Raw genomic sequence first — 92666 nt, 5'->3', positions numbered from 1 at the left:
TATCGCGATCGTCAATCATCGTCGTTTGAGATTGAATCGCCTTATCGCGATCATCAATCATTGCTTCGGCTGATAAAAGCTGCTTTTTTAAAAGCTTACTTTCCGCTTGGTAGCGATAAATATTTAACCACCCACTATGATTTCCATTGTTAATTTCATGATGCCATAAATCCCCCTTTGGAAACAAAACACCTAGCCCCCAACTATGATGTAAAAACTCATAATGGGGAAATTTATGTTTAATTTCAGACCAGTATTTTGCACTACCATAACCTGTATCAGGAGCTATATCATGGAAAAGCACTACACCATCTTTTGCAAGTTTTGGTAGCCAAGTTTCAAAATCGTGCTTCACAGCGTCATAGGTGTGCAGTCCATCAATATGAAGTAGATTAATACAACCGTCTTGAATATCACTGAGCGCTTCATCGAAACGTTTACGCAACATGACAGCATTTTGAGACTTGAAATGTTGAAATACTATTGTTTTTACAAGATCGAAAACATCATCCCCGTAGAACCCTGCATGCTCATCTCCAACCCAACTATCAATCGCATAAATAGAGACATCAAGGTCGAAATCTTTTGCGGCCTGAAGAAAGGCAAAAAAAGAACAGCCATAATGCGTACCAAGTTCCACAACAACTTGTGGCTGCATAAATACCATGAGATCAAAAGCAAATTGACGGTGTCCCGACCACGGCGATGTCGCTAAATTTGGATTTAGAAGATCAGATTCAAATTGAGAATCTAAACATAACCATTTATTGCACGCACTTTTCTGCTTCATTGGCTCGATTCTTTTACGGTGAGTTGTGAAATTTCAACATTGAATAAACCGTGGACATCAACATCCGATGAGGAATCCAAAATGATTACATTATGTGCCCAACATTCAATACTATGAGATAGGGCATCATAACCAGAGCCGATCCCTAAGGTGACAGCATATTTTCCGGGCGCAACGATCGGCCAATCGAACATCAAACTAAATCTCCACGTCCCGGCGTCTAAATTTGGCAACGAAAAATCAGAACTCATACTATTTTCACCAAAAATCACACTACCGAACCTATCTTGCACCTGATAACCAACAATCACCTGATCTAAATGTCCTTCTATTGACGCTTCAAAATCAATCACTAACTGTTGCCCGCTACCTATCGCCCCCACCCCCGAAACACCATCAACTTCATAGGCACATTTGCGAATTCTAGCGCGTAAACTGCCACTGAGAGTATGTTCATTTATAGTGATCCAGTCGCGTTCTGCATACGCTTTTAAAATATCCTCATTAGACTTCTCGCTGTTATCCGCATGTTTATCTGACGCAATATGTGTTACATGCTTCCCGCCCCGCGCAACGATTTGATATTCGCGAATAGCACTTTGCGGATCCCCATCGTAAATTAGCTTACCTTGATGAAGCACTATTGCGCGGTCAGCCATATTCGCAACAGCAGCCATGTCATGGGTAACCAATAATTTAGTAACATCCGAGAACTGTTCCTTCATAAAGCGGCTGCACTTTTGCTGAAACAAAAAATCCCCGACAGCCAGCGCCTCATCTATTATCAAAACTTCAGGCTGACAATGAATAGCAACAGCAAAGGCAAGGCGCACATACATGCCACTTGAATAAGTTTTAACGGGCTGATTTAGAAAATCTCCGATATCTGCAAAATCAATAATCGACTGAAAGCGAGCATCCATTTCAGACTTTTCCATACCAAGAATGGCACCGTTTAAATAAATGTTCTCTCTTCCAGTGAACTCAGCATTAAAGCCCGCGCCCAACTCAAGAAGGGCAGCAATTTTGCCTCCCACTTGAACATTACCGCGCGTCGGCTCCAAGGTATTACATATTAACTGCAATAGCGTAGACTTACCTGAACCATTTCGACCGATAACGGCCACCGTTTCTCCCTTGCGAACATCAAAAGTAATATCCCGCAGCGCCCAAAAGTCCCTAGACCAAGCCTTTCTGGTGCGCCATAACATTTGCCAAAGCCGATACTCTGGCTTGTCGTACATCATGTAGCATTTACTTAATTCATTTACACTGATCATTGTTTCAGAGGACATCGGCAAATCCTTTCCGTGTCTTTTGAAACCAGTAGAAACCTAACCATGCCACAATTATAGAGACTAAAGTGAACAAGCCAAAGGCTATAGGATCAGGAAGGCGGCCAAAAAACAACACATCGCGCGCCATTTCAACCGCAGTGGTGACTGGATTAAGCATATACAACAGCCTAAATCTCTCCGGCACAACTGAGACTGGATAAAAAATAGGTGACATAAAGAGTAAAACGGTCACTACGATTGCAATCACCTGCGATACATCTCTGAGAAAGACTCCTAACGACGCTAAAAACCAGCTTAACCCAAGAACCACAAGCAAATATGGGAGCAGCACAATCGGTAACATAATACCGCTTATAGGGGGCATACCAAAGATAATAAAGTGAGCAACTAGCCAAACTAGCAGGCTAATTGCTGCCTGAAAGAGAGCCACAATCAAAATCGTCAGAGGCAAGACCTCAAGAGGAAAAACAATTTTCTTGACATAGTTTACATTGCCAGTGATCAAAACTGGTGCACGACTAATACATTCAGCAAATATATTGAATACAATAAGCCCAGCAAAAAGAATAAGAGAGTATTGATTGCCATCCCCTCCATCAATTCCCCATCGAGCTTTAAAGATTACTCCAAATACAAATGAATAGACCAACAACATCAATATTGGCATCACGACAAGCCAAAATAAGCCTAAAACGGAGCCGCGAAACCGTGCTTCTAATTCACGTTTAGCGAGAGAGTAAATTAGGTTTCTGTGTTTATAGAGATAATTCATATATTTTACTATTTCTTTCGAAATGATATGGTTGAGCTTGTTTCTGTTATAAGGGAAAAAATAGGAATTCTACTAAAAACCGAATACGCCCTACGTTTTGACCACAAGCGACAGGTATTCGCGTCTATAGTCATCCACGACGCCAATACACGGAACCGCCAGGCGTCTGCGAATGCATCTGACACGAAACCCAAGCTCCAGACTAGGGACTCACAGCAGCTTCCAACCTAAAACTGTGGACACCAAAATTTGAAAATCTAAAGTGAGCGTGCGAATTTTAATATACTTTTCATCTTCTTTGGCAAGATGTTCTACACTAGACATATCAATATTTTTTACTTGCGAATACCCTGTAATTCCAGGCAAAACTTCATATACGCCGCACTTCGAGCGCACTTCAACAAGTTCATATTGTGACAACAAGCATGGCCTTGGACCAATCAAACTCATATTCCCTTGTAAAATATTGAAAACTTGGGGAAGCTCATCAATCTTTGTCTTACGTAAAAACCTTCCAATTTTTGTTACTGAATTGCTTTTAATCTCGTGCGAACCGACTTGCTCTGTACCGTCTAACATGGTGCGAAATTTGTAAAGAAAGAAGGGTTTACAATGAAGTCCAACTCGTTGCTGTACAAAAATACCTGGACCTTTAGATGTCATCTTGACTGCAAACCATACTAATAACAATAGCCACCAAAAAACGACGATAATAGAGAGTGCGAAGCTTATATCTAAAGCGCGGCGCACTATTGCATAAACCAAATTATTTTCTTGTTTGTCGGATAACATAACTTCGTCAGATGAAACCAGCTTTAAATTAGTATCGATACAATCGACCAATGCACTAATATGGAGTGTGACTTTAAAAGCAGCCAGAAGTTTGAAAAAATAACGAGCAAGCCGGTGTGGCATACCATTCAGGAAGCTTAACTTTCCTGAAAATTTTTCGCCATAAACAAATGGCAAACGCAAAATTGTAATGTTCATTGTTTCTAGTTTTTTTAATATATGCTCAGCTTCCTTTTTCGAACTAGTATAATGAGATGCCCCCACGTTTTGGTGTATAGTCGCCGTATAAATGAGCTTCTCTACTTTTGCTTTTTTTGCTTTCAAAACAACCGATTTAAGCAGTCAATATTGGCAGACTCAAATTCTTTTGAAGTCGCTACGGCATTATTATTTAGCACTGCAAGGTGTAAAATTGCATCGACTTGGGTCAATGCAATATCTAATTCGCTATAATCAAAGGCAGGGCGGCCAGGAAATAAAGCAGTGAGCTTGTATTTATCACGACCGATCAAGGTCAGTTCATATCCTTTATCTTCTAATAAAGGCACGATTTGACTACCAATAAAACCACTAGCACCTGGAACAGCAACTCTTCTGGTCATGGAATATTTCTAACCTTCCGACTATAGGTTTCGTAATTGATCCGCTGATAAAATTAATAATGAAAGTTATTGTCCAACGAAACAAAAAGTTCATGATTAAACTTCTTGAAAGTTCCACTTTTTCGTTAATTTTAGTCAGGGCCTTCGGCTCTTATTGACTTGCATGCAGCCGAATTGCTGTGCCGCCCAAATTCCAATACTTTCTGCTTACCTGTATCAAGTAAGAGGTCTCTCAACATAGCATTCAATAATTTCCCTGATTGAATAGCTATTTCTTTCTTGCAAGGCTTTTTTCAGCCGATCTATCATATCCCCCGCTTCAGCTTCAGTTATCTTTCTTTCATTTGCTAGAAATATTTTTTCGTGGGGAGACGTATTTTTTGACACATTGTCGATTAGCAGTTCTTCATATAGTTTTTCTCCAGGGCGCAATCCAATGATCCTTATTTCGATTTCTCCGTACGGGTCATCTTCATCACGCACTGAGCGGCCAGCAAGTTCTATCATTTTTCGCGCTAATTCTATTATTTTGACCGGCTTACCCATATCCAAGACAAATAGATCATCGCCCTTCGAATAGGCACCAGCCATAAGCACCAACCTTGCAGCCTCAGGAATTGTCATAAAATAGCGTGTTACGTCGGCATGAGTGACGGTTACCGGTCCGCCCTTAGCAATTTGCTTATTGAATAGCGGAACGACAGACCCAGATGAACCTAGCACGTTACCAAACCGCACCGTAGAAAACTTAGTGATCTTAGATTTACTTTGAATACTACGTATCAACAGCTCAGCTAAACGCTTCGTTGCTCCCATTACGTTTGTAGGGCGCACAGCCTTATCAGACGAGATCAAAATGAAACGTTCTATTTTGGCTTTACAAGCCGCGTCCGCAACTTCAAATGTTCCCAAGATATTGTTTCGTGCGCCCTCGAGCTCGTTCTCTTCAATTAACGGAACATGTTTATAAGCAGCCGCATGTATTATAACGTCCACGCTTTCGTTTTTTATAACAGCATCCACTGCGGGCCTGTCGGTGACTGAACCCAAGCAGCGAACTAGCTCTACTTTTGCTAAATTAGCTAGCTCCCGTATTTCTAAATCTATTTCATATAATGCACGCTCACTACGCTCAAACATTACTATTTTTTTTGGTTTACATGAGAGCAGCTGCTTACAGAGTTCAGACCCAATCGAGCCCCCCGCACCCGTCACCATAACAGAACGATCGACGTAGGTTTGCCGACTCTGTGGACTATCTAAATCCACCATATCGCGACTAAGAATTTCTTCAGGCGTGACTGTCCGCAAATCGCTGACTTTGCTTCGCCCGGAAATCAAGTCAACATATGAAGGCACAACCTGAATCTCCGAACCTAAATCAGAAAGCTTTTTAACTAGTCTAATACGATCCCTTCCAGATAATGACGGAATTGCAATCAATATGCGCTGAACCGAACCATTTTTTACGAGTTTTTCCAAGCTATCAGGCTTGCGGACTTTTAAGCCACCAATAATAAGCCCAGTCAATGCTGGATTGTCATCGATGAAACATAGAGGTTTGACTTCTCGTGATTGCTTCAATGCTGTAGCTAATTGAATACCCGCAGCCCCCGCACCATAAATTGCAACTGAATCTACAGATGAATATTGACCGAAAAAGCTATTGATAAATCGAATCGCGCAAATGCGCGAAACGATAGCAAACATAAAGAAAACTGCACCGTACAAAATTGGCACTGATCGTGGTAGTCCAGTATATGTGAAAAAATCGACTAGCCCTGCGATCGCGACCAATGAAAAAGAATACTGGGCAAGTTTGCTTATTGCGGTAATATCAAATGCATTCAATTTTAATCTATAGAGACGAAAAAATACTAATGTACAAAAGGAGATGACTAAAATAGCGATCAAGTCACCGGAATTCACATAGGTCGTTGGGTCGATAATTCCTAGCCGAAAGCCGAATGATGCCCACAAGCTAAAAGGAAGCAAAAGACCATCCAGAACAATAGTCATAGCGCCCTTAGTGCGTCTGGATAACTTCGCTGGGTCAGACGCCAGAAATCGTTGCCAAAAATTCTTCATGAATCTCAATCAAAAGTACCTGCATTACACCGTCTCAGGAGCACTACATCCTTAAAGCAGCAATTTCTACTACAAATAGCTCCACTAAACCGGCGCTCTAAAATATTATCCAAGCTAGGATGGATCCGTCTGATTTCCAAATGGCGTAGACTTGTAATTTTTGAGTTAGCAATATTTACGGGCACTCACAGATACTAACGCAACCGTCATTTCAAACAAAAAATCAGCCGTGTTTTCTTTTAATTGAGGAAGAACAGAGCGAACACCGGTCACCTGTTGGCAGACCCACTCAAACTACTGAGTATATTCTCAGGTGTCGCAGGTGTTTTAAGATCAAAGTTTCTATCTTTATTTGATCCAATAGCATCTTTTAAAGCCAAGTAAACGGAAATTGCCAGCATCAGCGGCGGCTCACCAACAGCTTTTGAGCGGAAAATAGTTTCCTCGATATTGGAAGCATTGTTGAGCAAGGACACGTTGAACTCAGGCGGCACATCGCGTGAGCCCGGAATTTTATAGGTAGATGGCCCTATTGTGCGTAGCCTGCCCGCTTTGTCCCACCAGAGCTCTTCACAAGTCAGCCAACCCATACCCTGTACAAAAGCACCTTCAATTTGACCCAGATCGATTGCCGGATTGAGGGATTCACCGCAATCCTGCAAAATGTCTGCCCGCAAACAGCGGCTTTCACCTGTCATTGTATCAATCGCCACTTCTGCAACAGCAGCGCCATAGGTGAAATAAAAGAAAGGTCTGCCCTTCAGAGTTTTTGCGTCCCAATGAATTTTCGGTGTCGCATAGTAACCCGCTTCAGAAAGCGAAACGCGATGCGCCCAGCTTAATTTTGCAAGCTCGGAAAATGGTATCGACTGCCCCTTCGCATGGACCTGATTATCTTTAAAAGTGACATCCGTTTCATCTGTTTGAAAATGTTTCGCTGCAACACCCAACATGCGCGATTTAATGGCGGATGCGGCATTAAATGCGGCCATGCCGTTCAGATCAGATCCTGTCGAGGCAGCTGTTGCGCTCGTATTGGGTACTTTACCTGTCTGCGTTTCTGTAATTTTTACACGGTCAACATCAATCTGGAATACTTCCGCCACCACTTGGGCAACCTTCATGAAAAGGCCTTGCCCCATTTCGGTTCCGCCGTGGTTCAGATGCACAGAGCCATCCTGATAAACATGTACCAAAGCCCCCGCCTGATTAAGCGATGGCAGGTTAAAAGAGATACCGAACTTAACCGGCATCATCGCCAAACCTTTGCGAATGACAGGGTTGGTGGCATTGTGACGGTCGATTTCAGTGCGGCGGCGATCCCAGTCAGCAGATGCCAGCAGCGCTTCGGTAACTGGCACAAGCTGGTTCTGTTCTACCTGTTGGCCGTAAGGCGTTACCTCTCCGTTATCGGGTGCATAATAGTTGATGGCCCGCACATCATTCGGGGCAAGATTTAATTCACGTGCGATCTGGTCGATAATCGCCTCTGAGGTGATAACACCTTGCGGACCGCCAAAACCGCGAAACGCTGTATTTGAAACCGTATTTGTCTTGCACGCATGACCGACAATGCGTGCATTCGGCACAAAATAAGCATTATCTGTATGCGTGATAGCGCGGGTAATCACAGGGCCTGTCAGATCGGCGGAATAACCGGCGCGCGCCAGATATTCCACGTACATGCCAAGAATTTTGCCGTTAGCATCGACACCGACACGCCATTTGGAAACCATGTCATGGCGCTTGCCTGTGGCTGTCATGTCGAGCGCACGTTTCAGGCGTAGTTTCACCGGCTTTCGCGTTTTATGGGAAACCAGCGCAGCGGCAGAAGCAATAATCGTTGCCTGACTTTCCTTGCCGCCAAAGCCTCCGCCCATACGGCGCACTTTTACATCGACCGAATTGGCCAGATTACCCAATACATGAGCAACATGGTGCTGCACTTCGGTCGGATGCTGTGTTGAAGAATAGACCAGCATGTCGTCATCTTCGCCGGGAACCGTGTACGCTATTTGTGTTTCCAGATAGAAATGATCCTGCCCGCCGATTTCCAATCGCCCTTCAAACACATGGGCCGCGTCTTTTAATGCTGCATCGACATCGCCTTGAATGAGTTCTTGCGGCGGCAGCACATATTCTTTGCGCTCATGTGCCGTTTCCACGTCCAGAACAGGCTCAAGCACCTCATACTCGACTTTCACCGCATGTGCGGCTTTTACCGCCAACTCGATATTATCGGCGGCAATAACGCCAATGGGTTGGCCAAGATGCTCAATTTTTTTATCGGCAAAAAGCGGCTCTCCCGACATGATCGGTGCAATATCATTGTGACCGGGAATGTCTTTTGCGGTCAGAAACAAATGCACGCCCTGCATCGCGAGAGCGTCTGCCGCATCGATAGATTTGATTATGCCATGGGCAATTGTGGATACAACCAAAGCAGCATGAAGTGTGCCCGGCAGTTCTGCCATATCATCGATATAAATTGCTTGCCCTGCGACATGCTTTTTCGCACTATCATGGGCAATACCTTTACCGACCGTCGAACGTTCAATTGATGACGTTTGCATGTGTTTATTCATAATGCCATCACCTCCACTGTTTCGCCGTTCAGATCATGCATGAAACGCTTTATGAGGGCCGTCGCAACTTGCTCGCGGTAAGTTGCACTGCCACGCCAGTCAGTAAGAGGCGTTAAATCTTCACCCAATAGCTGGCCTGCGGCAAAAATGTTTTCTGCGGTCAAAGGTTTGCCCTTCAAAGCTGTTTCTGCCTGGCGCGCACGTTTGGGTATCGCCGCCATGCCGCCAAATGCCAAGCGTACATCTTCAATATTATCACCGGACATCTTAATCCAAAACGCGCCGCAAACCGTTGAAATATCCTGATCATACCGTTTGGAGACTTTATAGACGCGAAAATGCTCATCCGCCTTCGGTTTAGGAATATGAACACTCACGATGACACCGTTTTGCGGTAATTCAGTTTTCCGGTAATCCAGAAAGAAATCTTCAAGCGGCATCGTCTTTTGCGCGCCATCCACTGAGGCAAATGTAATTTTTGCACCAAGCGCGATTAATGCCGGCGGGCCGTCGCCGATCGGGCTGGCAGTGCCAATATTTCCGCCGATTGTACCCATCGAGCGAATTTGAGTAGAGCCAAACCGGCGGATCAATGTGCCGAAACTCGGCAAGGCTTCACCCACATGGTTCAAAACTTCCTGCCACGTAACCGCCGCACCAAATGTCCAGCCTGTTGCGTCTTCCTGTGTCTGGCGCAGTTCTTTAACATTGTTGGTGACGATAATAGACGACCAATCCTTCTCGTAGGCAGCGCGTGCGACACCAAGGTCTGTTCCGCCTGCTAACAGCGTTGCATTGGGCAATTCACGGCGCGCTTGAAGCAATTCGGCAAGAGAGGTCGGACATCTTGCAACCGCACCATCGAAACTGATTTCTTCGCTGGAGGCTGAATGCGATGTCTCGGCCGAAGCCGCGAGTTGAATTTTGCCTGCCGCTTTTTTCGCAGCTTCCACAATCGGGCGATAGCCTGTGCAGCGGCATAAATTTCCTGCCAATGCATCATGTATCTGCTCTTCGTTCGGTGCGGAATTATTTGCAAGCAATCCTGTGAGTGCGACGGCAATGCCCGGCGTGCAAAAACCACATTGTGAGGAACCGTTCTCTGCCATCGCTTCCTGTAGCAGGTTCAAGACACCTTCATGTGCCAGACCTTCAACTGTTGTGATTTCAGCGCCATCAATTTGTGCGGCAGTCATAATACAGGCATTGGCCGCATTGGCGACGCCGCCATTGATACCTTCGCGCTTGAGCAAAACAGTACAAGCACCGCAATCGCCTTCCGCGCACCCTTCCTTGGTGCCCGTTGCACCCAATGGCCCACGAATAAGATCGAGCACAGTTGTATCCGGGCGAACAGAAACCCGCACCGGTTTACCATTCATCGTAAATGATATTGCTTGCGCCATTGGCACTCCTTGTTGTCCCTTGCATCGGAACATATTTATTATTTTTGAAGCCGTAGCAGACTATATTATGCCCACCATGCTACCAGTGAGCAAATTATTCAACGGTAAGATGTTGCTAATCAATAGGCTACGCAACACTTCAATAAAAAACCGCGCCCCAAAAGGACGCGGTTCTAAAGTGGATGTAGTGGTCGTTATTTGCGGCGGAAAAGCGCGGCAACCGCAGGAATAAGCGCAGATGAAAGCGCCGCTTTTGTAAGCTCGCCCAAGGCAAATGGCGCAACGCCATAGATCCATGCTTTTTCTGCACCAATCAAACCTGCAAGCCAAAGGTAGCCAATGCCCATCAACAGAACAGCGCCTAAAAGTGTTGCGCCAAACAATTTAAATGCGTTTGCGCCCCAGCCGCGATCCACAGCAGAACCGATAACAGCAGCAGCAACAAGGAAACCGGCAAGAAATCCGCCTGTTGGGCCAGCCATGTAGGCGAGCCCTGCACCACCTGTAAATACAGGCAAGCCAACAGCGCCTTGCGCCAAGTAAAGTGCAACAGTCGCAACAGTAAGATTACGGCCGTAAACTGCGGCGATCATAAATACAGCCAATGTCTGAAGCGTTGCTGGAACCGGATAAAACGGCACTTTAATCTGTCCGGAAATTGTCAGTAAAAGCGATCCCACGATTGCCAACACGACCAAACCTGCAATACGCGTTGCACTTGCATCGGGCAACGCACGGTAAATCAGCGCCTGTGCAGAAGTTGAAGTTGCCATTATAATAATCCTGTTTACGTGAATCTATTTATAGCCATTGCGCGCATCTTCACACGTCAATAAGCAAAGATATAACTTCCATTGTGATTTACGGCAAGCAGAACGAGTAAACGTCCCAAAATGTCTACAAAAGATATGTTCAGCACGAAATTCGACCCGCAGCACGGCAATGCTGTTTCAGTCGCTCCCGGCGTCATGCGGGTCACATGCGGCAATACCGGACCTTTTACCTTTCAGGGAACCAATTCTTACATTTTAGGCGAGGATGTGCTTGCTGTTATCGACCCCGGCCCGGAAGACGAAGCCCATCTAGAAACCTTGCTGCAAGCAATTGGCGGGCGGAATGTCAGCCATATTGTTATCACCCATACACATATTGACCATTCGCCGCTGGCCGCAAATCTAAAAGGCCGTACAGGGGCAAAAATTGTCGGTGCCGCGCCGCATTTTGCTGCAAGAGAACTGCATTTGGGTGAAATCAATGCCCTCGATGCCTCAGCGGACCGAAACTACAAACCTGACGATATTTTAAATGATGGCCAGCGCGTGCACGGTATCGGCTGGACCCTAGAGGCCATCGCGACACCTGGCCATACGGCCAATCATCTGTCTTTTGCCCTAACTGATACCGGCATTGTTTTTACCGGTGATCACATCATGGCGTGGGCAACATCCATCGTCGCGCCGCCCGATGGTTCAATGAGCCAGTATATGGCTTCGCTCGATAAAATGCTTGCGCGCGATGACCGCATTTATTTTCCCGGGCATGGCGGCCCCGTCAACAATCCGAAACAGTTCGTGCGGGGATTAAAGACCCACCGGAAAATGCGCGAGCGCGCGATTTTGGAACGCTTATCAAAGGGCGATGAAACCATTCCTGAAATGGTGAGGCAAATCTATCGTAATACCGATCCAAGACTGCACGGTGCGGCGGGACTGTCCGTTTTTGCCCAGTTAGAAGCGTTGGTTGATAAAGGACTGGTTTCCTGTGACGGAGATCCGTCATTGGAAAAACGTTTCAAGCTTATTGAAAGCATAGATTGATGCGCCAACCGGAAGCCTAGCCGCCCACCTGACCAACCAGCGTCAGATCAATTTCGCGCAAAAACTCAGTGATAATGCGCGCATTAGTGCCAAGATCATGAATAAGATCAGGCATGTTAGACCTTATATCGAGATAGCTTGTATCGCCCTCATCCGTGATGCGGACAACTGTCTCGATTGGAAAAGCCAATAGTGTTGTATGATGCATAAACTCCACCAGCAATTCGTCATCCGCGCCGATACGTCCCGAACGGTCGACAACACGCCACCCGAACAGCTCTCCTTGCGTTAAAACCGCATCAAGCACAATTTCCAACGGTGCCTCGTATTGACGTCCTGTAATAGCCGGATAACCGTCGCGCAGTTCACCGGCAACAATACTTGCGGCACTGTCACCATATTCAGCGAGTTCCGAACGAAAAACCGGCGGGTCGATTAAATCTGTCGACAGATCGGCCTGCAATGGCGCTGTGAACCATAATGTCGCTGCGTACACAAAAGGTGCCAATACAATAGCCGTCAGTATCAGCGCCCAAGTGGCACGGCGGCCGCCACGTTTTCCATACGTCCAAAGGCTGTGAAAAGCCACAATGACAAGAACAAGCGTTATAAGGCCCAGTAATGCAATGACGGCCAAAAGGACAAGAAAACCGAACGTGTCCACACTCGACCCACGGTGTGCAAGAACGGATAATATGGCTAAAACAGGTGTGAAAAGCGCAACACGCATCGCCCATTTTGCCGATCTTGAAGGCAGTCGTCTCGGCAATGGTCGCATACTTTAATTCCAACTACCCGATTTGGCCGCCGATGCGGCAGTGTGCTGCACTGGATTTACCAATCAATCTGCAAAGGCGCAATCACGATCCTATTCAGGCTCTGAAAGCTGAAACTAACCCGCCTTTTTGGAGATTGCGGCCTGTGCGGCGGCAAGACGTGCAATTGGCACGCGATATGGCGAACAGGAAACATAGTCGAGCCCGAGCTTCTCACAAAAGGTGATAGATGTAGGGTCGCCGCCATGTTCGCCGGTAATTCCCAAGAGTAGTTCAGGTTCTGTTTTGCGGCCACGTTCAGTCGCGATACGCATCAATTCGCCAACGCCCTCGACATCGAGATTGATAAACGGATCAAGCTGGATAACGCCTTTACGCAGGTAAGTTGACAGAAAAGTCGACGCATCATCACGCGAAATGCCAAGTGTTGTCTGCGTCAGATCGTTTGTGCCGAACGATAAAAAGTCCGCACTTTGCGCGATCAGTTCAGCCCGAATGGCTGCACGGGGCAATTCAATGATGCAGCCCACCAGATATTCAATCTTCTGATCATGGCTCGCCATCACTTCATCAGCAATCTTATCGATGCGCGTGCGGATATATTCAAGCTCGGCATTATAAGCGACAAGCGGAACAACGATTTCAGGCACAACCAGTTCGCCTGACTTTTTACCGGCTAGAATTGCAGCTTCAAAAATGGCACGGGTTTGCATTTCAGCAATTTCCGGAAAACAAATCGCAAGCCGGACACCACGGTTACCAAGCATGGGATTGATTTCGCGCAGTTCTTCCACGCGCCGCATCATTTTTGAGCTGTCTATACCCAAAGTTTTTGCAGATTCTCTGATTGCCTCTTCTTCTTTGGGTAAAAAATCATGCAAAGGGGGATCAAAAAGCCGAATGGCAATCGGGTGCCCCTGCATAATTTCAAACAGCTCGATAAAATCGCTGCGCTGCATAGGCATCAACCGATCCAACACCGCACGGCGCTCCTCTTCGGTTTCGGCGACAATCATTTCGCGCATAATGTTGGAGCGTTCACCTTCGGCAAACATGTGCTCCGTGCGGCAAAGACCGATACCGTCAGCCTGAAAATTACGGGCAACACGCGCTTCGGTTGGTGTGTCGGCATTGGTGCGGACTTTTAGCCGGCGCTCGGCATCACTCCACTCCATCAGCGTTGCAAAATCGCCCGACAACTCGCTATCAACCATTGGCAGTTTGCCTTCAAGCACCTGCCCCTGGTTACCATCCAAAGTCAGATAATCACCGCTACGCAGCATAACGCCGCCTGTCACAAGCGCTTTATTGTGCTTGTCGATACGCATTCCTCCGGCACCGGTGATGCACGGCTTGCCCATTCCGCGCGCGACTACGGCTGCATGGCTGGTCATGCCGCCGCGCGATGTCAAAATACCGACAGCCGCCTCCATGCCTTGAATATCGTCAGGGCTTGTCTCCGGCCGCACCAGAATAACATCGCGCCCTTCCGCCTTTGCAGCCACAGCATCCGCAGACGAAAAAACAATCTCGCCGCACGCTGCACCGGGTGATGCTGGCAGACCGGATGCGATAATTTTGCGCTTCGCATCAGGGTCAATTGACGGGTGCAGCAATTGATCAAGCGAGGACGCATCAACGCGCATTAATGCGGTTTGCCGCGATATCACATCGCTATTGGCCATTTCAATGGCGATACGAATTGCAGCTTTGGCCGTTCTCTTGCCCGCTCTGGTCTGTAAGAGCCACAGTTTTCCCGCTTCAACGGTAAACTCGATGTCCTGCATATCACCAAAATGCTGCTCAAGATCATTGGCCAGACTTGTCAGAGCTTTATAGGGCTCCGGCAGCCGTTCCTGCATCGAAGCGCCGGGCTTGTCATCAACGATGCTGAGCGGATCAGGCGTTCTGAAACCGGCAACAACATCCTCACCTTGAGCATCAACGAGAAACTCTCCAAAAAGAACATTTTCGCCGGTGGAAGGGTTTCGCGTGAAAGCAACACCTGTCGCAGAATTACGGCCTGAATTTCCAAATACCATGGCCTGCACAGTCACTGCTGTGCCCCATTCTACCGGAATGTTGTGCAAAGCTCGATATGTGGCTGCGCGCGGATTGTTCCAGCTTTTAAATACGGCCTCAACTGTGCGCCACAATTGTTCTTTCGGGTCCTGCGGAAAGGTCTCGTCTAGATCATCCTGAATGGCGTTTTTGTAGGATTTCACAATGCCGCGCAATTCTTCGGCGCCAAGTTCATTGTCTCTCGAAGCGCCGGCATTTTCGCGTGCAGCATCCAGTATGTCTTCAAACAATGCGTGATCACACCCCATGACCACCGTTGCGTACATTTGAATAAAACGCCGGTAAGTATCGTAAGCAAAACGCTCATCGCCGCTTTGCTCGCTTAAGGCTTCAACGGTTTCATCGTTAAGGCCCAAGTTCAACACCGTGTCCATCATGCCCGGCATGGACACACGGGCACCGGAGCGCACCGATACAACCAACGGATTTGTGATTGCGCCAAACTTCTTGCCGCTCATGATTTCGCAATGACGGAGCGCCGCATCAACCTGTTCGCGCACGCGCTGCGGAATTTCGCCATCCTGCAATGCGCGGTTACAAGCATCAGTGGTGATTGTAAATCCGGGAGGAACCGGCAGTCCGATGCGGCTCATCTCGGCGAGGTTTGCGCCTTTACTGCCCAGCAGCGCTACATCAGCAGCTGAACCTTCGGCCATACCGTCGGCAAATGTGTAAACCCATTTTCTCATTCAGTGCAATTCTTTGTCCGGGTTACAGCTTCAACGACTTCCAAATACGGCACTATAAGCCTCAATACTTCAAATGATAGAGCTAGCTTGCCTCACGAAGCTCTTCAGCCTCTTGAAGGTCAACGGATACCAATTGAGATACACCTTGCTCTTTCATTGTAACGCCAAACAGGCGATCCATTCGGGCCATTGTGATCGGGTTGTGCGTGATAATCACAAAACGCGTGTCAGTTTCCGCACTCATTTTGTCCATCAGGTCGCAGAAGCGCTCCACATTGTGATCGTCAAGCGGCGCATCAACCTCATCAAGAACGCAGATTGGCGCGGGGTTAGTCAGGAACACGGCAAAGATCAACGCCATGGCTGTCAAAGCCTGCTCACCACCTGAAAGAAGCGTCATCGTTTGCGGTTTTTTGCCCGGCGGGCGTGCAATAATTTCCAGTCCGGCTTCCAGCGGATCGTCGCTCTCGATAAGCTGCAATTCTGCTGTGCCACCGTTAAACAAATGCGTAAACAGACGTTTGAAATGGTCCTGCACCGCTTCGAATGCGACAAGAAGGCGTTCACGCCCTTCCTTGTTCAGCGATGAAATAGCCGAACGCAGCTCTGCAATAGCCTGAACAACGTCTTCGCGTTCGGAAGTGATCAAGCCGAAACGCTCGGACAGTTCGTTTTGCTCTTCTTCCGCGCGCAGGTTCACTGCGCCCAAACGCTCACGTTCAATTTTCAGGCGCTCAAGGCGTTTTTCAGTTGGGTCCATCTCGGGCATCGCATCGTCAACCGCCAAGCCGGTCTGTTCGAATGCTTTATGCGGCTCGCAATTGAGCGCTTCATGAATTCTGGCTTCAATGTCCGAACGACGCTCAGATGCGGCGGCAGCGCGCTCTTCCGCACGTGCGCGGCCTTCGCGGGTTGTTGACAGATCCTGAATAGTCGCCGTTGCCGCGCGGTCTGCCTCACCGGCAGATGTTTCCGCCTTTGCAAGCCTGTCGGCTGCTTCATTGCGCTTTGCTTCAGCAGCTTCAATCTGGCGTATCAGCTCACGCTGGCGGGCTTCAAATTCGCCCGGACTATCAGCCAATTCTTCCAGAAGCTTTTGGGTTTCTGTTTCCCGCGCACGCAGAGTTGCAATCTGGCTATCTGCATTGGCGCGCCGTTCTGCCCAGCTTTTGGTTTCGCGTTCAATCGCGTTTAACCTGTTGCGTCTTGCCTCCACTTCACGGGCCAAGCCCTGGTGCTCTGCACGCAGTTCAGCCAGAACGGCACGGTCTTTTGCAACGCCTGCCTGCAGGCTCTGAAGACGCGCATCAAAAGATGTCACCTCCGGCTCAGCGGCCAAAGCGGCTTCCGCCTCGGCCAACACGCCGACAGCTTCGTTTAAATCAGTTCGGATACGCCCGAAGGACTCATCCAAAACAGCGCGGCGACGCGACAATTCACCTGACGAACGTTCGGCAGCAGCCAGTTCATCGCGGGCCTTGCGGGCGTCATTCTGACGTTCTTTCAATGTTTGACGGGCAGCATTTTCAGCTTGTACAGCGTTACGCGTTGCCGTCTCGGCGGTCTGCATAGATGTTTCTATCGTCGTTTTTGCTTTGGTGGCTTCGACGATTTCTAAATCAAGCTCGCTTAAACGGTTTTTCTGCGCCAGACGCTGCGCTGCCATTGTGGGTGCATCGGTTGCCGCACGATATCCGTCCCATCGCCAAAGCGCGCCTTGCTTGGTGACAAGGCGCTGACCTGCTTTAAGTGCGGGCGCAAGAGAGTTGCCGGCGGCTTCATCGGCAACAACACCAATTTGCTTCAAACGACGTTCAATGGCTTCGCCGCCACGAACATGGTTTGCCAGCGCTATTGCACCGTCAGGCAATTGCGGATCATCAGCAGCAGCGTTCGCACCGGCGAAATAGACAGCAGCACTTGAATCTGTCGGCACATCCAGATCATCGCCGAGCGCCGCTCCCAATGCAGTTTCAAAGCCCTTATCAACCTTCAGACTTTCGATAATCGCCGGAAACAGATCATTGCCGCCGGCATTTAACAGCTTTGCAATCGTACGGGCTTCAGCCTCAAGCGTGTTGAGCGCCTCACGCGCCTCTGCAAGATCAGGGCGCAATGCGGTTTCAGCAGCACGTGCTTTGACCACATCATCTTCTGTTTTTGTGACAGCCTGTTCCGCCTCAACTATCGCTGCTTCAGCCTTCTCAACAAGTGCCTGCTTTTCAGCAGGATCATCCAGCTTGCTGATTTTCTCGTTGAGCGCCGTTAGTTCAGCATCGACATTGCGTTCCTGTGTTTCAAGCCGTGAACGGCGATCACTCAGTTCGCTGATGCGGCGTTGTAATTGTGTACGCAGTGCCTGGGCTTCGGCGCGTTCAGCGGTAATTTTAGAAAGTTCCGCTTCTGAGGCTTCCAGCTCTGTTTTGGCAGTCTCTACCTTTGCAGCTAGTTCGGCCTCGCGCTCGTCAGTGCCTTCATCCTGTGCCCGTAGCGTTTTTTCTTCTTCACTTAATTGGGCCAGAATATCAGCATTTTCGACAAGCATACGTTCTTCACGCTCAATGTCCGTCGCTAATTGCGCAATACGCTGCTCATATTCGCGCTTTCTTGCCCGCAGACGCTCTGCTTCTGTATCGAGTTGATCACGCGCGATTGTCAGTCGCTGCAATGCGGCGGCGGCCTCGGCTTCGGCCTCACGTAAAGGCGGCAAAGCTTTTTGTGCGATACCTTGCAGGCGTGCCGCTTCCATCTGCAATTGCGCACGTTCGGCAACTTCGTTAGTTGCCTTGGAAAGAATGGACTGGCTCTCTGCCTCGGCGGCCTTTGCCTGCACCCATTTCAAATGGAAGAGCGTGGCCTCTGCCTGACGAATATCCCTTGATAATGTACGGAAGCGATTGGCCTGACGCGCCTGACGCTTCAGACTTTCGATCTGGCTTTCCAGTTCGGATGTCACATCATCCAACCGTTCCAGATTGCTTTCAGCGCCGCGCAAGCGCAATTCGGCTTCATGACGGCGCGAATGCAGGCCGGAAATACCCGCAGCCTCTTCTAGCAGTGCGCGTCGTGCCTGCGGTTTCGCCTGAATAAGCTCGCCAATGCGGCCCTGCCCGACCATTGAAGGCGAACGGGCGCCGGTAGACTGGTCGGCAAACAGCAATTGCACATCTTTCGCGCGTGCATCCTTGCCGTTGATCCGGTAAGCCGATCCGTTTTCGCGCTCGATCCGGCGCGTTACCTGCAATAACTCGCTGTCATTGAACGCGGCGGGCGCTGTGCGATCATCATTATCGAGGAAAAGGGCTACTTCGGCAGTGTTGCGTGACGGGCGTGTGCCCGAACCGGAGAAAATAACATCGTCCATGCCCGAAGCGCGCATGTTTTTGTAAGAGCTTTCGCCCATTACCCATCGCAGCGCTTCAACCAGATTGGACTTGCCGCACCCGTTCGGGCCGACAACACCTGTCAGGCCACGCTCAATCGCAAATTCTGTTGGTTCAACAAATGACTTGAAGCCAAGAAGGCGCAGTTTGTTAAATTTCATGCGCCGCTGCCCCCGCGCAAAGTCAAGCCGCCTTGCGCGATGATTTTCTGCTTAGAGCAGAGGGTCAATAATGGCAGACAGTTGATCAATTGTCAGCGCTCCGGCGTATTTTTCGCCATTGATGAAAAATGTCGGTGTCGCGTTCACACCAAACTCGGTCTGACCACGTTCCCGCACCTTATTCACATCATTCAAAAGCTGCTGGTCGGTCAAGCATTTCTCGAACGACTCCTGTGTAAAACCGGCCAATTTGGCAATGTTTTCCAATGGAGCGCGTGCATTTTCCGCCCGGGCCCATGTCGACTGCTGTTTGAAAAGCACATCAACCATTGCGAAATAAGCATCATTTGGTGCGCAGCGGGCCAACATAAATGCCGCTGCCGCGCGCGGATCAAACGGAAATTCACGTATGATCAGGCGTGCCTTACCAGTGTCGAGATACTTTTCTTTCAACTCAGGATACGTATTGTTATGGAAGTTCGCACAGTGGCCACACGTCATTGATGCATATTCAACGATTGTGACCGGCGCATCTTCTTCGCCTTTAAACATCTCCGGCAAAGCATTGTCAGCCAGCAATTTATCCATATCAACGCTGCCTTCAGATGCCGGTGCGCTCTGTGCAAAAGCGGGCAAATTGGTTACGCTCAGCGCGGCAGGTATTGCTGCCATGGACAGAAGGGCATTACGGCGGGAAATCAGCATTGACTGAGACATTAACAGCTCCAAGATTACTTTGTTTTGTGATCTTATAGCTGGTCAAATCAGGCAGGACCAAGGCAAAATATTGCTTCATCTACAGCCTACTCTTCACGAAAACGTTATGTGAGCGAGCTTATATTTTAGTTTGGGCAGAAATACTCGCCGCTTGCACCGCGCAAAGCCGGTGAATAGGAACCGTCCGGATTTAAGCAGCTCGGCGTATTATCGTCATAATCCTGATAGCTTTCCCCTGAATAGGCATAATCGTTGTTCGAAGTATAGCCACCGCCGCCTGTTACCGTTCTTCCAACGGCTTTACCACCGCGGTAAACCAGTTTTCCTGCACCTACCGTACCTTTGACTGCGACTTTCGTAACCTTCACCGTTGATCCTACAACCGTACCGGCCACGGAAGCAGCCGCACAACTTTGAACCAAAACAAGTAATGCCATTGCTGCGATTCTGGCGTGGTGTCTGTGCAGTTTTTTCATGACGATAAAATGCACTTGAAACAATTAAAGTTTTATTAGGTATTGCCGGTCAAATGCAGCACGATTTGCCGCGCATGGGGCCTGTCGCGATGCTCGAACAGATAGATCCCTTGCCATGTTCCCAGCATCATCTCTGCGTCAATCACCGGAATTCCAATCGAAGTCTGTGTCAAAGCGGCTTTGATATGCGCGGGCATATCGTCCGGTCCTTCATAAGTATGTTTGAGATATGACATTGAGGGGTCGCTGGTTGGAGGCACCAGACGCGCAAAAAATGCTCTCATATCGGATTGCACTTCGCTATCCGCATTCTCCTGCACAAGAAGCGAGCACGATGTGTGCCGAACAAAGAGTGTTAGCAAAGCATCGGCGGGCGCATACGTTTTTACAAAACGTTGCACATCTGACGTAAATTCATACAGCCCTTGCCCGTTTGTGTTCAGCTTTACGATTTGATGTGGCATATTTTCGCTTTCAGTAACGGTTAGAACGAAGCTAACCGAGCTTAAACAAAATAGGCAATTGAGTGAACATGGTCCATTTACATGAAAGCTGGCTTAAACATCTAAGCCATGAGTTTGACAGTGATTATATGCAAAAACTCAAAGCTTTTTTGCAATCAGAACGTGATGCCGGAAAGCAAATATACCCACCGGCAAAGTTGTGGTTCAACGCACTGGATACGACGCCGCTTGATCAGGTTAAGGTCGTCATATTGGGGCAAGACCCTTATCATGGTCCAAACCAGGCGCATGGCTTGAGTTTTTCGGTTTCCGAAGACGTTCGCATACCGCCGTCACTGATCAACATCTTCAAAGAATTGCACAATGATCTTGGCATTGAACCCGCCAGTCACGGAAATCTCAATGCGTGGGCAAAGCAAGGCGTTCTCTTGCTCAATTCAGTTTTGACGGTTGAAGCGCATAAAGCAGGCTCCCATCAGAACAAAGGCTGGGAAAGATTTACCGATGCCGTGATTAAACTTGTCAACGAGCAGTCCCGGCCAATCGTTTTCATTTTATGGGGCGCCTATGCACAGCGCAAAGCATCCTTTGTCGATGAAAGCAGGCATCTGGTTATCCGTTCGGTGCACCCGTCACCTTTATCTGTTCACAAGGGCTTTTTTGGCACTAAGCCGTTCTCTAAAGCCAACAGCTTCTTACAAGAAAACGGAATCACGCCGATAGATTGGTGCTTGGACTAATTTTCATCAACCAAAGATAACGGCTCTTTGAACGTCATTGTCCGATATGGGAACGGAATTTCAATTCCAGCATCATCAAGAGCTTTTTTAACAGCCTCAACCACCTCGTCTCGTGAGGTGCGGATATCGACAGGCTTTGAGCCGGGCCACCAAGTAATTTCAAAGTTAATCGAACTGTCTGCGAATTCCTGCGCAAATATCTGTATAGGACGGTTATCTTTGATCACAGTTGAGCATCCCTCAACAGCCTTCTTAATGACTTTGCGACCCTCCGCAACGTCCTCATCATAGGCTATGCCACATATGATTGTCGCGCGGCGTTGGTCCAGATCAGTGCGGATTGTCAGCGGATTTTTAAAAAGTACCGAATTCGGCACAATCACCAATTGACCGTCGGTCTGACGAATATGGGTTTCCCGAATTGCAATATCCTCGACTTTTCCTTCAAGGTCTTCGCATTCAATGTGATCATTAATACGCATTTCCTTGCGCAGTAGGATGATTATGCCAGCTAGAAAATTTTCAAATGTATCCTTGAAAGCAAAACCGATCGCTACGGATCCAAGGCCGAGGCCTGCAAGCATAGAAGCCGGGGTCAGGTTCGGGAATAGGATAATGGCCGCAGACATAAGGCCGAAAATCCAGACAGCCAAACCGCTCAACATAATCACCAGACCACAAAGACTTGGCCGCATCTTCGATTTGTTGAGCGTTTGCTTAACAATAAAACGGACAAATTTTGCTATTAGCCAAGTAAGTAAAATGACAACCAGTGCTACGGCCAATTCTGGCAGCAAAGCAATTGTCGCCTTGATCATGCTGGTGATCTGATTGGTTAAAATTGTCAGCGGATTGATATTTATTTCGTCCAAGTGCCTGCCCCCGGTTACACTAACGTAATGGTATTGGAGACAGATAGTTCCCATGAAACAGAAAAACCCGGCTCAATGGCCGGGCTTTTGTTCTTACTGATCTAGGAATGAGCGCAATTTGCGGCTTCGGCTTGGATGCTTCAGCTTGCGAAGCGCTTTTGCCTCGATCTGGCGAATACGCTCGCGGGTAACCGAGAATTGCTGACCCACTTCTTCGAGCGTGTGGTCAGTGTTCATACCGATACCAAAACGCATACGAAGAACGCGTTCCTCACGCGGTGTCAGTGAAGCCAATACGCGAGTCGTTGTCTCGCGCAGGTTTGCCTGAATAGCCGCATCAATCGGCAAAATTGCCTGCTTGTCTTCGATAAAGTCACCAAGATGTGAATCGTCCTCATCACCAACCGGTGTTTCGAGCGAAATCGGCTCTTTGGCGATTTTTAGAACCTTACGTACCTTTTCAAGCGGCATTGCCAGCTTTTCAGACAGCTCTTCCGGTGTTGGTTCGCGGCCAATTTCATGCAGCATCTGACGTGATGTACGCACGATCTTGTTGATTGTCTCAATCATATGAACCGGAATACGGATAGTACGCGCCTGGTCAGCGATTGAACGGGTAATCGCCTGACGTATCCACCATGTCGCATAGGTCGAGAATTTGTAGCCGCGACGGTATTCAAACTTGTCGACAGCCTTCATCAGGCCGATATTGCCTTCCTGAATGAGATCCAGGAACTGCAAACCGCGGTTGGTGTATTTCTTTGCAATTGAAATCACGAGACGCAGATTGGCCTCGACCATTTCCTTCTTGGCAATACGCGCTTCGCGCTCGCCTTTCTGAACCTGATTTACGATGCGGCGGAATTCCGGAATCGCAATACCGGTTTCTGTCGCAAGTTCCTGAATTTCAGCGCGCAGATTTTCAATTGAGACCGGTTCTTTTTCAGCAAACGCTTTCCATGCCTTGGAATCGATCTGGGAGATTGTCTCAACCCAGTTCGGATCAAGTTCAGAGCCTTGATAATGTTTCAAAAATGCTTCACGGCTAACACCGTAGGTCTCTGCAAGGCGCAGCAAGCGGCCTTCATTTTGCACAAAGCCGCGGTTAATCGAGTAAAGCTGCTCGACAAGAGCATCAATACGCTGGTTATTGAGCGACAATGATTTAACGAGTGTGACCAGATCATCCTGAAGCTGTTTGTAACGGCGCTTCTGACTGGATGAAAGATCGCCCTCATCGGCCAACGCGCTTTCAACCTGCTGGTCCTGAAGTTTACGTAGCTTGCTGTAAACATCGGCAATATTGTCGAAGATTTCCATGACTTGCGGGCGCAACTCGCCCTCCATCGCCGCAAGCGACAAGTTCACTTCGTCTTCTTCATCCTCGTCATCTTCAATCTGGCCTTCACCACCGACATTCGTGATATCGTCATCACGGCGGCGCGGCTGGCGCAGCAAGCGCTCTTTTTCTTCGCGTTCCTTACGCGCCTGATCAATTTCCTCTGGCGTCGGTACTTTCGGCGTCGCCTTGGCTTCAGGGCCAGCATAGGTTGTTTCAAGATCGATAATATCGCGCAGGAGGATGTTTTCCTCCATCAATTCATCACGCCAGATAATAATCGCCTGAAAGGTCAGCGGGCTTTCGCAAAGACCCGCAATCATGGTTTCACGGCCGGCCTCAATGCGCTTGGCAATGGCAATTTCACCTTCCCGTGAAAGAAGTTCCACCTGCCCCATTTCGCGCAAATACATACGAACCGGATCGTCTGTACGATCGGTCGGTTCTTTCTTCTTTACGGTTGTTGCAACAGCGCTGCCGCTGGCCGTTGCCACTTCCTTTGAGCCGGAAGTTTCGCCTGCATCGCCATCACCATCATTGTCGCTGTCTTCATCTTCTTCCACGACATTGATGCCCATCTCTGACAGCGCAGACATTACGTCTTCAATCTTGTCAGGATCAGTCTGGTCGGAAGGTAAAACAGAGTTCAGTTCATCGACAGTAACAAATCCACGCTTTTTAGCAGCGCGTATCATTTTCTTGACGGAATCAGCCGTCAGATCCAGCAATGGTCCATCGGCGCTTTGCACTTCTGGATTAGCCCCAGCTTCAGGATTTTTTTTTGTTTTAGTCGTTGTCGCCATAGACGTTTGTTCTCCGGCGTATTAAGGCTATCAAGCCGTCGCCTTTTTCGCTTTGTTTGTTCGATAAGCACCGAATCAGCCACATGTTGCCGAAAGCTAGCAACCGCACCTTAAGCATTGATTAAGTGTGTTTATCTGAAAGCCATATTTATGTTGCTTCTCTATTGAGGAAATAGTGCTGCCCTCTGCCGATTTCCACCTTCGCGTATAATTATAACCCTGATTCCCGTGATTCGGCTTCACGTCAAGCTTTTGTGACGTTTAATTGACATGATTCTTTTGCCGAGAACGCGATTTATGGCTTAAAAGTTACGGCTTGGACGTCCGGATGAGACACCAAAGCCTTCCACAAGCGCATCAAGCCCTTGTGTGCGGCGGACCTGCAATTGAATATCCTGAAACCGCGCCCAATTTGCTTCCGAGCCATCAAGAGCCAACGCATCTTCCGCCGCCTTTAACTCTCTGTTGAGGCCCCGGGCGCGCTGGTAAAGCTGAACGGCCTGCTCAAATGCAGACAACGCATCTTCAAAAGCGGCTTCTTCAGTAAAAACCCAAAGCCGTGAACGGCTGACGACCCGGTCTACTTGAGCGATAACATCTGTGTAGGCCAGAAGCGCCGGATGGCGCACCAAATCAGCCCGCAACCGTGCAGCTGTTTCGCCATGCGCCTCAATAACAGCGCTGCGAAGGTCATTCAGACTCTTATTATCAAATTCAAACGACATGAACCTGTCAAATGAATCGACGAGAATATCCGGATGGCAGATGATCGCGCTCATTAATGCCGCTTCACGTACCGGCATGTCCGAGACATTCACAACGCCAGTCTTGGTCAAGCGGGAATTTGCAAGCTGTGATGTTACAGCAATACGCCCCTTTAAACCGCCGCCTTTTGCACGGTTGTAACCGCCGCCCCCGTAATTGCTTTTACCGCTGCCGGTCCGGTTATTGCCGGCAGGCGCTGTGCCAAAAAACATCGCCACCCGCTCACGCATGTCTTGCGCGTAATGACGGCGAACGCTTTCATCCGCGATCTGGTTGGTGACCTCACGCATTGTCTGTTCAAGTTTGGCACGGCGCTCAGGCGTATCAAATGTCTGGCCACCGGTTTCGCGAAGCCAAAGCATGTCAGCGGCAGACTTTGCAGCGGCCAAAACATCCTTGAAGGCAGCTGGACCTTCTTTTTTGACAAGGTCATCCGGATCCTGCCCATCAGGAAGCAAAGCAAAGCGGACGGATTTTCCGGGCTTTAATTCACTAAGCGCCATCTCTAGGCCGCGGAATGCAGCCCTTAAGCCCGCCTTGTCACCATCAAAACAAAGAACGGGTTCATCCGTGGCACGCCACAGTTTTGCAAGCTGGTTTTCCGTTAGCGCCGTACCAAGCGGGGCAACCGCATTTTCAAAGCCCGCCTGATCAAGTGCGATCACATCCATATAGCCTTCAACAGCAATCACTGTCCCGCCTTGCTTGGCCTGAACCGAACGCGCGCGCTTGAAGTTAAAAAGAATATCGCCTTTGTGAAACAGTTCTGTTTCCGGCGAGTTTAAATATTTGGCAGGCACGTCAGCGCTCATTGCGCGCCCGCCGAATGCGATAATTCGGCCCTGCTGGTCTTCAATGGGAAACATGATCCGGTCGCGGAAACGATCATAGGATACGGCGATATCCTCGCCATGCACGACCATTCCTGTCGCTTCGATCTGCTCTTTGCTCGCGCCTTTGGATGCAAGAAACTCTTTGACACCGCTGCGATTGTTGGGCGCAAACCCCAAGCGAAACTTGTTAATCGTTGATGCGCTTAAACCACGGTCACGAAGATAAGCGCGCGCAGCAGCACCGCCCTGCATTTGCAACTGCTCTTCGTAATAAGATGCGGCCAGATCCATATATTCATAGAGGGTTTTACGCTTTTCTTCGCGCTTTTCGGCTTCAGGATCAGGCGTCGGCATCGCCACACCGGCCATACCGGCAACGCGCTCCACAGCTTCAGGAAAACTGACGCCTTCCAGTTCCGTCAGAAAACGAAAATGGTCGCCTGATGCACCGCATCCGAAACAATAGTAGCGGCCTTTTTTGTCCTCACAGTGAAAACTCGGCGTGTTTTCGCCATGTATCGGGCAGCAAGCCCAATAATCTCCGCGTTTCGTATTTGTTTTTTTCTTGTCCCACGTCACATAGCGCTGAATGACGTCAGAGATCGGAACGCGATCCCTAATTTCATCCAAAAATGACTGGCCAAAACGCATTTAATTTATCCGCGGGTGTTAAAGAGCACTCTTATAAGACGCAAAATGCATTCAGCGACGCTCATTTTCAATGAACTGCGACGCTAATTTGCAAATTGTGGATAAGTTGAGTGCTCTCGGCGGCGATTTAAATTTTATCGCCTCAGAGAGGCAGTTCAGCCTGCCTGTTAACGCAACATATTTTTCACAATGCCGGATGCTTTTGTAAAATCCATCTGACCTGGATATTTGGTTTTTAGCGCATTCATGCATTTACCCATGTCACGCAGACCTTCAGCACCGGTATCTTCCACGACTTCCGCACAAACTTGCTTAACGCTGTCTTCGCATAATTGCTCAGGCAAAAACTCTGCAATAACAGCGCTTTCGACACGCTCAAGTTCGGCAAGCTCCAAACGGCCGCTTTCTTCATAGGTTTTGGCCGATTCTTTGCGCTGTTTGATCATTTTCGTCAAGATTTCAGAGATCTCGACTTCTGACACAGGGTCTTTTCCCGCGCTTCGCGCAGCGCTATCACGGTCCTTCACAGCTGCCTTGATCAGGCGCAATGTGCAGACTCGTGTTTTATCCTGTGATTTCTCAGCTTCTTTAAGCGCAGTTTGAATTGCTTCGCGCATATTTGAACCCTATTTCGACAGACGGAACATACTGATACCAATCAGCAATGGCAAGCCATAGCTCCGACCTCAACTTATTGAAATAAAACAACAAAAAAATAACTTCAAATCAAAGACTCCAGTTTACCCAAGGAGAACAAAGTTACAATACACATTGTATGCTTTCAAAAATCACTGATTTTTGATTGTTCCTTACCAGTTGCCTTTACACACAATATGGTGTTTGCACTCAATTGCAGCAACCGCACACCCAATATAAAAACGAAGGTCAGTTATGACAAAACTGAATGATACAGGAAACACACCTGCGCCTTGGACTGAGCAAACGCCTACAGCGGTCCTGGTATTGGCCGACGGCACGGTTTTTAAAGGCAAAGGCTTTGGCGCGACCGGCGCTGTTGAAGCCGAGGTTTGCTTCAACACCGCCCTCACCGGCTATCAGGAGATTATGACCGATCCGTCTTATACCGGACAGATTGTGACATTTACCTTTCCTCATATTGGTAATGTAGGAACCAATGTGGAAGATATTGAGGATCTGACACCAGCTAATCGAACCGGTGCAGTTGGCGCGATCTTCAAAGCGCCCATTACTGATCCATCAAACTACCGTAACGCCGAGCACCTTGATTTATGGCTGAAAGCACGCGGTATCATCGGCCTTTCAGGCATCGATACCCGCGCCCTAACTGCATATATACGCAACAATGGCGTTCCAAATGCTGTTATTGCCCATGATGAAAATGGTGTTTTTGACATTCCGGCTCTGAAAAAGCGTGCTGCGGACTGGTCAGGGCTGGTTGATCTTGATCTGGCAAAAGATGTGACGGTCGGCCAGACATCATCATGGACCGAAAAACCATGGGTATGGAATGAAGGGCACAGCGAAAACGCAGACGATGCTATTCACATCGTAGCCATTGATTATGGTGTAAAACGCAACATTCTTCGTCTGATTGCAGCTCTCGGCGCCAAAATCACAATTCTGCCGGCTAAATCCACGGCTGAAGATGTGCTTGCGCACAACCCTGATGGTGTTTTCCTTTCAAATGGCCCGGGCGATCCGGCTGCGACCGGCGAATACGCCGTACCGACGATTAAAAAACTGGTTGAAAGCGGCATTCCGCTTTTCGGTATTTGTCTCGGTCACCAGCTGCTGGCACTGGCCGTCGGCGGGAAAACTATCAAAATGCACCAGGGACACCATGGCGCAAACCATCCGGTCAAAGACCACACCACCAACAAGGTGGAAATTGTGTCGATGAATCACGGTTTTGCTGTTGATTCAAAATCTTTGCCAGACGGCATCAGCGAAACACATGTGTCGTTATTTGATGGCACGAACTGTGGCCTCGCGGTAGACGGAAAGCCTGTTTTTTCCGTTCAGCACCATCCGGAAGCATCGCCCGGTCCACAGGACAGCCATTACCTCTTCCGCCGTTTCTTCAACTTGATCCGCGAGAAACAAAGCAAAGAAAAGCTGGCAGAACGCGCTTAAATGACAGACCGCCTAAGCAGATAATAGGAGATAGGATTGAAAGGCTTCCAATGCGTGGAGTTTCGGTTAATCTGAAATTATGGAACCGAACCTAGACACAATTTGGAACTCTTTCCTCATCTTCTTTTATCAGGCCAAGAATTACCTGACAGAACCTTGGGCCGCCTATCAGCTTGCCATTATTGGCGGCTGTTTTGCGGTTGCATGGCTATTATCATTCAAGATTGAACCTATCGTTGAAAGCCGGGCGCGCAATATCAAAGGCAATCCCGGCCTTCTGCGTATCGTCATTGCGTTTATGAGACGCCTTGAGTGGGTCTTCTTCCTGATACTTGTATATATTGCGCGCGAAATTGTTCTCTTAAATACGTGGCCAAGCCGCACATTCGTGCTCACCGCAGCGCTTGTCTTAGGGTCGGCATGGCTTGCGCTGGCTGTTCTGACAAGAATAATTCAAAACCGGACAATTGCGCGTGTTATTGCCATCGGCGCTTTTGCCTATATTGCACTCGGTGTCTTGGATATACGCGACCCTGTGGCACAAGCGCTTGATGATGCTGCAATCAACTTAGGCGATTTCAAGCTTTCGATACTCTTTGTATTACGCATCATATTTTTAACGTCGCTATTCCTGTGGCTTGCGACCTTGTTTGGCACATTTTTCGATAACCGCATTAATGCCATTTCCGACCTGTCGCCTTCGTTCAAAGTGCTTTCGGGTAAAATTGTCAAAGTCGGCCTTATCGTTATCGCGCTTGTTGTGGCGCTCACCGCTGCCGGCTTAGACCTAACCACCCTGACCATTTTTTCCGGTGCTGTTGGTATCGGTCTTGGTTTCGGTCTGCAAAAGGTTGTTTCGAACTTTATCTCCGGCGTGATCATTCTGGTCGACAAATCAATCAAGCCAGGCGACACAATCGAGCTTGGCGATACATTTGGCTGGATACGTGAATTGCGCGCCCGATTTGTTTCCGTGATCACCCGCGATGGCCGTGAATATCTTATTCCGAATGAGGATTTTATTACCCAGCAGGTCGTAAACTGGTCATTCTCCAATAAGCTCGTGCGCTTGGATGTAGAGTTTGGCGTTTCATACGATAGTGACCCGCACGAGGTGACCAGAATTGCGATCGAGGCTGCCAAAGACCTGCCGCGTGTGCTTAACCACAAAGCGCCTGTATGCTGGATGACCGCGTTTGGCGCATCTTCGCTCGACTTCAAACTGCGTTTCTGGATTGGCGATCCGCAACAGGGTTTAACCAATATCCGTGGTCAGGTATTGCTTGCTCTGTGGGATGCTTTTCAGGAAAACGGCATCGGTATTCCTTACCCGCACCGTGAAGTCATTTTCAAAACGCCGCTGGAAACGAAGCAAGGCAATTAGTGTCTATTTGCTTTGCCTGTTTAGAGTTTAAACATCGTTGTTGAATGTATCGCAGGCTTCTAGCTTGCCGCTTTCAAAGCCGCGCGCGAACCATTCGCGGCGCTGCGCCGATGTACCGTGGTTGAAGCTTTCAGGCACGACATAGCCTTGGGTACGACGCTGAATTGTATCATCGCCGATCTGTGTTGCGGCATTAAGCGCCTCCTCCAGATCACCACGCGACAACAATCCTTTTTGTTCCGTGTAATAGCCCCAGATGCCTGCGAAACAATCGGCCTGAAGTTCCACACGAATTGACATCGCATTGGATTCCGCTTGGCTCATGCGCTGGCGCATCTGGTTAAATCGCGGCAAAACACCGATTACATTTTGAATGTGATGACCAACTTCATGTGCAATCACATAGGCTTGTGCAAAATCGCCGCCTGCATTGAACCTTTGCTCCAGCTCGTCAAAGAAGTTCAGATCGATATATAATTTTTTGTCGCCCGGGCAATAGAACGGCCCTGAGGCCGCGCTGGCAAACCCGCAAGCAGAACGTACCTGACTGGAAAAGAGAACCAAAACCGGCTCAGGATATTGGCGGCCATTGGCCTGAAAAATACCGTTCCAAACGTCTTCGGTTTCGGCAAGTACACGGCTGACAAACTCGGTTTGCGCATCTGTTCTCGGCGTTGCGCGAGGCGTCGGGTTTTGCCTTTGTGACTGCGGAAGCATTTGCTCGAAACCGCTGCCTGCCCCGCCGCCGGCCAAAATTTGCAGCGGATCTATGCCGCAGCTGCGCAGAACGAAAAACAGAATCACAAGCAAGACAATTCCGCCGATGCCGCCGCCGGATGAACGCATTGTTCTTCCTCCGGATGGCAAGCGCACACGCCGTGTCGGTCTTCCAAAGCCACCGCGGTTACGTGAACCGGAACCGCGCATATCCTGTATATTCGTGCTTTTGCGACGTCCACCTAAACGCATGGTCAGCTCCAACTGTCATACTTATGCCTGTTAAAGACTTTGTGCCGCAAAAGGCTGAACTGTTCAACAAAGAAAGCGGGCGCCCATTCGGGCACCCGCAGAAACGTTCGTCATTTATATGCGGTGTTAAGCAGCTTTAATTTCCCGGTCGTGGCGACCTTCTTCAACTTCTTCAACGATTTTAGTGTTAAATGCGTCCAAGTCGCCCGGGTTCCGCGATGTGATAATCGCGTTAGAAACAACGACCTCTTCATCAACCCAATCTGCACCTGCATTAATCAGGTCGGTTTTAATGGAAGGGTATGAGGTTGCCTTGCGATCACGCAGAGCGTCTGCTTCAACCAGCAACCAAGGTGCATGACAAATCGCAGCAAGTGTTTTTCCGCTTTTAGCAAATTCCCGTACGAACGAAACTGCATCATCGTCTACACGCAAAAGATCGGGATTGATCTGACCGCCCGGCAAAACAAGGGCATCATAGTCAGATACGGCGACATCTGATACGAGTTTGTCCACAGCTACGCTGTCGCCCCAGTTTCCATCGTCCCAGCTTTTAATCTCACCGGATTTTATGGATATGATGTGAACTTCTGCACCTGCATTTTTGAGATGATCCAACGGCTTGCGCAGTTCAGATCTCTCATAACCGTCTGTTGCAAGGATTGCAATTTTTGCGTCTGAAATATTAGGCATATTTTTCTCCTTTCGCTGTTAGATGGCAAATGTCCGAGTGCAGCAAATGTTCCGAAGATGATAAAATAGTCGCTAGGCCTTGAATCTATGTTGAAAGCCTAAATTTCCTTGTCTGATGGGGTTACATCGCGTGCGCAGATGAATATAAGACAGCCTTAGCCAGAAAATAATTGCGTTAGCGCCGGTTGTCTTTGCATCCGGCTTTTCGCGTAAGCTAAACGGATGCCCCATGCCAAAGCGTAATGATATTGATACCGTCCTCATCATCGGTGCAGGACCGATTGTGATTGGCCAAGCCTGTGAATTTGATTATTCCGGTACACAGGCCTGTAAGGCGCTGCGCGAAGAAGGTTACCGCGTCGTTCTCGTCAACTCCAATCCGGCAACCATTATGACGGACCCTGAACTGGCGGACGCGACCTATGTAGAGCCAATCACTCCAGAGGTGGTTGAAAAGATCATTATCAAAGAACGCAAAGAAAACCCGAACGACAAAATGGTTGTTCTTCCGACCATGGGCGGGCAGACAGCGCTCAACACAGCCCTTTCTCTCAAGGCAATGGGCGTGCTGGACAAATGGGACGTCGAGATGATCGGCGCCACACCGGAAGCAATCGACAAAGCCGAAGACCGTTCATTGTTCCGCGAGGCGATGGAACGCATCGGTCTTGAATGTCCGCGCTCAATGCTCGTCAACGCAACAGCCATCAAAGACAAAGACCGCACCGAGCACGAAGCCAAAAAGGCAGAGCTGGCAAAGCAGCTTTCTGGCGATGAACTTGATGCCGCGCTAGATAAGCTGGAACTGGAGTGGCGTCACAGCACATCAGAGCGCAAACAACGTTATATGAGCCATGCAATGGCACAGGCGGCAACAGCGCTTGATGAAATCGGCCTGCCGGCTGTCATCCGGCCATCGTTCACACTTGGCGGCACAGGCGGCGGCATTGCCTATAACCGCTCTGAATTCATGGCTTATGTCGAAAGCGGCCTTGATGCCTCGCCGACAACCGAAGTGCTGATTGATGAAAGTGTTCTTGGCTGGAAAGAATATGAGATGGAGGTTGTTCGCGATAAAGCAGACAACTGCATTATCATCTGCTCGATTGAAAACGTCGATCCAATGGGTGTTCACACCGGCGACTCGATTACTGTCGCGCCCGCGCTGACACTTACAGACAAAGAATACCAGATTATGCGTAATGCTTCGATTGCGGTGCTGCGTGAGATCGGTGTTGAAACGGGCGGTTCAAACGTACAATTCGCGGTCAATCCGCAAGACGGGCGTCTGGTCGTTATCGAGATGAACCCGCGCGTATCGCGCTCATCGGCACTGGCGTCGAAAGCGACCGGCTTTCCGATTGCAAAAGTCGCAGCAAAGCTCGCGGTTGGTTACACGCTTGATGAACTTGAGAACGATATCACAGGCGGTGCGACACCTGCCTCGTTCGAACCGTCAATTGATTATGTCGTTACAAAAATTCCGCGCTTTGCCTTTGAAAAATTCCCCGGTGCGGAACCGCATCTGACGACAGCCATGAAATCCGTTGGCGAAGTCATGGCCATCGGCCGTACATTTGCCGAGAGTTTTCAAAAAGCGCTACGCGGCCTTGAAACCGGACTGACCGGATTGGATGATATTGAAATCCCCGGCCTTGGCGAAGGCGACGATAAAAATGCGATCCGTGCCGCTATAGGCGCACCAACCCCTGACCGTCTGCGCATGGTTGCACAGGCTATCCGTTTGGGCTTTAGCCTTGAAGATATTCATGCGGGCTGCAAAATTGATCCTTGGTTTCTGGAACAATTCAAGCAAATCATCGATACAGAGGCGCGTGTAAAAGCCCACGGCCTGCCCTTGGATGCCGGCAATATGCGTATGCTCAAATCAATGGGCTTTTCGGATCAGCGTATGGCCACGCTTATCGGCAAAAATGAAAGCGATGTCGTTGCAGCACGCCGCGCTTTGGATGTGCACCCTGTCTATAAGCGTATTGATACGTGTGCGGCAGAATTTGCTTCACCGACAGCCTATATGTACTCCACTTATGAGCAGCCATTTATCGGCGAACCAGAAAACGAAGCTCAAATTTCCGACCGCGAAAAAGTCGTTATCCTGGGCGGCGGCCCAAACCGCATTGGTCAGGGTATCGAGTTTGACTATTGTTGCTGTCACGCAGCCTTTGCACTTCGTGATGCCGGTTATGAAGCTATCATGATCAACTGTAACCCTGAGACGGTTTCAACCGATTATGATACGTCCGACCGTTTGTATTTCGAGCCTTTGACGAATGAAGATGTGCTTGAAATTCTCGAAATGGAGCAAAAATCCGGTAATCTCAAAGGCGTTATTGTTCAATTTGGCGGCCAAACACCGTTAAAGCTTGCCAATGCGCTTGAGCGTGCCGGCATTCCAATTCTCGGCACATCTCCGGATGCTATTGATCTGGCTGAAGACCGTGACCGTTTCCAAAAACTGCTGATGAAGCTCAACCTCCTGCAGCCTAAAAACGGTATTGCCCATTCGGTCGAGCAGGCAAGGCTCATCGCAACCGGTCTTGGCTTCCCGCTCGTTGTGCGCCCGTCTTACGTTCTGGGCGGCCGCGCGATGCAGATCGTGCGCGATGAAGCATCTTTGTCCACTTATCTGCTGGATACAGTTCCAGAACTTATTCCGGAGGATATCAAGGCCCGTTATCCGAATGATAAAACGGGGCAGATCAATACACTTCTGGGCACGAACCCGCTATTGTTCGACACCTATCTTCAAGGCGCAATTGAAGTTGATGTTGACTGCTTGTGCGATGGCGACGAAGTCTATGTTTCAGGTATTATGGAGCATATTGAAGAGGCCGGTATCCACTCAGGTGACTCGGCCTGCTCCCTGCCCGTAAACACGCTCAGCAATGAAATTGTTGAACAATTACAACTTCAAACGTCGGCCATGGCAAAAGCGCTCAATGTCGGCGGCTTGATGAATGTTCAATATGCGATCAAAGACGGCGAAATCTACGTTCTTGAAGTCAATCCGCGCGCTTCGCGTACGGTTCCGTTCGTTGCCAAAACCATTGGCCTGCCGATTGCAAAAATCGCAGCACGCATCATGGCAGGAGAAACACTTGCAGATGCTGTCGCGCATTATGGCAGCCGCAAAAGCGCTTCGGACATCAAGCATATTGCCGTTAAAGAAGCGGTGTTCCCGTTCTCCAAATTCCCAGGCGTGGACACTTTGCTTGGCCCTGAAATGCGCTCAACGGGTGAAGTTATTGGTCTCGACACTGATTTTGCGATGGCATTTGCAAAAGCGCAGCTTGGTGCCAGTGTGGTTCTTCCAAAAGACGGCAATGTATTCATTTCCGTAAAAGACGAGGACAAAGCCGGCGCACTTGCATCTGCCAAAGTGCTTGCAGATTTGGGCTTCGGTATCATCGCAACCGGCGGCACACAGCGTTATCTGGCTGAAAACGGTGTTGAAGCACGCAAGATAAACAAGGTTTTGGAAGGGCGTCCGCATATTGAGGATGCTATTCGCAACCGCGAAGTACAGCTTGTCATCAATACAACAAGCGGGAAGAAAGCACTTTCCGACTCCAAATCCCTGCGCCGTGCCGCACTTGAGAACAAAGTGCCGTATTACACAACAATGGCAGGCGCCAAGGCGACAACACAGGCGATCGAAGCCTTGTCAAAAGGTGAAATCGAAGTTCGCCCGCTGCAAGCTTATTTCGAGTAATTTGAGTCCAGCCCATAAAAGGGCTGGAAATCAGCAAGAGACATTGCCATATTGATTGAAGCGGTTTCGGAACGCAATTTCCGGAACCGTTTTTATTTATAGATCAGGACCGGTTAAAAACCGGCAGGAAAGGATGGACCATGGTTGATAAGGTCCCAATGACAAGCAAAGGCTTTGATGCGCTGAACGAAGAAATTCGCTGGCGGCAGCAGGAAGAGCGCCCTCGCATTATCGAAGCTATTTCGGAAGCGCGCGCGCATGGCGACCTTTCGGAAAATGCCGAATATCATGCGGCGAAAGAAGCGCAATCACACAATGAGGGCCGTATCTCCGAGTTGGAGGGATTGATTGGCCGTGCTGATGTGATTGATGTTGCGACGATGACTGGTGATACAGTCCGTTTTGGCGCGACAGTCACTTTAACCGATGATGATACGGGCGAAGAAGTCACCTATCAGATCGTTGGTGATCAGGAAGCGAACCCGAAAGAGGGGCGAATTTCAATATCCTCTCCAATTTCGCGCGCATTGATCGGCAAAACTGTCGGCGATTCAATTGAGGTCAAAGCCCCTAAAGGCGACCGCGGATATGAAATCGAAGCGGTGAAGTTCGTCTAATAAAGCGGCCTGATGTTATGGAAACTATTTCCAAATACACCTTCACCCCTGACGATCTGAATATTTCCAAACGGCAAAACGGAATCAGCGCCTTTATGCGGATACGCAATGGCGCTGATTTTCTTGAGCCAACCATACGATCACATATTGATCATTTTGATGAAATAATCGCGGTTTACAATCAGTGCACTGATGCAACGCCGGATATTCTTGGCCGGCTGACGCAGGAGTACGGGACGCGCCTGAGAGTATTTCATTACATAGACCGCGTATTTCCGCCCGGCAGCAAAGACCATGCGTTCACCCCAGCCGATAGCCCCAGCAGCTTGGTGAATTACTCTAATTTTGCGTTAGCTAAAACCCGTTATCGCGTTGTCACTAAGCTTGATGATGATCATTTTGCCCGATCCGAAACATTGGCGAAAGTTGTCAAGAATATTCGCTTAAACGGTATAGCCAGACATAAAATTCTTGGCTTTTCTGGCATCAATCTGAAGCTGAATGTAGATAAGAAACTCTTTGTTCCGCTCGCAGACCCCGTTTCGGGCAGCGGAGACATTGGTTTTTTCAACATTGATAATGAAACAAGGTTCACATTTGACCGGCGCTTCGAAAATGCGCCCGGTAGAAATTTGCACCGCCAGTTTTGCGGCTTTCTTTATTGGCATTTAAAGTATCTGAAAACAGGCGGCGGGTTTGCCAATTATGAATTGGACACAAACCCGAACAGTCGTTTTATGCGCAAACAAAAACGCATGAATGACTATGCAGACGGCGTCGGCGTTTCCGAATTATCAGATATTTTAAGCCCTAAAATTACGGATCAACTCCTGGCTGTGTTTTCATCAAAAAAGCGCTTTATTGCGCAGCGAAATAGAGCCTTGAAACAATTTAAATCTGTGTCCACGAACGCAGAGCTACAAGCCATTATTAATATGCTACCCAACACGTCATGAAGATTCTTCAAATCAATTTATGTCGTGCGGTTGGCGGCTCATCATATCATCATGCAGACCTTGCTTTAGGGTTGAGTGAGGCCGGTCATGAGGTTTGCGTCATAGACCGGTTGGGCGATTTTACGCCGCAAAACACCAGCCGTCACGTACAGCATGTATTAACCCGCCGCGGGGCATTTCATATTGATATTTGGCGGACGCTACGTGAGTTCAAACCGGATATTGTCCATGCACATCAAAGTCTTGCAGCGCGTCTTGCGAACCGGTTAAGCAATTCTGCTCCGGTAATCTCAACAATACATGGTGCCTATAAGGCCCGCTCATACAAATCCTCCGATGGTATTATCCGCGTGGCCGATCATCAAAAAGCAGCCATGCAAAATTATACAGGACCAAGCGTTACTATATGGAACTGGCTTCGCAAGTCACAACAGGAACCGCTTTCAAAACACGATGCGAGGCGCGTTCTGGATATCCCACAAAACGCTTATATATTTGGTTTTGTCGGCCGTATTCTGGAAGCCAAGGGTATTTTTGAGCTGATTGGTGCGTTTCAATCAATTAAGGATACAAATGCCAAACTCGTGATCATTGGCGATGGACCTGACCGCCCCCGAGCAGCAGAAATGGCAAAACACGATCCGCGTATCACATTCACCGGCTTTCGAAGCGATGCCAGTACACTGATGTCGGCATTTGACTGTTTTGTCATGCCATCACATGCGGAGGCCTTTCCCTTGGTGCTCATTGAAGCACTCAATGCCGGTTGCAATATTATTGCTACGGAAACCCTGGGTGCCAAAGAGATGTTGGCTGAGACTTCTGCAATTCTTTTACCGTTGAAAAACAAAGAGAGTCTTGCAAAAGCAATGGTCAAGTCCATGACGTACTGTCATAATGAAGATAACAGATCTCTTTTGAGCGCTTTCGAAAGAGCCGGACAAATTGACCGAACCATCGAATTTTATAGAGCGATAATCAGCAATGACCAAGAATGAAAAAGCTCTACCCATATTGTTAGTAAATCTTGACCGTTCTGAAGACCGCTTGATCAGAATGAAATCTATTTTTGACGAAATGGGTTTGTCATTTTCCAAGGTGCCTGCCGTTGACGGGCGAAATATGAGCGATGTGGAAATCGATAGCTGGCTAGATGCAGACGAAAATTTTTACCGCTTGCGGGCTGGCGAAGTAGGTTGTTTTTTAAGTCATCGCGCCTGTTGGTCCATTGCAGCAGCAAATGAGCAACCATTTACGGTCATTTTTGAGGATGATGTTCACATTGGTGAAGCCGCTGTCGACCTCCTTGGTGACGTTAACTGGATCCCTAAAGATGCAGACATAATCAAATTAGAGACTAATCAAAGAAAGACTTTTATTTCCAAAAACGACCTTAAAGTGCCGGCGGACCGTTCTCTGAACCAACTAACCGGTGAACATACAGGTACTGCCGGATATATTATATCCTCTCGGTGCGCTCAATATTTGTTGGATAACACCGCAAGGTTCAAAGATCCGCTTGATCAATATTTGTTCAATCCGATTTCACCTATATTTGCATCACTCAAAATTTACCAACTTTTTCCGGCCTTATGTGTGCAGGATGAAAATCTGAACAAAGGCGGCTCCTCGGAAAGTCTGAGAAGTACATTACATGAAGAACGACGCCTCAACCGGTTAACTGGCCTCGCAAAACTTAAGCGGGAACTTAGCAGGCCTTTGAAAAAAGCTTTTCTTTGGTTATCAGCACAAAAGAAAGTGTTATTTCATAGCCAAAAATATCAAAGGATACCCTTCAAGTGACCCAAAGTACGCTTCACAAGCGAACAACAAGCCCGAAGGTAATTCGTTACCTGAACTATTTTTATGATGAAATTAGAGGCTACGCTGAACCGCACGGCGTCAAAATCCCCTTTGATCGGCAATTATTGACATACACAATGCGCAAAGTTCTGTCTCGATGGGACTACGAAACAGATGAATTGAATCTCGCATTACCCTACATTTCGTCAGCAAAAAACGTCTTGGATCTCGGCGGAGGTATCGGCTTCATATCCGCGCGCCTTCAACAGATGAATAATGATCTACATGTGACGAGCTTTGAAGCAAATCCGGCAGTTGCCACGCACTATCTAAAGGTTATGGAGACAAACAAGCTCAACCGCTTTGAGCTTATGAAAGGGGTTTTGGGAGATCGCACGAAGTCAAGCTCTGTCAAATTCAATGTGCCGAAAGAGTTTTGGGGCGGTTCGCTGACACGCGAGAGCGACAATCAGAAAACTGTCGATGTTGAGGTTTTTGATCAGTTAAAGTTTCTTGAAGATCACCAGTTTGACCTTCTAATGATGGATATTGAAGGTGGTGAATATGAAGTTGTTGACTTAATGGATAAGGCCTATTTTAAAGCCATCATTGCAGAAATCCATGACGATATACTTGGTGGCGAGAAAACTGAACGCTTGTTGAAAAAGCTGGAAGCTCTTGGATATACATTGCTAAACCCGTCGCCTGAAGGGCTTCATTCGGTTTGCGTATTTGAAAAACGCTAAGATGCACTCAATATAAGCATATAAATTACTGGAAATACCTATGACAAAAACTATTCACTCCAAAATGCTTATCATCGGCTCCGGTCCTGCGGGCTATACCGCTGCGATATACGCTGCGCGAGCGATGCTGAAACCTGTCATGGTTGCCGGCCTTCAACAAGGCGGCCAGTTGATGATCACAACAGAAGTCGAAAACTATCCAGGTTATGCCGAAGCTGTCGAAGGTCCATGGATGATGGAACAGATGCGCCAGCAAGCGGAAAATGTCGGCACACAGATCGAGCAGGACATCATCGTCGAGGTTGATCTTGATAGCCGCCCGTTCAAGGCTATCGGTGATAGCGGCACGATCTATACCGGCGATACTCTGGTGATTTGTACCGGCGCACAGGCAAAATGGCTCGGCCTTGAGAGCGAGCAAACTTATATGGGCTTTGGTGTGTCAGCATGTGCGACATGCGATGGTTTTTTCTATCGCGGCAAAGAAGTTGTCGTTATCGGCGGCGGAAACACAGCCGTCGAAGAAGCCCTTTATCTTTCCAACCTTGCCTCCAAGGTTACTCTTGTTCACCGCCGCGATGAACTGCGATCTGAAAAAATTCTAGCAGACCGTTTGTTCAAAAAGGAAAATGTCGAGATCCTGTGGGATACGGAGCTTGACGAGATTGTGGGTGAAAAAACAAACCCTGCCCTTCCTGCTTCTGTCACCGGTGTTAAGCTGAAAAACAGAATCACAGGCAATGTGACCGAAATGGCGACACATGGTGTGTTTGTTGCAATCGGTCATGCACCTGCGGTATCGCTGTTTGAAGGCAAGCTTAAGCAGAAGTCGAATAACTATCTCTGGACAGCTCCTGACAGCACGGCAACATCGATTGAAGGCGTCTTTGCGGCAGGAGATGTAACAGACGATATATACAGACAAGCTGTAACAGCCGCCGGAATGGGCTGTATGGCTGCTTTGGAGGCCGAAAAATTTGTGGCTGCAATGGAAAGCCAGCTTGAAGCAGCCGAGTAAGATTAGCGGGTAAGATTGGATTGAACCGTGTCGCTAGATTGGGACAAATTACGCGTATTTCACGCTGCGGCACAGGCAGGCTCCTTCACCCATGCCGGTGAAATGCTGCATATCTCCCAATCGGCGGTCAGTCGTCAAATTTCAGCACTAGAGCAGGAAATTGGCGCTGCGCTTTTCAATCGGCACGCCCGCGGCCTGATCCTTACTGAACAGGGCGAGATGCTTTATGCCACCGCGCATGAGGTCTTTCTAAAGCTGGAATCTGTCCGCTCCGAGTTAAAAGAAACAAAAGACAAGCCGTCCGGCATTTTGCGCATTACGACGACCGTCGGCCTTGGAGCCGGCTGGCTTTCTTATCGCATTCAGGAATTTATCGAGCTTTACCCCGACATTAATGTCAAATTGATGCTGTCCAACGAAGAGCTCGATCTCAATATGCGTGAAGCGGACTGTGCCATTCGTCTTCGACAGCCACAGCAGCCCGATCTCATTCAACGCCGTTTGTTTACCGTGCATCTGCATGTCTACGCGTCACCGGAATATATCAACCGTTTTGGCTTGCCTGAAACACTGGCAGACCTCGAAAACCACCGCATCATCAGTTTCGGTGAACCTGCGCCCAATTATTTATCCGATCTCAATGCGCTATTGACGCTTGAGCGCGAAGGCAAGCCACCCTTAAAGCCGACACTGGAAATCAATGCAGTGATGTCGGTCAAGCGGGCCGCGCAGATCGGTGTCGGTGTTGCATTGCTGCCAGATTATGCGGTTGAACGTGATTCCGGCCTCGTACGGGTTTTAGAAGATGTCGCGCTTCCAAGCTTTGACACTTATTTTGCCTATGCAGAGACAATGAGAAATGCAGCAAAGCTTCAAGCTATAAGGGATTTCCTGTTTGCCAAGGCCAGAAGCTGGGAATTCTAGAAGATTAGCCATTTCAACAACTAAGCTATGCATTTTTTGCATGGCAGCATTGCAAATTGCTGCATTGCACAAATTCATTAAAAGGCGCATATCTCTTTTCAACAACAGCACATAATTCCTCCCAGATGGTGTTGTTGGTCAGGGTCAAGCATCCTCCTCCCAGCTTGATCCAAGAATTATGACCGGACTGCATCCTCCTCCCGCAGTCCGGTCTTTTTCATTTTTGGGTCTTGTTTTCTTTCCATCCAATATTTTGACGAATGCTCTAGCTCTGCTTACGGGCGGAAGCGTTGAGCAATTCATACCAATAAAAAACCGCCGGTCTGAATAAACAAACCGGCGGCCTAATTATGATATATATGATGTTAGCGCGTTAGCTTTTTATAGGTAACACGCTTCGGGTTTACGCTTTCAGGTCCGAGACGGCGAATCTTGTCCTTCTCATAATCCTCGAAGTTACCTTCAAACCACTCAACATGGCTATCGCCTTCAAATGCAAGGATATGTGTTGCCAAGCGGTCAAGGAACATCCTGTCGTGGCTGATGACAACGGCGCAGCCAGCGTAGTTTTCCAGCGCCTCTTCAAGCGCTGCCAAAGTTTCGGTGTCCAGATCGTTGGTCGGCTCGTCGAGCAACAACACATTGCCGCCCGCCTTGACCATCTTGGCAAGGTGAACGCGGTTACGCTGACCACCGGATAAAGTGCCAACAGGCTGCTGCTGATCTCCGCCTTTGAAGTTAAACGCGCCGCAATAAGCACGGCTGTTCATTTCATGGTTGCCGAGCTTGATTAGATCATTTCCACCCGAAATCTCTTCCCAGACAGTTTTCTTCGGGTCGAGCGCGTCGCGGCTCTGGTCAACATAAGAAAGATTAACAGTTTCACCGATTGTGATTGTACCGCTATCTGGCTGTTCCTGCCCTGTAATCATGCGGAACAGCGTCGATTTACCTGCACCATTTGGCCCGATCACACCGACAATACCGCCCGGAGGCAATTTGAATGACAGATTATCAATGAGAACACGGTCGCCATAACCTTTGGTAAGCCCTTCGGCCTCGATCACGACATTTCCAAGGCGCTCACCGGCCGGAATGATAATCTGTGCATCACCCGGCTTGCGCTTGTTGGCTGTTTCCACCAGTTCATCATATGCCTTGATACGGGCTTTTGATTTTGCCTGACGTGCTTTTGGTGAGGACGCGATCCATTCCTGCTCACGGGACAGCGCTTTTTGCTTGGCCGCTTCTTCGCGTCCTTCCTGCTGCAAGCGCTTTGCTTTGGCTTGCAAGTAAGCGGTGTAGTTGCCTTCGTATGGAATGCCACGGCCACGGTCCAACTCGAGAATCCAGCCCGTTACGTTATCAAGGAAGTAACGATCGTGGGTAATCATCAGAACAGAGCCCGGATATTCACGCAAATGCTTTTCCAGCCAAGCAATTGTTTCAGCGTCCAAATGGTTGGTCGGTTCGTCAAGCAACAGCATATCAGGCTGGCTCAACAGCAATTGACAAAGGGCGATACGGCGAATTTCACCGCCGGAAAGGTTTTCAACTGACGCATCAGCCGGAGGACATCTTAGCGCGTCCATTGCCTGCTCGACCTGACTTTCCAAATCCCAGAGGTTTTGGCTGTCGATCACATCCTGAAGCTTTGCACCCTCTTCGGCTGTCTCGTCGGAATAGTTCATCATCAACTCGTTATAGCGATCAAGAATAGCTTTCTTGTCCGCCACGCCGAGCATAACATTTTCCATGACGTTTAGATTTGGATCCAATTGCGGTTCTTGCGGCAGATATCCACGGGTCGCACCTTCAGCAAGCCATGCTTCGCCGGTAAATTCATTATCCAAGCCAGCCATAATGCGCATGACTGTGGACTTACCCGCACCATTTGGCCCCAAAATACCGATCTTGGCATCGCCATAAAATTGCAGGTGAATGTTCTCTAGAATTTTCTTTGATCCATAGACCTTATTGAGGCCGGACATATGATAAATGTATTGGCGTGCCATCTTAACTCGGTTCCAAATATTTGAAGTTTTGCCGATCTCTATGGGAAAATCTGCGGCGGGGCAAGGTAAGCATTCAAGCGATACCAGAATGATGTCATGATCCGGCAAAAGCGTTGGCTTCAAAAAGCTTTCTCATCTTTGAAACCATTTTGCGCAGGAAACCGTCATTACTTTACAGAGTAACTTGGGAGAATGAAATGAACATTTTACGCATCGTCCTGAGCGCGAGCATTGCGACATTCACGCTCAATTCAGCCATGGCTGCCGGATCATCAAGCGAACCTGCCGCAAAAGTTGAAAAATGCGCTGATGGCGAAGTTTATGACAAAAAGGCCAAAGAGTGCGTGAAAGAAGAGGAATCATCTCTCAACGATGCTGATCTTCTGGATAATGGCCGCGCCCTCGCCTATGCCGGACGTTTTGAAGAAGCTGTGAAAGTACTCAATAAAATCGAGAACAAGCAAACGGCCGAAGTGCAGAACTATCTTGGCTTTTCCAGCCGTAATGCCGGCAATATCGACAAAGGACTGGCGCATTATCGCACCGCACTTTCAATTAATCCCGATTACACACTGGCGCGATCCTATATGGGCCAGGCATTGCTGAAAAAAGGCGACCGCGCCGGTGCGGTTATCCAGTTGTCAGAAATCAAGGATCGTGTCGGCACTGAAGCCCGAGAATACAAGCTTCTGGCTGCTTCACTGCATGAGCACTATGTAAATGGTAGTATTGTTTACTAACGCTCTATCTTAGACTTGACTGCATAAATAACGACGCGCACCTTATATTTAAGGAGCGCGTCTCAAACATGACCGAATACAAGTTTGACAAGACCAAAAAAATTGCAAGCACCTCAGGTACGGACATAAATTGTTATGTCAAACACGCTGCCAGCAGCGGACATTGCATCGTTCATATTAATCATGGTCTTGCCGAGCATGCTGAACGCTATGCCCGCTTTGCAACCATTTTGAGCGAGTCCGGCTGCCACGTCTATGCGCATGATCACCGTGGCCACGGTCGCACAACAGCCAAAGATGCTCCTCAAGGCGTTTTTTCACTTAACGGAAATGGCGTGGAAAAAGTGCTGCTTGATTGCGCAGCAGTGCAAGAAAACGCCCGCGCGCAACATCCGGACCTTCCGCTTGTGATGTTTGGTCACTCAATGGGCGGTTTGATTACCATGAATTATGCGCTTGCACATGCCGAGCGGCTGGCTGGCGCGGCGGTCTGGAACGCCAATTTTTCCGGTGGAATTGCCGGCCGCCTGGCGCAAGGCATATTGCATTATGAACGCTTCAGGCTTGGTTCTGACATTCCATCGCGTTTATTGCCTAAATTGACTTTCGATAGTTGGGTCCAAAAGATTCCGAACCGGCGCACCGATTTTGACTGGCTTTCCCATATCGACAACGAGGTCGACGCTTATATCGCTGATCCGGACTGCGGTTGGAACGCTTCGGTTTCAATGTGGCAGGATATTTTTGAATTGGTGTTCAAAGGCGGCGATGTACGCGGCGCCAACGGAAAAGCAAAAGCACTGCCTATCCAGCTTCTTGGCGGTGGCCGGGATCCGGCAACAGATAATTCGGCTGCTACCCACCATCAATTCAAGCGGCTTCAAAGCAATGGCTTTACCGCAGTGAAAAAAATTGTTTTCCCCAGCGCCAGACACGAAACTTTAAACGACACAGATCAAAGTGCTGCGACTGAAGCATTTATTGATTTTTTGCACGCGTGTACTGACAAATAGTTTTGACGCTCTATTTTCCACCGCAATCAGACAAAGCTAGGGTGACGACCATATAGCGCTCTGCTAATACTGCATCAAAAGTTTCTTGGAGAAAACGCAATGGAATTGTTCGCCGGTCTATTTACGATAGACAATCTGATTACTTTTCTCATTCTGACAGCACTTGAGACAGTGCTCGGTTTTGACAATTTGCTTTATATCTCATTGGAAGCAAAGAAAGTCGGCGCGCAGCATGAAGCGCGTGTGCGCCGTTTGGGCATTATCCTTGCGATTGTCTTCCGTATCGTTCTTCTTTTTGTTGTTCTCCAACTGATCAAGATTTTCCAAGAACCGTTCTACACATTCAACTGGATAGGTATTGCTGAAGGCGAAGTCAGCGGACACGCCATTATCGTTTTGGCCGGTGGTGTTTTCTTGATGTACACCGCCATCAAAGAAATTACGCATATGCTGGCACTGGACGACATGGACCATGATATGGGTAAGCGTGCCATGACCTCTGTTACCAGAGCGCTGTTCTGGATTGTCGCGATGAACGTTGTATTTTCTTTCGATACCGTTCTTTCGGCTGTTGCCCTGACAGATAATTTCATCGTGATGGTAACCGCCATTATCATATCGGGCGTATTAATGGTCGTCATGGCGGAAACAGTCGCAAACTTCCTGAACCGCAATCGCATGTATGAAGTCGTTGGCCTTTTCGTTCTTCTTCTGGTTGGCATCTTGCTAACGACAGAAGGCGGACACTTGGCGCACCTTAAATTCTTCGGCTACTCGGTCGAAGCGATGAGCAAAACAACATTCTACTTCGTGCTTGTCACAATGGTTCTGGTGGAAATTGTTCAAGGCCGTTACCAGCGCAAACTCATGGCTGAAAAGCAGATGATGCAGCGTAAAACCGGCACGACAAATCTGGATGCCTAAGCCGCTCGAAGGCATACGCGTTGTCGAACTGGCGCGCGTATTGGCCGGCCCGTGGGCAGGGCAACTGCTCGGTGATTTTGGTGCCGATGTCATTAAGATAGAAAATCCCGATGGCGGCGATGAAACCCGCCATTGGGGGCCTCCTTTCATAAAAGGCGCAAATAGCGAGGATTTATCCGCCGCCTATTTCCATTCGACAAACCGCGGCAAACGCTCAGCGGCGCTTGATCTGAAAAATCCTGAACATCTCGCGGCACTTAAAAAGCTGATCAATTCGGCAGATGTTGTGATTGAGAACTACAAAGTCGGCGGCTTGAAAAAGTTCGGCCTCGACTATGAAAGTGTTTCCAAAACCAACCCAAAGCTCGTCTATTGCTCGATAACCGGTTTTGGGCAAAACGGGCCATATGCGCACCGTGCCGGATATGACTTCATCATTCAGGGAATGAGCGGCTTTATGTCGATTACCGGCGAACCGGATGGACAGCCCATGAAAGCCGGCGTTGCCATCACTGATATTCTGACAGGGCTTTATGCGGTTGCTGCAATCAACGCAGCGCTCGTCCAGGCACTCAAACAAAACAAGGGTAGCCACATCGATATTGCATTGATGGAGGTGATGGCCGCGTCTCTCGCCAATCAGAATATGAACTATCTTGCGACCGGTACGGCACCTTCCCGCCTTGGCAATGCACACCCCAATATCGCGCCATACCAAGTCATTCCGGTGCAGGATGGACACATCATATTAGCAGTCGGAAATGATGGCCAGTTTGCCCGGCTATGCGAGATTTTGAAAGTCGGTGAATTGGCACGAAATCCACTGTTCCTGACTAATCAGAGCCGCGTAGAAAACCGCAGCGCTTTGACGGAGCAACTGGCTGCAATAACGTCAAACTGGAAACGCGATACATTGATTGAAGCTTGCGAAAATCATGCCGTTCCTGTCGGTGCCATCAACACGATCGAGGACATGTTCAACGACCCGCATGTCAAAGCGCGCGAACTGCAAATCGCGACATCACTGGGCGTGCCCGGTGTTCGCTCTCCATTTTTCATTAATGGAGGAACAACATCAAACAATGCGACAGCCCCCGCATTAGGCGCGGACACAGAGAGCATTTTGCATGAACTGACGGGCGGATGGCCAGCTAAAAGCTGAAGCAATAAATGAAGATGCTCACAAATTGATTCAACGATAGTCAAGCTTTAGCCAACCGCTAAAGCTTGTTTCTTTTGAATCACTTACGCTGATTGGTTAAGTCAGGCGACCTGACGGGCCAAAGCGCACTGAGACCACAGTTCACTTAGTGAGCTTACCAGATGTGCAATGTCCTCAGGCGAATGAGCCGGTGTCGGCGTAATCCGTAAACGCTCTGTGCCAACAGGCACTGTCGGGTAATTGATCGGCTGAACATATATGCCGTGCTGCTCGAGCAGAATGTCGGAAATCCACTTACATTTTGCAGCATCACCAACCATAACCGGAACGATATGGCTCGGGTTCGGCATATGCGGAATACCGCGTTTATCGAATGCGGCACGCACAGCTGCAACATTACGTTTCTGCGCTTCGCGCTCAATACGGCTTGCTTTCAGATGTTTGATAGAGGCCGTTGCGCCCGCGGCCACTGCCGGTGGCAAAGCCGTGGAAAAGATAAAGCCGGAGGCAAATGAACGGACGAAATCAATAAGGTTTTTAGAACCGGTTATGTAACCGCCCATCACGCCGAAAGCTTTACCGAGTGTGCCCTCGATAACATCCAAACGGTGCATGATGCCTTCGCGCTCTGCAACGCCGCCGCCGCGCGGGCCATACATGCCAACAGCATGAACTTCGTCGATATATTTGAGAGCGCCAAATTTATCAGCAACATCGCAAATTTCTTCAATCGGCGCGATATCGCCGTCCATTGAATAGACGCTTTCAAAGGCTACAAGCTTCGGCGCATTCGGATCATCCTGAGCCATTAGCTCTTCAAGATGAGCAACGTCGTTGTGGCGGAAAATACGTTTTTCGCAGCGCGAATGGCGGATGCCCTCTATCATGGATGCGTGGTTCAGCGCATCTGTATAGCAAATGATATTCGGAATTTTGGTCAGCAAAGTTCCAAGCGCTGCCCAGTTGGACACGTAACCCGACGTGAAAATAAGCGCATCTTCCTTACCGTGAAGATCAGCAAGCTCTTCTTCGAGTTTTACATGGTAATGATTGGTACCGGAAATATTGCGCGTGCCGCCTGCACCTGTGCCGCATTTGTCAATCGCTTCATGCATCGCGGACGTTACAGACGGATGCTGCCCCATTCCAAGATAATCGTTAGAACACCACACGGTTACTTCATGGGTCGTACCGTCTTCACGGTGACGCAGCGCTTTTGGAAATGCGCCGGCCTTGCGCTCGAGGTCAGCAAACACGCGGTAGTTGCCTGCTTCGACCAAGCCTTCAAGTTTCTCGGCAAAAAAGCGATTAAAATCCAAAACTCTAACCCTTCGTCCGCAACACTTAAATACCAGCGCCGCTTTCATTCAATTTTCTAAGGACCCTATAACGGGGTATCACCCAAATTGGAATAGTTCGAAACTGACCGATTGTCGCAACCTGTGAAAAAGAAGCGCACTTGTCAATCAAGCGCATGTGATCGCTTTTAGCGCCTGAAAAAACGAAAATACCCCAGATACATCATAAATTGGAATTCCATTCCTTATACACGTACATCCGAAACCCTATTTTCCGGACTGTTGAAAAGGAAAGCCTATGCGTCATTTTCCAGTCTTTTTAAATGTTGCCGATCGCCGCGTTATTGTGTCCGGTGCAGGTGAATGCGCCATTGCAAAACTGCGTTTGCTGCTGAAAACAGAGGCTAACATCTTTGTTTACGGTACCAACGCGGAAACTCAAGTGCGTGTGTGGTCTGCCGAAGGCAAACTCACGCTTGTTGAGCGCGCGCTTAAAGCAGGTGATGCAGATGAAGCTGCTATGCTCTATGCAGCGAACGAAGATGATGTGGAAGATGCCCGCGTCGCTCAAATCGGCCGTGATGCAGGTGCGCTGACAAATATCGTCGACAATCTTGAAGACAGTCAATTCATTACGCCTGCCATTGTTGACCGTGATCCGGTCACAATAGCAATCGGTACCGAAGGCGCTGCGCCCGTTCTTGCACGGCGCATTAAAGCCGATATCGAAAGCCGCCTGCCCGCTTCGCTTGGTATTCTCGCCCGTATCGGTCAGGCTTTTCGGGGCCGTGCAGATATGTTGCCTCAAGGTCGTATCCGCAGGGATTTCTGGAGCCGGTATTATGAAGGCGCAGGCGATGCCGCCCTTCAAGCTGGCGGCGAGAAAGCAGTCAATGAAACACTTAACGACCTGCTGACTGACGCTATTGAAACACGCCCGCGTGAGGGACACGTTTCTTTAATCGGCACAGGCCCGGGCGATCCGGACTTGTTAACGCTTAAAGCACGCCGCCTTCTGCATGAAGCCGATGTTGTTTTGCACGACCAGCTTGTACCGCAAGCGATTTTGGAACTCGCCCGCCGCGAAGCGATCGTGATCGAAGTTGGTAAAAAAGGCTATGGCCCTTCCTGGAAGCAGGAAGATATCAACGCGCTTATGATTAAGCATGCAAAAAAAGGCGCACAAATTGCACGTCTTAAATCTGGTGATCCGGCGATTTTTGGCCGCCTGGATGAAGAGCTTGATGCGCTTGATGAAGCCGCCATTGCTTTTGATATCGTGCCGGGCATCACATCCGCCTCGGCTGCGGCAGCAACCATTGGCATCTCGTTAACCCGCCGTGGACGCAATTCTTCGCTGCGTATAATTACCGGCCGTGAGACACAAGGCTTTGCGGAACATGAATGGCGCGAACTTGCCAAAGAAGGTTCGGCAGCTGCGATTTATATGGGCTTGCGCGCGGCGAGCTTTTTGCGTGGCCGTTTGCTCATGCACGGTGCCAGCGCCGATACACCTGTGACAGCCGTTGAAAACGTATCACGCAGTAACCAGAAGATAATATCAACGACTTTGGCTGAACTGCCTGATGCGCTTAACGCCGCTTCAATCACCGGACCGGCGGTTCTCTTGTATGGCCTTTCGCCGCGCGATGCCGTTGCCGCATCAACGGCACTTGAAACAACACCAGAATTATACACTGCAGGAGCGTTGTAATGGCTCGCAAATTTGTACCTCAGATCATCACTGCCAACGATCTTTTCGAAGGCGATGTGATCTATCTTAAAGCGGACGGCACTTGGTCGCGCGAGATTGCGAAGGCACATATTGCCAACTCACCCGAACAGGTTGAGACGATGCTCGACATCGCAAATGGGCAACCGGGTTCTATCGTTGGTGCTTATGCCATGCAGATTGAAATAAACGAAGACGGCACGCCAGCCCCGAACCATTTCCGCGAGGAGTTTCGCACGCGCGGTCCATCCAATTATTTTCACGGCAAGCAAGCCGACATTAAACAAACCGGAGCGTAAGCATGTACGCGTATTCAGAATTTGATGAATCTTTCGTGCGCAACCGTGTTGCCCAGTTTCGCAGCCAGGTTGCCCGCCGCATTGACGGTTCATTGACCGAGGATGAATTCAAGCCGCTGCGCCTGATGAACGGCCTTTACCTGCAATTGCACGCTTACATGCTGCGTATTGCGGTGCCTTACGGCACGTTAAACTCGCGCCAAATGAATCAGTTAGCCTATATTGCTGACAAATGGGATAAGGGCTACGGCCACTTTACAACGCGCCAGAATATCCAGTTCAACTGGCCAAAATTGCGCGATGTTCCGGAAATTCTGGAAGCGCTTGCCGATGTTGAAATGCATGCAATTCAAACATCGGGCAATTGTATTCGCAATGTAACCGCAGACCATTTTGCAGGCGCTGCGGCAGATGAAATTGAAGATCCACGCCCAACGGCAGAGCTGCTTCGCCAGTGGTCAACAGACCATCCGGAGTTTCAGTTTTTACCGCGCAAATTCAAAATCGCTATCACCGGTTCGCCTAATGACCGCGCGGTTACAAAGGCGCATGATATTGGTTTGCGTATGGTTCGTAATGAGGCGGGTGAGCCTGGCTATGAAGTGATTGTTGGTGGCGGTCTTGGCCGCACACCTATGGTCGGAAAAGTGATGCGCGAATTTCTGCCGAAGGCCGATTTGCTGCCTTATATGGAAGCGATTTTGCGCGTCTATAATTTGAACGGTCGCCGTGACAACAAGTACAAAGCCCGCATCAAAATTCTGGTCCATGAAACCGGAACCGATGAAATCAGGGCGTTGATTGAAGAAGCATTCATCGAGCAGAAGAAATTTTTCCAAGCTCCACCGGCCGAATTGGTTGAGGGACTGGAGGCTGCTTTTGCGCCGCCTGTTTTCGACAACACGCAATCACTTGCTTTTGAAAAAGAGCAAAGTGAAAATGCGGCATTCCGATCATTCGTTGAAACCAATGTCGCTGAACATAAAAATCCGGCGTATGGAATTGTGTCCGTTTCACTGAAACCTGTTGGCGGAACACCAGGCGATGCGACATCAGATCAGATGCGTGTGCTTGCCGATCTTGCCCTGAAATATGGTCACGATGAGCTGCGTGTCAGCCATGAGCAGAACATTATTCTGCCGCATGTGCGCAAGGCTGATATTCCAGCCGTATATGCCGCGCTCAAAGAAGCAGGCTTGGCGACTGCCAATATCGGCTTGCTGTCTGATATTATCGCCTGCCCCGGCATGGATTATTGCGCGCTGGCGACAGCCCGTTCTATCCCTGTTGCGCAGGAAATCGCAGTGCGGTTTGACGAACTAAAGCTTGAGCGTGAAATCGGTCCGCTGAAAATCAAAATTTCAGGCTGCATTAATGCGTGTGGTCACCACCATGTGGGGCACATCGGTATTTTGGGACTGGATAAAGCCGGTGTCGAAAATTATCAAATTACGCTTGGCGGCGACGGTACTGAAACAGCGACGATCGGTGAACGTACCGGACCTGGTTTTGCGGCAGAAGATCTCGTGCCTGCGATTGAAGCCATTATTCAGGCTTATCTTGAGGTTCGTGACTCGGATGACGAAACATTCCTGCAGGTATATCGCCGTTTAGGTGCCGCGCCGTTCAAGGCAGCAATCTATAAGGATGAAGCTAATGCCCGCGCTGCATGATTTGCAAGAAAAAGCCATTGGCCTTCTTCACGATGCTTTCGTGACGAAGAAGCATGGCAAAATTGCTGCGGTTTCTTCGTTTGGCGCAGAGTCGTCAGTACTGCTGCACCTCTTATCGCATGTCGACAAAGCAGCACCGGTTCTGTTTATCGACACACGCATGCTGTTTGAAGAAACCTTGCAGTATAAAGCCGATTTGATACGTCATCTGGGTCTCGAAAACGTGCAGACAATTTCACCATCCGCACAAGCGATTCGTGAAAAAGATGTCTGGGGCCGGATGCACAAGGACAATACTGATAAATGTTGCGATTTTCGCAAAACCAGCGTCTTGGCAGAAGCGCTCAGAGATTACGATGGCTGGATAACCGGCCGGAAGCGCTTTCAAGCCTTCACACGCAGTAAGCTTGATGCAATCGAAAGCACGGCAGATGGCAAGATCAAAATAAACCCGCTGGCTGATTGGACGCCAGACGATTTGGAAGAATATATGGAGTGGTTTGATTTGCCGCGCCATCCGCTCGTCAATCACGGTTATGCGTCGATCGGTTGCGCAACCTGCACATCGCCCGTAAAAGCCGGTGAGGATCCACGTTCCGGCCGTTGGCGCGGTATAAATAAAGTCGAGTGCGGTATCCATTTTGAGAATGGCAGTGCCGTTCGGGAAAGTAAGCAGAATGTCTGAAGAACAAGAATACATTATCGTTGGTGACGAGGGTTTTGCCGGCACGCAGAACAGCAGCAATGCTGTGTTGTCTTTGGAAAACACAGCCGATGCAGATGAAGTCGTCAAAAATCTAAACGGTGTCGAGCGCATTGATGTTGCGTTCCCATCGTTTGCTGACGGCCGCGGCTTCTCGCTTGCAATGGATTTGCGCCGCGCAGGCTATAAGGGCCACTTACGTGCTGTCGGGCATCTGATTGCGGACCAATACGCACATGCCCGTCGTTGCGGCTTCAATGATGTGGCAATTTCCGCAGCCGAAGCCAAGCGTCAACCGGAAAGCCAGTGGCTTGAGCAAGTCCCCCGCATCAACACAACGTATCAAACACGATTGCAACAAGCCGCATTAGCTGTTTAAGAGAGTTTATGAACATGAATGATATGACCCCCATCGCTGATAAGTCGGCGGCGTTGCTGCCTGACGGACAAACAGTGACCGAAGTAAAGCATTACACGGACCGATTGTTTTCTTTCCGCTTAACGCGGCCACAATCGCTGCGTTTTCGCTCCGGTGAATTTGTAATGATTGGCTTGATGGGTGAGCCTGTTGGTGACAAGCCTGCACGTCCGATTTTGCGTGCTTATTCTATCGCTTCGCCCTCATGGGATGAAGAATTAGAATTTTATTCCATCAAGGTTCCGGATGGCCCGCTGACATCAAAGCTTCAGAAAATTCAGGTCGGCGATCAGGTTATCTTGAAGACGAAGCCTGTTGGCACGCTTGTTGTGGACGCTTTGCTTCCCGGCAAACGTCTTTACATGCTTGCGACAGGTACGGGTATCGCGCCGTTTGCATCGCTTATCCGCGATCCGGAAGTGTATGAAAAATTCGACCAGGTCATACTCACGCATACCTGCCGCGAGAATGCGGAGCTTACTTACGGCAAAGAGCTAGTTGATAATCTTCGCAATGATCCTCTCATCGGCGAGATGGTTGAAGGTAAACTTGTCTATTACCCTACAACGACGCGCGAAGAATCAGACAATATGGGCCGCGTTACCGATAAAATCCGTTCCGGCGAGATTTTTACGGATCTTGGCGTACCTGCTTTCAACCCAGAGGAAGACCGCGTGATGATCTGCGGATCAATGGGCCTCAATATCGAAATCAAAGAGCTTCTGGAAGCTGCCGGAATGGAAGAAGGCGCAAACTCCAAACCCGGGCACTTTGTCGTGGAAAAAGCTTTTGTCGGCGAGCCGGACAATTCATAAGCTTCAAGTGACATAATCGTGCCTTTTACATAATAAAGAAAAGCGGTACGCAAGTGCCGCTTTTACTTTTCAAGGACACAGTAATTTGTCAGATCAAATCATAATCGTCGGTGGCAGCCATGCTGCGATTTCTGTTGCAGATAATTTGAGAAAGCAAAGTTTTGATGGTCCAATTAAGATCATCAATGCAGAAGACGAATTACCCTATCAACGCCCTCCTTTGTCAAAGGCCTATATGTCCGGTGACATGACGCTTGACCGGCTGCATTTGCGCCCGGCCGAATGGTACGTTGATAATAATATCGATCTGGTTTTAAGCACGCGCGCGACCGCAATCCATCGCGATACCAAGCAGCTTGAAATAGAAGGTGGTGCCTTAATCGCCTATGACAAACTTGTTTTGGCCACCGGCGCGTCGGCGCGCAAGCTACCTGCGGCAATCGGCGGTGAACTCGACAATGTCCATGTTATGCGCGACCTTCGCGATGCCAATATTTTGATGGAAAAAATGGCTGCGGGCAAAAAACTCGTTGTTATTGGCGGCGGTTATATTGGTTTGGAAGCGGCAGCCGAAGCCTCAAAAAAGGGATTGTCTGTAACCGTTTTGGAAGCCGCGCCACGCATTTTACAGCGTGTTGCATGTGCTGAAACAGCCGATACTTTTCGCGCTCTGCATGAAAAACATGGCGTTAAGGTTCTGGAAAATGTCATTCTGAAGAATATCAAGGATGATGGAAACGGCGCTTGTGCAGGTGTCGTTCTGGATGACGGCACGGTAATCGACGCTGATATTATTATTACCGGCATCGGTATTTTGCCCAATATGGAATTGGCTGTTGGTGCTGAATTAAAAACCGGCCTTGGCATCATTGTGGATGAGTACGGCCGCACGAGTGATGCTGATATATACGCCTGCGGCGATGTCACGGTGCTTCCCTTTGAAGGCCAGCCTACACGTCTGGAATCTGTTCAAAATGCTCACGATCAAGGGGCGATTGTTGCGAGCAATATTGCCGGTGCGAACGAAGCTTATCATCCAGAGCCTTGGTTCTGGTCGGACCAATATGACATGAAACTACAGATCGCAGGCCTTAACCGCGGCTATGACCATGTGGTTATCCGGCAGGGCAAACGCGAAGGTAGCGTTTCGCATTTCTATTTTTCCGGTGACAAGTTCATTGCGGTTGACTGCATGAATGATGCGGCAACCTACGCTATGTCAAAGCGTATTCTCGCTTCAAACGCGCAGCTTACAATCGAAATGGCCTCGGATCCGTCTTTCGTTTTAAAGACGCTTTTATCTTAGGCCACTTTACCGGGCATATTCAGCACATCTTGTGCTGAAGCGCGGCCAGATGCGTAGTTCATCATAAACTCCATGAAATGAGGGTGTGGCATTGGCTTGCCGCAGAAGTAACCCTGTATTTCATCGCACCCTTCTGAGCGGAGGAAGTCAATATGGCTTTCCTGCTCAACGCCTTCGGCCACGATACGCAGATTTAAATTTCGTCCCAACCCGATGCATGAACGGATAACGGATTTTAGCTGCTCGCGTTTGTCCATATCCATGATGAATGAGCGGTCTATTTTCAGTTTATCAAACGGGAATGAAATCAATGACGACAACGATGAAAAACCGGTTCCAAAATCATCCATAGCCAAACCGACTCCAAGATTTTTAACACCGCGCAGTACGTGCAACGCATGTTCGAAATCTTCGATCAGAACGGTTTCTGTTATTTCAAGCTCCAAACGCCCTGCCGGAAATCCCGTTTGAAAAAGTATGGCTTGAATATCATTGACAAGATCTGTGTGCCGAACCTGTACAGCGGAGATATTGACGGCGACCTTGATATCTTCATGCCATTTGCTCCCCAAAAGACATGCTTTACGCAAAACCAGCTTGCCAAGTTCCTCAATAAGACCGCAATCCTCAGCGATCTGGATAAATATATCCGGGCGAATCGGACCATCTTCTGGATGTATCCAGCGCGCAAGCGCCTCACACCCAATCAGATTTCCCGTTTTGAGATCAAACTGAGGTTGAAAAAACACATCCAGTGCGTCTTCGCGCAACGCTTTTTGCAGATCATTGGTGAGGCGGCGCTGTTCGCGCACAGCTTCATCCAAGCCGCAATCATAGTATTCTATTTTTGAGCCATCTTTGGCTTTTGCGCGATACATTGCTATATCAGAGTTCGATAACAGCTCCTGTGCGGTTTGTGCATGTTTAGGAAAACTTGCCACGCCAACACTGACCTCAATGTTGAGCTTTCGCCCTTCAACGATAAGTTCATTGGCAAATTGTGCCAGTATACGATTTTCCAGATTGTCGCAATGCGTGTCGTTTTCATCATGCATCTGGATTGCAGTGAACTCATCGCCGCCAATTCTGGCAATATAATCCCCTTCCGCGCAGACCTGTTGAAGCACGTCAGAGACTTGTTTTAACAGTGCATCGCCAAAAGGATGGCCATAGACGTCGTTGTAAGTTTTAAACTTGTCCAAATCGAAATTAAGCAGGCTGAACTTGCATCCATTCTGAATAAGTTTATCCAGCTTTTCACTGAACGCGAGGCGGTTTGGCAAACCGGTAAGAAAACAGGTTTTTGCCTGATGAGCGGCTTTTTCTTCCGCCAATTCGCGTTCCCGCAGCGCGCTTAAATGTTCCGAAACATCGTAAAGCATAATCACGTTTCGCCCATCCGGCAGGCGCGTCAGTTGCTTTTCATGTTTGATTTGCGCGACCAAATCCACTTGCTCAGTTTTCTCAACATGCGCTGAAAAATCCGCAACAATTGCGGCGTCCTCAGCAAGAGGAGAATTCGCTTTAGCAATTGCCAAAAATTCCGGATTCCAGATTTGCGGCGTACCTTCGGTATCGATTACACAGATCGCGGCTTTCACATTACAAAGCACCGAAGAAAACAATTCCTGCCTTCGCGCATTGGCAATCGCATAACGAATGGACCGGTCAATCAGCGGGCCCTTAATGTCTGACTTGCTGAGATAGTCCGATGCACCTGCGGCAAGCGCTTTTTCATCCAGCTCGCGCTGCGATACACCTGTCAGAAAAATTACCGGCGTCGTCAGCCCTTTAGCACGAATTTGTTTGATCAGATCAACACCGGTGTAAGCGCCCATCCGGTAATCTGTCATGATCAGATCGAAATTTTTACGTTCCAGAATTTTTAGCGCAACCAGCGGGTCATTCGCGATCGTAACACTATATTCTTCATCTGAAATATCATTAAGCGCTTCACGGATGAGAAAAACATCATCGGGATCATCATCAACCATCAGAATTGATTTTACTGCTTGGTACACGAGGCGTCTCCTATCACCTGACCAAACTGACGGTTAAAACCAAACAAACTCTGAAGAACGGATGCCAAGAACTATCTGATAAGAAGCGCGGTTAATCGCACTTTAATTGAACTGCTAAAATGCAAAACAAAGCCGCAAGAGTTTGTTCAACTCATGCGGCCCCATCTTAGAATTTTTAGAATACCCGAAATGCTTACATGTAGCGGTTTACTAGATTTTCCAAACGCTCCTGCTTGCCTGAACGTGGCTCTGGATTCACATCGCCTTTACGCACATATTCTTCTATGCCTTCCAATGAATATCCGCCTTCAAGCATTTTCTTTGCTTCGCCTTCATTCCAGCCGGCATAGCGCGCATCACGCTCTTGTTCCAATTTGCCGTCCTCAAACATCGCAGCAGCTTTCTTAAAGCCCAAGGCGCAGACATCCATAGCGCCAACATGGCCGGCGATAAGATCAACCGGATCAAGGCTCTGACGGCGCAGTTTTGCATCAAAGTTGGTTCCACCTGACTTAAAGCCGCCGGCTTTGATAACTTCATAATATGCAAGCGCTGTTTCCGGAACATTATTCGGGAACTGGTCTGTGTCCCAACCTGACTGATAATCATTCCGGTTCATATCAATCGAACCGAAAATACCGAGCGCCGATGCCATCGCAAGTTCGTGCTCAAAAGAATGGCCTGCGAGGATGGCATGGCCCTGCTCGATGTTCATTTGGACTTCATTTTCAAGGCCAAAGTCCTTCAGGAAACCATAGACGGTAGCAACGTCATAATCATATTGGTGCTTTGTCGGTTCCTGCGGTTTCGGCTCGATGAGGATAGCGCCTTTAAAGCCGATCTTATGCTTGTAATCGACGACCATCTGTAACATGCGGCCTGCTTGCGCCCGTTCCTTCTTCAGATCGGTATTAAGCAGCGTTTCATAGCCTTCACGCCCGCCCCAAAGAACATAGTTTTCGCCGCCAAGCTTCAGCGTTGCATCCATGCAGGTTTTGATTGTCGCTGCCGAATAGGCAAAAACGTCAGGATCAGGGTTTGTGGCTGCACCAGACATAAAGCGGCGGTGCGAAAACAGATTTGCCGTTCCCCAAAGCAGCTTTGTATCCACACCTTCCATTTTGGTGCCTATATAATCAACCATATCTTCAAGATTGCGTGTGCTCTCAGCAAAGCTGTCGCCTTCCGGGCGCATATCCGCATCGTGAAAACAGAAATATGGCTGGCCGAGAATTTTGAACATATCGAAGGCAACATCAGCCTTTAATTTGGCCATATCCATCGAACTGCCAAACCAGGGGCGGTCGAATGTGCGGCCACCAAACGGGTCTCCCCCTTCCCAGGCAAAACTATGCCAATAAGCGACGGCGAAACGCAGATTATCTTCCATGCGTTTGCCCATAACAATTTCATCAGGATCATAATGGCGAAAGCAAAGTTCGCTGTCGCTCTCCGGGCCTTCATATTTTACAGCTTCGATACCATTGAAAAAATCTGTCACGTCAAATTCCTTATAGATTGATAGGCTTCGCGATAACGCTGGTGCGCATCAGCAAAAGCGCCTTCTAGTTGCCGGGATGGCTCGATGGTTTGGGCAACATCAGGCCGTGTTACAATGTCCTGCTCCGCGCCTGCCGCCATCATGCCCAGACGGGCAGCACCCAAAGCACCGCCAAAATCACCGGCAACAGGTACATCAATGGGCATTTGTAGGGATGTTGCCAAAGCAGAGAGCCAGTAAGCTGACTTGGACCCGCCACCTACAGCCATAATGCGCTCGATTTTGGTGCCGGTCGATGTAAGCGCATCAAAACTGTCGCGAAATGCGTGGACAACGCCTTCAAGCACTGCACGCGTTCCGGCATTCGTATCAGTTGCATGTTCAAGACCAATAAAGGCACCGCGTACAGAAGCATCATTATGCGGTGTGCGCTCTCCACCAAGATATGGCATGAACAATGTCTTTGCCGGAGCTTCGAGTTCACCGAGCGCGTTTGTCAATGCAGCAGCGTCATGACCAACCAACTTTGCGTACCAGTTAAGCGAATCTGTCGCTGACAAAATCACCCCCATCTGGTGCCATGTTTTGGGCAATGCATGACAAAAAGTGTGAACAGCGGACGCCGGATCGGGCGCATAGCCATCACTGGCAGCGAAAAGCACACCCGACGTGCCAAGCGATACAAATGCATCACCGGCATTTGCAACGCCGACGCCAATACCGGATGCGGCATTGTCACCGCCACCGCCTGCAACAACAACCTCTTGTGTGATGCCGTATTGCTGACAAAGCGCAGGACGAAGCGTGCCTGAGACTTCACTTCCCTCAACTAGGCTGGGCATCTGATCTCTTGTCAGGCCGGTTTTTTGTAGCAGATTATCCGACCAGTCACGCTTGGCCGTATCAAGCCAGCTCGTGCCTGCCGCATCAGACATTTCCGCGACGTGTCCGCCTGTCAGCCACAAGCGCAAATAGTCTTTAGGCAGTAGAACTTTCGCGATCTGTTTGAAAATTTCCGGTTCGTTGTTTTTTACCCAAGCGACTTTCGGTGCGGTAAAACCGGGAAATACAATATTGCCGGAAACGTCACGAAATTCAGAATCGCTATCCATTTCCGCTGCTTCGACATGGCTGCGTGTGTCATTCCATAAAATACATGGACGCAGAACGTTGTCGTTTTTATCAATCAGGGTCGCGCCATGCATATGGCCGCTAAGCCCAATAGAAACCAGTTTTGACAAATCAGTTTTTTGGGCAAGTGATGCAAGTACACTTTCAGCGCCCCTTACCCATTCGGCAGGGTCTTGTTCTGACCAACCATCTTGTGGGCGGGACACAGCCATAGGTGCTGTTGCTTCTGCAATAATCGCCTGATTATCATCGATCAACAGACCCTTTATACTCGACGTACCCAGGTCTAATCCCAGATGCATAAGTTACTCCTACTCTTGGATTGCGCCTGGACCAGGGATGGCGCCGGGAGGGCATTTGCCCAAAATGATCATGCCAAGAACTTCATCCTTGGTAACATCACCTGTTTTTGCGCTGCCGACCATTTGGCCGTTCTTCATCACCGCAACGCGGTCAGCAAGGTCAAACACATCTTCAATGTCATGGCTGATCAGGAATATGCCGATACCATCTTTTTTCAGCTGTTTGATCAGTTCGCCGACTTGTGCCGTTTCTTGCGGGCCCAGAGCCGCGGTCGGCTCATCCATAATCAAAATGCGCGCATTGAAGAGGATAGCGCGGGCGATCGCGACAGACTGACGCTGACCACCGGACAATTGCTTGACCGGATCTTTGAAACGCTGAAAGTTCGGGTTCAAGCGCCCCATTACTTTGCGCGCTTCAGCTTCCATGCCGACATCATCAAGCGTTCCCCAACGTGTGAGCAGTTCACGTCCCAAGAAAAGATTGGCTGCGGCATCCACATTGTCGGCAAGCGCCAATGTCTGATAGATTGTTTCAATGCCATAATCCTTGGCATCGCGCGGGTTGGCAATCGTCGCCTTTTCACCGCGCACATAAATATCACCGGCATCACGCTTATAAGCGCCGGAAAGAATTTTGATGAGCGTTGATTTTCCTGCGCCATTGTGTCCGAGCAAAGCGACAACTTCGCCGGGAAACAGGTCAACGGAGGCTTGATCAACCGCCTTGATACCGCCAAACGATATTGAAATATCGCGAAGATCAATAAGCGGTGTTTGTGTATCTTGCTGTGTCATAACTAGCCCCACTTATTGCGCGCGTTTGCGGTAAATTGTGTCGACCCATACGGCGACAACAAGAACTGAACCAACCACGATCTGCTGGACAGCGGCATCAAACCCAATCAGGACCATACCGGCCTGAAGGCTTTGCATAACCACCGCACCGAGGATGGCGCCATAGATCGTTCCGATACCGCCGGCAAAGGAAGTTCCCCCGATAACAGCAGCGGCGATCACATATAGCTCATCCAGTGTTCCCAGATTACCGGAAGCAGAGTTTAATCGGGCGCTGGCAACCACGGCGGAAAGACCGCAGAGAAAACCCATCAATGCAAAGATTTTAACCGTCACCCAGCGCGTGTTAATGCCTGCAAGTTCTGCCGCTTCGGGATTGCCGCCAATAGCGAACACATATCGGCCAAACCGCGTCCGTGTCGTCAAGAATGTCATGGCCAGCCCGACAAGTATCAAAATCAATACGGGAATTGCAAAGCCATGCGAGATGAACAGACCGCCGTCAGGGACCTCGATATTATTGGCCGCCGCATATTGGCGTACAATTCCGCGCGGCCAAGGGTAAGAGTTCACCAGCATAACAAAGCCGAGAACCGCACCGCATCCGACGACACCCAGGAACGTATCGGCCCAAACCGGACGTAGTGGAAATTGAAAGCGCTTGCGTTGTTTGCGTCCGGACAACAGCATGAACACGATACCAACGCAGGCAACCACGCCAAGTATCCAGCTCCAAGTTGACCCCACAGCCCCGTATGGACCGCCGCCCAGCAGCGCGAAAGTGGAGTCAAGCGGTGCAATCGTTTCGCCGCGCGTTGTAAGGAAGGTTGCGCCGCGCCAAACCAGAAGACCGCCAAGCGTGACGATAAACGCCGGAATGCCTAGATAAGCAATCAACCAGCCGTGAAATGCACCAACAAGCATACCGACCAACAAGCCGACAGCGATTGCGATAATCCAAATTGCCGGATGACCGAGCCCCAGAAATTCAGGCAAGATATTGACTTGCGTGACCGCCATCATCATCGCTGCGAAACCGAGTATCGAGCCCACGGAGAGATCAATATGCCGGGTCACAATGACCAGCACCATGCCTGTTGCCATAATGCCGATAGACGATGTCTGTACTGACAGGTTCCACAAGTTGCGCGGCGTGATAAATGCAGCAAATCCGTTGACGATACCGCCGTAAAGATGAAATCCGATCCAGATAAGAACCAGAGCGCCGATCATACCCAGCAACCGGCTGTCTATCTCAGTCGCCTTCAAAAAACGTGAGACCGGTCCGGCCCGTGCATCGTCGGACAAGTGTTCTAAATTGGGGCTTGCCATTGCTTTCTCCCGATGTGGATCATCGCCAAGCGCATAAAATGCGGATCAAAGAATTCAGATTTATTATGATTTTTGTATAGCGCCTTTTGAACCAAAGCCCGCCGATAGCCGGCGGACTTTGTCAATTTAAGGCAGATTAACGCGCTGCTATCAGCAGCCGTCAACACCGTCCATTGCGCCTTCGCAGACTTTGTCTTTAGCGATGTGGCCAGCGTCGATAACAACACTAATGTTGTCTTTTGTAATTGGTGTAGGCTCAAGGAAGATAGCGTTCATCTCAACGCCCTTCGCGCCACCTGACCATTTTTCAGCATCCGGAATTTCAGCCATGTCTTTGCCATCAGCCAGCATTGCCGCAATGTTACCGGCTGCCTTACCAAGCTGACGTGCGTCTTTCCACACAGATACAACCTGTGTGCCACGTGCAACACGGTTTAGCGCTGCATGGTCACCATCCTGACCGCCAACCGGTACATTCATACCCTGAGCCTGCAACGCAGCAATAACGCCGCCTGCCATGCCGTCATTCTCAGACAGAACCGCATCAACATTGTTGTCGTTGGCTGTCAGAATCTGCTCCATGTTCTTTTGAGCATTGTCAGGCTTCCAGCCGTCAGTGAAAGCCTCACCAACGATGTTAATTTTACCGGCTTCAACATCCGGACCGATCACTTCCATCATGCCTTCAAGCAGGAAGAGAGCGTTCGGATCACCTTTATCACCTTTGATGATTGCGTAGTTGCCTTCAGGCTGAACAGCCTTGACGCTTTCAGCAATAATCCGGCCCACACCTTTGTTGTCAAAAGTCAGGTAGAAAGCACGCTCGTCTTCAACAAGACGGTCATAACCAAGAACAGGAATACCTTCAGCGGCAGCAGCATCAACTGCAGCACCTACAGCACCGGAATCAACTGACAAAATAACCAGCGCATCAGCACCTTGAGCGATCAAGCTTTCAACATCAGTCAACTGCTTGGCAGCAGAGGCCTGCGCATCGGCAGAGATATACTCATCGCCATTTTCTTCGATAGCAGCTTTCATCGCCGCTTCGTCTGTTTTCCAACGCTCTTCCTGGAAGTTTGACCAGCTTACGCCGATCTTTTTACCCTCAGCCATAGCAACTGTTGAGACAGACGCCATCGCCAAAGCAGCAAATGCTGCCACAGAAACAAGTTTACGCATTTAAAAATCCTCCCGAGATTAATATGCCATGCCTGGCCACCTCGATACCTACATCGAGCATACAGACATCATGGATTTATTTTTTTCGGTTGTCAAAAAATAAATTGACCTTTTTTCGAAAAAAATGATAATTATTGTATTCAAATGGGAGGTTACTGGAATTATCGGTGAATTTTTCGCCTTTTAATTTCAGTTGTCAAAATTAATGTTGCAGCACAACAATGATGACATTGACAACAATGCCGGCGCTAAAGGCGTAGGGCCGCTTATTGCCCAATCATCTGAAATCAGTCGCACATTAAAGCAACAAATTTTTGAACATGTTCGCGGCGCCGGACTTTGCGCCCGCGTGGATATTTCTAGCAGCCTGCAAATAAGTCCGGCAACCGTAACATCTATAATCAATGAGCTCATACAAGCCGGATTTATTCACGAGGTAACAACACCGCCGCGCGAAGGCGAACCGGTGCGCGGGCGGCCGCCGGTTTCAATCGCTATACGTAACGATGCTTTTTATGTGGCAGGTATCAAAACCAACGACAAAACCCACACGGCGGTGATTATGGACTTTGCCGGCAATATGCTCGGCTCAGCCGACATTGCCCACAACAGCGCCTCACGCAGTGCCTCCAATATCTTAAACGAAGTAAATGCCGTTCTGCAGCATGCATTAAACGCAAGCGGCATTGAACACACCCAATTATCAGCCATCGGCCTGGGTTTGCCGGGGTTAATCGATTGCGCTGCAGGCAAAGTAATCTGGTCGCCAATGCTGGATCAGCAGAACATCGCCTTTGCGTCCCTTGCGAGCGATGCACTGGGCTGTCCCGTTTATATCGACAACGATACAAATCTTGTCACGCTTGCCGAGCTCTGGTTTGGCAAGGGCCGCACAGTTTCCGATTTTGCTGTTGTTACAATCGAGCACGGCATCGGCATGGGGCTCGTCGTCAACCACCGGATCTATCGCGGCGCACATGGCGTTGGCATGGAGCTTGGACACACCAAGGTTCAACTGGATGGCGCACTATGCCGGTGTGGTCAGCGCGGATGCTTGGAAGCCTATGTAGCCGATTATGCGCTTGTGCGCGAAGCATCGACTGCTCTGAACTTTGACCCCAGTGAAATGGGCGACATTGGTTTGGTCCTTGATCGTCTTTTTGATGAAGCAAAGAGCGGCCATGAAGCTGCAACCACAATATTCAAACGTGCAGGACGCTATCTGGCAACAGGACTTGCCAATGTCATCAATCTCTTTGACCCCAGTCTGGTAATCCTATCAGGCGCGCGCATGCAGTACGACTTCCTTTATGAGGATGAAGTATTACATGAAATGGAACGCCAAACGCTTGACTGGCAACGCACAAGACCGGACATTGAAGTCCACACTTGGGGCGATTTACTATGGGCGCAAGGTGCCGCAGCATTAGCGCTTTCAGAGCTTACCGAAACTCTGCTCGGGGTGAGCTATACCAACCAATCGGCCGGTGCAAATTGAGACAGATTACCCTCATTCTGACGGCTATCTTTGCCTCATCATCTGCTCTTGCCGGCGATGTTAGATTCGAACCGCGCTCAAAAAATTTCGACTTCAAACATATTTACAATGGCGGCTGGGAGTTTTTTGTCGGCGGCGGCATGGCAACATTTGACTGCAATGATGATACCTTTCCGGATGTGTTTCTGGCTGGCGGCGAAAACATGTCGCGTATCGCGATGAACACGACGCAGCAATCCGGCGCTGAAGTTCAGTTTGAAAATCTGGACAACACTGGCGCTGAGTTCGACCTTGTTACCGGTGCCTACCCGATCAATATCGACAATGACGCGCACACAGACCTGTTTGTTATGCGTGTCGGCGAAAACAAAGTTCTGCGCGGCTTGAAAAACTGTCAGTTTGAAGAAGCAAATGATCTTTGGCATTTGGACGGGCTGGACCGTTGGACAACATCGTTTTCAGCGACGTGGGAAAAAGGGTCGGCAATGCCGACTTTGGCTGTTGGTAATTATGTTGATCGGGACAATCCCGAAGGGCCATTTGGTGCCTGTGATGTTAATCACCTCTTCCGTCCGGAAGGCGCGCTCTATCAGGAACCGACAATACTTGATCCAGGTTATTGTGCGCTGTCGATGCTGTTTTCGGACTGGACCCGAAACGGGCGTCGCGATCTGCGCATTTCAAACGACCGTCACTATTATCTGCGTGACGGCGAAGAACAAATGTACCGCTTGGATGAGATGCGGTTTCTGGGCCGCGAGGATGGCTGGCTTCCTATTTCCGTGTGGGGAATGGGCATTGCCAGTCAGGACCTTAACGGCGATCAGGCACCCGACATCATGCTGACTTCCATGGGCGATCAACTGATCCAGTTTTATGCGGGCGGCGCAAAGATGGAAAACGCGCCCTATAATATCGGCGCTTACGCGCAGCGGCCCTATACCGGTGATGACGGGCGCCCGTCTACCGGATGGCACGCAGAGTTCGGCGATGTAAACAATGACGGGTTAGCGGACCTTTTTATCGCCAAAGGCAACGTCGACCAAATGCCCGGCATGGCGATGAAGGACCCCAATAATCTTCTTTTGCAAAAACCGGATGGCACATTTTTCGAAACAGGGCTTGAAGCCGGACTGGCCGATACCGCCCGCTCACGCGGCGCTTCTATTGCCGATTTCAACCTTGATGGAAAACTTGATATTGCGGTTATGAACCGGCGCGACACATTCGCAATTTATGAGAATGTCAGCACGAAAAACGGCAATTTCGCTTCCATTGAACTCCAACAAGAAGGCAGCAATGTTGATGCGATAGGTGCGTGGATTGAACTGCGCACCTTGCCTGATAACAAAATTCAAACGCAGGAAATTGTCATCGGTGGCGGCCATGCCAGCGGGAAAATTGCTCCTGTGCACTTTGGCCTGGGCACCAAGAAAAAGGCAGAGATACGCGTTACATGGCCCGATGGTACTTTAACAGGCTGGATTGCAATCGATGCAAACAGCAGATTGATTGCCAAACGAGGAAATGATGATCGGCTCGAGCTAAGTGCTCAACCCGCCCGATAATTCGGGCGCTCTACTCACTTATCGACTGGCAGGCCGCTTGGCACCGTATCCGGCACACCAAAACGAAGCGTCAAGCTTTTCTCATCTTCCAGTGCTTTTAGAAAAGCCAACAGGTCATCTATTTCATCAGCGGATAATATGGGACCTGACCAACTGACCGCACTTTTAATAGCTGTATTTTCATTTGCATCATCAAGCGCAGCCCAGTCATTTTTGGGCGGCGTGTAACCGGCAAACAAAGCTTCGCTTCTGTCATAATTTTCAATGGCGGTTGACGGTTCGAGATGCGCTTCTACGAATTGGCGCAAATCACGATAAGCACCGGAATGCCCATATGGTGCTGTCAAAGTAACATTGCGCAGCGACGGCGTGCGGAAAGCATATGCATCTTCCGGCTTACCTGTGACGCGCATACGACCGGTGTCCTGACTGTGACTTTCAAACCGTTCGGCTTTTCCCGGACCAATTTGCGGCACACCCATTGCGTGAAATTTATGATCTGTCTGGAAAGGCCCCGAATGACAATCTGCGCAACTTGCCTTGCCATAAAACAAATCCATGCCGCTTTGTGCCTTGGCATCAAGTTCAGTGTTTCCGCGCAAATAGTTATCGAAAAGGCTATCATCCGAACGCCATTCAAACGCAATGAACGCCGCAAGTGCATCGGAAATATCCGTGAAATCAATCGGCCTACCCTCTGCGATTTCAGGATCAATTGCGTCAAACATCGCCTGATATTCGTCAATCGCTGCCACGCGTTTTGAAATAATATCCCAAGCGCCGCCATCACCCGTTATCAACCCGCGGCGCACAGCCTTTGCAACATCGTTCTCGCTGTAATGTCCGGCCATTTCATCCGGTGACAAAACAGGAAACATGGACTGCGCCGATAACACACCGGAAAAGCCAACCGTCATATCGTCATCAAGCGGCGTTCGTAATCCGGACTTTTTTGTTTCATCGGCCTCAAGCCTGCCATCATGAAACATGACAGTGAATTCTTTAGCGCCCAAGTTGAACAAAGCCGGCGCATTGCGCGGTATGCGCTGCTCGGGAAGATTGTTTTCATCGACACCGCGATCAGCCCCAAGCCCGACCCCGCCCTCACCGATAGATAGTGAAACACCGTCGGCTGTACCCAGCTTGGGGTGGTGACATGTACCGCAGGAAATATTCTTATTGCCGGATAAAATTGGATCCCAAAACAGGAGCTGGCCCAGCCGCGCCTGGTTTATGTCAACGTCAACAAACAAATCATCGCTGACTGCTTTCACTTCAATAGATGTCGACGTTACCGGCCAAAGCGACAAGGCAGATACGGTCAAAAAGAGAGCCTGTTTTTTCATGCTAGAATACTGCCATATAAGGCACATCTTGCAAAAGAAATTATAGCCAAAATCTGGAAAATGAAGGCGATTTTCTCCTCTAAACTTCTAAGGTGACCTCAGCGCATCTAAATAGAAAATAAGAAAATTGACGCAAACCAATACTTCCAAATTGAAAGTCCATTATGCAAACGTAAAATATTCTATGCGGGAACATATTCAGCTAGTTGTATGAATTAGTTTTATAATGTCGATTATATATTACATTCAACGTTCACCACGAGGTTATTAATATACTCGCTTGAAACTAATATTCACGCTTCTGAAGTCTGTTTTATGAGAAATATGCTTAGTAAGATTCACCTTCCCCTCCCCAGACTGCGAAATAGGTACACAACGTGGCATAGTCACTCTTTCGACGTGGATCTGCATGAAAAAGTTTGGAAGATATTGCTATAGGGCAAATAGGGCCGGATAGAAGAATCTTATAGTTTTCGCCATCTTTACGAATTAGAATATCCTGCAATTTCCTTGCTGTTGAGGAAAGCTTCATGTACTCATCACGCCAGACTAAAGTTGCATCATGAAAACGCTCTGTGTCTGGTAGCTTAATCTGACTTTCAGCTTTATCTAACTCGATTTGCAGCCTGTCAACAAATCCCTTTAATTCTTCAGCAGCTTTACGGGCTTGTTTTACATCCTCAGCCGGCAATGAATATCCGCCAATGGCAGTCGTTATACGGTTAAATCCAATTGTGTTACCCACCCATAGAAATGCGGCGATACACAACACCAAAACAAAGCATCCTCCCAAAGAAAATACTTTCATAAAGTGTCTATCAGCATCCAACACAGTAGCTGCGGAGTGAGGCTCTTCCTTCAGTTCTGACTGTTTTTCACGTCTGAAACGAGTGTTGATCACACCAAACAACAAAGCGTTTGAATAAACAAATCCGGCGTCAATCGCATCATGCCCAAACCCAATATTGAACAATGAGCCGGTAGTCTGGACGGCCCAAATACCCAAAACACCAAATGTTAAACCTTGAGGTATGTCTCCTAACTTCCGTGCTCGTGAGATTAATAATATAGGAAGAAACAACAATAATATGGCAGATAGAACACCGACAACACCGCTCTTTGCAAACTGATCAATGAAAAGGTTGTGAAAATGTGAAAATTCAAAAACGCGATCTAACGAACTAGATACACAAGGCCTCATTTTATCAAGAGCGTAGTCATGACCACGACCCAAAATCGGCGCCTCACCGCCAATTTGAAGACCACAACCCCAAACTGCAATACGTATAGGATCAAACTCCATAATATTCATATCTGCTTCGATAACGCGATCCAGAAACTTCATTGTGCGATCACCGACATTTGTAATATTGATTAGTAATGCAAAAATCATAACTAATATCGCAGCAGCAAATATACGGGCCCAAACTTTTCCTCTTGGACCATAACCCCAAACCATAAGCAGGGATATTATTACAATTGCCAGTATGCTTGTTCGCGATCCAGAATTGGCAACGAGTAGAGCGCAAAACACCAAAGCGATACACGAAGCAAGCTTGGTAATTTTATCTGGAACCATCACAATTCCTAAGCACAAAAATACGAAGAGCAGGCTACACATATACCCGAAAACATTGGAATTTTCGCTTAATCTCATCGCTAGAGACAGATTCAGATAGTTTACTGCCCCCCATTGGGCAACCGCCATGAGAACTCCGCAAACTGCGCCTCTAACTACCCATAATAATAATTTCTCCGGATTAGCCTGGCTAAAAAAATGCAGCAATACTGGCAAAAAAAGTAGAGGTATTCGTTCGAAAAGCTGGGCAACGCTTTCACTATCAGACGGATTCATAGCTGCGGATAAAGCGCCTGCGCCATAATATGTGATTACAGCAGCCCAAACCAATTGTCTTAGCCCCCTAAAACTGTGCCATAGTTTGATAGAGATTGGAGATCGGATTTATGGCTCGCAAACGTCATTCGGACGAGGATATTTTACGTCTTTTGCGTGAGATTGAAGTACATATCCATAGCGGTATGGATGTTGTTGGTGCGTGCCGAAAGGCAGGTGTTTCAGACAAGACCTATTATGCCTGGCGCAAGAAGTTTGGTGGCATGGGCCGCTCTCAGCTCAGTGAGATGAAGTCACTGCAAAAGGAAAATGATCGGCTCAAGAAGATTGTGGCTGAGTTGGAACTGGATAAGCTGATTTTGAAGGAAAGCCTTGATTTTTTAAAACCGAAGGTCTGACGAAAGATCAACAACGTCAGGCCGCTATCCATACAAGACAGAAGCTCAATACATCTGAGCGACGAACGTGCAAAGTGCTGGGTGTCGCTCGTTCTACGCTGAACTACAAGCCTGCTCAGCAAGATGATGAAGCTTTGCGCTTGGCCATGATTAAATTGGCCAAGCGCTATGGCCGATATGGTTATAGAAAGATTGCTCAGCTACTTCGCATGGAAGGCTGGCAAGTCAATCACAAACGAATTGAGCGTTTGTGGCGCGAAGAAGGTCTGCAGCTACCCCAAAGACACAAGAAACGAAAAAGGCTGTATCACAAGGACAGTTCTGTCATCAGGCTACGTCCACATCACCAGAACCACATTTGGTCGATTGACTTTGTTCATGACAAGCTCAGCAATGGCAGAAGCTACAAGATGCTCACAGTCTTAGATGAATATACCAGAGAAGCGTTGTGTGTTGTTGTTCGACCCAAGTTGGATGCAAATGATGTGCTGGACGCTTTGTTTGATCTCATTGTCCAACGCGGCAAACCAAAGTTTATCAGATCGGACAATGGCGCCGAGTTCATTGCCAAACACCTTCAAACATGGCTCAGAAAAGTGGGCATTCAACCCATCCAAATCTACCCAGGCTCACCTTGGGAAAACGGGTATAATGAGCGTTTCAATGGAACCCTGCGAAACGAAGTGCTTAACGCAGAATGGTTCTGCTCAATACGACAAGCTCAGACCGCCATCAATATCTGGCTCAAACAATACAATCATATTCGACCGCACCACGCCCTAAACATGCGACCACCCATGCCAGAAACCTTAATAGAGAAAACCAAAATCAGTGGCACTGAAAATTGGGGCTAGACAGCAGAAAAATGCTTCAATACCGGGATTCCGTTAATCGAAGCACGCGCCGATTCAGTGATTGAAATGGACAATGTCATTATTGGCGATGGGGCTTGCTTATCTCCCTTTGTAACCTTGACCTCCAATATCCGCATAGGCAAATGCTTTCACGCCAACCTTTACTCTTATGTAGAACACGACTGTACAATAGGCGATTTTGTAACCCTTGCACCTGGCGCCAAAGTAAATGGTGATATTACAATTGGTGACAATGCTTATATTGGCTCAGGGGCCGTTATTCGTCAGGGTATCACAATAGGTTCAGGCGCGACGGTGGGAATGGGGGCCGTTGTGGTTCGCGATGTTCCTCCTGAGGCTACAGTTGTCGGAAATCCTGCCAAATTACTTGTTAAAAACAAGCCTGAATCAAGTATTTAGAACTTTATAGCATGTGGTTGCCAACTTCGGTGTCCAGCAGCGGAAACGGAGAATCACGAGGCTCCATCAAGTAGAGTAGACAAACCTTATGGCGAACTCGTGCTTACAATTTTTACTGTATCGTTGATGGTGGGCCCGGAGGGACTCGAACCCCCGACCAAGCGGTTATGAGCCGCCGGCTCTAACCAACTGAGCTACAGGCCCCACCTTCACGTGCGCTGCATAACCCTTACACAATCGGGTCAATAATCTTTAAAAAAGAGAACCAACCACATTGCAAAGGTACAATGCTATGGCGGTTGGTTAGCCTATTCTTTTTGCCACGACAAGCACCCAAACTTATATCTTGGAAATATTTTCAACACGCCATAATCCCTACACATCTGCCATGGATAAACCTGCCGAGGGATGAATTTTTTAAAGGCGTTTAACAATGAACTTTTTGACGATACCTGCGGTTGCCGGATTAGCTATGATTGGTATGGGTGCAGCAACTTTGCCTGCCATGGCGGAGGCAGCACAGACACCAACGATCTCTGTTACCGGTAAAGGCACCGCAAATGTTGCTCCGGATATGGCTATCATCTCAATGGGTGTGACCAAAGAAGCTGAAACCGCCCGTGAGGCTTTAAATGCCAATACCGAAGCTATGAAAAAAGTGCTTGAAGAAATGCAAAACGCAGGGATTGAAGCGCGTGATCTTCAAACATCCGATTTTTCAATTCAGCCACAATATGTCTATCCGAACAATAATAATGGCGAACAAAAGCCGCGCATTTCAGGTTATATTGTCCGCAACAGCCTGACCGTTCGCGTGCGCGATCTGGAAAAAGTGGGTGATGTGCTTGATGCATCGGTTTCACTTGGCGTCAATGATGGCGGCAATCTTGTCTTTACAAATGACAAGCCTGATGAAATCGTCAATCAAGCGCGCTCAAAGGCCGTAAAAGATGCAATGGCAAAAGCCAAAACGCTGGCCGACGCTGCCGGTGTTACGCTGGGCGCGATTAAAACAATAAGTGAGCAGGCACACAATGACATACCGCGCCCGATGGCAAAAATGCGGACTATGGAAATGGCAGTAGGCAGCGCGCCCGTTCCGATTGCAGCGGGCGAGAATAGCTACGACGTCACAGTCAATGTGACATTTGAAATCGTGCAATAATTTATTGCGAAAGCGAAGGCCAATTGCGATCGCCAGTGGCAATGTTGCCGCTGGCATCTGCTGACCAGCGCTTACGAATTGATTTTGAATAATTGAGATAAAGCTTGCCCTCAACGATACTAAAAGCTTGCGGGTCAACTGGCGCCAAGTCTCCGTAAGACACCGCAAAAGCACAATAGCCGCCATATTGCGGTGCATATTTTGACGGGTTGGCCAGAAACAGATCACGGTTCTCCGCATTCTTAAACTGGTATGTCGAACCGTTATATTCAGCCGTCACAGACGCCTCACCCTTTACCGCTGCATTTTCGCTAAAGTAAGCAACCGGATCATATCCCTGAACAGCAACACCATCCGTCACATTTGTTTTTTCAGCCAAAGCGGCATTTGAAATCAAAATACCCGCCGCAAGCGAGGTAAGAAAAAATGCACGACGGGAGATTGTGTTTTTGCTGCGTCCCATAGATCAACTCCATATGGTTTAACTGTCCCAAGCATGGCAATTAAATCCTGCAAGATCAAAACACAGCTTGTGCCATGCTTCTCAACTTTATGTGAGTTCACGCCAGATTTTTTACCCAGAAAGCCATTGGTTTTTCTGTCTCATGGTCTTCATCGATATCTTTCCAGGCAAATCTGGTTTTAACATCTTTGATCTTCTTAAACCCGATGCGCTGCCAGAAATTATCAAGAGGCACATAGCTTGCCGGTTTTTCCGATGCATCAGAATCCCTGATGACGGCGCTGAAGACAGCTTTGTCAAAACCCTGCCTTAAAGCCTCTTTCTCACGCAATGTGAAAAACGCCCTGCCGGCACCTCCGCCACGGTATTGGGGCAAAAGAACAGATTCGGCAAAATAGAAAATCCGGGAAATATCGTAACCCGCATCCTGAAGCGGTTTGGCAAATGCCGCATCATGATCGGCAAGTGGCATTGCAGTAGAAGCACCCACTATTTCAGTTGCTGAAAACGAACCGACCATAAATGCACGATCATTATTCAGATATGAGCGCAAATAGGTGCGTTCATAAGCTTCATCACCATCATAAAGATAAGGCCACTCGCGGAAAACCTGCATCCGCAAACGCGCAAGATCATCAATATAGTGAGAAAAGTCTGATTGATTAATCGGGCGAATTTCGAATTTTCTATCCATCAGATCAGGAGACCTGCGCGATCCAGTCTTTCAGATTATAGTAAGTGGTCACGCGCGTAATCAGCCCGTCATCAACTTCGAAGAAGATGCCCGCGGGCAGATCATAGTTTTGCCCGTTTGCTTCCGGTAAGCCGTCAGCGGTCGCAAGGTATTTTCCGCGCACCGTGAATTCGGCTGCGGCACGCACGCCGCCCTCTGCGACCATGATCGCAATATCTGTCAGTTCTTCGCTGTAATGACGCGCCATTTCGCCATTGAACCAACGGAACTTTTCTTTACCGATCTGGCGCTCGCCCTGATTGATATCATGCGCCACATCCTCATGAAGCAAGGCAAGCATTGCTTCGCTGTCGCTTGCATTAAATGCAGCAAGATATTTCGAGATGATTTCGTGGGTCGTTTTCTCGCTCATAAGATGTCCAATCAGCTTAGTATGATGCGCAAATTTAAATCCTGCGCGGAACAATCATGCAAGCTTAAAGCGAACCATCAACCAAATGTTCCAAATATTCGCCATCATGCGTCATGTGATGCTCAAAGGCGCTCACGGCCCCGCGCATGGAAATATCTGCTTTGTGAACACTTTCAGGATCGCCGCTAATCAAAGGATGCCAATCAAAAAGCGGTTTACCTTCGTTCAGCAAACGATAAGCACATGTTGCTGGCAGCCAAGCGATTTCGCCCACATTTTCCGGCGTTAGCTTCACGCAATCGGACACTTTTTTCTGGCGGTTTTCATAGTCTGCACATCGGCAGGTCACTGGATCGAAAAGTCTGCACGCGACTGTCGTGTAATAGATTTCATCCGTATCATCATCGATCAGCTTCGACATGCAGCATTTGCCGCAACCATCGCATAGGGATTCCCATTCACCGGCTGTCATTTCAGCCAGTGTTTTTTCTTCCCAAAATGGTTTTTCTACAGTCACTTTGTTTGCTCTGTTTTTGGTAGGTGTGGCGATTATTTCTTATCGCGGATGACGCTTTGTCCAAAACGCTTGAGAGATTCTTTCAGCGCTTCGTCTTCGATACCGTCTGCAAGCCTGTTGATTTTCCGTTTCTCACCTTCAGTTATGGGTTTCAAGCGCTTTTTCGGCTTTTTCTTCTCAACCGGCTTTTGCGTGAGTTTGATACGCGCGATAGCGCGGTATCCCATGAAAGCATTGACGCGATCAATCACTTCGCCTGTCTGATGCTGTAAATGAAGGGCCGCCATCCCTTCTGCTGCGACAAGAAGTGTGCCCGGTTGAAACGCATCATCTTCATCAATTCGGGCGGGCCAACGCACTTTGACCGGCATCGACATTTCGGCCAGATCATGGCCTACAATCTCACCCCAAGCGGTAATCAGCGCCGTTGACACCCCTGCCCGCTTTGCCAACAAAGGATCGAGAATCTTATTGATATATCCGGCTGCCGATTTCGACATCGTGATGTTCCTTGGTTTGGCCCTCAATAACGCCCGCGCAGGATTAGCGCAAATTAGAGTTGATCTTTGTCCAACGCTTTCGATACACCCGCAGCATGAATAGTTCTCCTGACATCAGCACAAAACTGCTTGATTGGTACGATGTGCATGCGCGCGAGCTACCTTGGCGTGTATCGCCAAAAGACCTCGCGCTCGGCATTTTGCCTGACCCTTATCGTGTTTGGATGTCGGAAATTATGTTGCAGCAGACAACTGTTGCCACTGTGAAAGACTATTTTTCGAAATTTACCGCCAAATGGCCCAACATTGCGGCGTTATCAAGCGCGAGTGAAGACGAGGTTTTGCGCGCTTGGGCGGGACTTGGCTATTATTCGCGAGCACGCAATCTGAAGAAATGCGCCGATATGGTCGTCACCAGTCATGACGGTCATTTTCCTGCCGATGTGCAAGCACTTAAAGCCCTGCCGGGTATAGGCGACTATACCGCCGCGGCGATTGCATCGATTGCATTTGATATTCCCGCCGCCGTAATGGACGGCAATGTCGAACGAGTATTTAGCCGTCTTTTCACCATTGAGACGCCACTGCCTGCCGCAAAGCCGATCATCAAAGCAAAAGTAGCAGAAACACTTAGCCAAACGAGACCCGGCGATTTTGCACAAGCCACGATGGATTTAGGCGCAACAATCTGCACACCCAAAAAACCGGCCTGTATGCACTGCCCTGTCCGCGAAAATTGCAAAGCGCTGGAAAAATCAGATCCAGAGCTGTTTCCCTATAAGCTTGCCAAAAAAGAAAAGCCCAAGCGCGTTGGCGCTGCCTTTGTTGCCACGTCACCTTCCGGTGATATTCTGCTTGAGCAACGCCCATCTAGCGGTCTTTTGGCATCCATGACGCAAGTGCCGACAACGGGATGGAATTCACGTCAGGATGGTGACACAAATGTTCATGCGGCTCCTTTTAATGCCAAGTGGAAAAACTGCGGCACAATCCGTCATGTGTTTACGCATTTTGAGCTCGAATTGACTGTATGGCACGCTGAAAATGTGCGTTCTGACGGTCAAAATTATTGGTGGGCAACGCGCGAAAATATATCTGAGGAAGCCTTGCCCACTGTCATGAAAAAAGTAATTTCCTGTGCGATACCGGAACTCTTCCAAAAGCAATGATTGAGCAATTATGACCGAGATAAAGCATATCGTTTTCGATATTGGACAAATTCTGATTCACTACGACCCGAACATTCCGTTTTCCCGCCTCATCAAAGATGAAGAAAAGCGCCAGTTCTTCTTTGAACGGATATGCACCAGCGCATGGAATATCGAGCAGGACCGTGGCCGGACATGGCCGGAAGCTGAAGCATTGCTGATTGCGGAATATCCGGATTGGGAAACCGAAATCCGCGCATTTCGCAAACACTGGCATGAAATGGTTTCCCATGCTCTGGATGAGCGTGTGGGCCATCTCCTGCGTCTTCAGGATGAAGGACATGACGTTACCCTCCTCACAAATTTTGCCTCCGATACCTTTCGCCAGGCACAAGAAATGTATCCGTTTTTGAAAACCGGACGCGGCGTTACCGTTTCCGGCGATGTGAAACTCATCAAACCGGACCCTGCCATTTATGAGTTGCATGCAGAAACATTCGGGCTGGAGCCGTCAAAAACATTGTTTATTGATGACAGTCTGCCCAATATTGAAGCCTGCCGCGCACTGGGCTGGCAAGGCATTCATCTGACACCCGATATGGACCTTGCGCCCGAATTGGAAACGTTTGGTCTTTAAAACTGAAAACGCTCCGACATTGCTGCCGGAGCGTTCTCTCAGTAGGCTTGGTACGAGATACTGGAGGCCAAGCTAAGCTGTAAATTGCGTTTAAGCGCCCGCTTTGGACATTTGATCGCGCACGATCTGGCGAAGACTGTCGATCGGCATAAGTTTTTTGGATTTCGGGCAATCGAAATGCCAGAAAGTCCAGCCATTACAAGCGTCAAGTTCCTGAACTGTTGCACCCATTTTGTGAATAGATGCCTGCACACCGCCATGGGATAGCGAACCGTCAGCCTGCACCGTTGCGGTCCAGCGTCGCTTTGAATCGGTCAATTTCATACCTGATTTAACAAGTCCCGCATCAATTAACGCCGAAAAAGCGACGCGAGGTTCGGCGCGTTTGCCTGTTACAATTTTCAAATCATGTGCGGGCAGTTCTTTTACAGAATTTATACGTGCAGTGGCTGCATCGATATATTCCTGCTCGCGCTCAATGCCGATAAAATTCCGGCCTAAACGTTTTGCGACAGCGCCGGTTGTGCCTGTGCCAAAAAACGGATCAAGGATCACATCGCCCGGCTTTGATGCGCTCATGAGAACACGCGCCAGCAGAGCTTCCGGTTTTTGTGTCGGGTGCACCTTGCTGCCGTCTTCGCCTTTCAAACGCTCACCGCCATTACAAATCGGGAAAAGCCAGTCTGAGCGCATCTGCACATCATCATTGGCGGCTTTCATCGACTCGTAGTTGAATGTGTAGCCTTTGCCTTTTTGATCTTTTGTGGCCCAGATCATAGTTTCATGGGCATTTGCAAAACGGCGGCCACGGAAATTCGGCATCGGATTGGTCTTGCGCCAGATAACATCGTTCAAAATCCAGAAACCCAGATCCTGCATCTTTGCGCCAACGCGGAAAATATTGTGATAAGAGCCGATAACCCAGATCGTACCGTTGGGCTTTAACACACGGCGCGCAGCCAAAAGCCATGCGCGTGTGAAATCATCATAGGCCTGAAATGATGCGAACTGATCCCAATGATCATCTACCGCATCGACCTTTGACTGGTCAGGGCGCTGGAGGTCGCCCTGAAGCTGTAAATTATATGGCGGATCAGCAAAGATCATATCGACGGAATTATCCGGCAATTTATCCAATGCCGCCACGCAGTCACCTTTCATGATTGTGTTCACATATGATGGGACTGCTGTGACAGCTGGTTTGGCCGAACGGGCCAGGTGTACGCGAGACATGAAGCACCTGATTACAAAATTACTCTATGCGCCTATGGTTACTGATCAGGGTAAATGTCTGGTGAACGTTTATGGTTAATGGCAATTAAATTGTGTTAATTTGAACTTTATGAATGCGCGCTCCCGCCCTGCCCAAAATTTAAGCAGAAAAGAAAACATTTGTGCAGCGCCTTGGCTGGACAGTTTGCCTCTACTGCTCCCAAATGTTTCAATAATTGAGTAGATGACGGAGTCGTTCGTGCTGAAAACGCAAACTGAAAAAGTATCACAGCGTTTAATGAACAATCTGGCGCAGCTAATTTCGTCAATTTATCCTGACCACGACACAGCAGCGCTCAGCCAAGAAGTCATTGACCGTTTCTGGCGCGATGGACAGCGCCCGCGCATGCGGGGACGTATTGCCGGCAATGCGCAATGGAGTGAAAAAGACAACTACTTGATTGCTTACGGTAATACGATTGTGGACGGTGAACATAAGCCGCTGGATCTATTACGCGATTTTGCAGAACAACATCTGGAAGGTACGATAAACGGAATTCACATTTTACCGTTTTTCCCCTTCACCTCTGATGACGGCTTTGCTGTAACCGATTACCGGCAGGTCAATAGTGAACTGGGTGCCTGGGAAGACATCACCAGAATCAGTGAGCATTTCCGCTTGATGTCTGACTTGGTTTTAAACCATGGCTCCAGTCAAAGCGTCTGGTTCAATGAATATTTGCAAGGGCACCCGCCTTACGACAAATATTTCTTTGAAGCATCGCCGGACGATGATTTGAGCGATGTTGTCCGTCCAAGGGCACATCCTCTTTTGCGCGAGGTCGAAACGGCGAATGGTACAAAATATGTCTGGTGTACCTTTAGCCATGATCAAGTGGACTTTGATTTCCGCAATCCGGAGGTTTTGTTAGAGTTTCTCGAAATATTGCGGTTTCACATCGACATGGGTGTTCGCACAGTGCGTCTTGATGCCGTGGCATTTGTTTGGAAACAGGCTGGTACAAGCAGCATTCATCTCAAGCAGACGCATGACATTGTAAAAGTGATGCGCTTACTTTGCGACTATTGCGAAGAACGGGTTCTCCTCATTACCGAGACGAATGTGCCGCGCGCGGAAAATCTTAGTTATTTCGGCAACCGCAATGAAGCCCATATGGTCTATAATTTTTCATTGCCGCCATTAGTCCTTCACGCCCTTCTAAAAGGCACATCAAAATATTTAAAAGCATGGCAAATGAGCATGCCGCCTGCCCAGCTTGGATGTACGTATTTTAATTTTACCGCGTCTCATGACGGTATCGGATTGCGGCCGGCCGAAGGTATCATCCCCAATGATCAGCTGACCGAAATGCTCAATACTGTACAAAATTATGGCGCGCGTATTTCAATGCGTGAGACAAAAGACGGCCCGAAACCCTATGAGTTAAACGTCGCCCTTTATGATGCTTTTAAAGGCACCGTCGATGGTGTTGACGAATTCCAAGCAGAAAGATTCATATGCAGCCAGACGATTGCTATGGGGCTGGAAGGCATACCGGCCTTTTATCTGCACTCTCTGGTTGCTGCCGGTAATGATACAGAAGGCGTCGAGCGCCTTGGCTATAACCGCGCCATCAACCGCACACGGTTTAATTATACCGATTTGCGCAAGGTTCTTGAAGATGAGAACGAACCGCGGGCACTCGTTTTCAAAGAACTTAAGCGCCGGATAAGAGTGCGCAGCAAACAACCGGCCTTTCATCCAAATGCCACACAGTTTACGTTACATCTTGGCGACGAAATTTTTGGTTTCTGGAGGCAAAGTCTTGATCGGGCGCAGTCAATTTTTGCGATTTCCAATCTTACAAAAAACGAGATTGCTTTGCCTGCGGTTTCGCTCAACCTTATTGACGGTAATGACTGGATCGACCTGCTTACAGGTGATCCTATTGAATCACTGGAAGGCGACCTGACACTGGCGCCCTATCAAACCATGTGGATCACCAACCGGATGCCGAATTAATGGCAGATCGCAAGCTACTCGTCTTTACTGATCTTGATGGCACATTGCTGGATCATGAAACCTATAGCTATGATGCCGCCCTGCCCGCGATTGAAATGTTACGGCAACACAATATCGGGCTGATATTGGCGTCCTCCAAAACGGCTGCCGAAATTGCGCCTCTTCGCGCAGAACTAGGCTTTACACATTGCCCTGCAATTGTCGAAAATGGCGCAGGTCTTTTATCTCCAAATGCGCAGGCAAGCGAACAGGACGGGCGCTATCAAGAAATCCAAACCAGACTTGATAGTTTGCCTGATGATCTACGCTCAAGGTTTACCGGCTTTTCACAAATGACGGTTGAAGATGTCGTCGCCGCGACCAGCCTTTCCCACGATGCTGCGCAGCTTGCTAAACAGCGTCAATTTTCAGAGCCTGGTCTCTTTCATGGCACTGACAAGGAACGGCAAGCATTTATTGAAGCGGCAAAATCTGCCGGGCTTTTGGCAAAACAAGGCGGCCGGTTTCTTACATTTTCGTTCGGAGGCGATAAGGCCGAACAAATGCGGGCCATTATAGCGGAGCAAGAAAATGCAACATTTTCAATAGCTCTCGGCGATGCGCCAAACGATATCGGTTTAATTGAAGCCGCAGACATTGGTGTCATCATTCCAAATCCTGCTCATGGCGGTATAAAGCCTCTCGCCGGAGAAATGAGCGGACAAATTATAGGGGCAGATAAAAACGGTCCCGAAGGTTGGAACCTGACTGTGCTTGAACTTGTTAAAAAATACGCGACTTTAAAACCAATGCATGAAAAGGATTAGATGATGGGTGACTTCCACCAGAATGGAAGTGTTGCAACACTTCATAACTTGTCAAAAATGCCGGTTAAAGAAATTGAAAATCAACTGCGCTCTTTTGCAAGAAACCGGAAGATCACACTCATATTACCGTCTCTCTTTTCCGAACTTCAAACACCGGCTCTGGCAGGTATTGTCGATGAGCTGTGCAATGCGGACTATATCAACAACATTGTTATCGGTCTGGATCAGGCGAATGAAGACGAGTTTAAATTTGCCAAACAATACTTCTCCATTCTACCGCAACAGCATGACATTTTATGGAATGACGGACCGCGCTTGCGGGCCATTCACAACCGGCTGGAAGAGGTAAACATCGCCCCCAAAGAGGCAGGTAAAGGCCGTAACGTCTGGTATTGTATCGGCTATACACTTGCCTCACAAAACTCGGATGTGGTCGCTCTGCATGATTGCGATATTGTTACCTATAAGCGTGAAATGCTGGCGCGCCTGATCTACCCCGTTGCCAATCCCAATTTTCCCTACCAGTTTTGCAAAGGCTATTACCCGCGCATCGCGGATGGCAAACTGAACGGACGCGTGACACGCCTTCTCGTCACGCCTTTGCTGCTCGCCTTGCAAAAAACATGCGGTCACAGTGATTATGTCGAATATTTGCAAGGGTTCAGATATCCGCTGGCCGGTGAATTCGCGATGCGCACCTCAATTTTACCGACCATGCGTATCCCGTCTGACTGGGGGTTGGAGATCGGTGTTTTATCCGAGGTCTGGCGTAATTTGAACCGCAACTCGGTTTGTCAGGTCGATATTTCCGATGCTTATGATCACAAACATCAGCCACTTTCAAAAGAAGATGCGAACAAGGGCCTTTCGCGTATGTCCGCAGACATCGCCAAAGCACTATTCCGCAAATTGGCTACAGATGGCGTCACATTCAGCAATGAACGATTCCGCAGTTTAAAAGCGACTTACTATCGTATCGCACTCGATCTGATTGAGATGTATTACAATGATGCGGTCTTTAATGGTTATCATGTTGACCGCCACGCAGAAGAAGAGGCGGTCGAACTTTTTGCGGCAAACATCGTCGAAGCCGGACACGTCTTTCTCGACAATCCAATGGAGACACCATTTATCCCCAATTGGAGCCGTGTCCAGTCGGCAGACCCTGATATTCTCCCCAACCTTCTTTCTGCTGTTAAAGCAGACAAAGAAGGCTAGTTTTCCGATTAAGGTGTTGTGTACGGGCCTTCGTCAAAGCCAACCAGAATTTGGATATTGCGTACGGTAGGTTCCGGCAGAACAATCTGGTCGTCCTTGTAAATAAATTGCGACGCACCGGCACCGGGCGTGACAGCAACTTCAAACTTGCCGAGCCGCGAATATGGCAGACCCTCGCCTGATTTAACCGCAACGCGAATTGGCATCGTAATATTACCGCCCGTACCCTTCGGACCGTTTACAACGCGTCCGGCCGCAGCAACTGTAATGAAGAGTTGGCCGTTGCGATATTTACAGGTTCTGGTGACATCAGAAATGATTGCCTGATAGATAATTTCATCGGCATTGCCGTCATTACCCTTTGTGTAGGTTCTGAAATAAGCGGTGCCTTCATTTAGCGTGACCCGTGGGCAGTATGCACGCAGATCGTCTTCGGTAACCGGGTCTTCAGCAACATTTAAAGTGTCTTCGGTTGTTGCTGTCTGGCAAGAAGCCAATGCAATTGCCGATACAGCCAATATTCCGGCACGAACGAACTTACCTAAGTCAAAGCTCTTACTACTCACCAACAATGCCATTTTTAAACCTCTGCCTTCACTTGCAACGCTTTAGAGCGGACATGAATTCTTCTGCACTCTTCTATGCGCAATTGGGCAGCATTAGGTCAACTCTTGTTCTCGCTATTGCCACAAGCCATTTGATGTCATTTTTATGTGCAAACCTTTGCAGCACAGCATATTTTACGCTAATGAGCGGCAGATTGAAAAATGGGAGCAAGAAATGCTTCCGCTTATCCTAAAAGGTTTTAACAGCTGTGAAATATGTTTCGACGCGTGGCCAGTCTACTGCCTTAAGTTTCCGTGACACAATGCTTGCCGGTCTCGCCTCTGATGGTGGCCTTTTTGTGCCTGAAAGCTGGCCCCAGTTTTCACAAACCGAAATCGCCAAAATGGCAGGCAAGAGCTACGCAGATGTTGCCATTCAGATCATGTGGCCATTTGTGGAAGGTGAGATAGACCGTACAGCTTTTGAAAGCATCGTTCGGGAAAGCTATGCGACATTCAGGCACGATGCGGTTTGCCCGCTGGTTCAGACTGGCGACAACGAATTTTTGTTAGAGCTTTTCCACGGTCCAACGCTGGCGTTTAAAGATGTGGCTATGCAGTTGATCGGCCGTTTGATGGATCATGTTCTCACAGAGCGTGACCAGCGTGCGACAATTGTCGGGGCGACTTCAGGCGATACCGGCGGCGCGGCCATTGAGGCGTTTGCCGGTCGTGACCGTACAGACATGTTTATCCTGTTTCCGCAAGGTCGTGTCTCGCCTGTCCAGCAACGCCAGATGACCTCTTCAACAGCGCCGAACGTCCATGCGCTGGCCATTGAAGGTAATTTTGATGATTGTCAGGACCACGTCAAAGCGATGTTCAACCATGTTGAATTTCGCAATAGCGTCAGCCTTTCCGGCATCAATTCGATTAACTGGGCGCGGATCATGGCCCAGATTGTTTATTACTTCACAAGTGCTGTATCACTGGGCGCCCCGCACCGGCCCGTGTCGTTCTGTGTGCCGACAGGCAATTTCGGTGATATTTTTGCGGGCTATGCCGCAAAACAAATGGGCTTACCGGTTGATAAATTGGTGATTGCGACGAATGACAATGACATTTTGGCGCGCACGCTGGAAACCGGCACTTACTCAATGTCCGGTGTTGTGGAGACAACCTCACCTTCTATGGACATTCAAATTTCGTCAAACTTCGAACGTCTTCTATTCAAGGCATCCGGCGATGATGACCGGGAAGTCACAGCCTATATGGGAACGCTAAAACAATCAGGCGAGTTCACCATCAAACCGGAAACGCTTAAAGCCATCCGTGCCGGATTTCTTGCTGGGCGGGCAGATGTTCTGGCAGCAGAGGAAACGATCAAAGCTGTTGCGGAACAATGCAGCTATACGCTTGATCCGCACAGCGCCGTGGGCGTTCATGTTGCACGCGCACACAAGCAGCAAGGCATACCAATGATCGTTCTTGGTACTGCTCATCCAGCCAAATTTCCTGATGCGGTTAAGCAGGCAACGGGCATTGAGCCACGCCTGCCGCTTTGGCTGGGTGACCTGATGTCACGTAAAGAAAACTTCACCCCCCTTTCATCTGACTTAAAAATAATAGAAGATTACATTTCAAAGCACACACGTGCTTAATAAAGAACAAGCCGGCACGGCCTTGCAAAGGCCAAGATGACCGGCACGGGAGTACATTAATGACGGTGCAGACAACCGTATTGGCGAACGGCATTACCGTTGCCACTCAACATTTTGAACATGTCGAAAGTATTTCACTTGGCATGTGGGTTAAAGCCGGTTCCCGCAATGAGCTGGTTGATGAACATGGCATAGCTCACCTGCTCGAACATATGGCCTTTAAAGGCACAACAAACCGCAGCGCCCAAAAGCTAGTCGAGTCGGTGGAAAATGTTGGCGGTGATATCAATGCCGCTACCAGTGTTGAAACAACGTCCTTTTATTTGCGCATGCTTAAAGAAGACACTGAACTTGGTGTCGATATTCTTGCTGACATCCTGCAAAACTCCAAATTTGACGAAGATGAGCTTGCCCGCGAAAAGCACGTCATTCTTCAGGAATTGGGCGCGGCAAACGATACGCCTGATGATTGTGTGTTTGACCGTTTTACCGAAGCTGCTTACCGGCATCAGACACTGGGCCGCTCCATTCTCGGTACCAGAGCAACGCTGAAATCTTTCACACCGGACATGATACGCGGCTATATTGACCGCGAATATTCCGGTGAACGTATGGTTTTTGCAGCCACCGGCGCCGTGGACCATGACAATATCGTTAAGCTTGTCGAATCCCGTTTTTCCTCCGTTCAAAAAAGCGCAAAATACTCAACTTCACCGGTTGCCCACTATGTCGGAGGCGACTACCGCGAACCGCGCGCACTTGAAGACACGCAGCTGGTCTTAGGGTTCGAAGGCCGCGCCTATCACGTGCGCGACTATTATGCGAGCCAGGTGCTTGCGATGCTATTGGGCGGCGGTATGTCTTCACGCCTCTTTCAGGAAGTTCGCGAGAAACGCGGCCTCTGTTATTCCATCTATGCTTTCCATTGGGGCTTTTCCGACACTGGTATTTTTGGCGTTCATGCGGCGACTGAACCTGGCGATCTACCTGAACTTGTTGAAATTATTCTGCGCGAACTCAAACGCGCGTCTCAGGATATCAGTGAAGTTGAACTTCATCGCGCGCGTGCACAGTTCCGTGCCTCCTTGCTTATGTCCGGCGAGAGCGCGCCTGCCCGAGCGGGACAAATTGCACGCCAAATTCTCTTGTTTGGCCGGCCGATTCCAAACTCTGAACTTTTATCGCGCTTGGACAATCTGGACACATGGCGCATTAACGACCTTGCCCAGCGCTTGTTTACAGCATCCAAACCGACGGTCTCTGCCGTTGGTCCGGTAGACAATTTGCTGGACATGCGCGAAATTACTGAGAAACTAGCTCAATTCGGTGACAAGGGAACGGTTCATCATCGCGCTCCTTCCGCGGCTGAATAAAACCGCAAGATGGTGTGCGTGTGATTTTATCTATCATATCAGGCGCAGATACTGACCCGGTCACCAAAGGAAAAACCGTACAACTGCGCTATCCTACCGCGTCTGACTATCCGGCCTGGTCACGTCTTCGCGCTGCAAGTGCCGATTTCTTGCAGCCGTGGGAGCCTCGCTGGCCGAGCGATGATTTATCGCGCGATTCTTACCGCAAAAGGCTCAAGCGCTACGTAAGAGAAACCAAGGCGCAAACCGGCTATCCCTTTTTCATTGAACGCCGCTCGGACAAAGTACTTTTGGGCGGGATAAGTCTTGGACATGTCCGTCGCGGTGTTTCCCAATCAGGCCAGATAGGCTATTGGATTGGAAAGGATTTTGCAGGCCAAGGACATATGAGTGAAGGGCTGGAGCTTTTATGCAATTTTGCATTCTCCAGTTTAAATCTTCACCGTTTGGAGGCGGCCTGTGTTCCCTCAAATATACGTTCAATTGGCCTCCTTGAAAAAGCCGGATTCGAGCGTGAAGGACACTTAAGATCATATTTGAAAATTAACGGCAGTTGGCAGGACCATATTTTGTATTCACGTATTCACCCATTGCATGGCGCGGACTTCAATCTGCGATCTGAATCAGGGGATACGTGAATGGCATTGGTCAAACCCGCTTCTGTAAAAATAGTTTTGCAGGCTCTGCTTGTTTGCGGCGCATTGCTGTTATCCGCGTTAAATGCCTTCAGCGCCGAGACGATTTCCATCAACCGCGACGACACCGCGCTTGACCTAACGAAAGCGATTTCAATTTTCAGAGACCGCGGCGAAACGTTTCAGGTTTCCACGGCTCCGGATTCCGAAGGCATTGTGCGCACGATTGAAGTGCAAGCGAGTAACCGCGAAACAGCCGGAGACTGGGCTGTTATGGTTTTGGCCAACACAACCGATCAACAGATTGACCGGCTGATTGTCGCCCCGCATTTCAGAATGGCAGGGTCAGGTCTATTTTGGCCGGATCTGGGATCAGACCGCATTGTTGCCATGACACCCAGCTCGGGCTTTTCCCTTGACCGGGTAATAAGCAATGATGCGGATATCTTCTCGATCACATTAAACCCCGGATCGGTTGTTACACTCGTCGCAGAGCTTGCTTCACCCAATTTGCCGCAGGTCTATTTGTGGGAAGAAAGCGCCTATAAGGAAATCGAAAACTCCTACACGTTCTATCGCGGTATCGTGCTCGGGATTGCGGGGCTTCTGGCGCTGTTTTTGACTATCCTGTTCGTTGTTCGCGGCACATCGACTTTTCCAGCAGCGGCAGCTCTTGCCTGGTCGGTTCTCGTTTACATCACCATCGATTTTGGTTTTATCGAACAGCTTATTCCGCTTTCGAACCATGATTTGCGCACATGGCGCGCATTATCTGAAGTCGCTATCAGCGCAACACTCGCACTGTTTTTGTTTACCCATTTAAGCCTCAACAGGTGGAATGATTCATTGCGATATGGCGCGATTGCGTGGGTCATCGCGATTGTCTTGCTATCCAGCATTGTCCTTTATGACGCAAGAATTGCAGCCGGTATTGCGCGGCTTGCAATGGCAGCAACAGCAGCGTTCGGTTTTGCGCTGATCATTTTACTGAGCCTGCGCGGCTTTGACCGTGCGATCATGCTTATTCCTGCATGGGCCTTGCTGATGGCCTGGATTTTCGGGGGATGGATGACCGTCACCGGCCAAGTTGATAATGATATTATTCAACCGGCATTGGCAGGCGGTCTGGTTCTTATCGTGCTGCTTATCGGATTTACCGTCATGCAGCACGCATTTTCCGGCGGTACGTTTCAACAGAACCTGTTTTCCAATGTTGAGTTACAGGCTCTTGCGGTCACAGGTTCCGGCGGCATCGTATGGGACTGGGATGTCGGAAGAGACCGGCTCACCACGACACCGGATTTAGGGCGTAAACTGGGTATTGGCGTTGGCGCACTGCAAGGTCCGGCGAAAAACTGGCTAAAGCATATTCATGCAGATGACCGCGATAGTTTCCGCACGGCGCTTGACGCGGTGGTTGAGCAGCGGCGCGGGAAAATCAATCTCGATCTACGCCTAATGACGCAAGAGAACCAGTTCACTTGGTACAAGGTGAAAGCGCGCCCTGTTGCCGGTGCCAATGGTGAGGTTATCCGTTGTATCGGCACTGCCAGTGATGTCAGCGGCCAAAAACGTGCGGAAGAGCGCCTATTGCATGATGCTGTGCATGACAATCTGACAGGTTTGCCAAACCGGGAACTCTTTTTTGACCGCATCCGCAGTGTGATGGCACTGTCTGAAATTGATCCTGAAATTCGCCCGACAATATTCATTATTGATTTGGATCGCTTCAAGGAAATCAATGATAATGTAGGCATTTCAGCCGGTGACACGCTGCTTATAACAGTGGCGCGAAGGTTACGCCGCCTGCTGCGTCCTCACGACACTTTGGCCCGTATTGGCGGCGATGTGTTTGGCATTCTGCTGCTGTCAGAAACAGACCCGACAGAAATCGCCAACTTGGCCGACCAACTGAAAAAAACCATCAAGGCGCCGATCAGTTTTGCTGAAAGGGAATTTGTTATCACGCCGTCTGTCGGGCTGGCTGCTTGGGCGCCGTCACGCACACAGGACGAAGACCTGTTCAAAGATGCAGAATTGGCATTGCATCAAGCCAAGCGCTTTGGCGGTGACCGCGTAGAACCGTTCCGTCCGGCATTTCGTGATACTGCCGGTAACGAGGTACAATTGGTTGCCGATTTAAGACGCGCGATCGAACGCTCAGAACTTACGCTGGCCTATCAACCGATTGTGCAGTCAACCACAGGCCAAGTCGCAGGTTTTGAAGCGCTATTGCGTTGGAACCATCCAAGACGCGGCGAAATATCGCCGTCCGAGTTCGTTCCTCTTGCCGAGAAAAACGGGCTTATCAATGATTTGGGCCGCTATGCGCTTGAGCTTGCTGCCATGCAGTTGATGGACTGGGATGCGACGATGGCGGACACGCCAATCTTCCTGTCAGTCAATGTTTCCGCCCAGCAAATTGGTCAACGTGATTTTAACAGCATGATCAACGGTATTCTTGCGCGCTACCCTGTTCGCAATCATACATTGAGGCTCGAAATCACAGAAACCACCTTGATGCAAAACCCTGAGCAGAATTGCCGTGTTCTGGAAAGCATCAAAAAGTCGGGCATAAAACTCGCAATTGATGATTTTGGCACGGGGTATTCATCACTGTCATATCTGACGCGTTTTCCATTTGATACGTTGAAGATTGACCAGTCATTCATGCGGAGCCAACCGAACAACCGCGATGTTATGCTGCGTTCAATTGTGGAAATGGCCCACTCGCTTAACTTGGACGTGGTGTGTGAAGGCGTGGAAGATGATGCCGAAGTCACCCTGCTTCGCAGCTTAGGCGTTGATTATATCCAAGGCTATGTTGCCGGCAGTGCCATGACTGCGGTTGACGCAGCCGAGATTGTCATCCGGCAAAATCCTCTGATTGCAACCGACGTAGCTGCCGAGTAAATTTAATGGTTCAGGCGCTGCCGGCCTCTGCAATAAAATGAGCGGGCGTAATGCCCATGGCAACGAGCATGCGCTCGTACTTTCCCTCATGGCGCTGGTCGAAAATAACCTCCGGATCAGCATCAAGTGTTAGCCACGCATTATCGGCCACTTCCTGCTCCAGCTGCCCTGGGCCCCACCCTGCATATCCGAGTGAGACGACTACGCGCGATGGTCCCGTTCCGTTCATAATAGAACGCAAGATTTCGATATTGGATGTCAGATAAACATTCTCACTGATGGGGATTGTCGTGTCGCTGTGATAATCACCCGAATGCAGTACAAAACCGCGATGTTCATCCACCGGCCCGCCATTGCGCACGAAATTCGAAACCGCGGCTGAATTTTTAGCCACAAATCTCGTATCTTGCGCGATGTCCGTCTTTCCAATCAGTTCTTTGATCGTCATGTCGGAGGATTTATTGACCTGAAAACCCATCGCGCCATCATGTGAGTGAGCACAAATATATATGATTGAGCGGTCGAAAAGTGATGTCTCAAGCGTCGGCATGGCGAGCAGAAACTTGCCTTCAAACTGGCCGGATTCAACGTCTTTATCATTCACCAATGTATCGACACCATATATGCTCATGTGAAAAGCGTAGCATTCTTGGACGAAATTGATAGCCTAAAACTGGTGCTGGACTTTCACTGCATTGGCGCTTAGCAGTTACACAAAAGCCCTATTCACAAATAAATGATCTATTTTTCAAGATGTTGATTTGCGATTTATCCGCCACAGACAAATAAGAACGCATGAGATATTTTATGAAATCAACGGCGTTTTCCGCCGCATTGCTTATGTTAAGCGGCAGTTTTTCTCTTGCCGGCGAAAGCGAATGGCTTGAAACAGATGGCGGCAATATTCGCCTCGTTACAGAGCCCTATATGGAAGGCGCGAGTGAAATTCGCGGTGTCATAGATATCCAGCTAACCGATGGCTGGAAGACATATTGGCGCGATCCGGGCTCCGGCGGGATTACGCCCAGCATTGAAATTTCTAATACGACGCTGGTAAACGGTGTTGATATCCATTTTCCTGTGCCGACATGGGTGGAGAGCAAATATGGCGACTATGCAGGTTATATAGAACCGGTTCAAATTCCATTTACAATGGAGCTGTCCAGCCCTGCCCACGATACTGAAATAAATGCCCGTTTGATGGTGGGTATTTGTGCGGAAATCTGCATTCCGGCATTTCAGGATTTTACTATACAGATTGAAGAAGCGACCGGTTCAACAAGGGCCAGTGCGATTGTCGCAAACGCATTTGCCGCTTTGCCCAAGTCACCCAAAGAAATTGGCATCAAAATCACAACTGAAAAGCTTGAAGACCAAGGTGCATATGAACTAGCGGTGGAAGGGAAGTTGGCCCCACAGCAATTGTTCGTTTCAAGCGACAATAATGTTCAATTTAAAAAGCCTCAGCTTATTAGTATTGACGGCGGAAAAAGCACGTACCGTATTGAGCCATTACATGCGGTGGAAAGCGGCCAGGAGGTCAAACTCATTGTTACCGGTAGAACACCTCAAGGTGATTTTGAGTTTAATGCTTACAACGCCTCACAAAAATAAATCTTTGTGATAGCCACACTTCTTATTTTCCTGGATATACCTATCTTACGAAAAGAATGACATACACCAATTGGAGAACTTCATGATTTCGACAGGCGATAAACTACCCTCAATGGATTTGATGGTCATGACCGATGATGGTCCGGCAAAACAAGCATCGTCAGAAATTTTTGATGGTAAAAAAGTTGTTCTGTTCGCCGTTCCGGGTGCATTTACGCCAACATGCACGCTCAATCACCTGCCCGGTTATGTGGAAAATGCCGAAGCCATCAAGGCAAAGGGTGTGGATGAGATTGCAGTGATTGCTGTCAATGATCCGTTTGTCACCAAAGCTTGGGCCGATCAGGCAAATGCAAAAGGAAAAGTTACGTTTCTATCCGATTGGGATGCAGGCTTTACCAAGGCAATTGGCATGGACACAGATCTTTCTGCGGCCGGACTTGGCCAGCGCTCAAAGCGTTTTTCGATGATTGTCGATAATGGTGTGGTCACAGCACTTAACATTGAAGAAGCACCGGGCGAAGCAACAGTCTCCGGCGCAGCTAAAATGTTAGAGACCTTATAAGTACAGCCTTTTTCAAGTTTCGTTTGCCGGTCATTAGTTCATAATGGCCGGCATTATTTTTTCTTGTAAGGCTCCATGCCGGCACGCGCCAACTCATCGGCACGCTCATTTTCAGGATGTCCGGCGTGGCCTTTCACCCAATGCCACGTCACTTTATGCGTCTTTGTTGCAGCATCAAGCGCTTGCCATAGTTCAGCATTCTTGACGGGTTTTTTCGCGGCGGTCTTCCAGCCATTCTTCTTCCAGCCATGTATCCAACTGGAAATACCGTCTTTTACATAGGAGGAGTCAGTGTAAAGCGCGACCTCATGCGGTCCGCCTTTAAGAGCGTTCAGAGCCATGATTGCGGCCATGAGCTCCATACGGTTATTCGTTGTTTCGGCTTCGCCGCCATTGAGCTCT

General features: G+C 48.9%; 80 protein-coding genes and 1 tRNA gene (1 of these 81 only partly in view). 40 read left to right on the top strand and 41 right to left on the bottom strand.

Annotated features, from left to right (window positions below):
* The 9 genes from SU32_RS10095 to SU32_RS10055 all read right to left on the bottom strand — a co-directional run.
* Positions 1-790 (bottom strand): class I SAM-dependent methyltransferase (locus SU32_RS10095; RefSeq protein ID WP_082376621.1); only part of this gene is annotated, 790 nt, incomplete at its 3' end.
* Positions 787-2085 (bottom strand): ABC transporter ATP-binding protein, encoded by a 1299-nt coding sequence (locus SU32_RS10090; RefSeq protein ID WP_053999228.1) that lies wholly within the window; start codon positions 2083-2085, stop codon positions 787-789. The genes SU32_RS10090 and SU32_RS10095, both read right to left, overlap by 4 nt.
* Positions 2075-2860: an ABC transporter permease gene (locus SU32_RS10085; RefSeq protein WP_053999227.1), complete on the bottom strand. Its 786-nt coding sequence runs from the start codon at positions 2858-2860 to the stop codon at positions 2075-2077. The genes SU32_RS10090 and SU32_RS10085 overlap by 11 nt, the downstream gene beginning before the upstream one ends.
* A gap of 210 nt (positions 2861-3070) precedes the next feature.
* Complete coding sequence (locus SU32_RS17225; protein ID WP_144421098.1) at positions 3071-3976, bottom strand: hybrid nucleoside-diphosphate sugar epimerase/sugar transferase; 906 nt, start codon at positions 3974-3976, stop codon at positions 3071-3073.
* Positions 3973-4254: an NAD-dependent epimerase/dehydratase family protein gene (locus SU32_RS10075; RefSeq protein WP_053999226.1), complete on the bottom strand. Its 282-nt coding sequence runs from the start codon at positions 4252-4254 to the stop codon at positions 3973-3975. Before SU32_RS10075 ends, SU32_RS17225 begins: the two co-directional genes overlap by 4 nt.
* A gap of 216 nt (positions 4255-4470) precedes the next feature.
* On the bottom strand, positions 4471-6273 hold the full coding sequence (locus SU32_RS10070) for a polysaccharide biosynthesis protein (RefSeq protein WP_211097735.1): 1803 nt from the start codon (positions 6271-6273) through the stop codon (positions 4471-4473).
* A gap of 338 nt (positions 6274-6611) precedes the next feature.
* Positions 6612-8927, bottom strand: a complete 2316-nt coding sequence (gene xdhB / locus SU32_RS10065; RefSeq protein WP_053999224.1) for a xanthine dehydrogenase molybdopterin binding subunit — start codon at positions 8925-8927, stop codon at positions 6612-6614.
* Complete coding sequence (gene xdhA / locus SU32_RS10060; RefSeq protein ID WP_053999223.1) at positions 8924-10333, bottom strand: xanthine dehydrogenase small subunit; 1410 nt, start codon at positions 10331-10333, stop codon at positions 8924-8926. The genes xdhB and xdhA overlap by 4 nt, the downstream gene beginning before the upstream one ends.
* A 194-nt stretch (positions 10334-10527) precedes the next feature.
* On the bottom strand, positions 10528-11106 hold the full coding sequence (locus tag SU32_RS10055) for a biotin transporter BioY (protein WP_053999222.1): 579 nt from the start codon (positions 11104-11106) through the stop codon (positions 10528-10530).
* Positions 11107-11226: 120 nt separating this feature from the next.
* Here SU32_RS10055 and SU32_RS10050 point away from each other — a divergent pair, with 120 nt between their 5' ends.
* Complete coding sequence (locus tag SU32_RS10050; protein WP_053999221.1) at positions 11227-12150, top strand: MBL fold metallo-hydrolase; 924 nt, start codon at positions 11227-11229, stop codon at positions 12148-12150.
* Positions 12151-12166: 16 nt separating this feature from the next.
* Here the strand turns inward: SU32_RS10050 and SU32_RS10045 are convergent, their stop codons facing one another.
* The 6 genes from SU32_RS10045 to SU32_RS10020 all read right to left on the bottom strand — a co-directional run bounded on the left by SU32_RS10045 (position 12167) and on the right by SU32_RS10020 (position 20898).
* Positions 12167-12928, bottom strand: coding sequence for a DUF1499 domain-containing protein (locus tag SU32_RS10045; protein ID WP_082376619.1), 762 nt, complete (start codon positions 12926-12928; stop codon positions 12167-12169).
* Between the two features lie 114 nt (positions 12929-13042).
* Positions 13043-15697: a pyruvate, phosphate dikinase gene (gene ppdK / locus SU32_RS10040; protein ID WP_053999219.1), complete on the bottom strand. Its 2655-nt coding sequence runs from the start codon at positions 15695-15697 to the stop codon at positions 13043-13045.
* An 82-nt stretch (positions 15698-15779) separates the two neighbouring features.
* Positions 15780-19241 (bottom strand): chromosome segregation protein SMC, encoded by a 3462-nt coding sequence (smc, locus tag SU32_RS10035; protein ID WP_053999218.1) that lies wholly within the window; start codon positions 19239-19241, stop codon positions 15780-15782.
* 51 nt (positions 19242-19292) lie between these two features.
* On the bottom strand, positions 19293-19958 hold the full coding sequence (locus SU32_RS10030) for a DsbA family protein (RefSeq protein WP_053999217.1): 666 nt from the start codon (positions 19956-19958) through the stop codon (positions 19293-19295).
* A 125-nt stretch (positions 19959-20083) separates the two neighbouring features.
* Entirely contained in the window at positions 20084-20395 is a 312-nt protein-coding gene (locus tag SU32_RS10025; RefSeq protein WP_053999216.1) for a hypothetical protein, read from the bottom strand.
* A gap of 74 nt (positions 20396-20469) precedes the next feature.
* The gene (locus SU32_RS10020; RefSeq protein WP_053999215.1) at positions 20470-20898 is read right to left on the bottom strand and encodes a secondary thiamine-phosphate synthase enzyme YjbQ; all 429 of its coding nucleotides are present in this window, start codon (positions 20896-20898) and stop codon (positions 20470-20472) included.
* 68 nt (positions 20899-20966) lie between these two features.
* Between SU32_RS10020 and ung the strand changes: the two genes are divergently transcribed.
* Complete coding sequence (ung, locus tag SU32_RS10015) at positions 20967-21638, top strand: uracil-DNA glycosylase (RefSeq protein WP_053999214.1); 672 nt, start codon at positions 20967-20969, stop codon at positions 21636-21638.
* Here the strand turns inward: ung and SU32_RS10010 are convergent.
* From SU32_RS10010 to SU32_RS09995, 4 genes are all read right to left on the bottom strand, one after another.
* Positions 21635-22510, bottom strand: coding sequence for a mechanosensitive ion channel family protein (locus tag SU32_RS10010; protein ID WP_211097734.1), 876 nt, complete (start codon positions 22508-22510; stop codon positions 21635-21637). The genes ung and SU32_RS10010 overlap by 4 nt on opposite strands.
* Positions 22511-22603: 93 nt before the next feature.
* On the bottom strand, positions 22604-24652 hold the full coding sequence (gene rpoD / locus SU32_RS10005) for an RNA polymerase sigma factor RpoD (protein WP_053999213.1): 2049 nt from the start codon (positions 24650-24652) through the stop codon (positions 22604-22606).
* Between the two features lie 302 nt (positions 24653-24954).
* On the bottom strand, positions 24955-26901 hold the full coding sequence (dnaG, locus tag SU32_RS10000; RefSeq protein ID WP_053999212.1) for a DNA primase: 1947 nt from the start codon (positions 26899-26901) through the stop codon (positions 24955-24957).
* Positions 26902-27068: 167 nt separating this feature from the next.
* Entirely contained in the window at positions 27069-27518 is a 450-nt protein-coding gene (locus SU32_RS09995) for a GatB/YqeY domain-containing protein (protein ID WP_053999211.1), read from the bottom strand.
* Between the two features lie 283 nt (positions 27519-27801).
* Here SU32_RS09995 and carA point away from each other — a divergent pair, with 283 nt between their 5' ends.
* Both carA and SU32_RS09985 read left to right on the top strand, forming a co-directional pair.
* Positions 27802-29016 carry a glutamine-hydrolyzing carbamoyl-phosphate synthase small subunit gene (gene carA, locus SU32_RS09990; RefSeq protein WP_425394268.1) on the top strand — a complete coding sequence of 405 codons (1215 nt, stop codon included), beginning with the start codon at positions 27802-27804 and terminating at the stop codon, positions 29014-29016.
* A gap of 79 nt (positions 29017-29095) precedes the next feature.
* On the top strand, positions 29096-30400 hold the full coding sequence (locus SU32_RS09985) for a mechanosensitive ion channel family protein (RefSeq protein ID WP_053999209.1): 1305 nt from the start codon (positions 29096-29098) through the stop codon (positions 30398-30400).
* 27 nt (positions 30401-30427) lie between these two features.
* Here the strand turns inward: SU32_RS09985 and ypfJ are convergent, their stop codons facing one another.
* Together ypfJ and SU32_RS09975 are read right to left on the bottom strand one after the other, a co-directional pair.
* Entirely contained in the window at positions 30428-31369 is a 942-nt protein-coding gene (ypfJ, locus tag SU32_RS09980; RefSeq protein ID WP_053999208.1) for a KPN_02809 family neutral zinc metallopeptidase, read from the bottom strand.
* Between the two features lie 126 nt (positions 31370-31495).
* Positions 31496-32062 carry a type 1 glutamine amidotransferase domain-containing protein gene (locus SU32_RS09975; protein ID WP_053999207.1) on the bottom strand — a complete coding sequence of 189 codons (567 nt, stop codon included), beginning with the start codon at positions 32060-32062 and terminating at the stop codon, positions 31496-31498.
* A 229-nt stretch (positions 32063-32291) separates the two neighbouring features.
* On the opposite strand from SU32_RS09975, the gene carB reads away from it, so the two are divergent.
* From carB to SU32_RS09935, 8 genes are all read left to right on the top strand, one after another.
* Positions 32292-35795, top strand: a complete 3504-nt coding sequence (gene carB, locus SU32_RS09970) for a carbamoyl-phosphate synthase large subunit (RefSeq protein ID WP_053999206.1) — start codon at positions 32292-32294, stop codon at positions 35793-35795.
* Positions 35796-35935: 140 nt separating this feature from the next.
* Entirely contained in the window at positions 35936-36412 is a 477-nt protein-coding gene (greA, locus tag SU32_RS09965; RefSeq protein WP_053999205.1) for a transcription elongation factor GreA, read from the top strand.
* 17 nt (positions 36413-36429) lie between these two features.
* Complete coding sequence (locus tag SU32_RS09960; RefSeq protein ID WP_144421097.1) at positions 36430-37368, top strand: glycosyltransferase family 2 protein; 939 nt, start codon at positions 36430-36432, stop codon at positions 37366-37368.
* The gene (locus SU32_RS09955; protein WP_053999204.1) at positions 37365-38366 is read left to right on the top strand and encodes a glycosyltransferase; all 1002 of its coding nucleotides are present in this window, start codon (positions 37365-37367) and stop codon (positions 38364-38366) included. The genes SU32_RS09960 and SU32_RS09955 overlap by 4 nt, the downstream gene beginning before the upstream one ends.
* Positions 38353-39171 carry a glycosyltransferase family 25 protein gene (locus SU32_RS09950; protein ID WP_053999203.1) on the top strand — a complete coding sequence of 273 codons (819 nt, stop codon included), beginning with the start codon at positions 38353-38355 and terminating at the stop codon, positions 39169-39171. The genes SU32_RS09955 and SU32_RS09950 overlap by 14 nt, the downstream gene beginning before the upstream one ends.
* On the top strand, positions 39168-39917 hold the full coding sequence (locus SU32_RS09945; RefSeq protein WP_053999202.1) for an FkbM family methyltransferase: 750 nt from the start codon (positions 39168-39170) through the stop codon (positions 39915-39917). The genes SU32_RS09950 and SU32_RS09945 overlap by 4 nt, the downstream gene beginning before the upstream one ends.
* Before the next feature lie 40 nt (positions 39918-39957).
* Positions 39958-40935: a thioredoxin-disulfide reductase gene (gene trxB, locus SU32_RS09940; RefSeq protein WP_053999201.1), complete on the top strand. Its 978-nt coding sequence runs from the start codon at positions 39958-39960 to the stop codon at positions 40933-40935.
* 27 nt (positions 40936-40962) lie between these two features.
* Positions 40963-41859, top strand: coding sequence for a LysR family transcriptional regulator (locus tag SU32_RS09935; protein WP_053999200.1), 897 nt, complete (start codon positions 40963-40965; stop codon positions 41857-41859).
* Between the two features lie 365 nt (positions 41860-42224).
* Here SU32_RS09935 and ettA read toward each other — a convergent pair whose 3' ends face one another.
* Complete coding sequence (gene ettA / locus SU32_RS09930; RefSeq protein WP_053999240.1) at positions 42225-43874, bottom strand: energy-dependent translational throttle protein EttA; 1650 nt, start codon at positions 43872-43874, stop codon at positions 42225-42227.
* 197 nt (positions 43875-44071) lie between these two features.
* Here ettA and SU32_RS09925 point away from each other — a divergent pair, with 197 nt between their 5' ends.
* From SU32_RS09925 to SU32_RS09910, 4 genes are all read left to right on the top strand, one after another.
* Positions 44072-44614, top strand: a complete 543-nt coding sequence (locus SU32_RS09925; RefSeq protein WP_053999199.1) for a tetratricopeptide repeat protein — start codon at positions 44072-44074, stop codon at positions 44612-44614.
* A gap of 68 nt (positions 44615-44682) precedes the next feature.
* Positions 44683-45627, top strand: coding sequence for an alpha/beta fold hydrolase (locus tag SU32_RS09920; protein WP_053999198.1), 945 nt, complete (start codon positions 44683-44685; stop codon positions 45625-45627).
* Between the two features lie 99 nt (positions 45628-45726).
* A complete protein-coding gene (locus SU32_RS09915) occupies positions 45727-46551 on the top strand; it encodes a TerC family protein (RefSeq protein WP_053999197.1) in 825 nt (274 codons plus the stop codon).
* Positions 46544-47713, top strand: a complete 1170-nt coding sequence (locus SU32_RS09910; RefSeq protein WP_053999196.1) for a CaiB/BaiF CoA transferase family protein — start codon at positions 46544-46546, stop codon at positions 47711-47713. Before SU32_RS09915 ends, SU32_RS09910 begins: the two co-directional genes overlap by 8 nt.
* Positions 47714-47814: 101 nt before the next feature.
* Here SU32_RS09910 and hemA read toward each other — a convergent pair whose 3' ends face one another.
* The gene (gene hemA, locus SU32_RS09905) at positions 47815-49080 is read right to left on the bottom strand and encodes a 5-aminolevulinate synthase (protein WP_211097733.1); all 1266 of its coding nucleotides are present in this window, start codon (positions 49078-49080) and stop codon (positions 47815-47817) included.
* 229 nt (positions 49081-49309) lie between these two features.
* On the opposite strand from hemA, the gene cysG reads away from it, so the two are divergent.
* From cysG to SU32_RS09870, 7 genes are all read left to right on the top strand, one after another.
* The gene (gene cysG / locus SU32_RS09900) at positions 49310-50725 is read left to right on the top strand and encodes a siroheme synthase CysG (protein WP_053999194.1); all 1416 of its coding nucleotides are present in this window, start codon (positions 49310-49312) and stop codon (positions 50723-50725) included.
* Positions 50725-51042 carry a DUF2849 domain-containing protein gene (locus SU32_RS09895; RefSeq protein WP_053999193.1) on the top strand — a complete coding sequence of 106 codons (318 nt, stop codon included), beginning with the start codon at positions 50725-50727 and terminating at the stop codon, positions 51040-51042. Before cysG ends, SU32_RS09895 begins: the two co-directional genes overlap by 1 nt.
* A gap of 2 nt (positions 51043-51044) precedes the next feature.
* Complete coding sequence (locus SU32_RS09890; RefSeq protein WP_053999192.1) at positions 51045-52715, top strand: nitrite/sulfite reductase; 1671 nt, start codon at positions 51045-51047, stop codon at positions 52713-52715.
* The gene (locus SU32_RS09885; RefSeq protein WP_211097732.1) at positions 52699-53400 is read left to right on the top strand and encodes a phosphoadenylyl-sulfate reductase; all 702 of its coding nucleotides are present in this window, start codon (positions 52699-52701) and stop codon (positions 53398-53400) included. The genes SU32_RS09890 and SU32_RS09885 overlap by 17 nt, the downstream gene beginning before the upstream one ends.
* A complete protein-coding gene (locus tag SU32_RS09880; RefSeq protein ID WP_053999190.1) occupies positions 53393-53797 on the top strand; it encodes a DUF934 domain-containing protein in 405 nt (134 codons plus the stop codon). The genes SU32_RS09885 and SU32_RS09880 overlap by 8 nt, the downstream gene beginning before the upstream one ends.
* A gap of 14 nt (positions 53798-53811) precedes the next feature.
* Positions 53812-54651 carry a ferredoxin--NADP reductase gene (locus SU32_RS09875; RefSeq protein WP_053999239.1) on the top strand — a complete coding sequence of 280 codons (840 nt, stop codon included), beginning with the start codon at positions 53812-53814 and terminating at the stop codon, positions 54649-54651.
* An 85-nt stretch (positions 54652-54736) separates the two neighbouring features.
* Positions 54737-55957, top strand: coding sequence for an NAD(P)/FAD-dependent oxidoreductase (locus SU32_RS09870; RefSeq protein WP_053999189.1), 1221 nt, complete (start codon positions 54737-54739; stop codon positions 55955-55957).
* On the opposite strand, the gene SU32_RS09865 is transcribed toward SU32_RS09870, so the two are convergent.
* The 6 genes from SU32_RS09865 to SU32_RS09835 form a co-directional block, all read right to left on the bottom strand.
* Positions 55954-57978, bottom strand: coding sequence for a putative bifunctional diguanylate cyclase/phosphodiesterase (locus tag SU32_RS09865; RefSeq protein ID WP_144421095.1), 2025 nt, complete (start codon positions 57976-57978; stop codon positions 55954-55956). The genes SU32_RS09870 and SU32_RS09865 overlap by 4 nt on opposite strands.
* A gap of 193 nt (positions 57979-58171) precedes the next feature.
* Positions 58172-59479: a xylose isomerase gene (xylA, locus tag SU32_RS09860; protein WP_053999187.1), complete on the bottom strand. Its 1308-nt coding sequence runs from the start codon at positions 59477-59479 to the stop codon at positions 58172-58174.
* Positions 59476-60912, bottom strand: a complete 1437-nt coding sequence (gene xylB, locus SU32_RS09855; protein WP_053999186.1) for a xylulokinase — start codon at positions 60910-60912, stop codon at positions 59476-59478. The genes xylA and xylB overlap by 4 nt, the downstream gene beginning before the upstream one ends.
* Positions 60913-60921: 9 nt before the next feature.
* Complete coding sequence (locus tag SU32_RS09850; RefSeq protein WP_053999185.1) at positions 60922-61710, bottom strand: ATP-binding cassette domain-containing protein; 789 nt, start codon at positions 61708-61710, stop codon at positions 60922-60924.
* Positions 61711-61722: 12 nt separating this feature from the next.
* Positions 61723-63042: a sugar ABC transporter permease gene (locus tag SU32_RS09845; protein WP_053999184.1), complete on the bottom strand. Its 1320-nt coding sequence runs from the start codon at positions 63040-63042 to the stop codon at positions 61723-61725.
* Positions 63043-63192: 150 nt separating this feature from the next.
* On the bottom strand, positions 63193-64224 hold the full coding sequence (locus SU32_RS09835) for a substrate-binding domain-containing protein (RefSeq protein WP_053999182.1): 1032 nt from the start codon (positions 64222-64224) through the stop codon (positions 63193-63195).
* Positions 64225-64429: 205 nt separating this feature from the next.
* On the opposite strand from SU32_RS09835, the gene SU32_RS09830 reads away from it, so the two are divergent.
* Positions 64430-65722 (top strand): ROK family transcriptional regulator, encoded by a 1293-nt coding sequence (locus SU32_RS09830; protein ID WP_053999181.1) that lies wholly within the window; start codon positions 64430-64432, stop codon positions 65720-65722.
* Entirely contained in the window at positions 65719-67290 is a 1572-nt protein-coding gene (locus SU32_RS09825; protein ID WP_053999180.1) for a CRTAC1 family protein, read from the top strand. The genes SU32_RS09830 and SU32_RS09825 overlap by 4 nt, the downstream gene beginning before the upstream one ends.
* Before the next feature lie 14 nt (positions 67291-67304).
* On the opposite strand, the gene SU32_RS09820 is transcribed toward SU32_RS09825, so the two are convergent.
* Both SU32_RS09820 and SU32_RS09815 read right to left on the bottom strand, forming a co-directional pair.
* On the bottom strand, positions 67305-68636 hold the full coding sequence (locus SU32_RS09820; protein WP_053999179.1) for a cytochrome-c peroxidase: 1332 nt from the start codon (positions 68634-68636) through the stop codon (positions 67305-67307).
* Positions 68637-68964: 328 nt separating this feature from the next.
* Entirely contained in the window at positions 68965-70545 is a 1581-nt protein-coding gene (locus SU32_RS09815) for an O-antigen ligase family protein (RefSeq protein ID WP_144421094.1), read from the bottom strand.
* A gap of 56 nt (positions 70546-70601) precedes the next feature.
* Here SU32_RS09815 and SU32_RS09810 point away from each other — a divergent pair, with 56 nt between their 5' ends.
* From SU32_RS09810 to SU32_RS09800, 3 genes are all read left to right on the top strand, one after another.
* Positions 70602-70889 carry a transposase gene (locus SU32_RS09810; protein WP_053999177.1) on the top strand — a complete coding sequence of 96 codons (288 nt, stop codon included), beginning with the start codon at positions 70602-70604 and terminating at the stop codon, positions 70887-70889.
* Positions 70886-71743: an IS3 family transposase gene (locus SU32_RS09805; RefSeq protein WP_144421093.1), complete on the top strand. Its 858-nt coding sequence runs from the start codon at positions 70886-70888 to the stop codon at positions 71741-71743. The genes SU32_RS09810 and SU32_RS09805 overlap by 4 nt, the downstream gene beginning before the upstream one ends.
* Positions 71744-71809: 66 nt before the next feature.
* Positions 71810-72163 (top strand): acetyltransferase, encoded by a 354-nt coding sequence (locus SU32_RS09800; RefSeq protein ID WP_082376629.1) that lies wholly within the window; start codon positions 71810-71812, stop codon positions 72161-72163.
* Between the two features lie 127 nt (positions 72164-72290).
* On the opposite strand, the gene SU32_RS09795 is transcribed toward SU32_RS09800, so the two are convergent.
* Positions 72291-72367: transfer RNA gene (locus SU32_RS09795), tRNA-Ile, on the bottom strand.
* A gap of 229 nt (positions 72368-72596) precedes the next feature.
* On the opposite strand from SU32_RS09795, the gene SU32_RS09790 reads away from it, so the two are divergent.
* Complete coding sequence (locus SU32_RS09790) at positions 72597-73328, top strand: SIMPL domain-containing protein (protein ID WP_053999174.1); 732 nt, start codon at positions 72597-72599, stop codon at positions 73326-73328.
* A 1-nt stretch (position 73329) separates the two neighbouring features.
* Here SU32_RS09790 and SU32_RS09785 read toward each other — a convergent pair whose 3' ends face one another.
* The 5 genes from SU32_RS09785 to SU32_RS09765 all read right to left on the bottom strand — a co-directional run bounded on the left by SU32_RS09785 (position 73330) and on the right by SU32_RS09765 (position 75914).
* Positions 73330-73791 carry a YHS domain-containing (seleno)protein gene (locus tag SU32_RS09785; protein WP_053999173.1) on the bottom strand — a complete coding sequence of 154 codons (462 nt, stop codon included), beginning with the start codon at positions 73789-73791 and terminating at the stop codon, positions 73330-73332.
* Between the two features lie 97 nt (positions 73792-73888).
* A complete protein-coding gene (locus tag SU32_RS09780; protein WP_053999172.1) occupies positions 73889-74485 on the bottom strand; it encodes a GNAT family acetyltransferase in 597 nt (198 codons plus the stop codon).
* A 4-nt stretch (positions 74486-74489) separates the two neighbouring features.
* Positions 74490-74897, bottom strand: a complete 408-nt coding sequence (locus tag SU32_RS09775) for a ketosteroid isomerase-related protein (protein WP_053999238.1) — start codon at positions 74895-74897, stop codon at positions 74490-74492.
* Between the two features lie 64 nt (positions 74898-74961).
* Positions 74962-75414 carry a YcgN family cysteine cluster protein gene (locus SU32_RS09770; protein WP_082376615.1) on the bottom strand — a complete coding sequence of 151 codons (453 nt, stop codon included), beginning with the start codon at positions 75412-75414 and terminating at the stop codon, positions 74962-74964.
* Between the two features lie 32 nt (positions 75415-75446).
* Positions 75447-75914 (bottom strand): DUF721 domain-containing protein, encoded by a 468-nt coding sequence (locus tag SU32_RS09765; protein ID WP_053999171.1) that lies wholly within the window; start codon positions 75912-75914, stop codon positions 75447-75449.
* A gap of 95 nt (positions 75915-76009) precedes the next feature.
* Between SU32_RS09765 and mutY the strand changes: the two genes are divergently transcribed.
* Positions 76010-77083: an A/G-specific adenine glycosylase gene (mutY, locus tag SU32_RS09760; RefSeq protein ID WP_053999170.1), complete on the top strand. Its 1074-nt coding sequence runs from the start codon at positions 76010-76012 to the stop codon at positions 77081-77083.
* A gap of 10 nt (positions 77084-77093) precedes the next feature.
* On the top strand, positions 77094-77699 hold the full coding sequence (locus SU32_RS09755) for an HAD family hydrolase (protein WP_053999169.1): 606 nt from the start codon (positions 77094-77096) through the stop codon (positions 77697-77699).
* 90 nt (positions 77700-77789) lie between these two features.
* Here SU32_RS09755 and SU32_RS09750 read toward each other — a convergent pair whose 3' ends face one another.
* A complete protein-coding gene (locus SU32_RS09750) occupies positions 77790-78932 on the bottom strand; it encodes a site-specific DNA-methyltransferase (RefSeq protein WP_053999168.1) in 1143 nt (380 codons plus the stop codon).
* Between the two features lie 238 nt (positions 78933-79170).
* Between SU32_RS09750 and SU32_RS09745 the strand changes: the two genes are divergently transcribed.
* The 3 genes from SU32_RS09745 to SU32_RS09735 are packed head-to-tail and all read left to right on the top strand — an operon-like array spanning position 79171 to position 82958.
* A complete protein-coding gene (locus SU32_RS09745; protein ID WP_082376627.1) occupies positions 79171-80934 on the top strand; it encodes a sugar phosphorylase in 1764 nt (587 codons plus the stop codon).
* Entirely contained in the window at positions 80934-81740 is an 807-nt protein-coding gene (locus SU32_RS09740; RefSeq protein ID WP_053999167.1) for an HAD-IIB family hydrolase, read from the top strand. The genes SU32_RS09745 and SU32_RS09740 overlap by 1 nt, the downstream gene beginning before the upstream one ends.
* Before the next feature lie 3 nt (positions 81741-81743).
* Entirely contained in the window at positions 81744-82958 is a 1215-nt protein-coding gene (locus SU32_RS09735) for a glycosyltransferase family protein (RefSeq protein ID WP_053999235.1), read from the top strand.
* Positions 82959-82966: 8 nt separating this feature from the next.
* Here the strand turns inward: SU32_RS09735 and SU32_RS09730 are convergent, their stop codons facing one another.
* Complete coding sequence (locus SU32_RS09730) at positions 82967-83524, bottom strand: hypothetical protein (RefSeq protein ID WP_245625519.1); 558 nt, start codon at positions 83522-83524, stop codon at positions 82967-82969.
* A gap of 248 nt (positions 83525-83772) precedes the next feature.
* Here SU32_RS09730 and thrC point away from each other — a divergent pair, with 248 nt between their 5' ends.
* The 4 genes from thrC to SU32_RS09710 are packed head-to-tail and all read left to right on the top strand — an operon-like array spanning position 83773 to position 90085.
* Positions 83773-85164: a threonine synthase gene (thrC, locus tag SU32_RS09725; protein ID WP_053999165.1), complete on the top strand. Its 1392-nt coding sequence runs from the start codon at positions 83773-83775 to the stop codon at positions 85162-85164.
* A 59-nt stretch (positions 85165-85223) separates the two neighbouring features.
* Positions 85224-86537: a M16 family metallopeptidase gene (locus tag SU32_RS09720; RefSeq protein WP_053999164.1), complete on the top strand. Its 1314-nt coding sequence runs from the start codon at positions 85224-85226 to the stop codon at positions 86535-86537.
* A gap of 23 nt (positions 86538-86560) precedes the next feature.
* A complete protein-coding gene (locus SU32_RS09715; RefSeq protein WP_053999234.1) occupies positions 86561-87175 on the top strand; it encodes a GNAT family N-acetyltransferase in 615 nt (204 codons plus the stop codon).
* Positions 87176-90085 (top strand): putative bifunctional diguanylate cyclase/phosphodiesterase, encoded by a 2910-nt coding sequence (locus SU32_RS09710; protein WP_053999163.1) that lies wholly within the window; start codon positions 87176-87178, stop codon positions 90083-90085. It abuts the gene before it with no gap.
* Positions 90086-90095: 10 nt separating this feature from the next.
* Here SU32_RS09710 and SU32_RS09705 read toward each other — a convergent pair whose 3' ends face one another.
* Complete coding sequence (locus SU32_RS09705; protein WP_053999162.1) at positions 90096-90716, bottom strand: YqgE/AlgH family protein; 621 nt, start codon at positions 90714-90716, stop codon at positions 90096-90098.
* 176 nt (positions 90717-90892) lie between these two features.
* On the opposite strand from SU32_RS09705, the gene SU32_RS09700 reads away from it, so the two are divergent.
* Together SU32_RS09700 and SU32_RS09695 are read left to right on the top strand one after the other, a co-directional pair.
* Complete coding sequence (locus SU32_RS09700; protein ID WP_053999161.1) at positions 90893-91699, top strand: protein-disulfide reductase DsbD domain-containing protein; 807 nt, start codon at positions 90893-90895, stop codon at positions 91697-91699.
* A gap of 82 nt (positions 91700-91781) precedes the next feature.
* Positions 91782-92264 (top strand): peroxiredoxin, encoded by a 483-nt coding sequence (locus SU32_RS09695; protein WP_053999160.1) that lies wholly within the window; start codon positions 91782-91784, stop codon positions 92262-92264.
* A gap of 53 nt (positions 92265-92317) precedes the next feature.
* On the opposite strand, the gene rnhA is transcribed toward SU32_RS09695, so the two are convergent.
* Positions 92318-92666, bottom strand: partial view of a ribonuclease HI gene (gene rnhA / locus SU32_RS09690; RefSeq protein WP_053999159.1) — the 3' portion only. It continues 95 nt past the right edge of the window; 349 of the gene's 444 nt are visible here — the last part of the coding sequence; its start codon lies off the right edge, out of view — the gene reads right to left on this strand; its stop codon occupies positions 92318-92320.

The sequence above is a fragment of the Ahrensia marina genome, assembly GCF_001293565.1.
GTDB lineage: Bacteria > Pseudomonadota > Alphaproteobacteria > Rhizobiales > Rhizobiaceae > Ahrensia > Ahrensia marina.
The sequence above is the reverse complement of the archived record's forward strand: the minus strand, read 5'-3'. Positions and strand labels throughout refer to the sequence as shown.

Bases quoted from the DNA above. Each gene is read 5' to 3' on its own strand.
- SU32_RS10090 (WP_053999228.1), bottom strand. From the start codon at position 2,085: ATGTCCTCTGAAACAATGATCAGTGTAAATGAATTAAGTAAATGCTAC.
- SU32_RS10085 (WP_053999227.1), bottom strand. From the start codon at position 2,860: ATGAATTATCTCTATAAACACAGAAACCTAATTTACTCTCTCGCTAAA.
- SU32_RS10075 (WP_053999226.1), bottom strand. From the start codon at position 4,254: ATGACCAGAAGAGTTGCTGTTCCAGGTGCTAGTGGTTTTATTGGTAGT.
- SU32_RS10070 (WP_211097735.1), bottom strand. From the start codon at position 6,273: ATGACTATTGTTCTGGATGGTCTTTTGCTTCCTTTTAGCTTGTGGGCA.
- xdhB (WP_053999224.1), bottom strand. From the start codon at position 8,927: ATGAATAAACACATGCAAACGTCATCAATTGAACGTTCGACGGTCGGT.
- xdhA (WP_053999223.1), bottom strand. From the start codon at position 10,333: ATGGCGCAAGCAATATCATTTACGATGAATGGTAAACCGGTGCGGGTT.
- SU32_RS10055 (WP_053999222.1), bottom strand. From the start codon at position 11,106: ATGGCAACTTCAACTTCTGCACAGGCGCTGATTTACCGTGCGTTGCCC.
- SU32_RS10050 (WP_053999221.1), top strand. From the start codon at position 11,227: ATGTCTACAAAAGATATGTTCAGCACGAAATTCGACCCGCAGCACGGC.
- SU32_RS10045 (WP_082376619.1), bottom strand. From the start codon at position 12,928: ATGCGACCATTGCCGAGACGACTGCCTTCAAGATCGGCAAAATGGGCG.
- ppdK (WP_053999219.1), bottom strand. From the start codon at position 15,697: ATGAGAAAATGGGTTTACACATTTGCCGACGGTATGGCCGAAGGTTCA.
- smc (WP_053999218.1), bottom strand. From the start codon at position 19,241: ATGAAATTTAACAAACTGCGCCTTCTTGGCTTCAAGTCATTTGTTGAA.
- SU32_RS10030 (WP_053999217.1), bottom strand. From the start codon at position 19,958: ATGTCTCAGTCAATGCTGATTTCCCGCCGTAATGCCCTTCTGTCCATG.
- SU32_RS10025 (WP_053999216.1), bottom strand. From the start codon at position 20,395: ATGGCATTACTTGTTTTGGTTCAAAGTTGTGCGGCTGCTTCCGTGGCC.
- SU32_RS10020 (WP_053999215.1), bottom strand. From the start codon at position 20,898: ATGCCACATCAAATCGTAAAGCTGAACACAAACGGGCAAGGGCTGTAT.
- ung (WP_053999214.1), top strand. From the start codon at position 20,967: ATGGTCCATTTACATGAAAGCTGGCTTAAACATCTAAGCCATGAGTTT.
- rpoD (WP_053999213.1), bottom strand. From the start codon at position 24,652: ATGGCGACAACGACTAAAACAAAAAAAAATCCTGAAGCTGGGGCTAAT.
- dnaG (WP_053999212.1), bottom strand. From the start codon at position 26,901: ATGCGTTTTGGCCAGTCATTTTTGGATGAAATTAGGGATCGCGTTCCG.
- SU32_RS09995 (WP_053999211.1), bottom strand. From the start codon at position 27,518: ATGCGCGAAGCAATTCAAACTGCGCTTAAAGAAGCTGAGAAATCACAG.
- SU32_RS09985 (WP_053999209.1), top strand. From the start codon at position 29,096: ATGGAACCGAACCTAGACACAATTTGGAACTCTTTCCTCATCTTCTTT.
- ypfJ (WP_053999208.1), bottom strand. From the start codon at position 31,369: ATGCGTTTAGGTGGACGTCGCAAAAGCACGAATATACAGGATATGCGC.
- SU32_RS09975 (WP_053999207.1), bottom strand. From the start codon at position 32,062: ATGCCTAATATTTCAGACGCAAAAATTGCAATCCTTGCAACAGACGGT.
- carB (WP_053999206.1), top strand. From the start codon at position 32,292: ATGCCAAAGCGTAATGATATTGATACCGTCCTCATCATCGGTGCAGGA.
- greA (WP_053999205.1), top strand. From the start codon at position 35,936: ATGGTTGATAAGGTCCCAATGACAAGCAAAGGCTTTGATGCGCTGAAC.
- SU32_RS09960 (WP_144421097.1), top strand. From the start codon at position 36,430: ATGGAAACTATTTCCAAATACACCTTCACCCCTGACGATCTGAATATT.
- SU32_RS09955 (WP_053999204.1), top strand. From the start codon at position 37,365: ATGAAGATTCTTCAAATCAATTTATGTCGTGCGGTTGGCGGCTCATCA.
- SU32_RS09950 (WP_053999203.1), top strand. From the start codon at position 38,353: ATGACCAAGAATGAAAAAGCTCTACCCATATTGTTAGTAAATCTTGAC.
- trxB (WP_053999201.1), top strand. From the start codon at position 39,958: ATGACAAAAACTATTCACTCCAAAATGCTTATCATCGGCTCCGGTCCT.
- ettA (WP_053999240.1), bottom strand. From the start codon at position 43,874: ATGGCACGCCAATACATTTATCATATGTCCGGCCTCAATAAGGTCTAT.
- SU32_RS09925 (WP_053999199.1), top strand. From the start codon at position 44,072: ATGAACATTTTACGCATCGTCCTGAGCGCGAGCATTGCGACATTCACG.
- SU32_RS09920 (WP_053999198.1), top strand. From the start codon at position 44,683: ATGACCGAATACAAGTTTGACAAGACCAAAAAAATTGCAAGCACCTCA.
- SU32_RS09915 (WP_053999197.1), top strand. From the start codon at position 45,727: ATGGAATTGTTCGCCGGTCTATTTACGATAGACAATCTGATTACTTTT.
- SU32_RS09910 (WP_053999196.1), top strand. From the start codon at position 46,544: ATGCCTAAGCCGCTCGAAGGCATACGCGTTGTCGAACTGGCGCGCGTA.
- hemA (WP_211097733.1), bottom strand. From the start codon at position 49,080: ATGAAAGCGGCGCTGGTATTTAAGTGTTGCGGACGAAGGGTTAGAGTT.
- cysG (WP_053999194.1), top strand. From the start codon at position 49,310: ATGCGTCATTTTCCAGTCTTTTTAAATGTTGCCGATCGCCGCGTTATT.
- SU32_RS09895 (WP_053999193.1), top strand. From the start codon at position 50,725: ATGGCTCGCAAATTTGTACCTCAGATCATCACTGCCAACGATCTTTTC.
- SU32_RS09890 (WP_053999192.1), top strand. From the start codon at position 51,045: ATGTACGCGTATTCAGAATTTGATGAATCTTTCGTGCGCAACCGTGTT.
- SU32_RS09885 (WP_211097732.1), top strand. From the start codon at position 52,699: ATGCCCGCGCTGCATGATTTGCAAGAAAAAGCCATTGGCCTTCTTCAC.
- SU32_RS09880 (WP_053999190.1), top strand. From the start codon at position 53,393: ATGTCTGAAGAACAAGAATACATTATCGTTGGTGACGAGGGTTTTGCC.
- SU32_RS09875 (WP_053999239.1), top strand. From the start codon at position 53,812: ATGAATGATATGACCCCCATCGCTGATAAGTCGGCGGCGTTGCTGCCT.
- xylB (WP_053999186.1), bottom strand. From the start codon at position 60,912: ATGCATCTGGGATTAGACCTGGGTACGTCGAGTATAAAGGGTCTGTTG.
- SU32_RS09850 (WP_053999185.1), bottom strand. From the start codon at position 61,710: ATGACACAGCAAGATACACAAACACCGCTTATTGATCTTCGCGATATT.
- SU32_RS09845 (WP_053999184.1), bottom strand. From the start codon at position 63,042: ATGGCAAGCCCCAATTTAGAACACTTGTCCGACGATGCACGGGCCGGA.
- SU32_RS09835 (WP_053999182.1), bottom strand. From the start codon at position 64,224: ATGCGTAAACTTGTTTCTGTGGCAGCATTTGCTGCTTTGGCGATGGCG.
- SU32_RS09830 (WP_053999181.1), top strand. From the start codon at position 64,430: ATGTTGCAGCACAACAATGATGACATTGACAACAATGCCGGCGCTAAA.
- SU32_RS09820 (WP_053999179.1), bottom strand. From the start codon at position 68,636: ATGAAAAAACAGGCTCTCTTTTTGACCGTATCTGCCTTGTCGCTTTGG.
- SU32_RS09810 (WP_053999177.1), top strand. From the start codon at position 70,602: ATGGCTCGCAAACGTCATTCGGACGAGGATATTTTACGTCTTTTGCGT.
- SU32_RS09800 (WP_082376629.1), top strand. From the start codon at position 71,810: ATGGACAATGTCATTATTGGCGATGGGGCTTGCTTATCTCCCTTTGTA.
- SU32_RS09790 (WP_053999174.1), top strand. From the start codon at position 72,597: ATGAACTTTTTGACGATACCTGCGGTTGCCGGATTAGCTATGATTGGT.
- SU32_RS09785 (WP_053999173.1), bottom strand. From the start codon at position 73,791: ATGGGACGCAGCAAAAACACAATCTCCCGTCGTGCATTTTTTCTTACC.
- SU32_RS09780 (WP_053999172.1), bottom strand. From the start codon at position 74,485: ATGGATAGAAAATTCGAAATTCGCCCGATTAATCAATCAGACTTTTCT.
- SU32_RS09775 (WP_053999238.1), bottom strand. From the start codon at position 74,897: ATGAGCGAGAAAACGACCCACGAAATCATCTCGAAATATCTTGCTGCA.
- SU32_RS09765 (WP_053999171.1), bottom strand. From the start codon at position 75,914: ATGTCGAAATCGGCAGCCGGATATATCAATAAGATTCTCGATCCTTTG.
- mutY (WP_053999170.1), top strand. From the start codon at position 76,010: ATGAATAGTTCTCCTGACATCAGCACAAAACTGCTTGATTGGTACGAT.
- SU32_RS09755 (WP_053999169.1), top strand. From the start codon at position 77,094: ATGACCGAGATAAAGCATATCGTTTTCGATATTGGACAAATTCTGATT.
- SU32_RS09750 (WP_053999168.1), bottom strand. From the start codon at position 78,932: ATGTCTCGCGTACACCTGGCCCGTTCGGCCAAACCAGCTGTCACAGCA.
- SU32_RS09740 (WP_053999167.1), top strand. From the start codon at position 80,934: ATGGCAGATCGCAAGCTACTCGTCTTTACTGATCTTGATGGCACATTG.
- SU32_RS09735 (WP_053999235.1), top strand. From the start codon at position 81,744: ATGGGTGACTTCCACCAGAATGGAAGTGTTGCAACACTTCATAACTTG.
- SU32_RS09720 (WP_053999164.1), top strand. From the start codon at position 85,224: ATGACGGTGCAGACAACCGTATTGGCGAACGGCATTACCGTTGCCACT.
- SU32_RS09710 (WP_053999163.1), top strand. From the start codon at position 87,176: ATGGCATTGGTCAAACCCGCTTCTGTAAAAATAGTTTTGCAGGCTCTG.
- SU32_RS09705 (WP_053999162.1), bottom strand. From the start codon at position 90,716: ATGAGCATATATGGTGTCGATACATTGGTGAATGATAAAGACGTTGAA.
- SU32_RS09700 (WP_053999161.1), top strand. From the start codon at position 90,893: ATGAAATCAACGGCGTTTTCCGCCGCATTGCTTATGTTAAGCGGCAGT.
- SU32_RS09695 (WP_053999160.1), top strand. From the start codon at position 91,782: ATGATTTCGACAGGCGATAAACTACCCTCAATGGATTTGATGGTCATG.